Origin of the sequence: Burkholderia sp. Bp9004 (assembly GCF_003858025.1) — a bacterium.
Classification (GTDB): Bacteria; Pseudomonadota; Gammaproteobacteria; order Burkholderiales; family Burkholderiaceae; genus Burkholderia; species Burkholderia diffusa.
In genome coordinates this window covers 1-115343 of sequence record NZ_QTQD01000001.1, presented here as the reverse complement: position 1 = coordinate 115343, position 115343 = coordinate 1, and the positions used below count along the sequence as shown (strand labels likewise).

The 115343-nt window shown below is 67.6% G+C and carries 99 protein-coding genes and 1 pseudogene (1 of these 100 running past the window's edge); 44 read left to right on the top strand and 56 right to left on the bottom strand.

Going from position 1 to position 115343, the window contains the following annotated elements:
* The 3 genes from DIE08_RS00495 to DIE08_RS00485 all read left to right on the top strand — a co-directional run.
* Positions 1-974: the 3' portion of a porin gene (locus DIE08_RS00495; RefSeq protein WP_124900648.1), read on the top strand. 214 nt of this gene lie to the left of the window's left edge; 974 of the gene's 1188 nt are visible here — the last part of the coding sequence; its start codon lies off the left edge, out of view; it ends in the stop codon at positions 972-974.
* A gap of 283 nt (positions 975-1257) precedes the next feature.
* Positions 1258-3279: a BCCT family transporter gene (locus tag DIE08_RS00490; RefSeq protein WP_124628692.1), complete on the top strand. Its 2022-nt coding sequence runs from the start codon at positions 1258-1260 to the stop codon at positions 3277-3279.
* Positions 3280-3337: 58 nt separating this feature from the next.
* A complete protein-coding gene (locus tag DIE08_RS00485) occupies positions 3338-3649 on the top strand; it encodes a hypothetical protein (protein WP_124900646.1) in 312 nt (103 codons plus the stop codon).
* A gap of 90 nt (positions 3650-3739) precedes the next feature.
* Here DIE08_RS00485 and DIE08_RS00480 read toward each other — a convergent pair whose 3' ends face one another.
* Positions 3740-4588 (bottom strand): class I SAM-dependent methyltransferase, encoded by an 849-nt coding sequence (locus DIE08_RS00480; RefSeq protein WP_124900644.1) that lies wholly within the window; start codon positions 4586-4588, stop codon positions 3740-3742.
* A gap of 181 nt (positions 4589-4769) precedes the next feature.
* Between DIE08_RS00480 and DIE08_RS00475 the strand changes: the two genes are divergently transcribed.
* From DIE08_RS00475 to DIE08_RS00465, 3 genes are all read left to right on the top strand, one after another.
* Positions 4770-6233, top strand: coding sequence for a metallophosphoesterase (locus tag DIE08_RS00475; RefSeq protein ID WP_124628698.1), 1464 nt, complete (start codon positions 4770-4772; stop codon positions 6231-6233).
* A gap of 170 nt (positions 6234-6403) precedes the next feature.
* The gene (locus tag DIE08_RS00470) at positions 6404-7729 is read left to right on the top strand and encodes a cytochrome-c peroxidase (protein WP_260436446.1); all 1326 of its coding nucleotides are present in this window, start codon (positions 6404-6406) and stop codon (positions 7727-7729) included.
* 98 nt (positions 7730-7827) lie between these two features.
* On the top strand, positions 7828-8103 hold the full coding sequence (locus tag DIE08_RS00465; RefSeq protein WP_057928306.1) for a hypothetical protein: 276 nt from the start codon (positions 7828-7830) through the stop codon (positions 8101-8103).
* Here DIE08_RS00465 and DIE08_RS35950 read toward each other — a convergent pair.
* Positions 8093-8218 (bottom strand): hypothetical protein, encoded by a 126-nt coding sequence (locus DIE08_RS35950; RefSeq protein ID WP_260436440.1) that lies wholly within the window; start codon positions 8216-8218, stop codon positions 8093-8095. The two genes, DIE08_RS00465 and DIE08_RS35950, sit on opposite strands and share 11 nt — an antisense overlap.
* Before the next feature lie 29 nt (positions 8219-8247).
* Positions 8248-9741: a PLP-dependent aminotransferase family protein gene (locus DIE08_RS00460; RefSeq protein ID WP_124900640.1), complete on the bottom strand. Its 1494-nt coding sequence runs from the start codon at positions 9739-9741 to the stop codon at positions 8248-8250.
* A gap of 194 nt (positions 9742-9935) precedes the next feature.
* Between DIE08_RS00460 and DIE08_RS00455 the strand changes: the two genes are divergently transcribed.
* A complete protein-coding gene (locus DIE08_RS00455) occupies positions 9936-10286 on the top strand; it encodes a hypothetical protein (protein WP_124628710.1) in 351 nt (116 codons plus the stop codon).
* 138 nt (positions 10287-10424) lie between these two features.
* Here the strand turns inward: DIE08_RS00455 and DIE08_RS00450 are convergent, their stop codons facing one another.
* From DIE08_RS00450 to gtdA, 8 genes are all read right to left on the bottom strand, one after another.
* Complete coding sequence (locus tag DIE08_RS00450) at positions 10425-10847, bottom strand: DUF6691 family protein (RefSeq protein ID WP_124628712.1); 423 nt, start codon at positions 10845-10847, stop codon at positions 10425-10427.
* 1 nt (position 10848) lies between these two features.
* Positions 10849-11283: a YeeE/YedE family protein gene (locus tag DIE08_RS00445; protein ID WP_124900638.1), complete on the bottom strand. Its 435-nt coding sequence runs from the start codon at positions 11281-11283 to the stop codon at positions 10849-10851.
* Entirely contained in the window at positions 11273-11623 is a 351-nt protein-coding gene (locus DIE08_RS00440; protein ID WP_124628716.1) for a helix-turn-helix transcriptional regulator, read from the bottom strand. The genes DIE08_RS00445 and DIE08_RS00440 overlap by 11 nt, the downstream gene beginning before the upstream one ends.
* 123 nt (positions 11624-11746) lie before the next feature.
* Positions 11747-13108 carry an aromatic acid/H+ symport family MFS transporter gene (locus DIE08_RS00435; RefSeq protein WP_124900636.1) on the bottom strand — a complete coding sequence of 454 codons (1362 nt, stop codon included), beginning with the start codon at positions 13106-13108 and terminating at the stop codon, positions 11747-11749.
* A gap of 76 nt (positions 13109-13184) precedes the next feature.
* Positions 13185-14393, bottom strand: coding sequence for a 3-hydroxybenzoate 6-monooxygenase (locus tag DIE08_RS00430; RefSeq protein WP_124900634.1), 1209 nt, complete (start codon positions 14391-14393; stop codon positions 13185-13187).
* Positions 14394-14412: 19 nt separating this feature from the next.
* Complete coding sequence (gene maiA / locus DIE08_RS00425; protein WP_124900632.1) at positions 14413-15054, bottom strand: maleylacetoacetate isomerase; 642 nt, start codon at positions 15052-15054, stop codon at positions 14413-14415.
* A gap of 34 nt (positions 15055-15088) precedes the next feature.
* Positions 15089-15787, bottom strand: coding sequence for a fumarylacetoacetate hydrolase family protein (locus tag DIE08_RS00420; RefSeq protein WP_124900630.1), 699 nt, complete (start codon positions 15785-15787; stop codon positions 15089-15091).
* 108 nt (positions 15788-15895) lie between these two features.
* A complete protein-coding gene (gene gtdA, locus DIE08_RS00415) occupies positions 15896-16942 on the bottom strand; it encodes a gentisate 1,2-dioxygenase (RefSeq protein WP_124900628.1) in 1047 nt (348 codons plus the stop codon).
* Positions 16943-17106: 164 nt separating this feature from the next.
* On the opposite strand from gtdA, the gene DIE08_RS00410 reads away from it, so the two are divergent.
* Entirely contained in the window at positions 17107-18051 is a 945-nt protein-coding gene (locus tag DIE08_RS00410; RefSeq protein ID WP_124900626.1) for a LysR substrate-binding domain-containing protein, read from the top strand.
* Between the two features lie 46 nt (positions 18052-18097).
* On the opposite strand, the gene DIE08_RS00405 is transcribed toward DIE08_RS00410, so the two are convergent.
* The 4 genes from DIE08_RS00405 to DIE08_RS00390 are packed head-to-tail and all read right to left on the bottom strand — an operon-like array spanning position 18098 to position 21652.
* Positions 18098-19366: an FAD/NAD(P)-binding oxidoreductase gene (locus DIE08_RS00405; protein ID WP_124900624.1), complete on the bottom strand. Its 1269-nt coding sequence runs from the start codon at positions 19364-19366 to the stop codon at positions 18098-18100.
* The gene (locus DIE08_RS00400; protein WP_011658575.1) at positions 19363-19596 is read right to left on the bottom strand and encodes a 2Fe-2S iron-sulfur cluster-binding protein; all 234 of its coding nucleotides are present in this window, start codon (positions 19594-19596) and stop codon (positions 19363-19365) included. The genes DIE08_RS00405 and DIE08_RS00400 overlap by 4 nt, the downstream gene beginning before the upstream one ends.
* On the bottom strand, positions 19593-20723 hold the full coding sequence (locus DIE08_RS00395; protein ID WP_124900622.1) for an FAD-binding oxidoreductase: 1131 nt from the start codon (positions 20721-20723) through the stop codon (positions 19593-19595). The genes DIE08_RS00400 and DIE08_RS00395 overlap by 4 nt, the downstream gene beginning before the upstream one ends.
* Positions 20720-21652: a 4-hydroxyproline epimerase gene (locus DIE08_RS00390; protein WP_059607857.1), complete on the bottom strand. Its 933-nt coding sequence runs from the start codon at positions 21650-21652 to the stop codon at positions 20720-20722. Before DIE08_RS00390 ends, DIE08_RS00395 begins: the two co-directional genes overlap by 4 nt.
* Before the next feature lie 248 nt (positions 21653-21900).
* On the opposite strand from DIE08_RS00390, the gene DIE08_RS35945 reads away from it, so the two are divergent.
* The 5 genes from DIE08_RS35945 (at position 21901) to ilvD (ending at position 28690) form a co-directional block, all read left to right on the top strand.
* Positions 21901-22023: a hypothetical protein gene (locus tag DIE08_RS35945; RefSeq protein WP_257792068.1), complete on the top strand. Its 123-nt coding sequence runs from the start codon at positions 21901-21903 to the stop codon at positions 22021-22023.
* A 237-nt stretch (positions 22024-22260) separates the two neighbouring features.
* On the top strand, positions 22261-23886 hold the full coding sequence (locus tag DIE08_RS00385; protein WP_059607834.1) for an APC family permease: 1626 nt from the start codon (positions 22261-22263) through the stop codon (positions 23884-23886).
* 71 nt (positions 23887-23957) lie between these two features.
* Positions 23958-25550, top strand: coding sequence for an aldehyde dehydrogenase (NADP(+)) (locus DIE08_RS00380; protein WP_124900620.1), 1593 nt, complete (start codon positions 23958-23960; stop codon positions 25548-25550).
* Positions 25543-26565 (top strand): Ldh family oxidoreductase, encoded by a 1023-nt coding sequence (locus DIE08_RS00375; RefSeq protein ID WP_059607832.1) that lies wholly within the window; start codon positions 25543-25545, stop codon positions 26563-26565. Before DIE08_RS00380 ends, DIE08_RS00375 begins: the two co-directional genes overlap by 8 nt.
* 265 nt (positions 26566-26830) lie before the next feature.
* Positions 26831-28690 carry a dihydroxy-acid dehydratase gene (ilvD, locus tag DIE08_RS00370; RefSeq protein WP_124900618.1) on the top strand — a complete coding sequence of 620 codons (1860 nt, stop codon included), beginning with the start codon at positions 26831-26833 and terminating at the stop codon, positions 28688-28690.
* Between the two features lie 116 nt (positions 28691-28806).
* Here the strand turns inward: ilvD and DIE08_RS00365 are convergent, their stop codons facing one another.
* Positions 28807-29619, bottom strand: coding sequence for an SH3 domain-containing protein (locus DIE08_RS00365; RefSeq protein WP_124900616.1), 813 nt, complete (start codon positions 29617-29619; stop codon positions 28807-28809).
* Between the two features lie 33 nt (positions 29620-29652).
* A complete protein-coding gene (locus DIE08_RS00360; RefSeq protein ID WP_124900614.1) occupies positions 29653-30078 on the bottom strand; it encodes a hypothetical protein in 426 nt (141 codons plus the stop codon).
* A gap of 309 nt (positions 30079-30387) precedes the next feature.
* Between DIE08_RS00360 and DIE08_RS00355 the strand changes: the two genes are divergently transcribed.
* A complete protein-coding gene (locus DIE08_RS00355; protein WP_124900612.1) occupies positions 30388-31950 on the top strand; it encodes a sigma-70 family RNA polymerase sigma factor in 1563 nt (520 codons plus the stop codon).
* Positions 31951-32136: 186 nt separating this feature from the next.
* The gene (locus DIE08_RS00350; protein WP_124900610.1) at positions 32137-33015 is read left to right on the top strand and encodes a helix-hairpin-helix domain-containing protein; all 879 of its coding nucleotides are present in this window, start codon (positions 32137-32139) and stop codon (positions 33013-33015) included.
* Between the two features lie 87 nt (positions 33016-33102).
* On the opposite strand, the gene DIE08_RS00345 is transcribed toward DIE08_RS00350, so the two are convergent.
* Both DIE08_RS00345 and DIE08_RS00340 read right to left on the bottom strand, forming a co-directional pair.
* Positions 33103-33528 carry a helix-turn-helix domain-containing protein gene (locus DIE08_RS00345; RefSeq protein ID WP_124628742.1) on the bottom strand — a complete coding sequence of 142 codons (426 nt, stop codon included), beginning with the start codon at positions 33526-33528 and terminating at the stop codon, positions 33103-33105.
* A 172-nt stretch (positions 33529-33700) separates the two neighbouring features.
* Positions 33701-34141: a MarR family winged helix-turn-helix transcriptional regulator gene (locus DIE08_RS00340; protein WP_124900608.1), complete on the bottom strand. Its 441-nt coding sequence runs from the start codon at positions 34139-34141 to the stop codon at positions 33701-33703.
* A gap of 134 nt (positions 34142-34275) precedes the next feature.
* Here DIE08_RS00340 and DIE08_RS00335 point away from each other — a divergent pair, with 134 nt between their 5' ends.
* Complete coding sequence (locus tag DIE08_RS00335; protein WP_124900606.1) at positions 34276-35808, top strand: MDR family MFS transporter; 1533 nt, start codon at positions 34276-34278, stop codon at positions 35806-35808.
* A gap of 37 nt (positions 35809-35845) precedes the next feature.
* Here the strand turns inward: DIE08_RS00335 and DIE08_RS00330 are convergent, their stop codons facing one another.
* Positions 35846-37360 (bottom strand): acetyl-CoA hydrolase/transferase family protein, encoded by a 1515-nt coding sequence (locus tag DIE08_RS00330; protein ID WP_059607826.1) that lies wholly within the window; start codon positions 37358-37360, stop codon positions 35846-35848.
* Between the two features lie 635 nt (positions 37361-37995).
* Here DIE08_RS00330 and DIE08_RS00325 point away from each other — a divergent pair.
* From DIE08_RS00325 to DIE08_RS00290, 8 genes are all read left to right on the top strand, one after another.
* On the top strand, positions 37996-38754 hold the full coding sequence (locus tag DIE08_RS00325) for a CDP-alcohol phosphatidyltransferase family protein (RefSeq protein ID WP_124900604.1): 759 nt from the start codon (positions 37996-37998) through the stop codon (positions 38752-38754).
* Positions 38751-39560 carry a 2OG-Fe(II) oxygenase gene (locus DIE08_RS00320; protein WP_124900602.1) on the top strand — a complete coding sequence of 270 codons (810 nt, stop codon included), beginning with the start codon at positions 38751-38753 and terminating at the stop codon, positions 39558-39560. The genes DIE08_RS00325 and DIE08_RS00320 overlap by 4 nt, the downstream gene beginning before the upstream one ends.
* Positions 39557-40558 (top strand): HpnL family protein, encoded by a 1002-nt coding sequence (locus DIE08_RS00315; RefSeq protein WP_124900600.1) that lies wholly within the window; start codon positions 39557-39559, stop codon positions 40556-40558. The genes DIE08_RS00320 and DIE08_RS00315 overlap by 4 nt, the downstream gene beginning before the upstream one ends.
* Before the next feature lie 36 nt (positions 40559-40594).
* Positions 40595-41362 carry an NTP transferase domain-containing protein gene (locus DIE08_RS00310; protein ID WP_124900598.1) on the top strand — a complete coding sequence of 256 codons (768 nt, stop codon included), beginning with the start codon at positions 40595-40597 and terminating at the stop codon, positions 41360-41362.
* Positions 41359-43044, top strand: coding sequence for a phosphoenolpyruvate mutase (gene aepX, locus DIE08_RS00305; protein WP_124628752.1), 1686 nt, complete (start codon positions 41359-41361; stop codon positions 43042-43044). Before DIE08_RS00310 ends, aepX begins: the two co-directional genes overlap by 4 nt.
* Positions 43041-44222, top strand: a complete 1182-nt coding sequence (aepY, locus tag DIE08_RS00300; protein WP_124628754.1) for a phosphonopyruvate decarboxylase — start codon at positions 43041-43043, stop codon at positions 44220-44222. Before aepX ends, aepY begins: the two co-directional genes overlap by 4 nt.
* Positions 44222-45286: a 2-aminoethylphosphonate aminotransferase gene (locus DIE08_RS00295; RefSeq protein ID WP_124900596.1), complete on the top strand. Its 1065-nt coding sequence runs from the start codon at positions 44222-44224 to the stop codon at positions 45284-45286. The genes aepY and DIE08_RS00295 overlap by 1 nt, the downstream gene beginning before the upstream one ends.
* A gap of 412 nt (positions 45287-45698) precedes the next feature.
* Positions 45699-48212, top strand: a complete 2514-nt coding sequence (locus DIE08_RS00290; RefSeq protein WP_124900594.1) for an EAL domain-containing protein — start codon at positions 45699-45701, stop codon at positions 48210-48212.
* A 39-nt stretch (positions 48213-48251) separates the two neighbouring features.
* Here the strand turns inward: DIE08_RS00290 and DIE08_RS00285 are convergent, their stop codons facing one another.
* The 3 genes from DIE08_RS00285 to DIE08_RS00275 form a co-directional block, all read right to left on the bottom strand.
* On the bottom strand, positions 48252-48635 hold the full coding sequence (locus tag DIE08_RS00285) for a hypothetical protein (protein ID WP_059607817.1): 384 nt from the start codon (positions 48633-48635) through the stop codon (positions 48252-48254).
* Positions 48636-49719: 1084 nt separating this feature from the next.
* The gene (locus DIE08_RS00280; RefSeq protein WP_124900592.1) at positions 49720-50400 is read right to left on the bottom strand and encodes a hypothetical protein; all 681 of its coding nucleotides are present in this window, start codon (positions 50398-50400) and stop codon (positions 49720-49722) included.
* A 351-nt stretch (positions 50401-50751) separates the two neighbouring features.
* The gene (locus tag DIE08_RS00275) at positions 50752-51390 is read right to left on the bottom strand and encodes a hypothetical protein (RefSeq protein ID WP_124900590.1); all 639 of its coding nucleotides are present in this window, start codon (positions 51388-51390) and stop codon (positions 50752-50754) included.
* 117 nt (positions 51391-51507) lie between these two features.
* Between DIE08_RS00275 and DIE08_RS00270 the strand changes: the two genes are divergently transcribed.
* Positions 51508-52323 (top strand): multidrug ABC transporter ATPase, encoded by an 816-nt coding sequence (locus tag DIE08_RS00270; RefSeq protein WP_124900588.1) that lies wholly within the window; start codon positions 51508-51510, stop codon positions 52321-52323.
* Between the two features lie 28 nt (positions 52324-52351).
* Here the strand turns inward: DIE08_RS00270 and DIE08_RS00265 are convergent, their stop codons facing one another.
* Complete coding sequence (locus tag DIE08_RS00265) at positions 52352-53503, bottom strand: acyltransferase (RefSeq protein WP_124900586.1); 1152 nt, start codon at positions 53501-53503, stop codon at positions 52352-52354.
* Positions 53504-53857: 354 nt separating this feature from the next.
* Between DIE08_RS00265 and pip the strand changes: the two genes are divergently transcribed.
* Positions 53858-54790: a prolyl aminopeptidase gene (pip, locus tag DIE08_RS00260; RefSeq protein WP_124900584.1), complete on the top strand. Its 933-nt coding sequence runs from the start codon at positions 53858-53860 to the stop codon at positions 54788-54790.
* 59 nt (positions 54791-54849) lie between these two features.
* Here pip and DIE08_RS00255 read toward each other — a convergent pair whose 3' ends face one another.
* The 7 genes from DIE08_RS00255 to DIE08_RS00225 form a co-directional block, all read right to left on the bottom strand.
* The gene (locus tag DIE08_RS00255; RefSeq protein ID WP_059607812.1) at positions 54850-55122 is read right to left on the bottom strand and encodes a hypothetical protein; all 273 of its coding nucleotides are present in this window, start codon (positions 55120-55122) and stop codon (positions 54850-54852) included.
* Positions 55123-55319: 197 nt separating this feature from the next.
* A complete protein-coding gene (locus DIE08_RS00250) occupies positions 55320-56360 on the bottom strand; it encodes a transglutaminase family protein (RefSeq protein WP_124900582.1) in 1041 nt (346 codons plus the stop codon).
* On the bottom strand, positions 56354-58960 hold the full coding sequence (locus DIE08_RS00245) for a circularly permuted type 2 ATP-grasp protein (protein WP_124900894.1): 2607 nt from the start codon (positions 58958-58960) through the stop codon (positions 56354-56356). Before DIE08_RS00245 ends, DIE08_RS00250 begins: the two co-directional genes overlap by 7 nt.
* A 203-nt stretch (positions 58961-59163) precedes the next feature.
* Complete coding sequence (locus tag DIE08_RS00240; protein ID WP_124900580.1) at positions 59164-62598, bottom strand: DUF2126 domain-containing protein; 3435 nt, start codon at positions 62596-62598, stop codon at positions 59164-59166.
* Between the two features lie 93 nt (positions 62599-62691).
* On the bottom strand, positions 62692-63666 hold the full coding sequence (locus DIE08_RS00235) for a transglutaminase family protein (protein ID WP_124900578.1): 975 nt from the start codon (positions 63664-63666) through the stop codon (positions 62692-62694).
* Positions 63667-63674: 8 nt separating this feature from the next.
* Entirely contained in the window at positions 63675-64616 is a 942-nt protein-coding gene (locus tag DIE08_RS00230; RefSeq protein ID WP_059607808.1) for an alpha-E domain-containing protein, read from the bottom strand.
* Positions 64617-64680: 64 nt separating this feature from the next.
* Positions 64681-66096: a circularly permuted type 2 ATP-grasp protein gene (locus tag DIE08_RS00225; protein WP_059679130.1), complete on the bottom strand. Its 1416-nt coding sequence runs from the start codon at positions 66094-66096 to the stop codon at positions 64681-64683.
* A gap of 793 nt (positions 66097-66889) precedes the next feature.
* On the opposite strand from DIE08_RS00225, the gene DIE08_RS00220 reads away from it, so the two are divergent.
* The 10 genes from DIE08_RS00220 to DIE08_RS00175 all read left to right on the top strand — a co-directional run bounded on the left by DIE08_RS00220 (position 66890) and on the right by DIE08_RS00175 (position 80812).
* Positions 66890-67885, top strand: a complete 996-nt coding sequence (locus DIE08_RS00220; protein ID WP_059607806.1) for a LysR substrate-binding domain-containing protein — start codon at positions 66890-66892, stop codon at positions 67883-67885.
* 651 nt (positions 67886-68536) lie between these two features.
* A complete protein-coding gene (locus DIE08_RS00215) occupies positions 68537-68959 on the top strand; it encodes a hypothetical protein (RefSeq protein WP_124628277.1) in 423 nt (140 codons plus the stop codon).
* A gap of 75 nt (positions 68960-69034) precedes the next feature.
* The gene (locus tag DIE08_RS00210; RefSeq protein WP_124900576.1) at positions 69035-69772 is read left to right on the top strand and encodes a hypothetical protein; all 738 of its coding nucleotides are present in this window, start codon (positions 69035-69037) and stop codon (positions 69770-69772) included.
* Between the two features lie 54 nt (positions 69773-69826).
* Positions 69827-72634, top strand: coding sequence for a poly-beta-1,6 N-acetyl-D-glucosamine export porin PgaA (gene pgaA / locus DIE08_RS00205; RefSeq protein WP_124900574.1), 2808 nt, complete (start codon positions 69827-69829; stop codon positions 72632-72634).
* A gap of 14 nt (positions 72635-72648) precedes the next feature.
* Positions 72649-74742 carry a poly-beta-1,6-N-acetyl-D-glucosamine N-deacetylase PgaB gene (gene pgaB, locus DIE08_RS00200; RefSeq protein ID WP_124900572.1) on the top strand — a complete coding sequence of 698 codons (2094 nt, stop codon included), beginning with the start codon at positions 72649-72651 and terminating at the stop codon, positions 74740-74742.
* A complete protein-coding gene (gene pgaC / locus DIE08_RS00195) occupies positions 74739-76010 on the top strand; it encodes a poly-beta-1,6-N-acetyl-D-glucosamine synthase (protein WP_124900570.1) in 1272 nt (423 codons plus the stop codon). The genes pgaB and pgaC overlap by 4 nt, the downstream gene beginning before the upstream one ends.
* The gene (locus tag DIE08_RS00190) at positions 75988-76476 is read left to right on the top strand and encodes a Biofilm PGA synthesis auxiliary protein PgaD (RefSeq protein ID WP_124900568.1); all 489 of its coding nucleotides are present in this window, start codon (positions 75988-75990) and stop codon (positions 76474-76476) included. Before pgaC ends, DIE08_RS00190 begins: the two co-directional genes overlap by 23 nt.
* A 118-nt stretch (positions 76477-76594) precedes the next feature.
* Complete coding sequence (gene glmS / locus DIE08_RS00185) at positions 76595-78418, top strand: glutamine--fructose-6-phosphate transaminase (isomerizing) (protein ID WP_124900566.1); 1824 nt, start codon at positions 76595-76597, stop codon at positions 78416-78418.
* Positions 78418-79716, top strand: coding sequence for a hypothetical protein (locus tag DIE08_RS00180; RefSeq protein ID WP_124900893.1), 1299 nt, complete (start codon positions 78418-78420; stop codon positions 79714-79716). The genes glmS and DIE08_RS00180 overlap by 1 nt, the downstream gene beginning before the upstream one ends.
* A 259-nt stretch (positions 79717-79975) precedes the next feature.
* Positions 79976-80812, top strand: coding sequence for a cytochrome c (locus tag DIE08_RS00175; protein WP_059607799.1), 837 nt, complete (start codon positions 79976-79978; stop codon positions 80810-80812).
* A gap of 21 nt (positions 80813-80833) precedes the next feature.
* Here DIE08_RS00175 and DIE08_RS00170 read toward each other — a convergent pair whose 3' ends face one another.
* The 3 genes from DIE08_RS00170 to DIE08_RS00160 are packed head-to-tail and all read right to left on the bottom strand — an operon-like array spanning position 80834 to position 83806.
* Positions 80834-82090, bottom strand: a complete 1257-nt coding sequence (locus DIE08_RS00170; RefSeq protein ID WP_124900564.1) for a Zn-dependent hydrolase — start codon at positions 82088-82090, stop codon at positions 80834-80836.
* Entirely contained in the window at positions 82083-82622 is a 540-nt protein-coding gene (locus DIE08_RS00165) for an L-2-amino-thiazoline-4-carboxylic acid hydrolase (RefSeq protein WP_124900562.1), read from the bottom strand. The genes DIE08_RS00170 and DIE08_RS00165 overlap by 8 nt, the downstream gene beginning before the upstream one ends.
* Positions 82623-82639: 17 nt before the next feature.
* Positions 82640-83806 (bottom strand): branched-chain amino acid ABC transporter substrate-binding protein, encoded by a 1167-nt coding sequence (locus tag DIE08_RS00160; protein ID WP_124900560.1) that lies wholly within the window; start codon positions 83804-83806, stop codon positions 82640-82642.
* A gap of 177 nt (positions 83807-83983) precedes the next feature.
* Between DIE08_RS00160 and DIE08_RS00155 the strand changes: the two genes are divergently transcribed.
* Entirely contained in the window at positions 83984-84877 is an 894-nt protein-coding gene (locus tag DIE08_RS00155) for a LysR substrate-binding domain-containing protein (RefSeq protein ID WP_124628292.1), read from the top strand.
* Positions 84878-85092: 215 nt separating this feature from the next.
* On the opposite strand, the gene DIE08_RS00150 is transcribed toward DIE08_RS00155, so the two are convergent.
* From DIE08_RS00150 to DIE08_RS00140, 3 genes are read right to left on the bottom strand one after another with little or no spacing between them, the layout of a single operon-like run.
* Positions 85093-85794: an aspartate/glutamate racemase family protein gene (locus DIE08_RS00150; RefSeq protein WP_124900558.1), complete on the bottom strand. Its 702-nt coding sequence runs from the start codon at positions 85792-85794 to the stop codon at positions 85093-85095.
* A 10-nt stretch (positions 85795-85804) separates the two neighbouring features.
* The gene (locus DIE08_RS00145) at positions 85805-87109 is read right to left on the bottom strand and encodes a dicarboxylate/amino acid:cation symporter (RefSeq protein WP_124900556.1); all 1305 of its coding nucleotides are present in this window, start codon (positions 87107-87109) and stop codon (positions 85805-85807) included.
* A 1-nt stretch (position 87110) separates the two neighbouring features.
* Positions 87111-88067 (bottom strand): ABC transporter substrate-binding protein, encoded by a 957-nt coding sequence (locus DIE08_RS00140; protein ID WP_124900554.1) that lies wholly within the window; start codon positions 88065-88067, stop codon positions 87111-87113.
* 320 nt (positions 88068-88387) lie between these two features.
* Between DIE08_RS00140 and ahpC the strand changes: the two genes are divergently transcribed.
* Together ahpC and ahpF are read left to right on the top strand one after the other, a co-directional pair.
* Entirely contained in the window at positions 88388-88951 is a 564-nt protein-coding gene (gene ahpC, locus DIE08_RS00135; protein ID WP_059607791.1) for an alkyl hydroperoxide reductase subunit C, read from the top strand.
* Between the two features lie 125 nt (positions 88952-89076).
* On the top strand, positions 89077-90675 hold the full coding sequence (gene ahpF / locus DIE08_RS00130; protein WP_124900552.1) for an alkyl hydroperoxide reductase subunit F: 1599 nt from the start codon (positions 89077-89079) through the stop codon (positions 90673-90675).
* Between the two features lie 114 nt (positions 90676-90789).
* Here ahpF and DIE08_RS00125 read toward each other — a convergent pair whose 3' ends face one another.
* The 9 genes and pseudogenes from DIE08_RS00125 to DIE08_RS00085 all read right to left on the bottom strand — a co-directional run bounded on the left by DIE08_RS00125 (position 90790) and on the right by DIE08_RS00085 (position 98274).
* Positions 90790-91602 (bottom strand): extensin, encoded by an 813-nt coding sequence (locus DIE08_RS00125; protein WP_124900550.1) that lies wholly within the window; start codon positions 91600-91602, stop codon positions 90790-90792.
* A 35-nt stretch (positions 91603-91637) separates the two neighbouring features.
* Positions 91638-91853, bottom strand: a pseudogene (locus tag DIE08_RS36650) (hypothetical protein); the annotation flags it as partial.
* A 172-nt stretch (positions 91854-92025) separates the two neighbouring features.
* Positions 92026-92580, bottom strand: a complete 555-nt coding sequence (locus DIE08_RS00115; RefSeq protein ID WP_059679148.1) for a carboxymuconolactone decarboxylase family protein — start codon at positions 92578-92580, stop codon at positions 92026-92028.
* A gap of 25 nt (positions 92581-92605) precedes the next feature.
* Positions 92606-93940 carry an aspartate aminotransferase family protein gene (locus DIE08_RS00110; protein WP_124900548.1) on the bottom strand — a complete coding sequence of 445 codons (1335 nt, stop codon included), beginning with the start codon at positions 93938-93940 and terminating at the stop codon, positions 92606-92608.
* A gap of 15 nt (positions 93941-93955) precedes the next feature.
* The gene (locus DIE08_RS00105) at positions 93956-95005 is read right to left on the bottom strand and encodes a C45 family peptidase (protein ID WP_124900546.1); all 1050 of its coding nucleotides are present in this window, start codon (positions 95003-95005) and stop codon (positions 93956-93958) included.
* A gap of 20 nt (positions 95006-95025) precedes the next feature.
* The gene (gene glnQ, locus DIE08_RS00100) at positions 95026-95754 is read right to left on the bottom strand and encodes a glutamine ABC transporter ATP-binding protein GlnQ (protein ID WP_059237091.1); all 729 of its coding nucleotides are present in this window, start codon (positions 95752-95754) and stop codon (positions 95026-95028) included.
* Positions 95751-96458, bottom strand: a complete 708-nt coding sequence (gene glnP, locus DIE08_RS00095; RefSeq protein WP_174919890.1) for a glutamine ABC transporter permease GlnP — start codon at positions 96456-96458, stop codon at positions 95751-95753. The genes glnQ and glnP overlap by 4 nt, the downstream gene beginning before the upstream one ends.
* Positions 96459-96473: 15 nt before the next feature.
* On the bottom strand, positions 96474-97226 hold the full coding sequence (glnH, locus tag DIE08_RS00090) for a glutamine ABC transporter substrate-binding protein GlnH (RefSeq protein WP_059507215.1): 753 nt from the start codon (positions 97224-97226) through the stop codon (positions 96474-96476).
* 673 nt (positions 97227-97899) lie between these two features.
* The gene (locus DIE08_RS00085) at positions 97900-98274 is read right to left on the bottom strand and encodes an MAPEG family protein (protein WP_260436439.1); all 375 of its coding nucleotides are present in this window, start codon (positions 98272-98274) and stop codon (positions 97900-97902) included.
* 300 nt (positions 98275-98574) lie between these two features.
* Between DIE08_RS00085 and alr the strand changes: the two genes are divergently transcribed.
* Positions 98575-99684 carry an alanine racemase gene (gene alr, locus DIE08_RS00075; RefSeq protein ID WP_124900544.1) on the top strand — a complete coding sequence of 370 codons (1110 nt, stop codon included), beginning with the start codon at positions 98575-98577 and terminating at the stop codon, positions 99682-99684.
* Between the two features lie 168 nt (positions 99685-99852).
* Here the strand turns inward: alr and DIE08_RS00070 are convergent, their stop codons facing one another.
* The 6 genes from DIE08_RS00070 to DIE08_RS00045 all read right to left on the bottom strand — a co-directional run bounded on the left by DIE08_RS00070 (position 99853) and on the right by DIE08_RS00045 (position 105994).
* The gene (locus tag DIE08_RS00070; RefSeq protein ID WP_124900542.1) at positions 99853-100647 is read right to left on the bottom strand and encodes an enoyl-CoA hydratase; all 795 of its coding nucleotides are present in this window, start codon (positions 100645-100647) and stop codon (positions 99853-99855) included.
* Positions 100648-100879: 232 nt separating this feature from the next.
* Positions 100880-101245 carry a response regulator gene (locus DIE08_RS00065; protein WP_006759394.1) on the bottom strand — a complete coding sequence of 122 codons (366 nt, stop codon included), beginning with the start codon at positions 101243-101245 and terminating at the stop codon, positions 100880-100882.
* A gap of 40 nt (positions 101246-101285) precedes the next feature.
* Positions 101286-102254 (bottom strand): chemotaxis protein CheX, encoded by a 969-nt coding sequence (locus tag DIE08_RS00060; protein WP_124900540.1) that lies wholly within the window; start codon positions 102252-102254, stop codon positions 101286-101288.
* Between the two features lie 22 nt (positions 102255-102276).
* Positions 102277-102861, bottom strand: coding sequence for a hypothetical protein (locus tag DIE08_RS00055; RefSeq protein ID WP_124900538.1), 585 nt, complete (start codon positions 102859-102861; stop codon positions 102277-102279).
* A complete protein-coding gene (locus tag DIE08_RS00050) occupies positions 102858-103598 on the bottom strand; it encodes a methyl-accepting chemotaxis protein (protein ID WP_124900536.1) in 741 nt (246 codons plus the stop codon). The genes DIE08_RS00055 and DIE08_RS00050 overlap by 4 nt, the downstream gene beginning before the upstream one ends.
* A 2-nt stretch (positions 103599-103600) precedes the next feature.
* Positions 103601-105994, bottom strand: coding sequence for an MCP four helix bundle domain-containing protein (locus DIE08_RS00045; protein WP_124900534.1), 2394 nt, complete (start codon positions 105992-105994; stop codon positions 103601-103603).
* A 57-nt stretch (positions 105995-106051) separates the two neighbouring features.
* Between DIE08_RS00045 and DIE08_RS00040 the strand changes: the two genes are divergently transcribed.
* The gene (locus DIE08_RS00040) at positions 106052-106264 is read left to right on the top strand and encodes a hypothetical protein (protein WP_124900532.1); all 213 of its coding nucleotides are present in this window, start codon (positions 106052-106054) and stop codon (positions 106262-106264) included.
* A gap of 219 nt (positions 106265-106483) precedes the next feature.
* Positions 106484-107173 (top strand): alpha/beta hydrolase, encoded by a 690-nt coding sequence (locus DIE08_RS00035; protein WP_124900530.1) that lies wholly within the window; start codon positions 106484-106486, stop codon positions 107171-107173.
* A 33-nt stretch (positions 107174-107206) separates the two neighbouring features.
* Here DIE08_RS00035 and DIE08_RS00030 read toward each other — a convergent pair whose 3' ends face one another.
* Positions 107207-108712 carry an amino acid permease gene (locus DIE08_RS00030; protein WP_124900528.1) on the bottom strand — a complete coding sequence of 502 codons (1506 nt, stop codon included), beginning with the start codon at positions 108710-108712 and terminating at the stop codon, positions 107207-107209.
* Between the two features lie 113 nt (positions 108713-108825).
* Positions 108826-110232, bottom strand: coding sequence for an aspartate ammonia-lyase (gene aspA, locus DIE08_RS00025; protein WP_124900526.1), 1407 nt, complete (start codon positions 110230-110232; stop codon positions 108826-108828).
* Positions 110233-110386: 154 nt separating this feature from the next.
* Here aspA and DIE08_RS00020 point away from each other — a divergent pair, with 154 nt between their 5' ends.
* Positions 110387-111361 carry a LysR family transcriptional regulator gene (locus DIE08_RS00020; RefSeq protein WP_059607773.1) on the top strand — a complete coding sequence of 325 codons (975 nt, stop codon included), beginning with the start codon at positions 110387-110389 and terminating at the stop codon, positions 111359-111361.
* Positions 111362-111442: 81 nt separating this feature from the next.
* Here DIE08_RS00020 and DIE08_RS00015 read toward each other — a convergent pair whose 3' ends face one another.
* Positions 111443-112507 carry an asparaginase gene (locus tag DIE08_RS00015; RefSeq protein WP_124900524.1) on the bottom strand — a complete coding sequence of 355 codons (1065 nt, stop codon included), beginning with the start codon at positions 112505-112507 and terminating at the stop codon, positions 111443-111445.
* A gap of 324 nt (positions 112508-112831) precedes the next feature.
* Here DIE08_RS00015 and DIE08_RS00010 point away from each other — a divergent pair, with 324 nt between their 5' ends.
* Positions 112832-115069, top strand: coding sequence for a TonB-dependent siderophore receptor (locus DIE08_RS00010; RefSeq protein ID WP_124900522.1), 2238 nt, complete (start codon positions 112832-112834; stop codon positions 115067-115069).
* A gap of 46 nt (positions 115070-115115) precedes the next feature.
* On the opposite strand, the gene DIE08_RS00005 is transcribed toward DIE08_RS00010, so the two are convergent.
* The coding region (locus DIE08_RS00005; RefSeq protein ID WP_124900520.1) for an aldehyde dehydrogenase family protein at positions 115116-115343 on the bottom strand (228 nt) is incomplete at its 5' end.

The following is a 115343-nucleotide window of genomic DNA, read 5'->3' as shown; positions in this document are numbered from 1 at the left end:
GCGGCGGCACGCACGCGATCTTCGACCTGCAATCCGGCTTCAACCTGAACACCGGCGCGCAAGCCGCCGCCGGCACGATCTTCAACCGCCAGGCCTTCGTCGGGCTGCGCAACGATTATTACGGCACGGTGACGGCCGGCCGCCAGTACACGCCGTACTTCCTGCTGGTCGGCCCGTACGCGTCGAGCAGCTGGCTGACCGGCGCGACGGGCGCGCATCCGGGCGACATCGACGGGCTCGACACGACGATCCGCGTCAACAATTCCGTCACCTACACGTCGCCGACCTTCTCCGGGCTGACCGCGAGCGCGATGTACGCGTTCGGCGGCATCGCCGGCGCGACCGGCAAGGGCAACACGTTCAGCGCCGCGCTGCGCTATGCGAACGGGCCGGTCGGGATCGCGGCCGGCTACCTGCGCATCAACAGCTCGGGCTCGTCGGCGGGCTTCCTCAATCCGGCGACCTCGGCTTCGGGCAGCTTCGCGGTGTCCGTGCTGAACCAGGGCTACCTGACCGCGAAGGCCGTCGAGCAGGTCGCAGCGGCCGGCAACTACACGCTCGGCAACCTGACGATGGGCCTCAACTACTCGAACGTGAAGTACCTGCCCGGCAACGGCTCCGCGTTCACGGACACGGCCGTGTTCAACACCTACGGCGCGCTCGCCGCGTACCGCTTCACGCCGACCTTCTCGGTGGCCGGCGCGTTCGCGTACACGCTCGCGTCGCAGGCGAACGGCGTGTCGGACGCGGCCCGTTACCAGCAGTATTCGCTGAAGGAGTCGTACAGCCTGTCGAAGCGCACGACGCTCTATGCGCTGCAGGCGTACACGCATTCGAGCGGGCGGACGCTCGGCGCTCTGGGCGCCGGCCATATCGTCGACGCGGCGCCGATCGTCGGCGATTCGCAGCAGCTCACGCCGTCGACGACGCACGGCCAGTTCGTCGGCATGGCCGGGATCGCCATGACGTTCTGAACCCGTACGGCTGCGTTTCCCCTGCTCGAGCCCCGGACGATCCGGCATCGTCCGGGGCGCCGGTTGACGTTCGTCGTCCACCTCTTTCGCACGCCGCGCGCAGCGTGCGGGTTTTCGCGATCGCCCCGATACCTTACAATTCGTCAGGTTTATCCCTGCTGCATATCCCTTCATGCAGTCCTGACACCGCGGTACACTCGGCGCACGCCGTATCAGGGTCCGTCGCGCGCCATGCGCGCCGGGCGGCGTCGCGCCTCGTTGCGCCCACAACTGGATGCCAGCCATGCCAGATTCCCGTTCCTCGCCCCGCACGACATTCAAGCCGCAGGTCGTGCTGCCCGCGCTCGCGGTCATCGGTGCACTGCTCGTCGTGTGTGCGCTGCGCCCGAACGAAGCAGGCGCGCTCTTCTCCTCCGGCCAGCAATGGGTCGTCGCGCGCTTCGACTGGTTCTACGTACTCGCCGTCACCACGTTCCTCGTGTTCCTCGTGCTGATCGCGGCAAGCGACTTCGGCAACATCCGGCTCGGCCCCGACGACGCCGAGCCCGAGTTCAGCTTCCTGTCGTGGACAGCCATGCTGTTCGCGGCGGGCATGGGCATCGGCCTCATGTACTTCGGGGTTGGCGAGCCGATGCAGCACTTCCTGAAGCCGCCGACCGTCGACCCCGGCACGCCGGCAGCCGCGCGCGAGGCGATGCTGATGACCTTCTTCCACTGGGGCTTTCATGCGTGGGCGATCTACGGGCTGATGGGGCTCGTGCTCGCATATTTCGGATTCCGCTACAACTTGCCGCTGACGCTGCGCTCCGGCCTGTATCCGGTGCTGCGCGAGCGCGTGAACGGCTGGATCGGCCACGCGGTCGACGCGTTCGCGCTGGTCGGCACGGTCGCGGGCATCGCGACGACGCTCGGCTACGGCGTGATGCAGTTGAGCGCGGGCCTGCATACGGTCGCCGGTTGGGACACGAGTGGCAACGCGTTCCGCATCGGGCTCGTCGTGATCGTCGTGATCCTGGCCGGCGCATCGGCCGCGAGCGGTCTCGACAAGGGCGTGCGGCGGCTGTCCGAGCTGAACCTGCTGCTGGCGTTCCTGTTGCTCGCGTTCGTGGTCGTCGCGGGCCCGACGTCGTTCCTGCTGCGCGCGCTCGGCGACAACATCGGCCAGTACCTGTCGAATCTCGTCGACCTGTCGTTCCGCACCTATGCGTACGCGCCGCCGCGCGAGGAAGGCTGGTTCGGCGGCTGGACGATCCTCTACTGGGCATGGTGGGTATCGTGGTCACCGTTCGTCGGCATGTTCATCGCGCGCATCTCGCGCGGCCGCACGATCCGCCAGTTCGTGATCGGTGTGTTGCTCGTGCCGACCGCATTCAATCTCGTGTGGATGACCGTGTTCGGCAACAGCGCGATCTGGCTCGACACGCATGGCGCGGCCGGCGCGCTCGCGCAAACGGCCGGCAGTGTCGATGCGTTGCTGTTCCGTTTCTTCGATTTCCTGCCGCTTCCGCAGTTGCTGTCGATCGTCGCGATCGTGCTGATCGCGGTGTTCTTCGTCACGTCCGCCGATTCCGGCGCATTCGTAATCGACCAGATCGCGACGCGCGGCACCGCGCATTCGCCGGTCTGGCAGCGGCTGTTCTGGGCTGCGCTGCTGGGCGTGACGGCGGCCGTGCTACTGGTCGCGGGCGGGCTCGGCGCGCTGCAGGCGATGACGTTGATCGCCGCATTACCGGTCGCCTTGATCATGCTCGCGCTGTGTTACGGGCTGTGGCGCGGGCTCGCGGCCGATCGCGCGCACTATTCCCAGGACGTCGCGCCCGCGACGAGCTTCTGGACCGGCCAGCACTGGCGCCATCGCCTGACCCACATCCTGCGGCAGACGACCGAAGCCGACGCACGCCAGTTCGTCGCGGAAACCGTCGAGCCCGCGCTGCGCAAGGTCGCCGACGAGTTGCGTTCGAGCGGCGTCGACGCACACGTGCAGCGCGACAGCGACGACGCGGTGCGGCTGACCGTGCCGACCGCGGAACACCGCGATTTCGTCTACGGCGCGCGCGTGACGGCGAAATCCGCGGCGGCCTTCCTGGTACGCGAAGCGGCCGAGCCGGATGCCGAGCGTCCGCACGTGTACGGCATCGTCACGTTCTTCGAGGACGGCCGGCTCGGGTACGACATCGAATATCTGCGCGGCGACGAACTGATCGCTGACGTACTGCGTCAATACGAACGCTACGTCTCGCTAGCAGCCGACCAGCGTACGCATCTGCTGAGCCGCGCGCCGGGACACGCAACGGAGGCCGAATGAATCCGACCGCTGCGTTCCTCTCGTCGAGCCGACGCGCGGCAGCCGACGGAGCCATGCCATGAGCAGCCTCCTGAACAATCGCACCGGCGATTTCATCGCGCTCGCGACGCTCGCGGTGCTTTACCTCGGCGGCGTCGGCCTTGCGCTGTGGCGGATCCGCACTGCCGCCCCGCGCGGCAAGGCTTACTGGATCTTCTGCATCGCGCTGCTGGCCGGCGGCGCGATCGCGATCACCGCCAACCTGTCGCCCGTGCCGAACAGCGGCGAGATGCCGCCCGGTTTCGCACTCGGCGTCGAGGCGGTGCTGCTCGGGCTCGCGCTCGTGGCGGCCGGCTGCGCCTGGCTGATGTTGCGTGCGAGGCGCGACTGATACCTGCCTTTTGCACGGCGCCGCAGCCTCGTCACGCATGAACGGCAACACGCATGCCGAACAACGGGCTGCCGCCATTTTCCCGATGCATCATGCAGACGGCGCCCGCGCGGTGACGAGCCAGCACGCCGCGTCGAAGCAAAGGTTCGCGTCCTGCACATAGCGCCCGAACGCAGCGCGAACCGTATCGATCACGCGCCGGCGCGTCGCGTCGTCCACCTGACGAAGCGCGAGCCCGACCGGCCCCAGTCGCGCGATGTAGTCGTCCAGCTCGGACACCGGCAACGCGCACGCGATATCGATCGGCTCGATCGCGATGTCGGCCCAGCCGCTGTCCGACAATACCGACGCGATCCGTTGCCGGTCGCCGAACGCGAATTGTCCCGGCGCCCCCGGCTGCCGCGCCGGCATGGCGGGCAGCAATGGCGCCGCGACACGCTCTGCCGTCGTCATGAACGGATTGTCGGCGGCGCCGCGCCATGCGACGAATCGCAGTTGCGCGTTCGGGCGCGCCGCGTGCCGCAGGTTCGCGAAGGCCTGCACCGGATCGTCGAAGAACATCACACCGAAGCGCGACACGATCAGATCGAACTGCCCCGGCGCAAACGCATGCGTCTGCGCATCGGCATGCACGAAGTCGGCATCAACGCCCTCGCGTTCGACGCGTGCCCGTGCAGCGGCGATCATCTGCGCCGAAATATCCAGGCCCGTACAGTGCGCGTGCGCGCCAATCCGCCGTGCGATCGCGAGCGTCACCGCGCCGGTACCGCAGCCGACGTCGAGCACGCTGCTCGCGGACGCCGCCACCGCCCCATCCGCGAGCAATACCTCGAACGGCTCGAACATTCGGTCGAGCGAGCGCTGCGCGTCGACCCATGCCAGCCCCGACGGGCCATTCCATAGCGCAGACTGCGCTTCGTTTGTCCGGTTTCCTTCCATCGTCGATTCTCCTTTTGTCCGCATCGTTGACCGTGATCCGAACTATGCTGCTTCAAGCCGGCTTGAGGTCAAGCCTGCGAACGCGGCACGACTCGCGCGCCGCGTCGGTCTTCGCACCCCATCCTTCACAATTCTTACATTCGTGTTCCGTATCGTTGACGGCTTTCCTACGGTGCCTCCCATGCGACGACTCCTCTCCCGCGCGCTGTTCGTGCGCTGCGCTCCGCTTGTTGCCCTCGCGGCGCTGTCCGCGTGTTCGAATCACATCGATACGCCCGCCGACCCGGCCAGTGCCGCGATCAACGTTCAGGCCGCGTGGGTCGAGATCGGCGATGCGAACCAGGCGATCGCACGCGTGGTCACCAACTACAGCCCCGTGTCCGCGAGCGATCCGCTTTGTCCGCAGCTGTCCGTCGACGGCAAGCTGTCGCGCATGACGCTGCGTGCCGGCGCCGCGACCATCGCGCAACGTCCGACGGCGAGCGCCCCGGCCGACTCGAAACCGTCGAGCTTCCCGGTGTCGGTCTGCGAAGCGATGCTGCCCACCGATGCACAGGCGGCGAGCGTCGCGGGCCGCGCGCTGCCGCTGCCGAAAGCGCAGCCGCAGCGCATCGCGATCATCGCCGACACCGGCTGCCGGATGAAGAAGGCCGACAACGCATGGCAGGCGTGCAACGACGCGACGGTCTGGCCGTTCGACACGATCGCGGCGAGCGTCGCGAAGCTGTCGCCGGACCTCGTGCTGCACGTCGGCGACTATCACTACCGCGAAAACGCGTGCCCGCCCGACATCGCCGGCTGCAAGGACAGCCCGTGGGGCTACGGCTGGGATACGTGGCAGGCCGACCTGTTCCGCCCGGCCGCGCCGCTGTTCGCGAAGGCGCCGTGGGTCGTCGTGCGCGGCAACCACGAGGAATGCGCACGGGCTGGACAGGGCTGGTACCGCTTCCTCGATCCGCACCCGTATTCGGCAGCCCGTTCGTGCGACGATCCGGCCAACGACGACGACGCGAACTACTCGGATCCGTATGCGGTGTCGCTCGGCGGCGGCACGCAAGTGATCGTGTTCGACACCGCGAAGGTCGGTCGCAATCCGCTGAAGACGACCGACGCTCAGTTCCGCATCTATCAGAAGCAGTTCCAGACGGTCGCGTCGCTCGCGTCGAAGGCCGGCATGTCGACGACGATCTTCACGAACCACCATCCGATCCTCGCATTCGCGCCGATCGCCGGCAGCACGCCGGCGCCGGGCAACCTCGCGCTGCAGTCGGTGATGGCGAGCCTGAACGCGCAGGCGTACTACCCGCCCGGCATCCAGGTCGCGCTACACGGGCACGTGCACGACTTCCAGGCGATCAACTTCTCGTCCGGGCATCCGGCGACGATCGTGTCCGGCAACGGTGGCGACAACCTCGACGTCGCGCTGCCCGATCCATTCCCGGCCGGCCTGACGCCCGCGCCGGGCGCCGTGATCGAACGACTGTCACACCACAACAGCTTCGGTTTCCTGATCATGGAGCGACGCGCGGCGCCGGCGACGGGCTGGGTGTTCCATGCGTATTCGGCGGCCGGCAAGCTGCTCGCGTCGTGCGACCAGTCGGGCAACACGCTCGCATGCGACAAGACGGGGTTCATCGCGCCGTGAGTGACGAAGTTCGATTGAGTGATGATCTGACGAATTCGACCGGCCGCCGGCGACGGATGGCCGGCTCGCGGATGCGGACGGTTTCGTCGGTGACCGCTGCCGCGCATCGGGTTTGCGCCTCGGTTCCGGTCGCCGGCGGTGGCCGGACGCTACGCGTGCTTGCCGCCGCCCTGCTCGCCGGCGCGGCGCTCGCGGCCCATGCCACACTGTCCGAGACGATCCTTCTTCCCGGTGCGCCGTCACGCGTCGTCGGCACGATCGGCAACGGCACGCCGCAGGTGACCGGCAAGGTCGACGCCGCAGCCGCCCGTTTCGCGCCCGATCCGACGCTCGTCGCGCTGGGCCGCCGGATCTTCTTCGATCCGCGGCTGTCCGAGCCGCGCGGCATGTCGTGCGCGGGCTGCCACGATCCGGGGCGCGCGTTCGCGCCGACATTGTCGGCCGCTTCGCTCGCGGGGCCCGGCGTGCCGGAAGGCAGCCGCCACGGGCGCTTCAGCGTGCGCAACGCGCCGTCGTTGCTCTACGTGCGCTACGTGCCGCGCCGCCACTTCTACCAGGATGACGACGCGCCCGCGCCGTCGCCGTTCGGCGGCCTCTTCAGCGACGGCCGCGCGGACACGCTCGCCGAACAGATCCGCGGGCCGCTGTTCGATCCGAACGAGATGAACAATCGATCGCCGGCCGCGCTGCTACGCAAGGTCGACGGCACCGAACTGGCGGACGATCTCGCCGCGCGCTTCGGCGCATCGGTGCGGCGCGACCCCGAACAGCTGGTGCGCGCGCTGGGCTCGGCCGTCGAGGCGTATCTGCAGAGCGACGACATGGCGCCGTTCACGTCGCGCTTCGACGCGTACCTGCGCACGCGCAAGCCGCTCGCGCCGGCCGAGATGCGCGGCCTGGCGCTGTTCCGCAATCCTGACAAGGGCAACTGCATGAGTTGCCATACGCTGACGGAGACGTCGAGCCGGCCGGAGCGCTCGCTCTTCACCGATTTCGGCTACGACGCGATCGCGGTGCCGCGCAACCGCGCGCTGCCCGCGAACCGAGATCCGCGCCATTTCGACAACGGCCTGTGCGACACGGCCGCACGGCTGCGCTGGCCCGAGCCGACGCAATGGTGTGGCTATCTGCGCACGCCGGGGCTGCGCAACGTCGCGGTCAAGCAGACGTTCATGCACAACGGCGTGTTCACGACGCTGCGCGACGCGGTCGCGTTCTACAACACGCGCTCGACCGACCCGGGCTACTGGTATCACGGCGCCAGGACGTTCGACGACGTGCCGGCCGCCTATCGCGGCAACATCAACGTCAATTCGACGCCGATGAACCGCCGGCCGGGCATGCAGCCCGCACTCACCGACTCGGAAATCGACGACATCGTCGCGTTCCTCGGCACGCTGACCGACGCGCGCTACGCGAACATCATCCCGCCCGCCGCGCCTGCCGCCCGGATTACCGGATCGCCTGCTGCCCGCACACCGGCGCCGGTGCGTTAAACGCTGGCCGAACGGCCAGGCGCATGCGCGCCCGCTTGCGGCCGCCTCATATACTGGTTATATTTACAGTACTGTATTTATGAACAGTGAGGTGCGCGATGGAACATCTGGTCCGTATCGTCAACGACACCGATCGCCAAGTGCTGGCATGGCTGCGTGCGCAGGTTGGCGACGCCCGCGTCGAGCGCGCGGCGCGCCAGCTCGGGCATACACGCAAGCCTTTCCCGTCGGCGGTATGCCGGTACCTGGGCATGAGCGCGCCGGCCACGCTACGCCAGGCGGAACGGCCGCGTGCCGCACGCGACTTCTCGGTCGGCGATCGCTACCTGTCGCTGATCCGCCAGCACCTCGCCGCGCATGCGGTCAGCCGATGAAATCGCCGAAATCGTATCGTCGGCGCGTCGCCGCGCGGCGGCCGTCCAGGGTGAACGCGGTGTGCCGGATCGGCCAGCGCGTGCCCCCGTCACGACCGCCCAGCCCGGTAGCCAATGCGCCGGCCCGCTCCTCACTTGTCCCGCTTACGCGGCGGCGGCCGCGTCGCGTATCAGCTGGCCGAGCGTTTCGATCGCCGCTTCGTGTGCCGTGTCGAACACCCGCGTGCAGGCAAGCCGGATATACGCGTCAAAGCGGTCGGAGTTCGAAAAGATCGCGCCAGGCGCGATCCTTACCCCGCGTGCCAGCGCCGCATCGAACAATGCTTCGGAACGCACGCCGTCCGGCAACGCGATCCACAGCAGCATGCCGCCGGGCGGCCGGTTCATCCGCGTGCCGGCCGGAAAATGGCGCGCGATCGCATCGATCGTCACATCGCGCTGCATACGCAGTTGCTCGCGAAACCGGTGCAGGTGGCGATCGAACGCGCCCGAGCCGACGAATTCGGCCGCGACGGCCTGCAGCAATGCGGCGTTGTGCCGGCTGTGCGCGAACTTGAGCATCTTCACCCGCGCGTGCCAGCGGCCCGCGCTCATCCAGCCGAGCCGCATCCCGGGCGCCAGCACCTTGTTGAACGACGGGCAATAGATCACCGTGCCGTCACGGTCCCATGCCTTCACGGGCTTCACCACCTGCGGCGCTTCCACGAGCTCGCGATACGGCTCGTCCTCGATCACGGCCACCCCGCGGCGCGAGCACAGCGCGACCAGCGCGGCCTTGCGTTCGTCGGGCATCACACTGCCGAGCGGGTTCTGCAGATTCGGCACGACGACCACGGCCCGAATGTCCGGGTACGCGGTCAGCGCCACGTCGAGCGCTTCGATCGAGAGTCCGGTCGTCGGGCTGGCCGGGATCTCGAGCGCACGCAGGCCGAGGCTTTCGAGCAGCTGGATCAAGCCGAAAAAGGCCGGCGATTCGATCGCGATCGTGTCGCCGGGGCGTGCCACCGCGCGCAGCGCGAGATTCACGGCATCGACGCCGCCGCTCGTCGACATCACGTCGTCCGGCGACACGGCCACGCCGTACGACAGCGCACGCTTTGCCATCGTCTGCCGGAATTCGGGCGACCCGCCAACCGGCCCCGCGTCGGTCAGCAGCGTCGGCTTGCGCCGCAGCAACCGGATCGCCAGCGTCTGCAGACGCTCGGCCGGATACAGCGTCGCCAGCGCGGACGCGCCGCCGAGATTCAGCGCATCGGGCATCGCATTCGCGCGATCGATCACGCGCGACACGCGTTCATGCAGTCCCGCGAACGGCGGCTCGACGCTCAGCGGCGAGCCGTCGCTTTCCGGCAGCGTATCGAGCACGGCGGCCGCGCGCCGCCGCACGAAATAGCCCGAGCGCGGCCGGGCTTCGCACCAGCCTGTATCCTCGAGCCGCCGAAATGCCTGGATCGCGGTCGACAGGCTCACGCCGTGCTGTGCCATGAATGCGCGTACGGACGGCATCCGGTCGCCGGGCGACAAGGTACCCGCCGCGATGATGCGGCGGTAATGCTCGGCGAGTCGTTCGTAAAGCGGCTCGCCGGCCATCGGCAAAGGTGTTCTGAACGAGTCGGTGATGAGCGTCATGCGGGTCATCGTGCCCGCGCGCCCCAGCGCACGCCAGATACAGATTCAGGGGAAACACACCGATACAGAGGATCAAGATCGTCGCCTGCACCGTAACAGATTCCCGTCCCCTGAATCTGTCCTGCCGGCGCGCGTTTCCTTAACCTGATTGCACGCTGTCGCCCCGCCGTCGCCGGGCCGCGCAACCAGGAAAAGGACTCACCATGCGGACGCAAGAGATCCGGCTCGACGCCGGGCAAAGCCACTTAGCGTGGTTCGACAAGGACAGCCAGGTCATCGTGCTCGACGGCGCGCTCGCGGTCACGTTGCGTCACGGCGGGCTCGACTGGTTACCCGATACGCCGCATTACGTTCGCCGCGTGCTCGACGAAGGCGAATGCCTGACGATCGAGACAGCCGGTCACGTGGCATTGTCCGCAGCCGGTGTCGGGCCGGTCGCCGCAACCGTCGCGGAACCCGAGGCTCGGTCCGGCGTGTTCTCGGTGTGGCGCGCATGGCTGCACCGGGTGTCCGGGCAGCTACTCGGCGAGCGGCAAGTGCGCGAGCAACCCTGACGCGGCGGCTCGCGTCATCGCCGATATCGTCATGTGATCGCCGTGTCGCCCCCCCGGCAACGAGCGTGAACTTGTCCCGGCGCCGCGCCGGGTCGACTCGACCGAGCCGACAACTTCGGCCGCAGCAACCCTACCCAGCTACCGCCCCTTCCGCGTGCGCTCGATCCACTCGAACAACGCCATCCCGATCAACATCGCGACGACGAACGCAATGCCCTTGACCGACCCGAGTCCGATCGACACGATTGCCGGCCCCGGGCAGAACCCGGCAAGCCCCCAGCCGATGCCGAACACGGCGCTCCCTGCGACGAGGCGCACGGTAATCGTCCGCACGGTCGGCCACTGGATCGGCAGGCCGAGCAACGTCCGCGTCCGACGCTTCGCCCAAGCGAACGCGAACACGGCAACGCCGATCGCGCCGGCCATCACGAACGCGAGCGATGGATCCCAGCGGCCTGCCAGGTCGAGAAAGCCGAGCACTTTCTGCGGATTGGCCATCCCCGACACGATGAGCCCGGCGCCGAACAGCAGCCCCGCCAGAAACGCGAATCCTGCCTGCATGTCAGCCTCCGATCACGTGCCGTCGCACGAATACGGTCGCAAACCCCGCGACCATGAACACCGCCGTCGCGACGATCGATCGCGCCGCACCACGCGACAGCCCGCAGACGCCGTGACCGCTCGTGCATCCGCCCGCATAGCGCGTACCGATCCCGACCAGCAGGCCGGCCGCCAGCAACTCGCCCCAGCCCGCATCGACCTGCGGCGCCGCGGCGACACCGGCGATACGCATCATCAGCGGCGCGGCGATCAGCCCGGCGACGAATGCGGCACGCCAGTCGCGCTCAGCTGCACCGGCCGTGAACAAGCCGCCGACGATGCCGCTGATCCCGGCGATCCGCCCGTTGAACGCAACGAGCCATGCCGCCGCAAGCCCGATCAGCACACCACCTGCAAGCGACTGCCACGGCGTGAAATGAAGGACATCAAGCTGCATGGCGCGCCCCCTTCGCGGCCGTGCCGCAGAACTGTTCGTACAACACGCCCATCACCGCGATCACGGCCGGGCTGTCGAGCGAATAGTGGATGTTCTTGCCTTCGCGGCGCGTGCGGACCAATGCGTTGTCCCGCAACACGCCGAGCTGCTGCGACAGCGTCGGCTGGCGGATATCCAGCCGCGCCTCGAGATCGCTCACGCAGCGTTCGCCCTGCGACAGCTCGCACAGCAGCAGCAACCGGTCGGGATTGGACAGCACCTTGAGCAACGCGCATGCCGATTCGGCGGCGGCGCGCATCTGGTCGGGCTGGGGCAGCCCGGTGGAAGGGTCGGCATTCATGATGGGTGACGGAATACGATTAACGAATATACATTATATACATTTATATAATGTATATTCGTGCTTTCGTTCGATGCCGTCAGAGAACGGCGCCATCGGCAATGGCCGCCCCCCCTGCCTCCACTATGCCTGCTCGCCGGCAATTGCCTCGGCTGCCGTCGCGCGCTTCGCGCCAGCCCGGACCGCGCCAAGCACCAGCATTGCGATCCCGGCGATCAGGCACGGCACCGCGACGAATGCGAACGCGGTCGGCAGCGGCAGCCCCATCGCGAGCATCGCGCCGCCCGCCATCGAGCCGACGACGGACCCGCCGCGGCCGATCCCGTTCGCCCAGCTCACGCCCGTGGTCCGGCATTCGGTCGGATAGAACGCGGCCGACAGCGCATTCGCGCCGACCTGCGAGCCCGACACGCAAAAGCCGGCCGCGAACACGGCCAGTGCCGCGCCCGCCGGCGACGCGGCCAGCACCCCGATCGCCGCGACGAACACGCCCGCCGCCGCATAGCTGCACGCGAGCACGCGATGCGGATCGAAGCGGTCCATCAGCCAGCCGAGCACGATCGCGCCGAGCGTGCCGCCGACCTGGAACATCGCGGTCACGCGCGCGGCCGTCTGCAGCGTCGCGCCGGTCGTGCGCAACAACGTGGGCAGCCAGCTCGACAGCAGGTAGATGACGAGCAGGCTCATGAAGAACGTCAGCCACAGCAGCAGCGTGCCGCGCAGCAGGTCGGCGGCGAACAGGCGGCCGAGCGGCGACCCGGCCGGCTTGCCGCGCGGCACGATGAACGACGCGTGCACGAGTTGCGGGGCCGGTGCGATGCGCGCGAGCATCGCCGCGATTCGCTCGCGCGACGCGCCGGTGTTGACGAGGTAGCGCACCGATTCCGGCAGTCGCCACGCGAGCACCGGCAGGAGCAGCAGCGGCGCGGCACCGCCGACGACGAGCACCGCGCGCCAGCCGTCCCGTTCGATCAGCGACGCGGCCGCGAGCCCGCCGAGCGCCGAGCCGATCGTGAAGCCGCAGAACATCGTCGTGACGAGCAGCGAGCGCCGCCGCGCGGGGCAATACTCGGACGTCAGCGTGATCGCGTTCGGCATCGCGCCGCCGAGCCCGAGGCCCGTCACGAAGCGCCACGCGATCAGTTCGGTCAAGCCGCCCGCACTTGCCGACGCCGCACTCGCGATGCCGAAGCACGCGACACAGGCGAGCAGCAGGCGCTTGCGGCCGAACCGGTCGCCGAACGGCCCGAACACGAGCGCGCCGGCCATCAGCCCGGCGAGCCCCGCGCCGAATACGGGCGCGAGCTGCGCGGGCGACAGCCCCCATTCCGCGCGAATGACCGGAGCGATGAATCCGATCGATGCCGTGTCGAAACCGTCGATCGCGACGATCAGGAAGCACAGCACGACGATCGCGACCTGAAACGGCGCAACGCGATGCCGGTCGATCCATTCGCTGACGTCGATGGACAGCGTATCGGCCATGATGATGTCTCCTCCATGAAGGCGGTCGCGCGCGATGTCGTTGGAATGCGCGCCGCCGGATCCGGGCTGAAGCGCGTCAGGCGACGGTCTTCAGGCAATCTTGCGCGCGCCAGCCGTGCAGCCAGTCGAGCGCGTCGTAGAACTGCGCCTGCGTGCGTCCGACCCACAGCGCGTTGCGCACCTGCCGCTCGACACCCTTCGCGTGATAGATCCGTCCCATCTCGCGCGCCGAATACAGCACGCGCGCGGTGCGCGGAATCCGCACGTGTTCGTACAGCGCGAACGCGGCCTCGAAGTCGCCATCGGTCCGCGCGACGGCCGCGCCGAGCGTCACCGCATCCTCGAGCGCCTGGCACGCGCCCTGCGCGATGTATTGCGTCATCGGATGGGCGGCGTCGCCGAGCACCGTCGCGCGGCCCGCGCTCCAGCGTTCGACCGGGTCGCGATCGGCGGTCGCCCAGCGCTTCCACGACGTCGGCCGGTCGAGCATCTGCTTCGGCAGCGGATGGATGCCGTCGAAGTACGACAGCACTTCCTCCTTGCTGCCGTCGCGCACGCCCCAGGTTTCCTGCTCGCGGCTGTGGAACGTGACGACGAGGTTGTATTGCCGTCCGCCCCGCAGCGGATAGTGGACGAGATGGCAATGCGGGCCAGCCCACACGACCGGCGCATTGATCTGCAGATCCTTCGGCATGTTGTCGACGTCGACGACCGCGCGGTACACGACGTGCCCCGTCACGCGATGCGCGTCGCCGATCAGCGCCTGCCGGATCGCGGACTTCACGCCGTCGCAGCCGATCACCGCGTCGGCGCGATAACGCTCGCCATGCTGGTCGATCACGGTCACGCCGTTGCCGTCCTGCTCGAACCCGCACACCTGCGTGCTGGTCCGGAATTCGATCAGCGGATGATCCTTGACCGCCTCGTAGATCGACAGGTGGATGTCCGCGCGATGGATCACCGCATACGGGTTGCCGAAGCGCGCGCGATACGCGGCGCCCGAATCGATGCACGCGACTTCCCGCGCATCGACCGCATCCATCAGTTGCAGCCGGTCGGTGAACACCGCGCGCACGCGCGCGGCCTCGCCGACGCCCAGCGCGTCGAGCGCATTGAACGCGTTCGCGGCGAGCTGGATGCCCGCGCCGATCTCGCCGATTTGCGCGGCCTGTTCGAGCAGCTTCACGCGAATGCCCTGGCGCGCGAGCGCCAGCGCCGTCGCGAGCCCGCCGATGCCGCCGCCGATCACGAGTACGCGTCGGCCTGTCATGTTTGTCTCGCCCATGTCTGTCTCCTCCTTCGTGTTACGCGACGTAGTCCGGTTGCCGCTGTGGCTGCGCCGCTTCGAACGCCGGCTCGCGTCGCGCGTGTTCATGAACCGCGAGGCTGCGCGGATATGCGCTCAGGTCGCAATCCATCCGCAGCGCGTTCGCGACCTGCGGCACGAGGCAGATGTCGGCGAGCGTCGGCGCCGCGCCAAAACACCACGGGCCCGTGCCCGCGCGTGCGAGCAGGCGCTCGGCGCTGGCCATGCCTTCCGCGATCCAGTGCCGGTACCACGCACGCTTCTGCTGCGGCGTGACCTGCAGTTCGCTGTCGAGGTAGCGCAGCACGCGCAGGTTGTTGACCGGATGGATGTCACACGCGATCAGCGTCGCGAATTCCAGCACGCGTGCGCGCCGCCGCGGTTCCAGCGGAATCAGCCGCGGCGCCGGATGAATCTGGTCGAGGTAGTCGATGATCGCGAGCGACTGGCCGAGACGAAAATCGCCATCGACCAGCGCCGGCACCGACGCCGACGGATTCACCTGCGCGACGTAGCCAGCCTCGCGGTGCTCGTCCGTGCGGATGTTCACGGGCAGCGTGTCGTACGGCAGTCCTTTCAGCGCGAGCGCGATGCGTACCCGATAGGATGTCGAACTGTTGAAGAAGCTATGCAGTTGCACGATGTGACCTTTCGAGGAAATCGAAGAACGCGCTTCAGACCACGCGCACGGCCAATTCGCCGAGACGCTCGACGCCGACCTTCATCACGTCGCCCTTGACCACCGGGCCGACGCCTTCCGGCGTGCCGGTGAAGATCACGTCGCCCGGTTCGAGGCGGAAGAACTTCGACAGGTCGGCCACCGTTTCCGCGACCGACCAGATCAGGTGCGACACGTCGCTCTTCTGCTTCGTCGCGCCGTTGACCGTCAGCCACAGGCCGGCCTGCTCGAAATGACCGACCTCGCTCGCCGGATGCACGGGGCCGATCGGCGCGGAACGGTCGAACGCCTTGCCGATTTCCCACGGACGGCCCATCTCGCGCATCTTCATCTGCAGGTCGCGGCGCGTCATGTCGAGGCCGACGGCATAACCCCACACGTGCTCGAGCGCGCGCTCGAGCGGAATGTCGGAACCGCCCTTGCCGATCACCGCGACGAGTTCAGCTTCGTAGTGATAGTTCTGCGTTTGCGACGGATATGCCAAATCGAGCGTTTCGCCGTAGGCGACCGGCACGATCGAATCGGCCGGCTTGCAAAAGAAGAACGGCGGTTCGCGATCGGGATCGAAGCCCATTTCGCGCGCATGGGCCGCGTAGTTGCGGCCGACGCAGTACACGCGGCGTACCGCGAAGCGGGCGTCGCTGCCGGCGACGGGAAGCGCCACTGGCGCTTCGGGCGGGAAAACGTAAGTCATGAACGGCTCCAGCGTAGGCATGAAGGAAGGACCGCGCGCCGCCTTCGCGGCGCATCGGACGAATCGGGGATATCGGGAGAATCGGGCCACTCGGGCCAATCGGCGGCGTCAGTCGCGCGCTTCGCGCAACAGGTTCAGCGCGGACAGCACCGGCCGGTCGGAATAGCTGAACAGCACGCTGTCGGACGAGGCCACCAGCCGCAACCGCGCCCATGACGGCGCGACGAAGATGTCGTGCGGCTCGAATGCGAACGCGTCGCCGCCGATGTACGCGGTGCCGCTACCTTCGACGACGCAGTAGATCGTCGCGTCGGTGCTGCGATACGTGCGGCCGTCGAAGCCGGCCGGCAGGAACTGCATGAAGGTCGCGATCGTCGGCATCGGCCAGCCGCCCGTCGCGGGATTGACGTAGCGCAGCTTCACGCCGTCCCACGCGTCGAGCTCGCCGTTGCGGTACAGCGCGTCAAGGGCCTCGCGGGTGCGTGCATACGGATAGCTGAACACCGGCGACGTCGGCTCGCTCGCGCGATGGCGCACCGGCACCATGTTGTGGCCGAAGCGCGCGAAGCTGTCGCCTTCCGCGCGGCTGACGGGCTGCTCGGCTTCCGGGTAGTTCTCCGCGAAGCCTGCGTCGAGGTTCCCGACCAGCGGGATGTCGAGCCCGTCGAGCCACACGACCGGCTCGCCGCCGTCGTCCGCCGACGGGTTGCCGTGGTCGTGCCACGCCCACGACGGCGTGATGATGAAGTCGCCCGGATGCATCGTCGTGCGCTCGCCGTTCACCGCGGTCCACGCGCCCTTGCCCTCGATGATGAAGCGCAGCGCCGACTGCGTATGCCGGTGGCTCGGCGCGATCTCGCCCGGCAGGATCAGTTGCAGGCCCGCGTACAGGCTCGGCGTCATGCTCGACTTGCCGGGCAGCCCCGGGTTCTCCAGCACCAGCACGCGGCGCACGGCTTCTTCCGCGCTGATCACGCCGCCGGCCTGCATCACCAGGTCGCGCACCTGCGCGTACTTCCAGATCGCGGCCTGCGCGGCCGGCTGCGGCGCTTTCGGCACGAGGTTGTGCAGCGACTCCCACAACGGCGCGAGGCGCTGTTCGGCGATCCGTGCGTAATAGTCGGCGCGCGACGTATCCGGGTGTCGGCTGGTCATGATGTCTCCTTGGTGCGGCCGATCGCGGTCGGCGCTGTGTCGGGTCGGGGACCGCGTGCTTCGGTCCGTCAGCGCATTTATATTCGACGCAGACATACCCGGTAAAATGGTGAAATCATCTAATCCATATTATTTTTGATATACCTTCCGACACGGAGCACGCGATGGACTGGACCTACCGGCTGCGATTGCGGCACCTCCAGGTGCTGCTTAGCCTGGCCAGCACGGGCAACCTGAGCCAGTCGGCGGCGGCGCTCGCGACCACCCAGCCCGCGCTGTCGAAATGGCTGAAGGAACTGGAAGAAGACGTCGGGCTGCCGCTGTTCGAACGGCACGCGCGCGGCCTGCGGCCGACGGCCTACGGCGATGCGCTGATCGAGCACGCGCGCCGCGTGGAGGCGCAGCTCGACGTCGCGCGCGACGACATGGCCGCGTTGCGTGAAGGCGGCAGCGGCCTGGTCACGATCGGCACGTCGGGCGTCGCGGCGGCCGATACCGTGCCGCTCGCGGTATCGCAGTTGCTGAAGCGGATGCCGCGCGCGCAGGTGCGGCTCGCGGAGAGCACGATGAACCAGCTGATGCCGCAACTCGCGCGCGGCGAACTCGACATCGTCGTCGGCCGCTCGGGCTCAGCGTCCGTCGATCCGCACCTGCACGCCGAAGCGCTGTACGTCGATCCGGTGGTGTTCGTCGCGCGGCCCGATCATCCGCTCGTCGGCGCGGCCGCTGTCGGCTGGGACGAGGTGCTGGCCCACTCGTGGATCGTCTGGCCGTCCGGCACACCGGTGCACAACGCGCTGCAGGTCGCGCTGACGGCCGCCGGCCGCGTGCAGCCGCCGCATTGCGTCGAATCGAATTCGTCGATCCTGAACCTCACGCTGCTGAACAACACCGACCTGCTGGGCGTCGCGTCGCATCGTGCCGCGCGGCGCTTCGAGCAACTGAACGCGATCCGCATCCTGCCGATGCGGCTCGAGGGACAGGGCGCGGTGTCGATGTACTGGCATCCGGACAGCGCGAATCGCGCGGCCGTGGCCGCCGCGATCGAGTGCCTGCTTGCCTGTGCGGCGCCGCAGGTGGGCGGATGGGAGAAAGTGAAGGTGGAATGAGCGGCGCGGCGGCCCGGCATGAACCGGGCCACTTCACCGTGGCGCGTCAGGGGCCGTCGCAGGACACCGTGTCGTCCAGCATCAGCGTGCCGACCCGCGCGGGCACGAGCGGCGTGCGCGGGACTGGTGGCGTCCAGCCGAACAGCGCCTGCGCGGCCGCACCGCACACGCGGCCCTGGCATGCGCCCATTCCGCAGCGCGTCTGCAGCTTCGCGGCCGTCCAGCCCGACGCCGGCGCGACCGCGTCGAAGCGCACGCCCTCGCATCGGCACAGCAGCGTATCGGGCCGCGCGAGCCGGCGGATCGGCTCGCGGATCGCGAAGCGTTCGTGCACCGCGTCCGCGAATCCCTGCCAGCGCGCGCGCTGCGCAAACAGCGCGGCCAGCGGTGCCGTCTGCCCGGTGGCCGCGCAGCCGGCGATCTCGCCTTCGACCATCGCCAGTTCGCTGCCGCCGACACCCGTGCACTCGCCTGCGGCGAAACAGCCGTCGCGGCTCGTGCGCTGGTGCGCGTCGACCACGACCGCGCCGTTCTCGATCCGGCAGCCGAGGTGGCTCGGCAGCACGGTGTTCGGCACGAGGCCAAAACCGCACGCGAGCCGGTCGCAGTCGACCTCGAATTCACGCTCGCCCTGCCGAATCCGCACGCGTTCGAGCCGCTTGTCGCCGAACGCTTCCACGACGTGTGCGCCGGGCCGATAGGCGGCCGTGACGAGCTTCGCGGCCTGCGCGAGTTTCGACGGCCAGCGCCACAACCCCGCGCCGAAACCGGCAACATCGCTCCACGCAGCCTGTTCGAGCACGTGCGACACCTGCGCGCCGGCCTGACGGGCCGTCGCCGCGCTCGCGAGCAGCAGCGGGCCGCTGCCGGCGATCACGGTGCGCTGCCCGCGCACGTCGAGACCGTACTTGATCAGCGCCTGCAGGCCGCCGGCGCCGGTCACGCCCGGCAGCGTCCAGCCGGGGAACGGCAGCAGCAGCTCGCGCGCGCCGCAGCACACGATCAGGGTGCGGAATTCGAGCAGGAACCCGCGCTCGTCGTCCTCCAGCAGCAGCGTGCCCGGCTGCGTCTCGGCGACGATGCGCGTGCCCGCCAGATGCGTGACGTTCGGCTGACGCAGCACGGCAAGGCGTTCCGCCGCGGCCGGCACCGGCGTCGCGGCCGCCGCCTGGCGCCAGATCTGCCCGCCCGCGCGCGGGTTGTCGTCGACGATCGCGATCGTCGCGCCGCTTCGGGCGGCGGCCCGCGCGGCCGACAATCCGGCCGGGCCCGCGCCGACGATGGCGACGTCGACGCTGAGTCGTTCCTGTTTCATCGCGTGCGCTCCACCCGCATCCCGTCGCGGCACAGCGTCTGGCAAGCCAGACGACGGCGGCCGTCAATCGTCATCCTGCACTCCTGGCAGATGCCCATACCGCAAAACGGCGCGCGCGCCGCACCCGTGCACGACACGCGCGTCGTGTCGTCGCCGCTCGCCGCGACGGCGGCCGCGACGGTCGCGCCGTCGGCCACCGTCAGCGCGCGGCCGTCCAGATGAATGATCATGAAGAAAGCGCTCCGGCTACGGGGGACGTCGTCAGGAAACGTCCCGGCAAATACGGTTCGATGTCGATGGGCGGCCGTTCGCCGGTCATCAGCGCGGCGACGAGCCGCGCACTGCCCGGCGCGGTCGTCACGCCGAGCCCTTCGTGCCCGACCGCGAGCCATACGCCCGGCCGCGCCGGATGCTCGCCGAGCAGCGGCAGACCGTCGGGGCTCGCCGAACGGAAGCCCGTCCATGCGCGAATTCCGTTCAGGTCTGCCAGATCCGGCAGGTACCCGGCCGCGCGGCGCAGCATGCGCGCGAGGACCGGCGGCTCGACGCGCGTGTCCTCGGTGTCGAACTGGCGCGACGAGCCGATCAGCAGTTGGCCGGTAGGCCGCGGCTGGACGTTGAATGCGACCGACGTGCCGTCGCTCGCGTGCGCGCTCGCCGCATAGCCGAGCTCGACGAGCTGGTGCGACACCTGGCCCGGGTAGCGATCGGTGATGAGCAGATGACCCTTCTTCGGGCGCAGCGGCAATTCGGGCAACAGCATGCGCGCGGCGACGCCGTTCGCGACGACGACGCGCTCCGCTCGCAGCGTGTCGCCGCTCGCGAGCGTCACGCTCGGGCCGTCGACCGCCACCGCGCAATCGCGCCGCAACGTGATGCCCGGCGCGCGCTGCAACAGCCAGCTCGCGGCGACGGGCGCATAGAGAATCGCGTCGCCGGGGATCTTCAGCGCGCCGCCGAGGCCCGCGCGCAGCATCGGCTCCAGCCCCGCGAGCGTCGCCGCGTCGATCAGCTCGCCCGCCACGCCATGCGCGGCGAGCGTCGCCTGCTTGGTGCGCGCGAGGTCCATCTCGTGCGCATCGGCCGCGAGCCACAGCGTGCCGCAGTTGCGGTAAGCGCAGCCTTCGGGCATCTCGCCGGCGAGCGCGCGCCACAATTCGATCGAGTAATGGCTCAGCGCGAGCTCCGCCGCGTTGTCGTCCATCGCGACGAGGTGCCCCATGCCGGCGCCGGTCGCGCCGCCGCTCGCGTCGTCGACGACAAGCACGCGCAGCCCGCGCTGCGCGAGCTCATGCGCACACGCCGCGCCGACGATGCCGGCGCCGATCACGACGACGTCGGTCCGGGTCTCGCTCACGACACGATGCCCCAGCCGAACGGATCGTCTTCCTCGATCAGCAGCGTCGCTTCCGCGCTCAGGTGCGCGCTGCCGCGAATCGTCGGCACGATGCCGCCGTCGGCCTGCGCGTAGCTCGCCTGGAATACGCTGCCGATCACGCTCGCCTGCCGCCACACGACGCCCGGTTCGAGCTTACCGTCGGCCGCGAGGCACGCGAGCTTCGCGCTCGTGCCGGTGCCGCACGGGGAACGGTCGTACGCATGGCCCGGGCACAGCACGAAGCTGCGGCTGTCGTGCTCGGGATCGTCCGCGAACAGTTCGATATGGTCGATCTCGCCGCCGTTCGCGCCGGTGATGCCCGCGCGTTCGAGCCCTGCACGCACCGCGGACGAATAGGCGGTCAGCGCCGCCACGTTGTCGCCGGCCACGCGCTGGCCGTGATCGCTGATCAGGAAGAACCAGTTGCCGCCCCACGCAATGTCGCCCTTCACGGGACCGTAACCGGGCACATCGACGTCGACGGCCTTCGCATGGCGGTACGCGAGCACGTTGCGCACGCTGACCGACAGGTCATCGTGCAGCGTCGCCTCGACGGTGCCGACCGGCGTTTCGATCTGGTGCACGCCCGGCTCGATGCGGCCCATGTGATGCAGCGTGCGCACGACGCCGATCGTGCCGTGCCCGCACATTCCGAGGTAACCGCTGTTGTTGAAGAAGATCACGCCGGCCGCGGCCTCCGGCGACACGGGTTCGCACAGCAGCGCGCCGACCAGCACATCGCTGCCGCGCGGCTCGAGAATGCATGCGGTGCGATAGCGATCGTGCTCGCGGGCGAGCACGTCGCGGCGCTCGGCCATCGTGCCGTTGCCGAGCGAGGGGAAGCCGGACACGACGAGCCGCGTGGGTTCGCCGCCCGTGTGCGAATCGATAATCTGGATGCGCTTCATCATGAGCCGTCCGAAGTGGGGAAAGGAGCATAGCTTCCTCCGTCACGCGTCCATTCGCTTGTGGCTTTTCGATGAGGACGGCGACGAAATCGGCATAGTCCGGAACGCGTTTCGCGACCCTTGCGGCCACTGTGCCGATTTCGTCATTTTGCTCCGCGATACGGCTCAAGCGTGATGGGTGTTTGCACGGCGATACTGGTTGCACGTCGACGCGCCTGTCGTCGGCCGATACGAAGCAGGAGATTGCAGTGAGCCGAAACGCCATCCAGCTGACCGGAGTTTTCCCCGCCCTCAGCAACCGGTTCGTACCGGGCGCTTCCATCGCTTTCGACGCCGCGCACCGCGCCGAACGGAACCGCGCGAACCGCTGACCGATTTCCCCCCGGCGGTGCAACGGCCTCCCCCTGTTGCATCGCCACTTCCCTGTCCGGCATGGCCGGCACGGGCCCGTTCGCCGCGGCGCCAGCCTGCGCCGCACTTGAACAGGCCCCGGCCCGCCCCGGCGGCCGTTCGAACCGGTCGCACGCCGGCCGGCAGGTGTTGCGCCACGGCTCGTCGGAGCGCGGCGCAAGCCACGCCTGCCCCGATATTTCCCAGGAGACAAACCTATGCCAGGTCAAGGCAACACACACCCGTCCGTCCCGCTTTCCCGCTCCGTGCCCGCCGACGGCGGTCACGGCAAGTTCAAGAAGCAGCTGTCGCTGACCGACCTGACGTTCATCGGCCTCGGTGCAATCTTCGGTTCGGGGTGGCTGTTCGCCGCGAGTCACGTGTCGACGATCGCCGGCCCGGCCGGCATCTTCTCGTGGCTGCTCGGCGGCTTCGCGGTGCTGCTGCTCGGCATCGTCTACTGCGAGCTCGGCGCCGCGCTGCCGCGTGCGGGCGGCGTGGTTCGCTACCCGGTGTTCTCGCACGGCCCGCTGCTGGGCTACCTGATGGGCTTCATCACGCTGATCGCGTTCTCGAGCCTGATCGCGATCGAAGTGGTCGCCGCGCGCCAGTATGCTGCAGCGTGGTTCCCGGGCCTCACCAAGGCGGGATCGAGCGACCCGACGACGATCGGCTGGCTCGTGCAGGCCGCGCTCCTGTGCTTCTTCTTTTACCTGAACTATTCGAGCGTGAAGACGTTCGCGAAGGCGAACAACATCATCAGCATTTTCAAGTTCATCGTGCCGCTGTCGGTGATCGCGGTGCTGTTCACGTTCTTCAAGCCCGCCAACCTCACCGCGCACGGTTTCGCGCCGTTCGGCATGCCGGGCATCGAGATGGCCGTGTCGGCCGGCGGCATCATCTTCGCGTATCTCGGCCTCACGCCGATCGTGTCGGTCGCGAGCGAAGTGCGGAATCCGCAGCGCACGATCCCGATCGCGCTGATCCTGTCGATCCTCCTGTCCACGCTGATCTACGTGCTGCTGCAGCTCGCGTTCATCGGCAGCATCCCGACCGACATGCTGGCCGCCGGCTGGCACGACGTGAGCAAGGCCTTCTCGCTGCCGTACCGCGACATCGCGCTCGCGCTCGGCGTGGGCTGGCTCGCGGTGATGGTGGTCGCCGACGCGATGATCTCGCCGAGCGGCTGCGGCAACATCTACATGAACGCGACGCCGCGCGTCGTCTACGGCTGGGCGAAGACGGGCACGTTCTTCAAGGTGTTCACGCGCGTCGACGAAGCATCGGGCATCCCGCGTGCGGGCCTGTGGCTCACGTTCGGCCTCGCGATCTTCTGGACCATGCCGTTCCCGTCGTGGGAAGCGCTGATCAACATCGTGTCCGCCGCGCTGGTGCTGAGCTATGCGGTCGCGCCCGTGTCGGTCGCCGCGCTGCGCCGCACTGCGCCCGGCCTGCCGCGGCCGTTCCGCGCGGTGGCGTTCGGCATCACCGGCCCCGCGTCGTTCGTGATCGCCGCGCTGATCGTCTACTGGTCGGGCTGGGGCACGGTGTCCTGGCTGCTCGGCCTGCAGATCGTCATGTTCGTCATCTATCTCGCGTGCCGCCGCTGGGTGCCGACCGCGCACCTGAGCCTCGCCGAGCAGGTGCGTTCGTCCGCGTGGCTGATCGCGTTCTATGCGGCCATGATCGTGCTGTCGTACTTCGGCGGCTTCGGCGGCACGGGCCAGCTCGCGCATCCGTACGACACGGTCGTCGTCGCGGCCGTCGCGCTTGTCATCTATTACTGGGGCGCCAACACCGGCATCCGTTCCGACAAGCTGCAGCTCGACGACGACGAAGACTGACACACCCGCGTTCCCCATTTCACTCCGGCCGGGTGCACCACGCCCGGCCCCGCATTTTCCGAGGAAAACCCATGCAACTCACAGGTCAGCTCCTGATCGGCCAGTCGGCCATCGCCGGACAGAACGGCACCCTTCACGCGATCGCCGCCGCAACCGGCGAACCGCTCGAACCCGCGTTCGGCGGCGCGAGCCTGCACGACCTGGAGACGGCCTGCGCGCTCGCCGACGAAGCCTTCGACACGTATCGCGAGACGCGCCCCGAGCAGCGCGCCGCGTTCCTCGATGCGATCGGCCGCAACATCATGGCGCTCGGGGACGACCTGATCGAGCGCTGCGTCACCGAAACGGGCCTGCCGCGCGCACGCATCGAAGGCGAACGCGGGCGCACGGTCGGCCAGCTCGCGCTGTTCGCGTCGCTCGTGCGCGACGGCGGTTACGTCGACGCGCGCATCGATCCGGCCCGCCCGGACCGCAAGCCGCTGCCGCGCGTCGACCTGCGCCTGCGCAACGTCGCGATCGGGCCGGTTGCCGTATTCGGCGCGTCGAACTTCCCGCTCGCGTTTTCGGTCGCGGGCGGCGATACCGCGTCGGCACTCGCCGCCGGCTGCCCGGTGATCGTCAAGGCGCACTCCGCGCATCCGGGCACGTCCGAGCTTGTCGGCCGCGCGATCCAGCAGGCCGTGCGCGAATGCGGGCTGCCGGCCGGCGTGTTCTCGCTGCTGTTCGACGCGTCGCGCGAAATCGGCCAGGCGCTCGTCGCCGATCCGCGCATCAAGGCCGTCGGTTTCACCGGCTCGCGCCGCGGCGGCGTCGCGCTGATGAACATCGCGGCCGCGCGCCACGAGCCGATTCCGGTCTATGCGGAAATGAGCTCGATCAACCCGGTGCTGCTGTTCCCGGCCGCGCTCGACGCGCGCCACGACGCGATCGCGCCGCAGTTCGTCGCATCGCTCACCCTCGGCGCCGGCCAGTTCTGCACCAACCCGGGCCTCGTGCTCGCGGTCGACGGCCCCGCGCTGCGCGCGTTCGAAGCCGCGGCGGCCACTGCCGTGCAGGCGAGCGCCGCGCAGACGATGCTGACGCCGCACATCCACGCGAGCTATGCGCAAGGCGTGACCGCGCTGAGCACGCACGACGCGGTCGAACTGCTGGCGCAAGGCATGGAAGGCAGCCGCTACCAGGCGCGCGCGGCGCTGTTCGCGACCTCGGCGGACGCATTCATCGCCCACCCCGAACTGCGCGACGAAGTGTTCGGCCCCGCGTCGCTCATCGTGCGCTGCCCCGATGCCGACACGCTGCACCGCGTGCTGAAATCGCTCGAAGGCCAGTTGACGATCGCCGCGCATCTCGCCGACGGCGACGCCGCGCTGTTCGCCGCGCTGCGCCCGACGCTCGAGCGCAAGGCCGGCCGCATTCTCGTCAACGGCTTCGGCACGGGCGTCGAGGTCGGCCATGCGATGGTGCACGGCGGCCCGTTCCCGGCCACGTCCGACACGCGCACGACGTCGGTCGGCGCACGCGCAATCGAGCGGTTCCTGCGCCCCGTGTCATACCAGGACGTGCCGGACGCGCTGCTGCCCGACGCCATCCGCAACGGCAACCCGCTGAACGTGCCGCAACGCATCGACGGCGTGCCCGCACCGCGGGAAGCGCGCGATGTCTGAGCCGCTCGCCGAAGTCGTCCTGTCGCTCGATGAGGTCCATGCGCTCGCGCTGCGGGTGCTGACGCACCACGGGATGTCCGATGCGCACGCGCGGGCGATCGCGGGTGTGATCACCCAGGGCCAGCGCGACGAGTGCCACTCGCACGGCGTGTACCGGCTGCTCGTGTGCGTGCGCTCGCTGAAGAAGGGCAAGGTCGACCCGCAAGCCGTGCCGACGTTGCGCCGGCTATCGTCGTCGATCGTCGCGGTCGACGCCCATCGCGGCTTCTCGCTGCTGAGCTTCGAAACCGGCCTGCCGGTGCTCGTCGAGATGGCGAAGCAGCACGGGATCGCCGCGATGGCGATCAACCACTGCTACCACTTCTCGGCGCTGTGGCCCGAGGTCGAGGCGATCGCCGCCGAGGGGCTGGTCGGCATCGCGATGAACCCGAGCCACAGCTGGGTCGCGCCCGAAGGCGGCCGCGAGCCGGTGTTCGGCACGAACCCGATCGCGTTCGCATGGCCGCGCCCGGACGGCGTGCCGTTCGTATTCGATTTCGCGACGAGCGCGATCGCGCGCGGCGACATCGAGCTGCATGCAAAACAGGGCAAGGCGATCCCGCCGCACTGGGCGATCGGCCCCGACGGCCAGCCGACCACCGATCCGAAGGCCGCGCTGCAGGGCGCGATGCGCACGTTCGGCGGGCACAAGGGCTCGGCGCTCGCGGCGATGGTCGAGCTGCTCGGCGGCGCGCTGATCGGCGACATGACGAGCCAGGAGTCGATGGACTTCGACGAAGGCGTCGGCGCGACGCCGTGCCACGGCGAGCTCGTGATCGCGTTCGACCCGAAAGTGTTCCTCGGCGACGACCTCGACGCGGGCCTCGCGCGCGGCGAGCGGATGTTCGCGTCGATCACCGGGCAAGGCGCGCGGCTGCCATCGCAACGGCGCTTCGACGCCCGCGCGCGCAGCATCGCGCACGGCGTGCGGATTCCGAAAGCCTTGTACGACGAAATCCTGACGCTGCTCGACTGACGCACGATCGCGAGGCGCGGCTTCATCGCCGGCAGGACGGGCGATGAAGCCGTCGTCCGGTTCGACCGGCGTGTCCCGCGCCCGCATCCTGGCGCCCCACCCGGCGCCCGCTCGCCCGCGCCTGCGGGCGCCGCACGCCCGGCGGCTGTGGGATAATCGTCGGGTTTGCCCAGGGCGCAGCTCAAGAGGTTGTTCGCACGGGCGCGCGAGAGGCCTCTATTCCCGTGCCTCCACCCTTTTCCGCGATATTTCTTCAGCCATCATCATGCCCACATACCGTTCCAAAACCTCCACCGCCGGCCGCAACATGGCAGGTGCGCGCTCGCTGTGGCGCGCCACCGGCATGAAAGACGACGATTTCTCGAAACCGATCATCGCGGTCGTCAACTCGTTCACGCAGTTCGTGCCCGGGCACGTGCACCTGAAGGATCTCGGCCAGCTCGTCGCGCGCGAGATCGAGGCCGCCGGCGGCGTCGCGAAGGAATTCAACACGATCGCGGTCGACGACGGCATCGCGATGGGCCATGACGGCATGCTCTATTCGCTGCCGAGCCGCGACATCATCGCCGACTCGGTCGAATACATGGTGAACGCGCACTGCGCGGACGCGATGGTATGCATCTCGAACTGCGACAAGATCACGCCGGGGATGCTGATGGCCGCGATGCGCCTCAACATCCCGGTGATCTTCGTGTCGGGCGGCCCGATGGAAGCCGGCAAGACGCGCCTCGCGAACCCGATCACCAAGACCGTCGAACTGAAGAAGCTCGACCTCGTCGACGCGATGGTGATCGCGGCCGACCAGTCGTATTCGGATGCCGACGTCGCCGAAGTCGAGCGCTCGGCCTGCCCGACCTGCGGCTCGTGCTCGGGCATGTTCACCGCGAACTCGATGAACTGCCTGACCGAAGCGCTCGGCCTGTCGCTGCCCGGCAACGGCACGGTCGTCGCGACGCACGCGGATCGCGAGCAGCTGTTCAAGCGCGCCGGCCGCCGCATCGTCGAGCTGACCCGCCAGCACTACGAGCAGGACGACATGCGCGTGCTGCCGCGCTCGGTCGGCTTCAAGGCGTTCAAGAACGCGATGACGCTCGACATCGCGATGGGGGGTTCGACCAACACGATCCTGCACCTGCTGGCGATCGCGCAGGAAGCCGGCATCGACTTCACGATGAAGGACATCGATCGCCTGTCGCGCATCGTGCCGCAGCTGTGCAAGGTCGCGCCGAACACGAACAAGTACCACATCGAGGACGTGCACCGTGCGGGCGGCATCATGGCGATCCTCGGCGAACTCGAGCGCGCCGGCAAGCTGCACACCGACGTGCCGACCGTGCACGCGCCGACGCTGAAGGATGCGCTCGACCAGTGGGACATCGTCCGCACGGAAGACGAAGCGGTCCGCACGTTCTACCTGGCCGGCCCGGCCGGGATCCCGACGCAGGTCGCGTTCAGCCAGAACACGCGCTGGCCGAGCCTCGACCTCGACCGCGTCGAAGGCTGCATCCGCTCGTACGAGCATGCGTTCTCGAAGGAAGGCGGCCTGGCCGTGCTGACCGGCAACATCGCGCTCGACGGCTGCGTGGTGAAGACGGCCGGCGTCGACGAAAGCATCCTCGTGTTCGAGGGCTCGGCTCACGTGACCGAATCGCAGGACGAAGCGGTCGAGAACATCCTGAACGACAAGGTCAAGGCCGGCGACGTGGTGATCGTGCGCTACGAAGGCCCGAAGGGCGGCCCCGGCATGCAGGAAATGCTGTACCCGACGAGCTACATCAAGTCGAAGGGCCTCGGCAAGGCATGCGCGCTGCTGACGGACGGCCGCTTCTCGGGCGGCACGTCCGGCCTGTCGATCGGTCACTGCTCGCCGGAAGCGGCAGCGGGCGGCGCGATCGGCCTCGTACGCGACGGCGACAGGATCCGCATCGACATCCCGAACCGCACGATCGACGTGCTGGTGTCGGATGAGGAACTCGCGCGTCGCCGCGAAGAGCAGAACGCGAAGGGCTGGAAGCCGGCGCAACCGCGCCCGCGCAAGGTGTCCGCTGCGCTGAAGGCTTATGCGAAGCTGGTGATGTCGGCCGACAAGGGCGCCGTGCGCGACCTGTCGCTGCTCGACGACTGACACCGGGCGACGGGCCGCGCGAACGGCCCGCCTGCGTGAACCAGAAGCCGCTCTCCGGAGCGGCTTTTTTTCGTCCGGCGCCGGCCCGAAGCAGCGGCACCCGTGCCGCCAATCGATCAATGACGAAACTCGTCGGTGCCGCCCCATCCGGCTCCACCGGCGCCGCCGCGGTTACCGCCGCCGCCGTGATTCCCGCCGCTGTTTCCACCGCCTTGCGGCCGTGCGCCGTAACCGCCGCCGCCGCCCTGCTGGTACGTCGGCGGCGCCATCATCCGCGCCGCGCCCCCGCTGGGGGCGGGAGGCTGCGCCGGCGGCGGCGCGGGCTGACGAGCGCCGGGCATCGGCGCAGGCGCGGCCTGCGGCGCCGGCGCGCGGTTCGGGCCGTTCCAGCCGCCGCGCGTGGCCGACGGCCGCGCATCATGCCGCTCCGGTGGCGCACCGCCCGGCGCGCGCTGGATCGGCCCGCCCGGCTGCGGGTGCCCGTAGGCGGGCGGCATCCCGCCGGGGCCGATGCGCGGCTCGGCACGACGCTCCCAGCGGTCGCGATCGTGAAACCACGGCCGATGGCGGTAATAGCGATCCCAGTACGCGCCGATCGCAAACCCGGTCACCGGCACGCCGATGATCGCGCCGTATTCGAGCAACGGCACGTAATTGCCCTGGTACGGATAGTCGAGCTGCTCCGCGTCGATCCAGCCGCGCACGCCCGGCAGCGCGACGTCGCACCACGAGTAGTCGCTCAGGCAACCGAACACGTCCAGCGCGGTGCCGGGCGGAATCTGTGCGACGACCGGATAATCGGGTGCCGGCCCCGCATAGATTTCGGCCGGCGAGTTCGTGTAGGCGCTGCTTTGCGCGTCGGCGACGCCCGGCACCGCGGCGATGCCGAACAGGACGACGCAGAGACTGCGGATGATCGTGTTGCTCATGATGCTCTCCCGCGCGGTGCCACCGCGCGTCATTCAGTGTCGATGGCCCCCGCCCCAATGGCCGCCTCCCCAGTGGCCGCCGCCCCACGGACGGTGCCAGTACCCGCCCCGGTAGCCGCCGCCCCAATGCCCCCAGAAACCGAGGCCAATCGAGACGGGCGGCCCATACCAGCCCGGGTAGTACCCGGGATAGTAGGCCGGGTAAGGCACGTAGGCCGGCGCGAGATACACCGGGGCCGGTACGTAGGTGTTATCGTCTGCCGGGGGCGGCACCGCGGGCGTCGGAGGCGCGACCGGTCCGGCGGTTGCCGGCGCCACCGGGATCTCGCGCTGCGACACCGTGGCAGGCACGGGTGCGTAATACGGCGCATAGCCGTATGGGCCGGTGTAATAACAGCCGCTCAGCGCGAGCATGGCCAGCGCCATGACGGCAGGCCGCGCGGCGGGAATCGGGTTCATTCGAGGCTCCGCAGGGAATGGCGCGTCGCCGCGTGGCGCGCGCCTGACTCTAGCTTACGTCCCCTGCATATTTCTGCGGGTTTGATCCGTTACTTTTTGTTTCGCGGCAACGAAGAACGGGGCGCGACCGAGCGGGCATGCCGCATGCTCGCGCGTCAGCCGCACCGGCGTTGAAGTTGGCGCAAATGCCCTCAAGTTGGATATCGAGTCAGGCTGGCCGGCGCGGACGGGCGTTCGCGGCCCCCGGGAGCCTGAAACCCGCGGACTTCGGCCCGCCCAGACAGGAACGCGGCTCGCGCCGCCATCGACATGACTACGCCACGCCCCACGCTTCGGGCGGACACGCCCCTCGATCCGATCATCCAGTTGCTGGCGCTTGCCGGCGAACAGGGTTATCTGACGCACGCCGACCTCGTCGACGCGCTGCCGCCGGAAAGCGACAGCCCCGACGCGCTCGACGTCGTGCGCGCCGCGCTTGCGGACATCGGCATCGCCGTGCTCGACGAACCCGCCGCGCCGGCGCCGTTCGCGGGCGCGGCACCGGTCGACGTCGATCGCGACGCCCTCGACGAGGGCCGCGCGCTGCTCGGCGACCTCGCCCGCGGCACCGGTGCATCGACCGATCCGCTCGCGCTCTACATGCGGCGCATCCATGCGGTGCCGCTGCTCAAGCGCGAGGACGAAATCGTGCTTGCTCGCGAGATCGAAACGGGCCGCCATCAGATCCTGCACGCGCTCGCCGGCTATCCGGCGGCCGTCGAGGCGCTGCTGGCGCGCCATGCCGCAACGCGTTCAACCGGCGCGGCCGCCAACGAAGGCGATGACGTCGACGACGGCGGAGGCGACACGCCGGCACCTGCGCGCTACGACACGCTGTATGACGCGATTGCGGCCGTGCGCGACGCATTGCACGCGCAGGGCTGCCGTTCGGCCGAGTATCGCGACGCGCGTAACCGTCTGGCCGCGCTGCTCGGTTCGCTCGCATGGGTTGCACCGGCCGTCGACGAAGCGAGCCGCGTCTTGCGCGCACTCGCCGCCGCACCGGTCGCAGCCGGGACGGACGCCCCCGCGTGCGCCGACGCCGCGTGCTTCGACCCGGTCGCGCGGCGCGCGCTCGGCGCCGCGCTGAGCGACGGCCAGCAAAAAGTGCGCGACGGTACGCGCGCGATGCTCGAGGCGAACCTGCGCCTCGTGTTGTCGATCGCGCGCAAGTACATGAACCGCGGTGTCGACCTGCCCGATCTCGTGCAGGACGGCTGCCTCGGCCTGATGCGCGCGATCGAGAAATTCGAATACCGGCGCGGCTTCAAGTTCTCGACCTACGCGACCTGGTGGATCCGGCAGGCGGTCGCGCGCGCGGTGGCCGACCGCTCGCGCACGATCCGCGTGCCCGTGCACGTCGGCGACCAGTACCAGCGCGTGCAACGCCATGCGCTGCGCGTGCGCCAGCGCACGGGCCGCCGCGCGACGCCGGCCGAACTCGCGGCCGAGACCGGGCTTGCCGAGGACAAGTTGCGCGCGGTGCTCGCGCTGCCGGCCGAGCCGCTGTCGCTCGACACGCCGCTGCCCGACGCGGATACCGGACTGGTCGACCTCCTCGAGGACCAGGCATCGGCGAGTCCGTTCGAGCGTCTGGCGGACACGCGCATGCGCGAATGCGTGACGTCGCTGCTGCGCTCGGTCACGCCGGCCGAGGCTGACGTGCTGCGCCGGCGGTTCGGCCTCGGCGGTGCCGAACCCGACACCTACGATGCGATCGCGCAGGACGCGGGGATGTCGCGCGAACGCGTGCGGCAGATCGAGAAGCGCGCGCTCGCGACGCTGCGCATGGCCGCGGAGGCCGAGGGCGCGCAGTCGTTCCTCGACGCGTAACGGGTCGCACGTTCGTGCCGCACGCCGGCACGAACGTGCGCGGACCGGTCCCGCCCGTGCAACGTTTGCCATTGATGCGCATCAAATTTTGCTCGTCGCTTGCCGTGACAATGTGCTGAAATAACACTTGGACCCGGGGCGTTGCTCGCCGGGTCCATTCCGTTTGCACATCTCCAGGCTCCGCACATGCAAACGACCATCGGCCAAACACACGAGGAAAACCGGCAGATCGCGGCCTGCTTGAGCGAGGCCGCGCAGTTGCTTGCCGACCAGGGCGCGAATCCTTATCGGGTGGCCGCCTACCGCGCATCGGCCGATACGATCGAGTCGCTCGAAGACGGTATCCGCACGCGGTTCGACGCGGGCGGCGTCGATGCGCTCGGCGCACTGCCGGAGGTCGGCACGGGCGTCGCGCAGGCGATCGCCGAACTGCTGGTGACGGGACGCTGGCGGCTGCTCGACCGGCTGCGCGGCGACGCGGAGCGCACGTCCGCATTCGAAGCCGTGCCGGGCATCGGCCACGCGCTCGCGCTGCGGATTCACGACCAATTGCACATCGATACGCTCGAGGAGCTTGAACGCGCGGCCCGCAGCGGCCGACTCGATGCGATTCCGGGTGTCGGCCCGCGACGCGCTGCCGGCATCCGCGCGGCGCTCGACGACGTGCTGAGCCGGCGCCGGCGCTGGCAAGGCCACGCGCGCGACGCCAGCCTCGGCACCGAGCCGCCGGTCGAACTGCTGCTTTACATCGACCGCCTGTACCGCAACAAGGCCGCCGCCGGCATCCTGCCCACGCTCGTGTCACGTCGCCTGAACGCGGACGTGAGCATTCAGCCGCCCGTGATGCACATGACGAAAGGCGGCTGGCATTTCACCGCGCTGTGCCCGTATCCCGTGCGTCCGCAGGCGTCCGGTCGCACCGCGGACTGGGTCGCGCTCTACTTCTACGATGCGTTGCAATGCGAGAACCAGCGGACCGTCGTCACCGAAACGCTCGGCTCGCTCGTCGGCAAACGCATCGTGCGCGGACGCGAGATGGAATGCCGCGTGTATTACGCGGGATGAGTCACTCGGGAGGCCAGCCGCGGCAGTACGGCCGCCCCGTGGCACGCTCGAGCGCCCACGCTTCGACAAACCGGACCGCCTGACCGCTTACGCGCCTTCCGCCTTCGTGCGGCGCGCCGGATGACGATGCGCCACGATGCGCAACAGCTTGCGGAACGACGGACACTCGAGATGACTCGGCGCCGGGCAGACGGCCGCGTGCCGCAACGCGTCGCGCACCGCGCCGAGACGGCGGATCGTGCGATCGAGCTCGTCGGCCTTGTCGTCGAGCTTCGCGCGATCGATCGCGGGCCGGCCGTCCGCGCCGAACATCGCGAGGATGTCGTCCAGCGAAAAGCCGGCCTCGCGGCCGAGCGCGATCAGCGCAAGACGCTCCAGCACCGACTCGTCGTACTGGCGCCGCAGCCCGTGACGGCCGTTCGGCGCGATCAATCCCTTTTCCTCGTAGTAGCGCAGCGTCGACGCGGGCAATCCCGAGCGGCGCGCGACTTCGGCGATGTCCAGACGGCTCATGCTCGATCTCAAGTGAACTTGAAGTTGCAACATGGCCGCTCGACTCGTTCGACACAAGCCTGGACCGCCATGACCCCGCCGAAACCGACTCGCGTCCCGACGTCCCGACACGCCGCGTCGCCGCGACCGTTCGGGCTGGCGGCACTGGGTCGTCGAGCACCGCGCACCGCGTTCATTCGCCGCCGCTGTCGATCAGGTTGTAGCGCACGCGCCCGAGCAGGCGCACGAGCGTGTCGCGCTCGTCGCGCGTGAAGCCGCGCAACCCGTCGTCGGTGACAGTGTCGCCCACCTCCAGCATCTGCGGAAAGATGTCACGCGACTTGTCGGTCAGCCGGATCACGAACGCGCGGCGATCGTCGTCGTTCGCGATGCGTTCGATCCACCCGCAGCCTTCCATCCGGTCGAGCAGCCGCGTCAGCGAGATCGGCGTGATCTCGAGCCATTCCGCGAGCCGTGCCTGATTCATCTCGCCCTTCCACGTCAGGTATGCGAGGACGCGGCTTTGCGCGCGCGTCAGTCCGAGGCGCTTCGCGCGTCGGTCGAACAGGCGTCCTTGCAGACGGGCCACATCGGAAATCAGGTAGCCGATCCGGTTCTCGTAAGTCTTGTCCATGCGGCGATTATAGGGGCAGGCCGGGAATCGCCCGCGGCTCGGGTCAAGCGATGAGCACGAATATAATAAGCGTGCTTATAATTCGAGCCATACCGGATCGCCGCCCACGGCGACCGCCCCACGGAGACACCCGCTTGAATCCCGCCGCCGCCGACGCCGCCTCGCCGCCCGCCCTCAACCGGCCGATGCTGACCCTGTCGATCATGCTCGCGACGCTGATCCAGACCCTCGACGGCACGATCGCGAACGTCGCGCTGCCGCATATGCAGGGCACGCTGTCCGCGTCGCAGGACGAAATCACCTGGGTGCTGACCTCCTACATCGTCGCCGCGGCGATCGCGACGCCGCTGACCGGCTGGCTTTCCGATCGCCTCAGCATGAAGCGGCTGCTGACGCTCTCGATCGCGGGCTTCACGATCGCGTCCGCGCTGTGCGGGCTGTCCGAGTCGCTCGTGCAGATCGTCGGTGCGCGGCTGCTGCAGGGCGTGTTCGGCGCCGCGCTGGTGCCGCTGTCGCAGTCGATCCTGCTCGACATCAATCCACGCGAGAAACAGGGCCAGGCGATGGCGATCTGGGGGATGGGCGTGATGGTCGGCCCGATCCTCGGCCCGACGCTCGGCGGCTGGCTCACCGACAGCTACAACTGGCGCTGGGTATTCTTCATCAACGTGCCGATCGGCGCGTTCGCGCTGGCCGGCGTGCTGACCTTCCTGCCGGCGCGCGCGCCGCGCCCGCACGTGAAATTCGATGCGTTCGGCTTCGCGACGCTCGCGCTCGCGATCGGCGCGTTCCAGGCGATGCTCGACCGCGGCGAACAGCTCGACTGGTTCGGCTCGTACGAAATCCGCATCGAGGCGCTCGTCGCCGCCCTCGCCTTCGCGTTCTTCCTCGTGCATACGGCCACCGTCGGCAAGGCGTCGTTCTTCAAGTCGGAGCTGCTGCGCGACCCGAACTTCGCGACCGGCACGCTGTTCATCTTCGTCGTCGGCGCGGTGCTGTACGCGACGCGCGCGCTGTTGCCGCCGATGCTGCAGAACCTGATGGGCTATCCGGTCGCGACGACGGGCCTCGTCACCGCGCCGAGCGGCGCCGGCACGATGATCGCGATGCTGTTCGTCGGGCGCTTGTTGAAATACGTGGATGCGCGTGCGCTGCTGTTCGCCGGACTGGCGATTTCCGCGCTCGCGCTGTGGCAGATGATGCAGTACACGATCGTGCTGTCCGAGGCGGACATCGTGTGGCCCGGGGTGGTCCAGGGCTTCGGGCTGGGGCTCGTGTTCGTGCCGCTGAGCGCGCTGTCGTTCTCGACGCTGCAGCCGGAGCTGCGCGCGGACGGCACGGCCACCTACAGTCTGATGCGCAACATCGGCAGCAGTATCGGCATCTCGATCGTGCAGACGCTGATGACGCGCAACACGCAGGTCGCGCATGCCGACCTCGCGACCCACATCACGCCGTTCGACCCGGCCGTGCAGGCGATGGCCGGCAGCCACGTCGACATCGCGCTGCTCGACCGCACGATCAACCAGCAGGCCGCGATGATCGCCTACCTGAACGACTTCAAGCTGATGTTCGTCGCGACGCTGCTGATGATCCCGCTGTTGCTGCTGATCCGCCCGCCGCAGAAAACGGCGAGCGCCGACATCGCGCACGCGGCGATGGATTGACGATGCGACGGGCGCATGCCCGCCGCGGGCCGCAACGTCAGGCCTTCATCGTCCCGGTGCGCACGTAGCGTTCGTGCCACGACAGCGCCTCGGCGAGCAGGTGCGGCGTGTGCTTGCCGAAGCTCTCGCGCGACGCGCGCTCGAAGTAGTCCTCGAGCATCGGCCGGTAGTCGGGATGCGCGCAGGTCGCGATGATCTTGCGTGCGCGCTGCTTCGGCGACAGGCCGCGCAGGTCGGCGAGCCCCTGCTCGGTGACGACCACCGCGACGTCATGCTCGGTATGGTCGACGTGGCTCGCCATCGGCACGATCCGCGAGATCGCGCCGCCCTTCGCGGTGCTGGCCGACATGAAGCACGACAGGTAGCCGTTGCGGGCGAAGTCGCCCGAGCCGCCGATGCCGTTCTGGATCTTCGTGCCCATCACGTGCGTCGAGTTCACGTTGCCGTAGATGTCGGCTTCGATCATCCCGTTCATCGCGATGCAGCCGAGGCGGCGCACGAGTTCCGGATGGTTGCTGATCTCCTGCGGGCGCAGCAGGATCTTTTCGCGGAACGTCGCGATCTCATCGGCGAATCGCTGCACGGCGGCCGGGCTCAGCGACAGCGCCGTGGCCGACGCGAAGCTCAGCGTGCCGTCGTCGAGCAGGTCGAGCATGCCGTCCTGGATCACTTCGGTGTACGCGGTCAGGTTCGAGAAGCCAGCCGAGCTCAGTTCCGCGAGCACCGCGTTCGTGATGTTGCCGACGCCCGACTGCAGCGGCAGCAGGTTTTCCGGCAGGCGGCCGCGCTTCACTTCGTGGCGCAGGAAGTCGATCAGCTGATGCGCGATCTGTTTCGACGTGGCGTCCGGCGCGGAGAACGCATTGCTGCGGTCCGGCGCGTCGGTCTCGACGATCGCGACGATTTTCTCCGCCGGGCAGCGCAGGTACGGCTCGCCGATCCGATCGTCGCTTTTCGTCAGCGGAATCGGCTTGCGGTGCGGCGGCAGCGCGGTGCCGTAATAGACGTCGTGCATCCCGTCGAGACCGAGCGGCTGGCGCGAGTTGACTTCGAGGATCACGTGCTTCGCCTGCTCGAGCCACGTCTTGTTGTTGCCGATCGACGCGGACGGAATCAGCAGCCCGTCCTCGCGGATGCCCGCGACTTCGACGATCGCGACGTCGAGGTCGCCGTACAGCCCGAACCATGCGTATTGCGCGACGTGGCTCAGGTGGACGTCCTGGTAGTCGACTTCACCGGCGTTGATCTTGTCGCGCAGCGTCGGGTCGGACTGGTACGGCAGGCGCATCGAGATGCCGTTGGTGCGGGCGAGCGCGCCGTCGAGTTCCGGCGCGGTCGATGCGCCCGTCAGCACGTTGATCCGGAAGTCCTCGCCGCGCGCGTGGGCCGCGTCGATGTGGGCGGCGAGCGCGGCGGGCACGGCCTTCGGATAGCCCGAGCCGGTGAAGCCGCTCATGGCGACGGTCATGCCGGGACGGATCAGCGCGGCGGCTTCGTCGGCGGTGCGGACGAGCGAACGCAGGGCGGGAGCGAGGATGCGTGAAGAAGACATGGCTGTATATCTGACGCTTTTGGTCTGTCGTTGACGTCGCGGGGGGGTGTCTCCTGAGCGACGCGAAGCCCTTGGGGCCGCGAGGGGCGGCCCGGCACCACGGGCACGGTCGGAGTATCGCAGACGTCATCGCCGCGAAATGTCCGCTGGATGCAAAAGATACTTGCTGAATGCACCGGGTATCGAACGACAGTTCTGTGACAGCCGCAAACGCATGCATCCGAAAGGTGCGCGAAAGCGGACCGCCAGTTTGCCGCGCGAAAATTACGAACGGCTGAACGTCAATCGACCGATACCCTTCCAGATTAGTCACATCAACGCGAAGAATCCGCATGCGACGGCCGGTCGTCGATCGACGCGGCTGATTGTCGCCCGACGCGGCTTTTGCAGGCCTGATGCACATCAACGCTCCGACGCGTGCGAATCGCCGCCAAACCCGCGTGCAAGGCCCGTCCGCCCTTGACAGCTGCGTGATGCGAACCACACTGGATCAGGTAAGGTCCGCCTGTGCGAACGCCGTGTCGCGCATCCGGTTTGCAACCTGCCGATGTCCGGAATGCGCGGTAACACTCCCGTATGTCAGGACATTGGTCGAATAAAAAGCAACAAATTACAATTCCGTATATATTTCGCCGATGGACCAAAGAAAAACCTCTACACGTTCCGAACCGCCCCTGCCGCGCACCTGGGATGCACGGCTCGCGCGCGCGCTCGTCCGGCCGCTGATCGACACGCCCGTTACCCCGAATCACCTCACCACCCTTCGTCTGCTGATCGGCCTCGCCGGTGCCTGGTGCCTTGCGCACGGCGGCTTCGGCTGGAGCAACGCGGGCGCATTCCTGATCGTGCTGTCGAACTTCGTCGACCACACCGACGGCGAACTCGCGCGCATCAGCGGCAAGTCCAGCAAGATCGGTCACTTTTACGACCTCGCGGCCGACGCGCTCGTGACGGTCGCGCTGTTCGTCAGCATGGGCGTCGGCATCGTCGCCCAGGGCGGCCAGATGGCCGCGTCGCCGGTACTGCTCGGCGCGCTGGCCGGCGCAGCCGTCGCGCTGATCTTCTTCCTGCGCATGCGGATCGAATCGATCGCCGGCAAGGCCGGCACCAAGCAGGCGTTCGCCGGCGGCTTCGAGACGGAAGACGTGCTCTACCTGCTGCCGATCGTGACGCTCGTCGACGGCGTCCAGCCGTTCCTGCTTGCGGCATCGATCGGCGCCCCGCTGTTCGCCGCGTGGGTCGTGATCGACTGGTGGCGCATCGTTCGGCGCGGCAACCTTCCGCACGAAAACACCGAGCAGCCCCAGGTTTTCGTGTCCCGCTCGGGGGGCCTGGCGCGCAGCGACAGGTCCGGGGGCGCTCAAAGTTCAACTGAAATCCAGGCTTCCAAATGACTCCTAGCACGCGCGACGACTCCGTGCTGAGCCCGGCACGCCCCGCGCCTGCGCGCGCGGCAGCGGCCGATCCCGATCGCACCGTGGCCGACTGCGTCGGCCGTCTCGACCTCGCGCGCCTGCGCGGCGACTACACGCGCCAGGGGTCGTTCCTGTATCTCGACGCATTCCTCGCGGCCGACGCGCACGCGAAGCTCGCGGCGGCCGCCCGCGCGATGCAGGCGGGCCTGAACCGCAATTACCTGCCCGGCCACAAGCAGGGCGGCAGCGTGAGCCGGCACACGATCGACGAACAGGCGCCGTACATCGCCGAGCTGTACCGGTCGAAGGCGCTGATCGGCTTCCTCGAGAAGATCACCGGCGACAAGCTGATGCTGTCGCCGGACGACGATCCGCACGCGTACGCGCTGTACTACTACACGAAGCCGGGCGACCACATCGGCTGGCACTACGACACGTCGTACTACGACGGCCGCCGCTACACGCTGCTGATCGGCGTGATCGACGAATCGTCGTGCCGGCTCGACTACGAGCTGCATACGCGCAATCCGGACGTGCCCGACGAGCCGGGCTCCGTGCAGATCGCCGACGGCGGCATCGTGCTGTTCGACGGCGACAAGCTGCGCCATCGCGTCACGCCGCTCGGCCAGAACGAGACGCGCGTGTCGCTCACCTTCGAATACGTGACCAACCCCGGCATGCGGCCGTGGAAGCGCTTCATCTCGAACATGAAGGACGCGATCGCGTATTTCGGTTTCCGCCAGGTGTTCAAGCAGCTGGCCACGCGACGGTCGACCGGGTCATGACACGCGCCGGCCTGATCCTGCTGTCCCTCGGAACGGCACTGTTCGTCGCCCTGCTCGCGTGGCAGGGCGTCGGCGCCGTCGCGTCGACGTTTCTCGCGGCCGGCTGGGGCCTCGCGCTCGTCGCGGCGTTCCACGTCGTACCGCTCGTGATCGACGCGCTGGCGATCTCGGTGATGTTCCGCCACGGCCAGCCGGGCGCCGAGCTTGGCAACGCGCTGCGCGCGCGCTGGGTCGGCGAATCGGTGAACAGCCTGCTGCCCGCCGGGCAGATCGGCGGCCCGGTGCTGATGGTGCGCCACCTCGCGCAGCGCGGCACGCGGATGGCCGATGCAGCCGCCGCGGTCACCGTCAGCACGACGATGCAGGCGCTCGCGCAGATGGCGTTCGCGCTGATCGGCATCGCCACGTTCAGCCTGTATGCGACGCACGAGTCCGTCGCCCACCTGCGCACGCCGGCGCTGATCGCCACCGGCGTGCTCGGCGCCCTCGCCGTCGCGTTCTACGTGGCGCAGCGGCGCGGGCTGTTCGGCCGCGGGCTGCGTCTCGCGTCGAAGCTGCTCGGCCCGCGCGACTGGTCGTCGCTCGCAACCCGCGCGGACGCGATCGACGACGCCGTCGGCGCGCTGTACCGCGATCGTGCGAAGGTTGCGAAGACCTTCGCACTGAGCCTCGTCGGCTGGATCGTCGGCACGGCGGAAGTGTGGCTCGCGCTGCACTTCCTCGGGCACCCGGTGAGCTGGCTCGACGCGCTGCTGCTCGAAAGCGTCGGCCAGGCGATTCGCGGTGCGGCATTCGCGATCCCGGGCTCGCTCGGCGCACAGGAAGGCGGTTACCTGCTGCTCGCCCCGCTGGTCGGCCTGCCGCCCGACGCGGCGCTCGCGCTGTCGCTCGCGAAGCGCGCGCGCGAACTCGCGCTCGGCCTGCCCGGCCTGCTCTATCTGCATTTCAGTGAAAGAAACTGGCAGCGGCGCCGCGCGCCGCAGCCCATCGCCGACTGATCGTTCAGATCCGTCGGCTTTTTGGTTGGAGAACCCATGCGAGCCATCATTCTTGCGGCAGGCCTAGGCTTGCGCCTGCAACAACCGCCCGAGGCGCAATTCCCGAAGTGCCTGCTGCGCTTCGACGACGTGTCGCTGCTCGAGCGCCATCTGCGCGTGCTCGACGCCGCCGGCGTCGATGAAATCGTGCTCGGGCTCGGCTTCCAGTCCGGGAAGGTCGAACAGGAACTCAAGCGCCTCGGCCGCAGCGCCGAGATCGTGCTGAACGAGCGCTACGACCTCGGCAGCGTGCTGACCGTGCACACCGTCGCCGATGCGATGACGCGCGGCGGCGACGTGCTGCTGATGGATGCCGACGTACTGTACGACGAGAACATCCTCCACGCGCTGGTAGCCGATCCGGACAAGTCGGTGGACCGCCTGCTGATCGATCGCGATTTCGAGGCCGGCGACGAGCCCGTCAAGCTGTGCCTGAAGAACGGCGTGCCGGTCGAGCTGCGCAAGCAGCTCGCGGTCGACCTCGAGTACGACACGATCGGCGAGTCGGTCGGCTTCTTCCGCTTCACCGAAGGCACCGCGCGCCGCCTCGCGACGATCGTCGCGGGCTACGTCGACAGCGGCCGCGCGAACATGCCGCACGAGGAAGCCGTGCGTGACCTGCTGCTCGAAGGCGGTCATTCGTTCGACGTCGCCGACGTCACGGGCTCGCCGTGGATCGAGATCGACTTCCCGAACGACGTCGCACGCGCCACACAAGAAATTCTCCCCCTGATTCAACGCACGACCGCAGGAGCCGCACGATGAACGCACGCGAACCCAACTTCTCCGAATCGCGCAGCGCACGCCTGCGCCGCATGCTCGTCAGCAGCGACCTCGAATTCCTGATGGAAGCGCACAACGGCCTGTCGGCACGGATCGTCCGCGAAGCCGGCTTCAAGGGGATCTGGGCATCGGGCCTCGCGATCTCCGCGCAGTTCGGCGTGCGCGACAACAACGAAGCGAGCTGGACGCAGGTCGTCGACGTGCTCGAGTTCATGGCCGACGCGAGCGACCTGCCGATCCTGCTCGACGGCGACACCGGCTACGGCAACTTCAACAACGTGCGCCGCCTCGTGAAGAAGCTGGAGCAGCGCGGCATCGCCGGGGTGTGCATCGAGGACAAGCAGTTCCCGAAGACGAACAGCTTCATCGACGGCGAGCGCCAGCCGCTCGCGGAGATCGACGAGTTCTGCGGCAAGATCAAGGCCGGCAAGGATTCGCAGAGCGATCCCGACTTCTCGATCGTCGCGCGCGTCGAGGCGCTGATCGCGGGCTGGGGGATGGACGAGGCGCTGCGCCGCGCAAACGCGTATGCGGAAGCCGGTGCCGACGCGATCCTGATCCACAGCAAGCTGTCGCGCCCGGACGAGATCCTGCAGTTCGCGCGCGAATGGAGCGGCAAGGCGCCGCTCGTGATCGTGCCGACCAAGTACTACAGCACGCCGACCGACGTGTTCCGCCAGGCCGGTATCAGCACCGTGATCTGGGCGAACCACCTGATCCGTGCGTCGGCATCGGCGATGCAGTCCGTCGCACGCGAAATCCACGAAAACCAGACGCTGATCAACGTCGAGGACCGCGTCGCGTCGGTCAACGAAATCTTCCGCCTGCAGGACGCCGACGAATACTCGGCAGCCGAGCGCATCTACCTGTCGTCGTCGTCGCGCGCGTCGAACGCGGCGATCGTGCTCGCCGCGAGCCGCGGCAAGGGCCTCGAAGCCGTGACCGAGGACAAGCCCAAGGTCATGCTGCCGGTCGCCGGCAAGCCGCTCTTGCGCTGGCTCGTCGACGGTTTCAAGAAGCACGGCGTGAACGACATCACCGTGGTCGGCGGCTATCGCGCCGACGCGATCGACACGTCGGGCATCAAGCTCGTCGTCAATGAACGCCATGCGCAGACGGGCGAACTCGCGTCGCTCGCATGCGCGGCCGAACGCCTGACGGGCGACACCGTGATCTCGTACGGCGACCTGCTGTTCCGCAGCTACATCCTGCGCGACCTGGCGGAGAGCGAGGCCGAGTTCAGCGTCGTCGTCGATTCGTCGCTCACGGAGACCAACCAGAGCGTGCGCGACTTCGCGCTCTGCTCGGCGGCAGACGATCGCGGCCTGTTCGGCCAGAAGACGTATCTGCAACGTGTATCGAGCGACGTCGCCGCAGGCACGCCGCACGGCCGCTGGATCGGCCTCTTGAACGTGCGCGGCGCAGGCGTCGATCGCCTGAAGGCGATGCTCGCCACGCTGCAGGCGCGCCCGGATTTCGACACGCTCGACATCCCGTCCCTGCTCAACGAACTGATCGCCGCCGGCGAGAAGATCGAGGTGCAGTACGTGCACGGCCACTGGCGCGGCGTCAACGACCTCGAAGACTTCCGCCGCGCGGGCGACTTCGCGCACGGCCAGACGCCGCTGTCGGAGCCGGGTGCCGGCAACGGGGGCGCGCAATGATCGAAGCGGCCCAGTTCGTCGAGGCCGCACGCGAACGCGGCTTCGACTGGTACGCGGGCGTGCCCTGCTCGTACCTGACGCCGTTCATCAATTACGTGCTGCAGGACCCGACGCTGAATTACGTGTCGGCCGCGAACGAAGGCGATGCGGTCGCGCTGATCGCGGGCGCGACGCTCGGCGGCAAGCGCGGCATTGCGATGATGCAGAACTCGGGGCTCGGCAACGCGGTGAGCCCGCTGACGTCGCTGACCTGGACGTTCCGCCTGCCGCAACTGCTGATCGTCACGTGGCGCGGCCAGCCGGGCGTGGCCGACGAGCCGCAGCACGCGCTGATGGGGCCGATCACGCCGGCGATGCTCGACACGATGGAGATCCCGTGGGAGACGTTCCCGACCGACCCCGAACAGGTCGGCCCGGCACTCGACCGCGCGATCGCGCACATGGACGCAACGGGCCGCCCGTACGCGCTCGTGATGCAGAAAGGCAGCGTCGCGCCGTATGAGCTGAAGGCGAACCCGGCCGCGCAGCCGCGTGCGCATGTCGCCGCGCAATCGTCATCGCGCGCCGAAGCGCCCGCCGCGTGGCCGACCCGCCACGACGCGCTGCAGCGCGTGATCGCGCACACGCCGGTCGATTCGACCGTCGTGCTCGCATCGACCGGCTTCTGCGGCCGCGAACTCTATGCGATCGACGATCGCCCGAACCAGTTGTACATGGTCGGCTCGATGGGTTGCGTGACGCCGCTCGCGCTCGGCCTCGCGCTCGCGCGCCCCGACCTGCGTGTCGTTGCGGTCGACGGCGACGGCGCCGCGCTGATGCGCATGGGCGTGTTCGCGACGCTCGGCACCTACGGTCCGTCCAACCTCACGCACGTGCTGCTCGACAACGGCGCGCACGAATCGACCGGCGGCCAGGCAACCGTGTCGCGGCATGTGTCGTTCGCGGGCGTCGCGGCCGCGTGTGGCTACGCGTCGGCCGTCGAAGGCGACACGCTCGACGTTCTCGATGCGACGCTCGCGACGCAAGCCGACGGCGTGCAGTTCGTGCGCGTGGCGATCCGCACGGGCGTGCCCGACGGCCTGCCCCGCCCGACCGTCACGCCGGTCGAGGTCAAGACCCGTCTGATGCGGCACATCGGCGCCGCGCAGACCGAAGCCCACGTTGAAGGAGCCCATTGATGCTGCTGCTGAACCCTGGCCCCGTCACGCTCACCGAACGCGTGCGCCGCAGCCTGCTGCAACCCGACCTGTGCCATCGCGAAAGCGAATTCTTCGATCTGCAGGATGAAGCGCGTGCGCGCCTCGTCGCCGCCTACGCGCTCGATCCGGCCGAATGGGCCGCCGTGCTGATGACGGGCTCGGGCACCGCCGCCGTCGAAAGCATGATCGCCGCGCTCGTGCCGCAGGACGGCAAGCTTCTCGTGATCGAGAACGGCGTGTACGGCGAGCGCATCACGCAGATCGCGACGCAGTACGGAATCGCGCACGACGTGCTGAAGCACGAATGGATGCAGGCACCCGATCTCGCGCAGATCGCCGCGCGCCTCGACGCGGGCGGTTATTCGCACGTCGCGGTGATTCATCACGAAACGACGACCGGCCGGCTGAACGACCTCGGCGCGATCGCCGACGTGTGCCGCGCGCGCGGCGTGAAAATGCTCGTCGACGGCGTCAGCAGCTTCGGCGCCGAAGCGATCGATTTTGCCGGCGGCGTGATCGACGCGGTCGCCGCGACCGCGAACAAGTGCCTGCACGGCGTGCCGGGTGCCGCGTTCGTGATCGTGCGCCGCAGCGCGCTCGCGAAGGCCGCGGGCCGGACCTACTACCTCGACCTCGGCCGTCTGGCGAAGCTGCAGGATCAGCGCAACACGCCGTTCACGCCGTCCGTGCACGCGTATTACGCGCTCGTCGAGGCGCTGCGCGAATTCGACGAAGCCGGCGGCTGGCGTGCGCGCCATGCGCACTACAAGGCGCTCGCCGACCAGGCGCAGGCCGGGCTCGCGGCGCGCGGAATGCCGCTCGTGCTGCCCGAAGGCGCATCGTCGGTCGTGCTGCGCGCATATCGGCTGCCGCAGGGCGTCACGTACGAGACGCTGCACGACGGCCTGAAGGCGCGCGGCTTCGTCATTTATGCGGGGCAAGGCGGGCTGTCGAAAGAACTGTTCCGGATTTCGACGATGGGCGCGATTGGCGCGGCCGATGTCGAGCGGTTGCTGGAAGGGTTTACAGCGTTGACGCAATAAGCGTTGCTCCTTCGTCCATCAGAGGCCCGCAAGGGCCTTTTTTGTTGTTCTAGAAGTAGCGGGAGTATCGACCGGCCCCCCTGCCCGCAGCCATTCGACGCGCCGCCACGCCGCACGGATGTCGTGACGGCACTCAACTCTTGTCCGAACCTGTCGTTAACGCAGGGTGGCTGCCCTTGGGAGGGCGACGCTTCCGCGTCTGGATGCACTGGGCGTGCGATCGCCGAATGTGGTGCCGACGGTCACGGCACCGCGCTCGCCGCCTCGAACGACGGGGCAATACCCCGCTTGCGAGTTCGATGAGTACGCAACCATTCGAGCGAGCGATATCGGATCTTGCCTGCCGCCGCAGACGAGCCCGCAGTTTGCCGGATCGCAATGCGCAGGCAAGGTTTTTCGTGTTGGTTAGAGAATGTATCCGAACAGTTACGATGTCCCGATTGCGCGCCTGGTCGCGCGTCAGATTCTGTCTTGCGCACCTGACACGCCGGTGCGAGAGGTCGCACGACGCATGTTCGCCGAGCACTGCAGCTCGATCGTCGTGATGCAGGACGACCAGGTCGTCGGGATCTGGACCGAGCACGATGCCCTGTCGGCCGGCGACGATCCGCGCGGACTCGATCGGCCGGTCAGCGAGGTGATGAGCCATCCGGTGCTGACGCTCGAGGCCAGTACGCCGCTGGGTGAAGCTGCGATGAAGTTCACGCAGTCGGGCGTGCGGCACTTCGTGGTGGTCCGGGATGGCGCCGCGATCGGTGTGCTGACGCAGACCGACGTCGTCGTGAACCAGGGGCCGGAATTCTTCCTCCACCTGAAGCCGATCGAATCGATCTCCGTCCATCCGCCCGTCGTCGTGCCCGAGCATGCCGCGCTGCATGCAGTCATCGCGCAGATGCGGACGCAACAGCTCGATGCGATCCTCGTCGTCTACGACGACGGCGAGCGCGGCATCCTGACCGAACGGGACGTCGTCCGGCTCCTGGCGAACGGCGGGGCCCAAGGCGCGGTCGGGGCCTTCGCCAGCAGGCCGCTGCAGATGCTGTCCGCCCGGCAGAGTCTGTATGCCGCGCAGCGCTTCATGACCGAGCACAACATGCGGCACGTCGGCATCCAGGACGAGGATGGCAAGCTCACCGGGCTGCTCTGTTTCGCGGACGTGCTGAAGAGCATCGAGCACGAATACGCGAACGAGCTGCGCAGCGCCTTGCGCGAGCGCGACGAAGCGCTGGGTCTCGCCCGCTTCAACCTGCGCATGGCGGATCGGGTGTTCGAATCGGCGCTCGAAGGCATCATGGTGACCGACCGGCATGCGAAGATCGAGCGCGTCAACCGGGCCTTCACGCGCCTGACCGGGTACACCGAGGACGAAGTGATCGGGCGCAACCCGGGCCTGCTGAGTTCAGGGCGCCAGACGCCCGAATTCTACAAGCAGCTGTGGCATTCGCTGACCACCGACGGCCACTGGCAAGGCGAAATCTGGAATCGCCGCAAGACCGGCGAGCTGTTTCTCGAATACCTGACGATCACCAGCATTCGCGACAACGCAGGCGAGATATCCCACTACGCGGCAATCTTTTCCGACATCACGCAGCGGCGCCAGGCGGAGGAACGGCTGGGCTATCTCGCCACCCACGACGTGCTCACCAATCTCGCGAACCGGGCGCTGTTCGAGGAGCGGCTCGCGCACGCGATCGTCCAGGCGAAGCGACTCGGTCGCAAGGTCGCGGTGATGTACCTCGATCTCGACCGCTTCAAGCTGGTCAACGATACGCTTGGCCACAACGCCGGCGATGAGGTGTTGAAGATCGTTGCGGGACGCATCGTCGCGGAAGTACTCGCGAACGACACTGTGGCACGCATGGGCGGCGACGAATTCGCGCTCGTGCTCGAGGAGTTCGACGACGTCCGCGACGTCGGGCGCATTGCGCGCAGGCTGCTGGACGAAGTGGCGCGGCCCATCGATATCGGCGGTCGCGAGGTCTTCGTCACACCGAGCATCGGCATCAGCATTTATCCGGACGACGGGATCGAGGCGGAGCACTTGATCCTGCTCGCGGACCAGGCGATGTACGGCGCGAAGAGTCGCGGCAGGAACGTGTTCCAGTTCTTCGAGAGCAAGATGACGTCGTCGGCGATCGAGCAGCTGGATATGCTCGGCGAGTTGCACCGCGCGCTCGAGCAGAATGAATTCCGCCTGTTCTACCAGCCGCAATTCGATCTGGCCAGCGGCCGGATCGTCGGCGTGGAGGCGTTGCTGCGCTGGTTGCATCCACGCAGGGGGCTGGTACCGCCGGGCGAGTTCATCGGGCTCGCGGAGCGGTCCGCGCTGATCGTCCCGATCGGCCGGTGGGTGCTCCATGAAGCCTGCCGCCAGGCGTGCCGCTGGCTCGACGAGGGCTTCGAGTTCGGACGTGTGGCGGTGAACGTGTCGGCACGGCAATGCCTTACCGACCATTTCCTCAGCGACCTGACGACCATCCTCAGCGAAACCACGTTGCCGACCGAGTGCCTACAGCTCGAGCTGCTCGAAAGCATGGCGATGAACACCCGCGAGGAAATCGGCATCCTGCTGCGCGAACTGGCGATCCGGGGAATCAGCCTGGCGATCGACGATTTCGGGACGGGATATTCGTCGCTGGTGTACCTGAAGGATCTGCCCGTCGATACGCTGAAGATCGATCAGTCGTTCCTCAGGGACTGCGGTTCGGGCAGCACGGACGACGCGATCGTGCGCGCGATCGTTGCGATGGGCCGCGCGCTGGGGCTCGACGTCGTGATGGAAGGCGTAGAGACGGAAAAACAACTGGCCTTCCTGAAGGAGATCGGTTGCCATCAGGGGCAGGGTTTCCTGTTCGCGCGGCCACAGCCCGCCGACCAGTTCGTCGGGATCTTGTCGCATCACAGCGCGAAATTGCTGGTGGAGTGAGCCTTCCCGGCAGCGGGCACATACGACTGCAAGCAGCGCTCAGAGATCTCCACGCACTTCACCGGTTCCGAGCGCGCTCCGCTGCCGGTTGACTTCCGCCCAAAGCTCATCGCTGTCGTCATCGCGCAGCAGGACCATGTTGTCCAGCTGATCGTCGGTCACGCCGAAGTATTCCAGGATTTCCCGGCGAACCGCGTCGATGAACTGCGCGTATTCCGGGGTTGCCTGGGCCTGCGCGTGCAGGGCGTCGTATTCTGCATCGTCCGCGCCGCCGCCGTGCTCGTCGATATAGCGCGAGATCCACTGGTCTCGTTCGCGGTCGTAATCGGCTTCGGCGCGCATCGCTTGCACAGCCGTGTGGAAATCCAATTGGGCAAACGCGGCGATCGCCGCCGTTGTCGCCTCGTCGAATGTAGTCGTCATTCCATCTCTCGTGTCAGTCATGGCACATCATCGCACGGGCCGCATCCGGGCAGGTGCCTCGAATCCGGACCGCGCAAGACGCCGCGGTCGGGGGGCACGCGTTCCAGTGCGCCACTCGTCGTGGCCGCCCGAGAGACAGGACACGCATTTTGCTGCACCGGAGGTACAGCGAGGAATACAACTGGGTGCGGCACATCGCAGAACAAGTTTCGAGCGTATCGCCGCAAGCGTCACTCCGGCGTTTAGGCACCAATGCGGGCGCCGGTCGTGCATGGGTCGTAGTGGCCGAAACGGGCGCTGTCGGATACCTCCCCGATGGACCGTTACCGGCTCAGAACGACCCGAACCGGTCGTTGACCGTTCTCCGGAACGGTCTTTAAAGCCGCGATGACAATGGTAAGAAGTCCACGAACCTTCAGGTCCTGCGCCTTGTCTGGCGCTGTCGAATTAAAAATACGATGAGAACCAAGATCGGTCCGATGCAGGGTTCCCAGATCATGGCACGGCTCTGACTGCGAGTTATGTAAATGATTTTTCCGTGGTTGTTGTAAGGAACAATATTTCCCGTAGTCGTATTTGGCATCGTCGGGGAGGCTAGGATTTCCCCCCAATCATGAATACCCCAACCCAGACACACCGCGAAATACAGCACCCACCAGTATTTCAGAAACGGTCTCCCCGCGCTTAACATTGCCAATCTCCATTTAGTCTTGGTATCGACGGTAGCCTCGCAACGATACTGCGAACAAACGACGAGCGCCGCCAATTGTCAGCGAACTACGGGCGGACGTCGACTGACCGTTCCTGACCGAACGCGGCCGGCCGCCGCCCTGCAACGCGCGACCGACTCAAATCGACCCGAAGCGGACGGTGGATTTTCTCGAAAGCGGACATCGAGAACAATATTCCAATTTCAAAGTCATACACCTCGGGCGACATCCCATGTGGCTTCTCAGCGCATGCAGCGACACTTACCTGACGCGATCACGACGCTACGCTGGCGAATTACCACCCACATCTTCAGGCGACTGCACTGGCGCCTGCACTCTTGCCTCACTCCGGATGATTTTACGGCACATCAACATCAATAGCGATAGCCACGTGTCCTTACGCCGTCGTATTCTTCCTTCATCTTATCTTCCACATCTCGCAACTCGAGTAACTTGAGAATTTTTTTTGTTTTTAAGCCCCTTATTAATTCAATTCTAAATGCCAAAATGAATAGTAGTGCGCTGGCGAAAACGGTGATCATCAGCCCAAATCGGATCGCCGGAACGAAACTTTCAAATGAGTCAAATGCAAAATAAAATATTATCATCTCGGCAGAGCACAGCACTGACGTTACCGCCAGAAACGCGTAAATCATTTGCCTGTTGAATGTCTTTTTTAATATCTCCGGAAGACCGGGCATAAATACAATAATTCGCCTTGCGGGATTACTAGCCGCCACCAATTCGCCTGCTCCATTGAAAACCACCCTAACATTATCCCCGTCATCAAAAGGAATAGACTCAAACCATCCTTTCAACGATCTTCCACCCACCTCCACCTCAATCCAATAACCTTCAGGAAGCTTTGGTCGCACTCTGTCCGGATCATTCGCTAACGCACTATTTAATGCCATCGCGTCATCTCCGATCGCCGCAAGCATTAAAGGCGCGATTTCATTTGCCTTACCCTCAAATTCACTAAACTTTGATTGGTGATATTCTCCACGTATCACGCGCAAATTTGATATCACCCCACTAAGCGAATGCAAGCCCATTATTTCTCCGAGATGATGGCTATGACTGAACCGACCGTTGAGGCAACTTATCCTGCACGATGCAGGTATATAGATCAAGAGGATGTCGCATGCAAGGCATGGGCGGATATCTTCTCTGAAATGTTCGACGTTGCGATCTGCAGTTCGACTTTCGGAGGTTTCTCAAGAGACGTACAGGACCCTGGGATTTCGCGTCGAATGACCGTAAGTGGCCGGAAAGCGCCCGACAGCGGAGCGCCGTGGGTGCGGCCCCTCATGCAAACAACGTAAACGACCCGTTGCAGCTCGAGCAGTCGGGGTCGTAAGGATGAGAATTTCCGTGAGCCGGTTGCAATTTACTGCCATCGCCTGTCACAGGGTATCTTGCTGACTTGCGTCCGCTCTCGCTTTGGCCGCGCGAATGTATGCGTCTGTCTGCCACTCCTCGTAGCCAAGAAGAAATCCCTCCATACGTTCAAGTGATTCGTTCCAGCCGGTCACCTGCCCTGTATCCCAAAGCAGGATATAGGCATCAATCCGCCACGCTTCATCTGGCCGCGCATACAGAACGTACCTTGTACGGTAGCCTCTCCGAATTCTTGTGTTGACATACTCTCTCTTTACAAATCGTCCAGCCACCACATAGAGGTCGTATAGTTGCTCTGGAATCACACTGTCGTCTGCCAACAATGGATATTCTTCTGAGAAGGCAGCAAAGGGTTTCGCACCGCCAAGCATCAGCGCAAGTTCCCGACCTGTGTGAATCTGGTAAGGTAGGTCGTCGAGCCAATGACGGGCTCTGAGAATTGCTGGGACCGATTCCCCGACCGATAGACCGAAATGCGTCGAGAATCTAGCCGTATCATGCGGGTCCAGCTCATACTGGACACTTGCATCAAAGTCATCGTCTTCCAGCAAAGAAGAAATGACGGACGAATCCGGCACTTCGACTGGAAAGCTTTTCGCGCAACACGCCGTCTTCACATCGATGGTTTCGAGAATGAATTTCATGACCATATCGAAGTCCCGAAATCTGGTACCGAAGATTGTCGCCAATCTAAGCACCGACGTCCAACGTCCGCTTCTGGCCGTTCAGCGACATCCACCGCCCAAAAGACCATCCCCCACATGCCCCCGAGAATCCTCCATTTCGCCCCGCTTCTGGCACTCGCCGCCTCCCCCCTGGTTCAGGCTGCCGGCGATCAGCCGTGCGACGCCGCCGCCGTCACGGCCGTCGCCCGCTGGGCCGGAATCGCGGACGCCACGCGTGGCGCGGACCAGCTCGTTATCGCTTCGGCATGCAAGGTCATGCCGAACGCGCCGCAGACGACGATCGCGGCCATCGCGTTCGATTCGCTGCCGAAGAGCAAGAACCCAGACGACAGCAGTAAGCTGCAGGTCGTCGCGCTCGTCGAGGGCGGCAAGGTCGTCGCGGCCGAGCAATCGATCGTCGAGGAAGATGCCGCCACGGAAGTCGGCCCGAACAGCTATCGCATCGATACTGCGCCCTACCGCCTGTCGCGCGACGTGCGTGCATTCGGCATCGTCTTCACGAGCAGCGCACGCGGGCCGAGCTGCCCCGATGCGAACGCAAGCGAAGAGCTGACGCTGTGGGTTCGCGAAGGCAATCGCATCCGCCCGGTATTCGGCACCAACCTGTACGGCTGGGTCAGCGTCGAGGGCGACGCGTGCGGCGCCGGCGCGGGCGACGCTCGCAGCGAAGACGCGAAGATGACAATCGCCGTCGAGCGAGCGTCGAGCCACGGCTTCGCCGACCTGTCGATCGCCGCACACGTCACAGAGACGAAGCGCGCAGACGGCAACTACTCGGATACGGGCAAGCGAAGCGCACGCACGATCGTCAGATACGACGGCAAGTCGTACGGGATCGACATGTTCCGGACCTTCTGGTATTCACCCGAGGCGCTGAAGCGTTTCAAGTGACGCGGCACGCGGTGCACGCCACGCCCGCCTACTCCGCCACCTTCGGCCCGATCGCATCGGTCTGCACCGGCATCCGCAGTGCATCGTCGCGCATGCGTCGCGTCTCGCGCGCGGTGTAGCGATCCTTCAGCCGAAGGAACGGTTTCTCGACGAGGAAATAGCTCGCCGTCGCGGCCAGCAGCGCCCACACGATCCCGAGCGGGAAGGCGTGCGGAACGGCCAGATCCGGATTCGCGAACGGCTGCTGCCACAGATACAGGCTGAACGAGATCGTCCCGACGAACACGACCGGCGCGGCGCGCAGCCACCGCGCGCACCAGAACTCGCTGCGGAAATTCAGCACGACGATCACGATCGCGATCAGCGCGGCCTCGAGCGTCACGCCGTAGGTCGCATTCCAGAAGCCACCGAGCCGATGCTCTGCAACTGGCATCCCGAACAGCACGATGAAGACGAGCGCCGTCACGATGCGCGTCTCGCCGCGCCACGAGCGGATCCATGCTTCGATCCGTTCGCGGTTGAGCGCCGCGTAGCAGCCGATCAGGATCGGATCGACGCCCGTATGCAGCATCATTCCGAGCTGGCCGCGCAGCGCCGGCGCGACGAAATACGTGAGCGCGCGCACCAGCGGCACGGCCAGGATCAGCGCGGCCAGCCAGCGGGTGCCGCGACAGCGGGTGCCGTACACGAACAGCAGCGGCCAGAACCAGTAGAACTGCTCCTCGAGCGCGAGCGACCAGAAATGGCCGAGATACCACGCGCCGGCCGGATGCAGCGCGTTGTCGCCGGTCAGCCCGAACCACGCCGAGTAGTTCCACAGATGCAGCGCCGCATACAGCCACTGATGGCGATCGACGTCGAGCCAGCCGGCGATGGCGAGCACGCCGACGGTCGCGAGATACACGTAGCAGGCCGGCCAGATCCGCAACGCGCGGCGCACGTAGAACGACGTCAGTGCGATCCCGCCGGTGCGCGCGAATTCCGCGCGCAGCACGCTGGTGATCAGGAAGCCGCTGAGGACGAAGAAGATCAGCACGCCGAGCCGGCCGTCGGCGATCAGCCGCAGCGGCGCGAACCAGCCCGTATAGCCGCCCGGCAGCACGTGCTCTGCATGGCCGACGACGACCATCGTGACCGCGACGGCGCGCAACCCGGTCAGCTGCTTGACGCGATGGTTCATCGGCTCGTTTCCCGTTGGCACGGTGGAGGAACGGTATGAAGGCCGGCGCCCGCGACCGGCTCGCCGATATGTCGCCGGGATTTTGTCTGAAAAATATCGGAACGAAATTGCTTCAAAAAATTTCGGTGCGCCTGTCGGCCGAAATACCGCGCCGCACGCCCGATGCCGGCCGGCGCACGGCGGCCGGAATGAATGGGCATAATGACAAGCCTTGTCCGGCGGCGGCCGGTCCGATGCCGACACAACGAATCTTGCGGCGCCGCAATATCCGCGATACCGGCGCTGCGGGATTCCGATCGCACACCGGCCCGTGCCTCGTCCGCCCTCCTGCCGACCCTTACCCGGAGCCTGCCTGTGTACCCACCGATCGAACCCTACGCCCACGGCCACCTCGATACCGGCGACGGCCACCGCATCTACTGGGAGCGCTGCGGCAACCCGTCCGGCAAGCCCGCCGTGTTCCTCCACGGCGGCCCGGGCGCAGGCTGCAGCCCCGACCATCGCCGCCTGTTCGATCCCGAGCGCTACGACATTCTGCTGTTCGACCAGCGCGGCTGCGGGCGTTCGACGCCGCATGCCAGCCTCGAGAGCAACACGACGTGGCATCTGGTGGCCGACATCGAGCGCCTGCGCGAGATGGTGGGCGCGGAACAATGGCTCGTGTTCGGCGGCTCGTGGGGCAGCGCGCTCGCCCTCGCCTACGCGGAAACGCACCCGCAGCGCGTGAGCGCGCTCGTCGTGCGCGGCATCTTCACGATGCGCCGCGCGGAGTTGCTGTGGTACTACCAGGAAGGTGCGTCGTGGCTGTTCCCGGATCTGTGGGAGGACTTCCTCGCGCCAATTCCGGAAGCCGAGCGCGGCGACCTGATGGCCGCGTACCATCGCCGGCTGACGGGCGACGACGAAGCCGCGAAGCTCGAAGCCGCGCGCGCATGGAGCATCTGGGAGGGCCGCACGATCACGCTGCTGCCCGATCCGGCGCTGGCCGCGCACTTCGCGGACGGCCACTACGCGCTCGCGTTCGCGCGAATCGAAAACCACTACTTCGTGAACCGCGGTTTCGTCGAAGAAGGCCAGCTGCTGCGCGACGCGCATCGCCTCGCCGGCATTCCGGGCGTGATCGTGCAAGGCCGCTACGACATCGCGACGCCCGCACGCACCGCGTGGGACCTCGCGAAGGCATGGCCCGACGCGACGTTCGAGATCGTGCCGGACGCCGGGCATGCGTACAACGAACCGGGGATCCTGAAGGCACTGCTCGCCGCGACGGACCGGTTCGCCGCGTAAGCTGCCACGCCCAAGCGGCGCGTTGCAGCCGGCAACACCGGCCTGCACGCGCCGCCCGCTCAAAGCGCGGCTTCGACGATCGTCCGGCCGCTGATCGCGCGCTCGACGAGCTGTTCGTCGCCAACCTTGCGGATCGCATCGTCGAGCAATCCTTCCGGCTGCTCGGTCGCCACCTTCAGCAGGCCCGACAGGCCGCGCGCGTCGAGCACCACGAGCGTCTCCATCGAATCCGCGCGGCTCACCAGCACGCGACGGAATGCGGGGCCCGCGCCGAAGCTCGCGCAGAGCGCGATCGTCTCGTTGCCGAGCGTGTAGTCGAAGTTCTTGATCATGTCTGCCGCCGTTGCAAGGGAATGGCCACGCGCGACGGCGCGGCGCCGTGACGTCGACGCACCCGTGCGTGCCGCCGGCGCCGGACCAGGATCCGGTCCGTTCGCCGGCATCCCCATGCTAGGCGGGCAGAATTAACGAAGACTTAAATGCTTGAAAGGCCGGCGAGCGCGGCGCCGGCCCGCTCATGCCGCGTGGCTTACGGTGTATCGAGCGGCTCGACCGTCACGCCGACCTTCAGCTCCTGATCCGCGCCGCCGCCGCGGATCACGCCGCGCAGCGGCGTCACGTCCGCGTAGTCGCGGCCGATCGACAGCATCACGTAGTCGTCGCCCGGTGCACGGTCGTTGGTCGGATCGAGCTGCAGCCAGCCGTTGTCCTCGGGCCACGCCGGGTCGTACACCTCGACCCATGCGTGCGATGCGTCCGCGCCGATCAATCGCGGCTGCCCGGGCGGCGGCTGCGTCAGCAGATAACCGCTCACGTAACGCGCGGCCAGCCCGAGCGAGCGCAGCGCGCCGATCATCACGTGCGCGAAATCCTGGCAGACGCCCTTGCGCAACCGCAGCGCATCGAGTGCCGACGTCGTGATGTCGGTGCTGTTCGGCGTGTACGCAAAATCGGCGTGCACGCGCCGCATCAGGTCCCATGCGGCCTGCACCAGTGGCCGCTGCGGCGTGAAGCTCGCGGCCGCATACGCGGCGAGTTCGGGATCGCACGCGACGTGCGGCGAAGCAAACACGAATTCGCTCGCCGCGTCGTAAGGCTGCCCCGCGCGGAACCGCAAGCGGTCGCGCACGGCTTCCCATGCAGTCGTGTGTTTTCCGTCGGGATGCGCGATCGCGGGCGGCGGCGCGCCGCGCGCACCGAGCGACCACACGGGCGGCGTCACGCACACCGTACTGCGGCTGCGCACGAGCAGCGCGTCGTGCGGCTGGTTCAGCGCGAACGATGCGCGCGCGTTGCCGAATGCGTCGATTTCCGTGCAGATCGATTCCGGCGCGGGCTCGATGTCGAGCGCGAACGACAGCACCTGCTGGCGCCGCGTCGCGAGCGGTTGCAGACGCGCCTGGTGCTGGGCGGATTCGACGCGTGCGGCGTAGCGGTATTCGGTGTCGTGCGTGACACGCAGTACGCGGCCGGGCGCCCCAGCGGCCGGCGCGGCCGATGCCGGTGCCGCGGCCTGTCGTCCGTTGCCGGAACCGGAGGGCACCTTCGCCGCGTGTTTCGTCGTCACCATAGCGTCCGGCCCGCCTCGCGCACGTGGCTGAAATAGCGCTCGCCGATCCGGTTCGACAGTTCCCACACGGCCTTCACGGTCGCGTCGAGCGCATCGAGCAGCTTGCCGTGCCGGCCGTCGTCGCCGGTTTCGCACAGCTCGTGCAGCGACCACGCGGGCACGTCCGGAATCGTCTCGGCCAGTTCGGACAGCGCATAGCCCTCGCTGCGCTCGACCTTCGTCAGCCGGCCGCACAGCGCCTGCACGACCCAGCCGAGCGAGCGCGGGTTGTCGGTGTCGAGCACCACGAGCGACAGCAGCGGCGCGACGTCGAAACCGCGCTGGAAACGCGAGCGGAACGTGATCGTGCTGTCGAACAGCTCCAGCACGAGTTCGAAGCCGTCCTGCCGGTGCACCGCGCCTTCGTCGAACGCGAACTTCAGCACGCTGCACAGGAAGTCCAGCCGGTCGATCTGCCGGCCGATCGACAGCAGCCGCCAGCCGTCGTCGCGCGTCATGTTGTCGGTCTGCGCGCCGGTGATCGCGCCGAGCAGCAGCCCCAGCCGCTCGAGCAGCTGCAGCGCCTCGTTGCCGATCTGCTCCTCGGCTTCCGGATGATCGGCGCTGTCGGCGAACAGTTGCGTCGCGTCGTCGATCAGCCGCCACTGATCGCTCGACAGCCGCTCGCGGATCGCGGCGGCGGCCGCGCGCATCCCGAACAGGCACGACGCGATGCCCGAGGTACGGTCCGCGCCGCGCGTCAGCGACGTCGCGAGCGCGTGCTGGAACGCGCGCGGCGCATCGACGGCGTTCGGCGCGTCGGGCGCGATCAGCCCCGTGTCGCGGCACAGCGTGTCGATCAACTCCAGATGCGCAGGACTGTCGACGTCGTCCTCGCCGCGCAGCCGCTCAAGCGCGGCGCGCGCAAGACGCATCAGGTTGGTCGCGCGCTCGGTGTAGCGGCCGAGCCAGAACAGGTTCTCGGCCGCGCGGCTCGCGATCGCGCGCGGGCGCTCGACCAGATCGTCGGGGCCGAGACGGGTCTGCAACAGCGTCGTCGAATCGACGATGCCTTCGGTCATCACCCACGTATCGACGGTGCTACCGCCGCGCGGCATCGGCGCGTTGAACAGCGTGTCGCGCGTGCCGACTCGCGACAGCCCGCCCGGCAGCAGCCGCCAGCGTTGCGCGCCATCGGCGAGCGCGAAGACGCGCAGCAGCAGCGGCTTCGGCACGATGCGCGCGCCGCCGGCGCCGTCGGGTGCGTCGTGTCCCGGCCAGGTCGGCGCCTGCGACAGCGGCAGGTCGGCCTGCACCGTGTAATGCTCGGGCCGGGCCAGGATTCGTGCACGCCATTCGGCCAGCTGCGCCGGCGTGAGCCGCGCGCCGATCACCGGATCGAACGCGCCGCCGGCCTGCACGTCGGGCGGATACGACGGCTTCACGATGCTGCGCGCGAGCTGCGGCAGCGCGTCGTCGCAAGCTGCCGCCTCGCCGCACCACCACGAATGCACGGCGGGCAGCGTCAGCGTTTCTCCGAGCAGCCCTTCCGCGAGGCGCGGCATGAAACCGAGCACGCCCGGCGATTCGAGGAAGCCCGAGCCCGGCGCATTCGCGAGCAGCACGTTGCCGGCGCGCACAGCCTGCAGCAGCCCCGGCACGCCGAGCAGCGAATCGGGCCGCAGTTCGAGCGGATCGAGCCATGCGTCGTCGACGCGCCGCAGGATTCCGTGCACGGGTTCGAGCCCGCGCAGCGTCTTCAGGAAGACACGGTTGTCGCGCGCGGTCAGGTCGCCGCCCTCGACGAGCGTGAGGCCGAGGTAGCGCGCGAGATACGCATGCTCGAAGTAGGTCGCGCTGCGCGGCCCCGGCGTCAGCAGCACGATCCGCGAATTCTTCGCGGCCGGGCTGAGCGACTGCATGCTCTGCAGCAGCGCACGGTAGGCGGACGCAAGCCGCTGCACGCGCAGTCCGCGAAACCCGCGCGGAAAGAGCCGCGACACGATCAGCCGGTTTTCGAGCAGGTAGCCGAGCCCGGCCGCGCCCTGCGTGTGCTGCGCGATGATCCGCCACTGGCCGTCCGGGCCGCGCGCGAGATCGAACGCGACGACATGCAGCCACGTATCGCCCGGCACGCGTGCGCCGCGCATCGCGCGCAGGTAGCCGGGATGGCCCGTGACGAGCGCGGGCGGCAGCAGCCCGCGCTGCAGGATCGTCTGCGGCCCGTACAGATCGGCCAGCGTCGCGTTGAGCAGCCGCACGCGCTGCAGCACGCCACGCTCGATCGTGACCCAGTCTTCGGGCGTGACGATCAGCGGCAGCAGGTCGAGCGACCACGGGCCGGCCGCGCCGTCGCCGGCGCGCTGCTCGTGCAACTGGTAGAACAGGCCGTTCTCGCGCATGCGCCGGTGCAGCGCGTCGGCGCGGCGGTCGAGGTCGGCCACGCCGTCGCTGCCGATCGACGTGAAGAAGCTGCGCCATGCAGGTGCGAGCAGCGGCGCGGTGAGGCCGGCGGCGCTGCCGCGCAGTTCGTCGTAGCGGCCGGCCGCGGCCGGCGCCGCGAGCGCGGCGGCCAGTTCCGCGGCATCCGGCTGCGCGCCGGTATCGAAGAGCGTGGGCATCGCGTCGGCGTCGGCGAGATCGTCGGGGTGAATGGGCGGCACGGTCGATATCGTTCCGTCGTCAGGGGGCGGACGCGCCCGCGCGCCGCCGCACCGGCGGCCGGGCACGGCGGACGGCCGCGTTCAGCCCGCATCCTAGCACTCCGGCCGGCGCGCCGGGAGGTCGCGAACCGCGCATCGTCGTCCGTCCTTTCATCCGACGATCAGGGCCGTCGCAGGTCGAGCGTGAACGGAAATTCGCGGCTGGGCGCGGCGGCCGACACGTCCATCCGCCCCGGCGTGTGCCCCATCGCGACGAAGCGCGCGAGCCGGCGGCTCTCGGCCTCGTACGCGTTGACCGGGAACGTCGCGTAGTTGCGCCCGCCCGGATGCGCGACGTGATACCGGCAGCCGCCGAGCGAGCGTTGCAGCCACGTATCGACGATGTCGAACGTGAGCGGCGCATGCACGCCGATGGTCGGGTGCAGCGCCGACGGCGGCGCCCATGCCTTGTAGCGCACGCCCGCGACATATTCGCCGACGGTGCCGGTCGGCTGCAGCGGCAGCGCGCGGCCGTTGACGGTCACCACGTGCCGGTTGTCGTTCAGCCCCGTCACGCGCACTTCGAGCCGTTCGACCGACGAATCGACGTAGCGCACCGTGCCGCCGGGCGCGCCCTCCTCGCCCATCACGTGCCACGGCTCCAGCGCGCCGCGCAGCGACAGTTGCATCCCGTTCACCGCGATCTGCCCGAACAGCGGGAAACGGAATTCGAAGTGCGGCGCGAACCAGGCCGGGTCGAACGCGAAACCGGCGTCGCGCAGCTCGGCCAGCACGTCGTCGAAATCCATCTTCAGGAACGCGGGCAGCATGAAGCGATCGTGCAGCGCGGTGCCCCAGCGCGTGAGCGGCGTCGTGTACGGCGCGGCCCAGAAGCGCGCGACCAGCGCACGCAGCAGCAGTTGCTGCACGATGCTCATCCGCGCATGCGGCGGCATCTCGAACGCGCGCAGTTCGAGCAGGCCGAGCCGGCCGGTGGACGAATCGGGCGAATACAGCTTGTCGATGCAGAATTCGCTGCGGTGCGTGTTGCCGGTCACGTCGATCAGCAGGTTGCGCAGCACGCGGTCGACGAGCCACGGCGGCATGTCCTGCCCGTACAGCAGCTTGTTGCGCTGGATTTCCGCGAATGCGATGTCGAGCTCGTAGACCTGGTCGTTGCGCGCCTCGTCGACGCGCGGCGCCTGGCTCGTCGGCCCGATGAACAACCCCGAGAACAGGTACGACAGCGACGGATGGTTGTGCCAGTAAGCGATCAGGCTCGCGAGCAGGTCCGGGCGGCGCAGGAACGGGCTGTCGGCCGGCGTCGCGCCGCCGAGCACGAAGTGGTTGCCGCCGCCCGTGCCGACGTGCCGGCCGTCGACCATGAACTTCTCGCTGGAAAGACGCGACTGCCAGGCGGCGTCGTACAGGAATTCGGTCTGGCCGACGAGTTCGTCGAAGCTCTTCGCCGGGTGGATATTCACCTCGATCACGCCGGGATCGGGCGTGACCTGCAGCACCTTGAGCCGTGCGTCGCGCGGCGGCGGATAGCCTTCGAGCACGAGCTTCACGCCGAGCGCGTGCGCGGTCAACTCGATCGCGGCGAGCAGGTCGAGATAGTCCTCGAGCGCGGCGAGCGGCGGCATGAACAGGTACAGGATGCCATTGCGCACTTCGGCGCACAGCGCGGTACGCGTGATCCACGCGGCCGATTCGAAGCGCTCGGGGCGGCGCTGCGCGTCCGGCGCGCCATGCGCGTGCCGTCCACCCGCAGCCGTGCCATCGCCGCGCCACTGCATGACCGTTTGCACGGGTGCTTCGCGATGCGCGCCGGCCAGGTAGTGCGGCGCGTCGGCCGTGCCCGCATGACGCGCACGGAACGCGGCCGCGTCCCGCAGCGCGTCGCGCGGCGCGAACGGATCGCGTTCGACCAGGTACGGATAGTCGGCGCCAGCGACCCACGGCAGCGAATCGAGCGGCAGCCGATAGCCCATCGGCGAATCGCCGGGCACGAGGTACATCCGCTCGTCGCGGAAGAACCACGGGCCCGTCTGCCAGCGCGGGCCGTCGAGGCCCGGCCGATCGCGGCCCGGCGCGTCGTCCGTGCGCTTGATCGGCAGCACGTAGCCGACCACGCTGTCGAGCTGCTGCTCGAACACCTTGCGCAGCCGCGCGCGTTCGAGTTCGTCGTCGAGGCGCGAATCGAACGGATCGACGTTGACGGGCAGCCTGCGCTCGCGCCACAGGTAGTACCAGACGTCCTCGTAGCCTGGCCGCACGAATTCGTCGGTCAGCCCGAGGCGCGCGGCCAGCGCGTCGATGAAGCGCTTCGCGTCGTCAGTCGTGTATGCGGACGGCTCGCGCTCGTCGGCGAACAGCGACGGATCGTGCCACACAGGCTGGCCGTCCGCGCGCCAGAAGATCGACAGCGCCCAGCGCGGCAGTTGCTCGCCCGGATACCACTTGCCCTGCCCGAAATGCAGGAAGCCGCCGTCGCCGTATTCGGCGCGCAGCCGCTGCACGAGCTCGGTCGCATAACCACGCTTGGTCGGGCCGAGCGCATCGGTGTTCCACTCGGCGCCGTCGCGATCGTCGATCGACACGAAGGTCGGCTCGCCGCCCTGGGTGAGCCGCACGTCGCCGGCCGTCAGCGCGCCGTCGACCTGCGCGCCGAGCGCGCGCACGGCGTCCCACTGCGACTCGTTATACGGCTTCGTCACGCGCGGCGATTCGTACACGCGCGTCACCACCATCTCGTGTTCGAACGCGACTTCGCACTCGTCGATCAGCCCTTCGACCGGCGCGGCGCTGGTCGGCTGCGGCGTGCACGCGAGCGGGATGTGCCCTTCGCCGGCGAGCAGGCCCGAGGTCGGATCGAAGCCGATCCAGCCCGCGCCCGGCAGATAGACCTCGCACCACGCGTGCAGGTCGGTGAAGTCGACCGACGTGCCGCTCGGGCCGTCGAGCGCCTTCACGTCGGGCGTGAGCTGGATCAAGTAGCCCGACACGAAGCGCGCGGCGATGCCGAGGTGCCGGCACAGCTGCACGAGCAGCCACGCGCTGTCGCGGCACGACCCGGATGCGAGTTTCAGCGTCTGCTCGGGCGTCTGCACGCCCGGCTCCATCCGCACGAGATAGCCGATGTCGTGCTGCAGCTGCTGGTTCAGCGCGACGAGGAAGTTCACGGTGCCGGCCGGCGTGCGGTCGACGCCGTCGAGATACGCGCGGAACAGCGGCGCCGCGCTCGTCTGCGGATCGCACGCGAGGTACGGCGCGAGTTCGGTCTTCAGCGCATCGTCATAGTTGAACGGATATTGCTCCGCGCTCGCTTCCAGAAAGAAGTCGAACGGGTTGTACACCGACATCTCGGCAACCAGGTCGATCGTGATCTCGAAGTGTTCGGTGCGTTCCGGAAACACGAGCCGCGCAAGATAGTTCGAGAACGGGTCCTGCTGCCAGTTGATGAAGTGCTGCGCGGGCTCGACCGTCATCGAATACGCGACGATCGGCGTCCGGCAGTGCGGCGCGGGCCGCAGCCGCACGATCTGCGGGCCGAGGTTGACTGGCCGGTCGTAGCGGTAGCGGGTGGTGTGATGCAGCGCGACGTGGATGGGCATGGGAGAGCCGCTCGGTTCGGGTTGGGCCGGCCGCGCGCGCCGCGTCGCCGTCGCTGCGGCGGCACGGCACGGCGGATTCGACGAAGGAGTGCGTCAGACCAGTTCCGGCGACTGCACGACGCTGATCTCGATGCCGACGGTGCTCGCGCCGAGCCCTGTCACCGGCTGCGCGTCGCGAGCGTCGAGGCCGACGGCGATGCGCACGTAGCGCTCGTCCGGGCAGCGGTTCATGAACGGATCGAAGCCGACCCAGCCGAGCCCTTCGACGTAGGCCTCCGCCCACGCATGACCGGCCGGCTGCTGCATCAGCGCGGCGGCCTGCGGCTGCGCGCCGAGCGCCGCCTGCGGCAAGCCCTGCGACTGCGCGGCGTGCGATGCGCCGAGCGCCTGCTGCATGCCGTCGCCGCTCTGCAGCGCGAGCGCCTCCTCTTCCTCTTCGCCCGCCGCGCTCTGCTTCGCGTCGGCGATGCGCTGCATCGCACTGTCGGCGAGCACGTAGCCCGAGATGTAGCGCGCCGGCACCTTCAGTGCACGCGCGGCCGCGATGAACGCATGCGCGTGGTCGCGGCTCGTGCCCTCGCCGCTTTGCAGCGCGGTTTCGGCATCGACTGGCGCGTCCGCCAGGTTCGGCGCGTACGCGATGCGGCCGTGCACTTCCGTCATCAGCCAGTGCAGCGCATCGAGGCTGTGCGGCTCGATCGGCAGCGCCTGCGTGAGTTCGCGCACGGTGTCGCCGGCCTTCGTGAGCGCGGTCTCGCGCTCGAAGATCCACGGCGGCGCATAGCCCTCGGGGTTGCCGAGAATGCCCGCGCGGTCCTGCGTCTCGACGACGCCGGCCGCGATCACGACGATCTCGTTCTTCGCGCCGCGGTCGTGGCGCACGAGGTCGATCCGGTTGCCGAGCCCGTCCGTGTAGGACAGCGCCGGCTCGACGCCTTCGATCGTGACCTGCCACGCGCGCACCGTCTGCCCGGGGCCCGATTGCGGGCGCAGCCGCAGCCGTTGCAGCGCATGGGTGGCTTGATCGTCGAACTGATAACGCGAGATGTGTCGGATGGCGAGTCGCATGGCAAGTCTCAGTCGAAGTTGTAGGCCTGGGCGATATCGATCCCGAGGCTGTTGTTGCGGCCGATGAAGTCGGTCAGGAACTCGTGCAGGCCGCTCTTGAAGATCCGCTCGACCGAGGTGTCGGACAGCATCTGCAGAATCTTCGTGGCCGTGTCGTGACACGGGTGTGTCACGCCGTAATCCTTCGCGAGCAGATTCAGGCTCGACACCACGCGCCCGTAGCAATAGCGCAGCGAACGCGGCATGCGGCCGTTCAGGATCAGGTAGTCGGCGATGTTCATCGGCTTGTACTGCACGTCGTACACCCAGCGGTACGACCGGTGCGCGGCCACGCAGCGCAGGATCGTCTCCCACTGGTAGTTGTCGAGGATCGTGCCGACGTGCGACACCGACGGCAGCAGCAGGTGGTATTTCACGTCGATGATCCGCGCGGTGTTGTCCGCGCGCTCGACGAACGCGCCGATCTGCGCGAAATCGAAGATCTCGTTACGCAGCATCGTGCTGTAGAAGCTGCCGAGGATCAGCGCGGTTTCACGCTTCACTTCGTCGAGCACGGCCGGCAGTCCGCTCTCCGGCACCGGCTGCGCGAGCGCGTGACGCAGCGCGAGCCATGCGCCGTTCACGCTTTCCCACGCCTCGCGGGTGAGCGCCGTGCGCACCATGCGCGCGTTCGAGCGCGCGGCCTCGATGCACGACAGCACGCTCGACGGGTTGTCGCGGTCGCGCAGCAAGTAGTCGGTCACGGTATCGGCGGCATATGCGTCGTACTTCTGACGATAGCCGTCGTCCGCACCCGAGCTGACCAGCACCGACGACCATTCGGCCGGCGCGTCGGACGTGCGCGTGAGCGCCATCCGCAGCCCGGCATCCACGATGCGCGCGATGTTCTCCGCGCGCTCGATATAGCGGTACATCCAGTAGAGACCGCTCGCAGTTCGTCCCAGAAGCATCTCGTGTCCACTCCGTCTTCGTTCGGTTCGCGCGCCGGCTGCGGCGCGCGCGGTCGTGCCCGGCTCAGTCGGCCAGCACCCAGGTGTCCTTGGTGCCGCCGCCCTGGCTCGAGTTGACGACGAGCGATCCCTCCTGCAGCGCCACGCGCGTGAGCCCGCCCGGCGTGATGCGGATCCGGTCCGACACCAGCACGAACGGCCGCAGGTCGACGTGGCGCGGCGCGAGGCCGGCTTCGGTCAGGATCGGCGTCGTGGACAACGCCAGCGTGGGTTGCGCGATGTAGTTCGCGGGACGCGCGCGCAGCTTCGCGGCGAACGCCTCGAGTTCGGCCTTCGATGCACACGGACCGACCAGCATCCCGTAGCCGCCGGAGCCGTGCACTTCCTTCACGACCAGTTCATCGAGATGCTCGAGCACGTATTTCAGGCTGTCGGCCTCGCCGCAGCGCCAGGTCGGCACGTTCTCCAGCAGCGCCTTGCGGCCCGTGTAGAACTCGACGATCTCCGGCATGTACGAGTAGATCGCCTTGTCGTCGGCGATGCCGGTGCCGGGCGCGTTCGCGATCGTGATGTTGCCGGCGCGGTAGACGTCCATGATCCCGGCCACGCCGAGCACCGAATCGGGGCGGAACGTGAGCGGATCGAGAAACGCGTCGTCGACGCGGCGGTACAGCACGTCGATCGGCCGGAAGCCTTCGGTGGTGCGCATCGCGACGCGGCCGTCGACCACCTGCAGGTCGCTGCCCTCGACAAGGTGCACGCCCATCTGGTCGGCGAGGAACGAATGTTCGTAGTACGCGGAGTTGTGGATCCCGGGCGTGAGCACGGCGATGGTCGGGTTGTCGGCGTTGCCGCCCGGCGGGCACACGGCCGCGAGCGACTGCCGCAGCATCTGCGGATAGGTCTCGACCGGGCGCACCTTGACCTGCTGGAACAGCTCGGGGAAGAGCTGCATCATCGTCTCGCGGTTTTCCAGCATGTACGACACGCCCGACGGGGTGCGCGCGTTGTCCTCCAGCACGTAGAACTCGTTCTCGCCGGTGCGCACGATGTCGACGCCGATGATATGCGTGTAAACGTTCCCGGGCGGCCGGAAATCAATCATCTCCGGGATGAACGCCTCGTTGTGCGCGATCAGGTGCTTCGGCACGATGCCGGCGCGCACGATCTCCTGGCGGTGGTAGATGTCGTCGAGGAACGCGTTGAGCGCCATCACGCGCTGCTCGATGCCGAGCGACAGCCGGCTCCATTCCGCGCCCGAGATGATCCGCGGCACGATATCGAAAGGTATCAGCCGCTCGGCTGCCTGCGCGTCGCCGTACACGGCGAACGTGATGCCCGTCCTGCGGAACACGCCTTCCGCGTCGTGAGCTTTCTGGGCGAGGCTCGCGGGATTCTGCGTGTCGAGCCACTGCTTGAGGCGCGCGTAAGGCGCCCTCACCATGTCGCCGGATTGCAGCATTTCATCGAATGGCTTCATCGATCTTTTCTCCATCGATCGTTTTCCCCGGCATTGCGCATGCCGGACCGGCGTACTGACTGCCTTGCAAGGAACGTGCCTTGCGATATCCCCTCAGGTTCCCCCCTTTGTCGCGCAGCCGGCACGCCCCCGCGGCATGCCGCACCATGATGGTGCGATGCGCGCGACGCAGGACGCGCCAGAGGCGTGCCATGCCCGCGCACGGCCTCTGCTGCACCGCGCCTGTCAAACATAGTTCCCCTGCGTGTCACGACTGTGCAATCTGCACTGCACCATTCCTTCCCCGCCCGGCGCGCCTCCTCGATTACCGCGCTGCCGACCGGCAGCGGTTCCGCGCCCGCGTCGGCAGGGCTTCCCGCCGCCGTGCGGTCGCCCGCGCCCCGCCACCTTCCCGCCCGGTCTTGCCGCACCGCAGCGAAGCGCGACGTGGCGTCGGCGACCCGTTGCGGCGGCCCGCCCTGCACCGCGACGGGGATTGCGCCACATCCTTCGGTTGCCCGGGCGGAATAGCGGAAAGGCGAGCCGGCGCGCGCAGGTGCGCGGCCGGCCCTGGGGGGAAGTACCGTCTGCGGCAAGTCGGGCAGTTCGACGCGGTGAACTAACCAGTTAGCCGGGTCCGGCACCTCAACCGTATGTAGCCGTAATACCGCCGACAACGCCCATGCATATTTCGACTGACACCGATCGAAAAAAAACATCGGCTCCGATGCGCGAGGCGCGGTACGCTACAAAACCGGTTCAGTGAAATGGCGCCGCCGCCTTCCGGCGCCGACTATAAAAAGCGAAGATCAACATGGAAGCAAAGTGGCTGGAAGATTTCCTGAGCCTTGCGGATACCAAGAGCTTTTCCCGGGCCGCGCGTCATCGGCACCTCACGCAGTCGGCATTCAGCAGACGAATCGCCGCACTCGAAACATGGATGGATGCGAAGCTGGTCGACCGCAGCATCAACCCGATCACGCTGACGCCGGCCGGGCAGATGTTCCGCGGGCTGGCCGCGGATATCCTGCGCAGCATGTATGCGGCACGCAACCTCGTGAACGGCTACGACCAGTTCGCGGCAAGCGACCAGGTCGTGCGCTTCGCCGTCGCGCATACGCTCGTGTTCACGCTGTTCCCCGAATGGCTCAAGCAGTTGAACGGCGAAGTCGGCCACGTGACCGCGCGCGTGAACGCGGTGAACGTGCCCGAAGGCGTGCAGCAACTCGTCGAAGGTGAATGCGACCTGCTGCTCGGCTATCACCATCCGCAACTGCCGATCGTGCTCGATCCGAACCACTTCCCGTTCGTCACGCTCGGCGTCGAGCGGATCCTGCCGGTGTCGACGCCCGACGCACGCGGCAAGCCGGTATTCGAACTGCCCGGCACGCCGGACGCGCCGCTGCCGCTCCTCGCGTATTCGTCGGGCGCGTTCCTCGGGAACGTCGTCGAGATGCTGCTGCTGAATGCGTCCGAATCGTATGCGCTGCACCGGTGCTTCGAGACGCACATGTCCGAGGCGTTGAAGGGGATGGTCGTGGCCGGGCACGGCATCGGCTGGCTGCCCGAAAGCTGCGTGGCGAAAGAGCTCGCGGATGGTTCGCTCGTTCGTGCGGGCTCGGCGGACTGGATCACCGAACTCGAGATTCGCCTGTACCGGTCGGCGCGCAAGCGCGGGCTCGCGGCCGAACAGTTGTGGACCTACATCATGAACCGCCCGCGCGTCGCGGCCGACGGCACGCGTGCGGCCGAGCAGTCGATCGAGCCGGCCGTGCGCATCGCGCGCCGCAGCGCCGGCGGCAGCCGGTAACGCCCCTCACCGTTCCCTCATCGCCCGACTCGCCGGAGCGCCGCGCGGATGCAATCCGCACGGCGCTCCCGTATTCCATTTTCGCCATCGCGAACCATTTTATTATCCCGATTCGTCTTCAATATACGTTCCGTACGCTCGATCAATTCCGCAATACTGCCAAACGTTTGCGAATCCGAGTAAATTGCCGACTCATATGACGGAAATACGCCGTTACACATCACATCAAAAGTTTCGATTTTCATGTAACGACATTATCGCCAAAAACGTCATACCAGCCCTTTCGATTTACCTGACCGTACGTTCCATGATTCATCGTGAAGCCTCGAGGGCAGAGGCAAGTCTTCCTTTTATCAGTCGTTATTTTTCGGTACAAACTTCGATACCACTTACGTCTTAAGTTTGCGAAATGGTCATCGCGACCGGTGAGCAAATTTCATGTCCGGCAATATCGACTTTATTCAGTCTCAATTCATTTTGTCGAATTATAACAAATCCTATTTAAATAGGACATTTAAAGCATGTCCCATTCGGGCCACACGCGGTTGTTTGTTCAAAATCCATCGTGTATCAATACCATGTCGCGAAAAGAACGTCGCCAATTTCAAATCTGAATAAATACGCTCCCAGCGATTTCGGATGGAGGTTGCAATGTCTTCCTCGTTTGAACAGCATGCTCGCCCGCTCTTCGGCATCGCCGTATCCGCACTCTGCATCAATGCCGTGGCACAGACCCAGGCCCCGGCACCCGCGTCCGACCCCGGCTCCGGCCGATACGTGATTTCGTATATCTGCGGCGACGCGCGAATCGACGGTACGGCGCCGCTTCCCCCCGACGGCCGCCCTTACAACCTCGGTGTTTCGTTCGTATCGGGCGCCAGCGGGCAACCGCTGTCGAACGTGCAGGTGCGGCTGCGACGGCATGGACGCGTGCTCGTCGAATTCAAGGCAACGGGGCCACGCTGCCTGTTCAGCGTGCCCGATGCCAGTTATCGGGTCGAAGGGACTTATCAGGGCGCCACCCAGTTCGCGGTCGTCGAAACGGGCGCACTCACCACGCAGTTGCGGTGGTGAACGTCAGTCGAATCCGCGTGGCGCTGGCACGTGCTCGCTTCGTGCATTGCAATCCGTCGAATCGAGGAGGATTGAATGACTCGTGCAGAACGACCGGACGGCTCGCCCAACCGTCAGCCGAAACCTGCCTGGGGCCCCGGAAAGAATGCGGCGCTCAGCATCATTGCGTTTGCCGCGATCTTCGGCGGCTTTGCGTACGTCCAGCGCGACGCGGGAGTCGGCCATGCAACCATGACGCACGACATCGCCGGCATGATCGGCACCGCCGTCGGAAAGTATCGCGAGGCCATCGCGACCGCCACGGCCAACGCCTCCGACACGGCGTCGACCACCGCGCAGGCCGAGCTGGTTACGCCTGCCGTGCCGGGTACGCGGTATGCGTCGGCAACGCCTGCCGTGTCGGCCGCGGCAGCACCGGCCGTGCCGCCAGGAACGACCGCCCGCGCCGCCGCGAAACACCCGCACCCCGCGCACGTACCGTCCACGACGCTCGCGGCCAGCGGCCGCGCGGCGCGCCCCGGCGACACGCACCGGACGTCGCGTTCGCAGACGCTGGCGCGCACTGAAAAACACACCGACCGCACGCCGCGACGGCAGCCGCAATCGTATATCGCCGATTCGGCGCACATGGAGGCCACCAGCATCACGCACGACGAACTGGAAGGCGCACGCGCACTGGCCCGGGCGCGCTGGTGCGCACGGGTCGACGAATGGAATTGCGTGGAGCAGAACGCGAGCCGCGCGCTCGCCATCGACCCGACGAACAGCGAATCGCGCGCGCTGCTCGGACAAGCGATCCGCAATCGCCTGTGAACCGGCGTCGCCGGGCGTGCAACCGATGTGATCGTTTCAGAGTGAGGAGACATCGTGGCCAACAATCGTAGACAACAATGCACCATCGCCGCTCCGCCCAACCGGCGGATCCTCCTGCATGCGCCGTTGCTGTTGCTGCTCGTTGCGTCCGGCTCCTGCCTTGCCGCCGAAGGCGACGCGGAACCGGGCGGCGCGAGCGAAATCGCCGGCGCCGGCGGCGCGCCGGATGCGCTGTCGCCCGACATGCAACCGACGGCGGCGTCGCTGCAGGTCGCCCAGGGTCGGAGCGCCCTGCCCCCGCAAGCGCCGACGCCCATCGCGCAGGCATCGGATGCGTCGATGCAGATCGCACAGGCGTCGGATGCGCAACCGCAGACGATGCCGACCACGGTCGTGGTGGACCCGGACGTCGCGCAGCCGAGCGAACCGGCGCCGGGCGCGCAGCCGTCGAGCGTGCCGATCCAGATCGCCCAGGCGACCGATACCGCGCCGCCGAACAGGCCGCCACCGGCCGAACCGACGCCGAGTGCCCCGATGCAGCCGCCCCAGGCATCCGACACCACGCCGTCAAACACGCCGGCACCCGTCGCGCATGCATCGGACGCGCCGATCGGGATCGCGCAGGCCGCGAACCCGCAGCCGCCCGAAACACCCGTGCAATCGACGGCGACAACGTCCGGCACACCTGCGTCCAGTTCATCCGTCCCGGTCGCGCACTCGCCGGAGCCGCCGCAACCTGCACAGGCCGCAACCACCGCGCCGCCGAATGCGCCGACGCAAACCGCGCAGGCCTCCGGCACCCCGATGCCGGGCTCGCCTGCGCCCGTTACCCAGACACCGGGCTCGCCGCCCCCGTCGTCCCAGGCGCCGAATTCACAGACGCCCGGCGTCCAGCTGCCCGGCGAACCGACGCAACGATCGCAAGGCCCCGACGTCGAAACGCCGAATGCGCAGGCGCCGAACCTGCGTACCGCCGACGTCGCGACCGTGCGCAACGACGTGTTCGGCCTCGCGGCGGGCGGCGGCGCGATCAAGGCGCTCGAAGAAGCGAAGGCACGGCCCGATGCGTTCTCCGCCGTCGACGTCGCACAACTGGAAGAACTGGCGATTCGCCAGCAGGTGCGCGGCGGACGTGACAAATCCCGCTCGATGACGAGTTCCGACCGCTTCGACGGCCTCGACAGCGCGCTGCGCGCGGCGGACGACCTCGACAAGCGGATGCCGGCCACGCCCGATTATTCGCCGGTCAGGACGGCGCTCGCGGGCGACCGCACCGTCGCCCATGCGGCGCGCGGCGACATGAAGACGGCCGTCGCGACGTTCGAGACGATTCCGCCCGACGCGGAGATCTCGATCGACGCGCTGGCGGCCGTCGGCGACGCCTACCTCTACCTGAGCGAACCGGCCAAGGCGAACGCCGTGTACCAGCGCGCGCTGAAGCAGGCAACCGCGGCGCCGACCGACCGCGCGACCCGCGGCTTCCAGTACGGCGCGCGCACGCGTCCGATCGAACTGCGCGAAGGGCTGTTCTGGTCGTACGTCGACCAGGGACGCGCGGCGGACGCGCAGCAGGTGCTCGACGACATCGGCAAGTCGCTGCCGCCGGCCAAGGAGGTGCGCAACTACGGTCCGGAAGAAAGCGACTTTCTGCGCTACTACCGGCTGCGCGCGCAATACCTGATCTACACGGGCCGCGTCGACGAAGGGATCGCCGCGCTCGAGCAGCTCGAGCAGCAGGTGCCGTTCAACGCGGAGGTCCGTGCCGCGCATGCCGACGCGGTGTCGGGCCAGGCGCATCCGCGCCAGGCGATCGCGATGTATCGCGCTTCGCTGACCGACCACCCGGACAGCGTCGAAATGCTGGCGGGCCTCGGCCGCGCGGCGCTCACGGCGGACGACTACGCGACCGCGAAGTACGTCGACCAGACGCTGGACGACGTATTTCCGGACAGCGGCGCCGTGCGCGGTTTCAAGCGCGACTACAAGGCATACCGCAGCCCCGTGTTCACGACCGACCTGAGTTACGAGCACGGCAACAGCGCGCTGGCCGACAACAGCTTCACGTCGGACAGCTATGTGTACTCGCAACCGTTCGGCGACAACTGGCGCGTCTTCTCGCACACGTTCTTCGGCTATGCGCAGACCGACTCCGGCAACGTCAGCCGCACGCGCACGGGTGTCGGCGGCGACTACCGGCACGGGCCGCTCACCGTGCAGGGCGAAGTCACGCGCTCGTTCGGCTCGGACGGCCGAACCGGCGGCCGCGGGTCGATCGCGTACGCGCTGAACGACTACTGGACGGTCAGCGCCGGGCTCGACACCAACGACAACTCGCTGCCGTGGAAGGCGTATGCCGCGCACATCTGGGGCCGCTCCGCGAACGTCTCGGTCGTGTACAGGCAGAACGACCGTCGCGAGGTCAAGCTGAGCTACGGCGTGAGCCGCTACAGCGATTCGAACCTGCACCAGGAGATCTCGGCGACCGCCACGCAGCGCGTGTATACCACCGCCAACCAGCTCGTCAACCTATCGCTGGACCTCGGCACCGACAGCAACACGCGCCACGACGCGCCCTACTTCAGCCCGGGCCGCGACTATGCGGCCGCGGCGACCGTCATGCACCAGCTGATGCTGTGGAAGAAGGGCGACATGGCGCTGCAGCAGCGCGTATCGGTGTCGGGCGGCGTGTACAACGAGCGCGGCTTCGGCACCAGCCCGCTGTGGAGCGCGCGCCTCGAGCACGCATGGACGTTCAAGCACGACATCACGCTGAGCTATGGCGTCGAGGTCAGCAGCCACGCATACGACGGCCAGCGCGAGCGCTCCGAAACCGGCTTCATGTCGGTCAACCTGCCGTTCTAGCAAGGAGATCGCGAATGCAAACCAGACGGACCTTCATGTGCGGATGCCTCGGCACGTTCGCCGCCTGTTCGCTGTTCCCGGGCGTGTCGAACGCCCGGATGATCGACCTGCTGCCACCGTCCGACCCGGCCGACGGCAAGACGTTTCGCGTGATCTGCATGCATGACGTGCGCGACAACCTGATGGCGTCGTTCTCCTCGGCGTCGGCGATGGTCGACCCGTTCGCGGTCGACACCGGCACGCTGACCGCGATCTTTTCATGGCTGCAGACCAACAACTACCACACCATCACGGTCAGGCAGATCGAGGAATCGCGGCACGGCGGCAAGCCGCTGCCGCCGCGCGCGGTGCTCCTCACGTTCGACGACGGCTACCGCAGCCACTACACGAAAGTGCTGCCGCTGCTCGAACGCTTCAAGTATCCGGCCGTGATGGGCATCGTCACGGCGTGGATCGATGCGCCGCTGGATGCACCGATCCGCATCAGCGACAAGATCCAGGTGCCGCGCGACTACTTCATGTCGTGGGACGAGGTGCAGAAGGTCGGCCAGTCGCACCTCGTCGAGCTCGGCTGCCACACCCACAACCTCCATCACGGCGCGGTCGCGAATCCGCAAGGCAACGAGTTGCCGGCGACCACGTCGCACCTCTACCTGCAGAACGAGAAGCGCTATGAAACCGACGCCGAATTCGAAGCACGCGTGCACGACGACCTGCAGACATGCGTGCGGCAGATCCGCGAACGCACCGGCATCGTTGCACGCTCGATGGTGTGGCCATACGGCGCGGAAAACCAGCCCGTGCGCAAGATATCGACGTCGCTCGGCATGGACATCCAGTTCAGCCTCGATGCCGGCCCGAATACGCCGGACGTGCCACTGGACCGGCTGAGGCGGATCCTGATGATGTACGACGTCGACATCGGCGGGTTCGAGCGCTCGATGCGCGAGCCGGCGTCCAACCGCGGCGACGTCGACGTGCCCGAGCGCATCGTGCAGGTCGATCTCGACCAGGTCTACGATCCCGATCCCGCGCGGCAGGAGGCGAATCTCGGCAAGCTGGTCGAGCGCATCTACCGGATGCAGCCGAAATCGGTGTACCTGCAGGCCTGTGCCGACCCGAAAGGCACGGGCGTGGCCGAATCGGTGTATTTCCCGAATCGGCACCTGCCGATGCGCGCCGACCTGTTCTCGCGCGCCGCATGGCAGCTGAACACGCGCTCCAACGTGCAGGTGTACGCGTGGATGCCGGTGCTCGCGTTCCGGCCGCCGCCGGGCAAGCATCAGGGGCTCGAGGCCGTCAGCGCATACAGCGGCGCGCCGGCCCGCGAGAACGGCACGCGCGTGTTCCGGCTGAGCCCGTTCGATCCGGAGGCACGGCTGATGATCCAGCAGATCTACGAGGATCTCAGCAAGCACGCGTCGTTCAGCGGCATCCTGTTCAGCGACGACGCCGTGCTCGACGACTACGAGGATGCGGGCCGGCATGCGCTGCAGACCTATTCGCAATGGGGGCTGCCGGCCGACGTCGGCAAGATCCGCGAGAACCCCGACCTGATGAAACGCTGGACGCGCCAGAAGTCGCGTTATCTGATCGACCTGACACACCAGCTCGAACAGATCGTGCTGGCGCACCAGAACGTGGGCGACGTGCTGAGCGCGCGCAACATCTTCGCGATGCCTGTGCTCAAGCCCGAGTCGGAAGCGTGGTACGCGCAGAACTACGACGATTTCCTCGCCAACTACGACTACGTCGCGCTGATGGCGATGCCGTACATGGAGCAGGCGAAGGATCCCGAGGGCTGGCTGGACCAGCTCGTGCGCGCCGTCCGTGCGAAGCAGCGCGGCCTGCAGCGCACCGTGTTCGAGCTGCAGTCGTACGACTGGCACGCGCACAAGGACGTGCCGGCCCGCACGCTGCTCGCACAGATGCGGCGGCTGCGCAGCGAGGGCGCGGTGAATTTCGGCTACTACCCGGACAACTTCCTGAACGGCCTGCCGGAGCTCGACGCGATGCGCGACGTGATGTCGCTGAAGTCGCGCCTCGATCCGACGTCGATCAACGCGCTGATGCAGATGCAGCATGCGCAGGGAACCAAGACGCCATGACCACCCACAACATCATTCAGCGCCTGCAGGATTTCGTCTTCTACTACCCGTTCTTCATGTCGTATCTGTGGATGATCGGCGGCGTCGTTCACTACTTCCTGCTCGAGGAAGGCCGCGAGCTGTCGACGCGCACGATCGCGGCGAGCGGCATCCCGAAGATCTCGATCGTCGTGCCGTGCTTCAACGAGGCGGCGAACGCGCGCAGCGTGATCCGCCACCTGAACGCGATGGACTACCCGAACTACGACATCATCGCAGTCAACGACGGCAGCAAGGACCGCACGGGCGAGATCCTCAACGAGCTGGCCGTCGAGATCCCGCGGCTGCTCGTGATCCATCACGCGTGCAACGAAGGCAAGGCGGTCGGGCTCACCACCGCGGCGGCGGTATCGAATGCGGAATACCTGCTCTGCATCGACGGCGACGCGCTGCTCGCGCATGACGCGATCGGCTGGATGCTCGAGCATTTCCTGACGGATCCGGGCGTCGGCGCGGTCACCGGCAACCCACGCATCCGCACGCGCACGTCGCTGCTGGGGCGCATGCAGGTCGGCGAATTCTCGTCGATCGTCGGGCTGATCAAGCGCACGCAGCAGGTGTACGGCCGCATCTTCACGGTGTCGGGCGTGATCACGATGTTCCGCAAGACCGCGCTCGCCGATGTCGGCTACTGGAGCTCGGACATGCTGACCGAGGACATCGACATCAGCTGGAAACTGCAGTGCCGCGACTGGCGCGTCGTGTACGAGCCGCACGCGCTCAGCTGGATCCTGATGCCCGAGACGCTGAAGGGGCTCTACCGGCAGCGGCTGCGCTGGGCGAAGGGCGGCATCCAGGTGCTGCTCAAGTACGCAGGCACGCTCGCGCGGCCGACGCAGATGATGATGTGGCCGCTGTTCGTCGAGTATCTGATCGGCATCGCGTGGGCCTATTCGATGTCGTTCATCCTGCTGCTCGCGCTGGTCGACGTCGTCTACCCGCTTCCGCAGGACTGGCATGTGTCGGTGGTGCCGCACTGGCACGGGATGCTGCTGGTCGCGACCTGCATCCTGCAGCTGATCATCGGCAGCATGATCGATCGTCGTTACGACGAAAAACTCCTGATGTATTTCCTTGACACCGTCTGGTACCCCGTCGCGTTCTGGCTGATCAGCATGGTCACCACCGTCGTCGCCCTGCCCGCCGTCGTATTGCGGGGCCGCGGCAAGCGCGCCGTTTGGGTCAGTCCCGACCGAGGCATTCAACATGAAGAACGCACCGATTATTGACCTTTCCCTGCGCGCCCCGAGCGAACTGATCGCCGAACACGGCGGCGTCGTCGGGCCCGTGCTCGTCGCGTGGTTCCGCGTCGTGCGGCCCGCGCTGGTCGGAGGTGTGTGGGCGTCGATCTGCATCTACACGTACCGCTACCTGCTGCCGTTCAACCAGGCCGAGATGCCCATCGAGCAGATCGTGTTCTACGTGACGAGCATCGCGCTGATCGCCGGCACGATCGTCACGTGGCTGATCGCGGGACGCGTCGTGCATCCGCTCGCGTACCGGTTGCGCGCATCGAAGATGCTGCGGCGCTCCGCCAGCGTGAAGATGCGCTCGGTGCCGCCGACCGCGCTCGCGGGCGCCCGCCGGCGCGGCGCGCGGCGCACGACACGCATTCTCGTCGCGTCGCACGACGCGAACGGCTCGATCTCCGGCATCGAATGGGTAGCCCACGCGGGGCCGCAGCCCCGCGAATAAGTGAGCGGAGACGCGCCGCGCCGGACGCGATGCATGCCGCGCGATGCGACACCGCTCCCGAATTCGCGCCGTCGCGTGTCGCGCGTCGGCCGGCAACTTCCTTTAGACGAGGTGAATCATGTGCGGAATCGTCGGAGCAAGCGGCCTGCACAATCAGGTGCCGCAACTGGTCAATGCACTGAGCCGACTCGAGTATCGCGGCTACGATTCGTGCGGCATCGCCGTGCAGGACGAAGGCCGCCTGCGCAGCGAACGCACGCTGCGGCGCGTGGCGGACCTGCAGGACCGCGTGCTGACGCTGGGCCTCGAAGCGCAGACGTGCATCGCGCACACGCGCTGGGCGACGCACGGCGCGCCGTCGGAAATGAACGCGCATCCGATCATGTCGGGCGACACGATCGCGGTCGTGCACAACGGGATCATCGAAAACCACGATGCGTTGCGCGCCGAACTGAAGGAGCGCGGCTACACGTTTCGCGGCGAGACCGACACCGAGGTGATCGCGCACCTGATCCACAGCCTCTATCGCGACGACCTGTTCGATTCGGTCAGGCATGCCGTCAAGCGGCTGCACGGCGCGTATGCGATCGCGGTGCTGAGCGCGCGCGAGCCCCAGCGCCTCGTCGCCGCGCGCGCCGGCTCGCCGCTCGTGATCGGCATCGGCGCCGAACAGAACTACCTCGCGTCGGACTGCGCGGCGCTCGGCGACGTGACCGACCGCTTCGTCTACCTGGAAGACGGCGACGTCGCGCTGATCACGCCGGACCGCATCGACGTGGTCGACGCGATCGGGAGCGCGGTACAGCGTCCACTGTGCCTGGTCAAGGCGCGCGATAACGACGCCGCGCTCGGCCCGTATCAGCACTTCATGCAGAAGGAGATCTTCGAACAGCCGAAGGCGATCGCCGCCACGATCGATGGCATCGACACGATCTCGCCCGCGCTGTTCGGCGGCAGCGACAGCACGCGTGCGCTGCTGTCGAAGACCCGGAGCGTGCTGCTGCTCGGCTGCGGCACCAGCTACTACGCGGGCCTGACGGCGAAATACTGGCTCGAGGGCATCGCGGGCATTCCGGCGCAGGTCGAGATCGCGAGCGAATACCGCTACCGTGACACCGTGCCCGATCCGCGCACGCTCGTCGTCGGTATTTCGCAGTCCGGCGAAACCGCCGACACCATCGGCGCGATCGAGCGCGCGCGCGCGATGGGCCAGGATCTGTCGATGGCGATCTGCAACGTGGCGACCAGCTCGATCGCGCGCGGCGCGCCACTCAGCTTCTTGACACGCGCCGGCATCGAGCTTGGCGTCGCATCGACCAAGGCGTTCACGACGCAGCTCGTCGCGCTGTTCGTGCTGACGCTGACGCTCGCGCAGCAACGCGGCCGGCTCGATGCGGCGCATGTCGCGATGCACCTGAAGAAACTGCACGAACTGCCAGCGCGCATCGGTCACGCACTCGCCTTGGAAACGCAGATCATGGGCTGGGCCGCGAAGTTCGCGCGCACCGAGAACGCGCTGTTCCTCGGGCGCGGCATTCACTATCCGATCGCGCTGGAAGGTGCGTTGAAGCTCAAGGAAGTGTCGTACATCCATGCGGAAGGCTATCCGGCCGGCGAACTGAAGCATGGCCCGCTCGCACTCGTCACGAGTGCGATGCCGGTCGTCACGATCGCGCCGGACGACCGCCTTTTCCAGAAGCTGAAGTCCAACATGGCCGAGGTGCGCGCACGCGGCGGCCGGCTGTACGTGCTCGCGGGCCATCATCTCGAGATCGACGCCGACCGCGACACGCACCTGATCCGCGTGCGCGAATCGGGCGACGCGCTGTCGCCGATCGTCAACGTGATCCCGTTGCAGCTGCTCGCGTATCACGTCGGGTGCGCGCGCGGCGCCGACGTCGATAAGCCGCGCAACCTCGCGAAATCGGTCACCGTCGAATGATGCAACGGCCGGTCACGACGCAGGTCGCCACCGTGCGCTCGCATGCGGGCGGGCGCGCCGCCGCGTGGCGTGTCGCGACCGTACTCTGCGGTGCGTGTTGTGTCGTCGCAGCACCGACATGCGCGTATGCCGGCACGCCGGCCGTGCACACCGTCACCGTGCAGGCGCCCGCATCGCCGCAGGACAGCGGCGACCCGAGGCGCTTCATGCACGGAATCGGCGTGGCCGACGCCGGCGACGGCCGGCGCTGGGTGTTCTTCAGCAGCTCCGGCATCGTGCCGCGCGGCGCGCTGCGCAACGGCAACTGGCCGCACGACGTGTACGTCGGCGAATGGCTGCCGGGCAAGCCGCGTCTGCTGCGCGTCCATCCATTCATCAGCCGTCCGGAAGCGCAGGAGCCCGTGTCGATCGCGCAGAATCCGCGCGGCGACATCTTCGTCACGTTCGAGGACGGCTGGAATACGCCGCAAGTGGTCAGCCAGCGCTACGGTGTCTATCGGCGCGACCTCAAGCCGATCAAGCCCTACCCGAACGACGTCGAGGCGGGCGGTCACTCCGGGCATGTCGCCTCGGTGGGCGAACGCTTCGTCGTGTTCTATTCCGCCGACTGGATCGACGGCGGCGGCGTCGACAACCTCGGCACCGGCAACGGCGTCTACGTAAAAACCTACGATGCCGACGGACGCGTGCTGAATCACGTGCCGGTCGCGCCGCACCACCGCGAATGGTGGCCCGTGGTCGCCGGCTCGCCGCACCGCGCGCTGCTCGTCTGGCAAAAATACATCGAGGGCAGCACGGATGCGACGCTCGAATACGCGATGTTCGATCCGGTCACGGCGAAGCTCGACAAGCTCGGGCCGCTGAGCGACGCGATCCAGTACTACGTGTATTCGTCCACCTACGTGCCGGCGATCGACCGCTTCGTCGTCGTCACGACGACGGCGGACAATCGCGGCGTCGCGACGCTGATCGACCCGGACGGCCGCCGCCTCGCGACGCTCGACTGCCTGCCGGCGTCGGTGCGGGAATCCGGGATCGCCGTCGACGGCACGCATGCGTACGTGCCGACCCGCGACGGACGCCTGCTGACGCTGGCGCTTTCGCCAACCGGCATGTCGGTGAGCGGCGCGCAGCGCTCGCCGATTCCGTGGGGCTCGACCGGCATCGCCGGGTTCACGGCACGCGGCGGGACGATGCATTTCGTGTCGCTGACGCCGTCCGGGACGCGCGAGGCCGATTTCGACACGGCACGGGAAACGCCTTTGCCGAAGGCCGACGCGCAGTGTTCGACGCATTGACGGCGACGCGAACGGCTCCGGACCGACACGGACGCCCCGTGGGATTGAGCCGCCGGCCGAGTCGCGCAACGCGATCCCGCACGCGTCGGGCAACTCGATAGCCCCGCACGCTGCCACCGGCCGGCGCGATCCCTGCCACTGCGCCGATCCCGCGTCGAAGTCGCCAGCGCCGCGCGTACCGGATAGACTGTCGCCCGATTCCATCCATCGGCCGCGTGCTCGCCCCCTGCCGCCGCCGGTACGCCCCCACGGAGAACGAATGCTGAAGCGCCGGTGGTTTTCGCTGTTGCTGATGACGGTGTGCCTGATCGCGACGCGCGCGTCCGCGCAGGACGCGCTCGAACTCGAGACCGACGGCACGCCTCGAGTGTTGACGCGCCAGGCGCTGCTCGCGCGCGTCGACGCAACGGACATCCACGTGCCGCACGACATTGCGTACGGCCGGCCGATGACGTTCCGCGCGGTGCCGTTCGCGGCCCTGCTCGGCGACACGCCGCTTCCCGCAAACGGCGTGCTCGAAACGCGCGCGGCCGACGGTTTCGCCGCGCAGCTGCCGCTGGATCTCGCGCGCCGCCGTGCGCCGGCCGGCGCCGTCGCGTGGCTCGCGATCGAGGATCCGGCGCATCCGTGGCCGAAGCTGCCCGGCAAGCAGGTCAGCGCAGGGCCGTTCTACCTGGTTTGGCTCGGGCCGGACGCATCGTCGGTGCGCGGCGAGCAGTGGCCGTATCAGATCGTGCGCATCACGATCGAATCGTCGCCGCTCGCGCGCTGGCCGTCGCTCGCCGTCGATCCGGCGCTGCCGGCGAACGATCCGGCCCGTGCGGGCCAACGCCTGTTCGTCACGCAATGCCTCGCGTGCCATCGCCTCGACGGCGCGGGCAGCAGCCATGCCGGCCCCGACCTCAACGCGCCGATGAACCCGGTCGACTACTTCCAGCCCGCCGCGCTGCGCCGCTACATCCGCAACCCGGCATCGGTGCGCGACTGGCCGGGCCGCGTGATGCCGGCGTTCCCGCCCGATCAGCTGAGCGACCGGGAGCTCGACCAGATCGTCGCGTATCTCGCGTATATGGCGCGGCGCAAGGCGGGCAAGTAAGCCGCGCCCGTCACGCGCGCATCACGCGCCCGGTTCCTGCGCGCTCCGCAACACCGCGCGCAGCAGCACGTCGGCGCCCGCCGCCGACCATTCCGGCGTGATCGCCTCGGCCTCGTTATGGCTCAGGCCATCGACGCACGGCACGAAGATCATGCCGGTCGGCGCGACGCGCGCGATGTAGCACGCGTCGTGACCCGCACCCGACACGATGTCCATGTGCGGCAGCCCGAGCGCCTGGGCCGCATCGCGCACCGCGTCGATGCAGCGCGGCGCGAACGGCACCGGCGGGTACGTGAAGATCTGCTCGATCCGCGCACCGAGGCCCGCGTCGGCCGCGACGCGCGCCAGTTCCGCACGCAGCACCGTATCGAGCTCGTCGAGCACCATATCGTCAGGATGACGAAACTCGACCGTGAAGAAGCAGCCGCCCGGCACCGTGTTGCGCGAATTCGGCCGCGCCTCGATCATCCCGACCGTCGCGCGCGCGTGCGGCGCATGGCGACGGCCGAGCGCATCGACGAATTCGATCATCCGCGCGGCACCCACCAGCGTGTCGCGCCGGAATTCCATCGGCGTCGTGCCCGCGTGCGCGTCGACGCCCGTCAGCGTCACCTCGTACCAGCGCTGCCCCTGCCCGGCCGTCACGACGCCGATCGTCTTGCCGGCCCGTTCGAGAATCGCGCCCTGTTCGATATGCAGCTCGTACGCCGCATGCACCGGATAGCCGCCGACGGGCTCGGCACCCGCGTAGCCGATTCGCGCGAGTTCCTCGCCGATCGTCCTGCCTGCGCCGTCGGTGCGCGACAGCCCGTATTCGAGCGGATAGACGCCCGCGAACACGCCGGCCGATATCATCGCCGGCGCAAAACGCGAACCTTCCTCGTTGGTCCAGATCACGACGTCGATCGGGCGCTCGGTCTCGATGCCCGCATCGTTCAGCGCGCGCACGACCTCGAGGCCGCCGAGCACGCCGTAGATGCCGTCGTAGCGGCCGCCGGTCGGCTGCGAATCGGCGTGCGATCCGGTCATGACCGGCGCGGCGTCGGGATTGCGGCCCGCGCGGCGCGCGAACACGTTGCCCATCCGGTCCACGCGCACCGTGCAGCCGGCGTCTTGCGCCCACTGCACGAACAGGTCGCGCGACTCGCGGTCGAGGTCGGTCAGTGCGAGACGGCAGACGCCGCCCTTCGGCGTCGCGCCGATCTGCGCCATCCGTTCGAGCGACGCCCACAGCCGCGCGCCGTCGACGCGCGGCGCGTCCGCGAGATCGTCACGCATTGCCGGCCTCCGGGGCATCGTCGCGCGGCGCCGCCTGCAGCGCATAACGGAAATCGCAGCGCTTGCCGCCCTGCATGATCGTGCTCGTGCGCGTGAGTGCGACGTCCGGCGCATAGCCGTGGATGAAATAGCTGTCGCGCGCGCAGCTCAGCAGGTGACCGATCTCGCCGAGCCCCATCGCGTGATACATCTCCGCGTAGCTGCAGCGATGCACGTCGTAGTCGTAGTGCGCGTCGTCCGCGCGATGCACCTCGACCTCGAGCGCATCGTCCTTCTCCCACAGCACCTGCAGCGCGACGAACGATCGCACGCTCGTGCCGCCGGGCTCCTGCGCGGCAAACGTGCGGCCCGCGTCGACGGCCGCGCCGCGCACGGCTTCCGCGATCACGGCCTGCGCGCGCTCGGTGCCGAATTCGCGCTTCATGATCTCGTAGATCGGCTTGATGATTTCCGCTTCGATGCGGCGCCGCGCGAGGATGCCGAGCCGCGTGTCCTCGGGTGCCGCCGTGGATGCATGTGTCGTGTTGGTCATGGGATTCGTCTCCGTCGTCATTTCGTTGCCGGGTGCGCGCCGCCGAGCACGTCGACGACGGTCCACTTGCCGCCGCGCACCTGGTAGATCGTGAATGCCGGGTCCTTCAGATTGCCTTCGGCGTCGAACGCGACCCGGCCGGTCACGCCGGGCCGGTCGATCGCGTGCACGGCCGCGACCAGCTTCGCCGGCTGCGTCGTGCCGGCCTTCTGCGCGGCCGCGATCAGCGTGGCAGCCGCGTCGTACGCGAACGGGGCGTGCAGCTCGATCGGCGCGTGAAAGCGTGCGCGGTACTGCGTGTCGAACGCCTTGCCGCCCGGCATCCGGTCGAGCGGCAAGCCCGGTTCGAGTGCCGTCACGCCGTCGCCGTCCTTGCCCGCGAGCGACAGGAAGGTCTGGCTCACGAAGCCGCCCGCGCCGAGCAGCGGCGCGTTCACGCCGAGCTGGCGCATCCGGCGCGCGATCGGCGCGGCCTGCGCGTCGAGCCCGCCGAAGAACACGAGATCCGCGCGCTTGCCCTTGATCGCGGTCAGCACGCCGCTGAAGTCGGTCGTCTTGTCGTTCACGTACTGGCGATCGACGATCGTGCCGCCGTTCGCCTGCACGCCCTTGATGAACTGCTCGGCGAGCCCCGCGCCGAACGACGTGCGATCGTCGATCACCGCGATGCGCTTCGCCTTCAGCGTCTTCACCGCATAGGCGCCGGTGTAGTTGCCGCCCGCATCGTCGTGACCCATGATCCGGAAGGCCGTCGCGTAGCCCTGCTGCGTGTACGGGTGGCCGGTGGACGCCGGCGCGATCTGCGGAATGCCCGCATCGCGGTAGATGCGCGACGCCGGCACGCTGCAGCCGGTGTTCCAGTGACCGACGACGCCGATCACGTGCTGGTCGACGAGCTGCTGCGCGACCGCGACGGCCGTGCGCGGATCGGATTGATCGTCCGCCGCGACGAGCTTGTAGACGACCGGCTTGCCGCCGATGCTCGGATGCTTCGCGTTCGCGTCGTCGATCGCAAGCTGCGCGCCGTTCTGCAAGTCCTTGCCGATCCGCGCGGACGGGCCGGTGAGCGGCGCGGCGAGACCGATCAGGATCGTCTGCGGCGCGGACTGCGCGTAGGCGGGAGCGGCGGCGATCAGCGCGGCCGCGGAGAATGCGAGGCCGGCGGGGAGAAAAGCGATTTTCATGTGCGGGGATCGGTGATTTGGCTCAAGACATGAAAAATATTAAATATTCATCATCAGCACCCCAAATACTCAATTGTTGGATGCTTATGCCATTCCCGACACAATAACGTAACCCCCTGTAAATACGGGATATTTTCGTGTTGCGGTTCACCCTGATTTTTCGATAAAATTCGACACATGAAAAATATCGAACAATTGCCTCACGATCCACCGCTACGCGCCGTCCGCGCGTTCGAGGCATTCGCGCGTCTCGGCTCGGTCACCGCGGCGGCGCACGAGCTCGACATCACGCCGTCCGCGGTGAGCCACCAGCTGCAGCTGCTCGAAGCGTTCATCCAGACGCCGCTGACCGTGCGCGAAGGCAGGCTGCTCGCGCTCACCGATGAGGGGCGCGACTACTACCGCTCGATCAGCGCCGCGTTCTCGGTGCTGCGCAGCGCGACGCGCTTCGTGCGCGACCGGTCGTCGCTGCGGCAGATCACGATCAGCCTGATTCCGCTGCTCGGTATCGGCTGGTTCATTCCGCGGCTGCACGCGTTCCTCGCCGACAACACCGATGTCGACGTGACCGTGCTGTATGCGCATCACCGCAACTATCGAAGCGACGCGTCCGACCTGTCGATCCGCTTCGGCACCGGCGACTGGCCCGGCTACCGCTGCGAGCGGCTGCTGCCGGGCGCGATGGTGCCAATGTGCAGCCCGTCGTTCCTGAAGCGCCACGGGCCGTTCCGCACACCGGCCGATCTCGCGCGGGCGCCGCTCGTGCACGATGAGGATCGCAGCGCCTGGGTCAACTGGCTGCAGGGCGCCGGCGTGCGGCACGTGTCGCACGCGGTGGGGCCGATGTTCGAGGATGGCCAACTGACGCTGAGCGCGGCACGCGCGGATCTCGGCGCGGCGCTGCTGCGCGCGCCGCTGGTCCAGCGCGAACTGGCGAACGGCGAACTCGTGAAGCTGTTCGACCACGCGCTCGACGACGGGCGCGACTACTACCTGTGCACGCGCGAGGATGCGGACATGCCGGACGGCGCGAGACGGCTGGCGGAATGGCTCAGGCGGATGGCTGCATAAGCGCGCGGGCCGCTCGCAGGCGGGCCTTCGCACGATTCACAAGGCGCGCCGCATCCGCTTGTCCGATGCGATCGTCCGGGCATCCACGCAAGCGAACCGCCTGCTGCGCGTATCGCGCGACATGTGGGCCATCCCCGTCATCGAACCCGACGTGCGCGCACCCTGTCGGATCTCGCGGGCGCGGTGCGTCGCGCGTACCGCCGCCCGCCGACGCGTCACACCGCCCGCCCCCATCCGCGCTCGACCGCATGGGCGACCGTCGCGCGCGCCAGCTCCTGCGTGCTGTCGACCAGCGCGAACGGTGCATCGGGCAACGCGCGCGCCGCGATCGGAATTTCCGTGCAGCCCATCACCGCGACGCCCACGTCCCGTCTTGCCAGTGCATCGAGCGCGCGCGACAGGCACCGCACGGACGCAGCGATCTTCCCCGCCTTGACCGCCGCGATGCACGCGGCAATATCGCGCTGCGCGGCCACGCCCGGCATCACCGGCTCGAACCCGCGTGCACGCAGCGCCGTCTGGTAGAAGCCCGACACCAGCGTGCCGCCCGTGGCGAGCACCGCGACGCGCCGCACGCCTGCCGGCAACGCGGCCACCGACGCATCGACGATATGCAGAATCGGCGCCGCGCTGTGTTCGCGCAGCGGCGCATACCAGTGATGCGCCGAATTGCACGGAATCGCGATCACGTCGACGCCGCAGCGGTTCAGCAGCGCGATGCCGTCGAGCAGCGCCGGCAGCGGATCGGTCCCGCCGTCGATGATCGCGCGCGAGCGATCGGGCGTTCGCGTCAGGTTCGCGACGATCATCGGCAGGTGCTCCTGGTCGCAGCGCGCGCGTGTCAGGCAAATCACGCGATGCATGAAGTCGACCGTGGCCAGCGGCCCCATTCCGCCCAGTACGCCGACGAGTGCCATGATGCCTCCTTCACGCGCGCGGCGGCCGCGCGCAGATCGCGGATACGACGGCCGAGTTGCCGATCACCAGCAACAGCGTCCGAAATATTTCGCAGAACGGATCGATCGCCGCGAACAGAACCAACGCGGCCTCGAACGGCAGGTGCAGCGCCGCGCACACCATGCCGGCGAGCGACACCGTCACGACGCCCGACGTGCCCGTCGACGCGAATCCGGCGAGCACCGACGCGACCAGCACGACGCAAAGTTCGCCGGGGCCGAGCGACCGTTCGTACAGTTGTGCGACGAACAGCGTCGCGCTCGCGTAATAAACCATCGGCCCGACGCGCAGCAGCGACACGGCAAGTGGAACGACCAACTCGACGCGCGCGCGGGCAAAGCCGAAGCCGTCGGCCAGGCATTCGATCATGCTCGGCATGCACGCCACGCTGCTGCGCGTGGCGAGCGCCATCGCGAACGGCGTGCGCAACCCGGCGAGCGTCTCGGCCAGCGTCGCGCCCGAGCGCTTCCAGATCACGACGATCGAGGCCGCGATCAGCACGAGCGCGACGACGGCGAATGCGGCGACGAAGCGGACCATCGCCTCGAGCGGCCCGAATCCCGACGTGCCGATCTGTGCGGCGCCGCCGCAGAACAGCACGATCGGCGTCGGATACGCGAGCCAGTGCATGATCTTCTGGCACGTGAAATAGACGGTCTCCAGCGTCTGGCTCAGCGCCGCCGAGATGCTCGCCGGCACGCGTCCCGATGCGAAGCCGAAGAATAGCGAGAACACCAGCGCCTTCAGTGTGTCGCCGCTCGCGAGCGCCGCGAAGAAGTTGCCGGGCACCAGCGCGATCAGCATGTCGGCAAGGCCCGACGACTTCTCCGCGGGATCGGTGCCGTACAGCGTCATCACGGTGTCGCTCGCCGCACCGTCGCTGCCGACCAGCGCGCCGAACGCCTTCAGCGTCGCGTTCGACAGATGCTCGCCCGGCCGCATCGCGACCAGAACGACCGCGCCGACCGCCACGACGAACACCGACGCGCAGCCGAAGATCGCGATCACGCGCATCACGAGATCCGACGCGCTGCCATCGCGCAGCAGTCGCTGCAGGCTGAAGATCACGGCGGCCGTCATGAATGGCAGCGCCGTCATCTTCAGCAGGCCGACGTACACCTGGCCCACGTAGTCGAACTTCGGCGCGGCGGCCGGCCACAGCACGCCCGCCATGATCCCGAGCGCGAGGCTGCCGAAGACCGTCAACGGATGGATCGCGAGCGCATGCAGCCGCGCGACGCGGGGCATGATCCTGATGTTCTCGTCCATGTTCATGTCAGCGGCCCATCGCGTCGAGCAAGGATTTCACGTCGAGCCGCCTGCTGCGCTCGGCCAGGAACTGATTGACGAACGCGAGCAGCGTCGGCGTGGACACCGGCACGCCGACGGCAAGCGCGTCGGTGAGGTCGTCGAAGGTCGCGACGCGCAAGCGGATCGGCGCGGTCGGGTCGTCCTGCATCACGAGCTTGATCGCGAGTTCGTCGCGATACACGGCCGTGACCGCGCCGGCGTTCAGTGCGTCGAGCGTCGCCGGCCAGCTCGGGTAGGTGCGCACCCGCGCAGCCGGGAAGTCGGTGCGCACGTATTCCGCGTAGGCCGACCCGGCGACGACGCCGATCGTGCCGCGGTAATCGCGCACGACTTCCGGCAGCGGGCGCCCTTTCGCGAGTTCCGCGAAGCTGACGCGGTTGATCAGCAGCGCGCGCCGCAGGCTGATGTACGGCGTGCTGAAGCGGACCACCTGCGCACGCGGCAACGTGCGCGACAGCTTGCTGATCGCGACGTCGGCCTGCCCGGTCGCGATCAGCTGAACGACGTCGTCGAAGGTGCGCGCATCGCGGTCGAACTGCACGGACACGCCGAGCTTTTTCGCGAGTTCGTCGGCGAGATCGATGTCGACGCCCGCCAATGCGCCGTTGCGCGACATGAAGAACGGCGGCTGATCGACGCCGAGCACCGCGACGACGAGCGTGCCGCGCGTGACGATGCGGGCGAACTCGGGCGCGAGCAGCCGGCCGTCGGGCATCTGCACGAGCCCGGTCGACGTGGTGGCCGGAGTCGCCGTCGCGGCCGGCGCGGAGGCATCGAGGGCGAGCGCCGGCGCGGCGCACGACACGGTCACGAGTACGCAGGCCACACCGCGCAAGAGCCGATGCAGGCATCGCCCCTCGGGAACGATCTCGCGGAACCATGCAGGCAGTGCACGCATCGCGCGTCCGGAATAGAGATTCATGGCGGCAGTGGGACGGAGAGTGTCTGACGACCGCGCAACCGTTCGTGCCGAACGGGCGCCGGGCCCTTGCGCGGGGTGCGTCGCCGTCGCCCGGCGCCGCGCCCTCCCGCACGCCCAATGTGTCAGAAGCGCCGGCTGGCCGAAATCCGCCGGAAGGCCCGGCCCGGATGGCACGGGCCGACCGGACGGCCCGCCGCGACGGGGCCGGAAGCAGATAGAAATTCCCGATGCCGCGGATTGATACAAGCAATTTCACAAGCCAGGGGTGAACCCGGATACTGGCAACACTTCATCAACACCCAAGCAAAGGAACTCGCAAGATGCCGATCATCAACACCCAAATCAAACCGTTCAAGGCAACCGCATACCACAACGGCGATTTCGTGCCCGTGTCCGAAGAGAACTTCAAGGGCAAGTGGTCCGTCGTCGTGTTCTACCCGGCCGACTTCACGTTCGTCTGCCCGACCGAGCTGGGCGACCTCGCCGACCGCTACGCGGAATTCCAGAAGCTGGGTGTCGAAATCTACGGCGTGTCGACCGATACGCACTTCACGCACAAGGCATGGCATGACACGTCGGAGACGATCGGCAAGATCAAGTACCCGATGATCGGCGACCCGACGCTCACGCTGTCGCGCAACTTCGACGTGCTGATCGAGGAAGAAGGGATGGCGCTGCGCGGCACGTTCGTGATCAACCCGGAAGGCGAGATCAAGCTGTGCGAAATCCACGACAACGGCATCGGCCGCGACGCAGGCGAACTGCTGCGCAAGGTGCAGGCCGCGCAATACATCGCGGCGCACCCGGGTGAAGTGTGCCCGGCCAAGTGGACGCCGGGTGCGGAGACGCTGACCCCGTCGCTCGACCTGATCGGCAAGATCTGACGATCGCGCCGCGCGCCTCGCACGAGGCGCGCGCGTCACGCGAATGCAGGCCGTTTCGTGCGGCCCGCGCCCTCCTCCGGCACGACGTGCCCGACCAGAATCATCAATACGGAATCCGAAACGCCATGCTCGACGCCAGTCTCAAGAACCAACTGAAGGCGTACCTCGAAAAGATCACGCGCCCGATCGAACTCGTCGCGTCGCTGGATGACAGCGCGAAATCGCAGGAACTGCTTGCGCTGCTGAACGAGATTGCGTCGCTGACGTCGCGCGTGACCGTAACCGAACGCCGCGACGATGCCGAGCGCAAGCCGTCGTTCTCGATCGGGGAACCCGGCAAGCCGGCCGGCATCCGCTTCGCCGGCATCCCGATGGGCCATGAATTCACGTCGCTCGTGCTCGCGCTGCTGCAGACGGGCGGCCATCCGCTCAAGCTCGACGACGACGTGATCGAACAGATCCGCGCGCTCGACGGCGACTACGCGTTCGAGACGTATTTCTCGCTGTCGTGCCAGAACTGCCCGGAAGTCGTGCAGGCGCTGAACGTGATGTCGCTGATCAACCCGCGCATTCGCCACGTCGCGATCGACGGCGCATTGTTCCAGAACGAGGTCGAAGCGCGCCAGATCATGGCCGTGCCGACGATGTTCCTGAATGGCGAATCGTTCGGCCAGGGCCGCAGCAGCGTGAAGGAAATCCTCGCGAAGCTCGATACGGGCGCGAGCGCCCGCGCCGCGAAGTCGCTCGAGAACAAGCCGGTGTTCGACACGCTGATCGTCGGTGGCGGCCCGGCCGGTGCGGCCGCCGCGATCTACTCGGCGCGCAAGGGCATCGCGACGGGCGTCGTCGCCGAGCGCTTCGGCGGCCAGGTGCTCGACACGATGGCGATCGAGAACTTCGTGTCGGTGCAGGAAACGGAGGGACCGAAGTTCGCCACGGCGCTCGAACAGCACGTGAAGCAGTACGACGTCGACATCATGGACGTGCAACGTGCCGACGCGCTGATTCCGGGCGACGTGCACCAGATCCGCCTCGCGAACGGCGCGGTGCTGAAGGCGAAGACGATCATTCTCGCGACCGGCGCGCGCTGGCGCGAAATCAACGTGCCGGGCGAGCGCGAATACCGCAACCGTGGCGTCGCATACTGCCCCCACTGCGACGGCCCGTTGTTCAAGGGCAAGCGCGTCGCGGTGGTCGGCGGCGGCAACTCGGGCGTCGAGGCCGCGATCGATCTGGCCGGCATCGTGAAGGAAGTCACGCTGATCGAATACGGCGCGCAACTGCGCGCGGACGAAGTGCTGCAGCGCAAGCTCCGCAGCCTGCCGAACGTGACGATCGTCACGCAGGCACAGACGACCGAGCTGACCGGTGACGGCAGCAAGCTGAACGGGCTCGTCTACAAGGACCTGCGTTCGGGCGAAACGAAGCGCGTCGATCTCGAAGGCGTGTTCGTGCAGATCGGCCTCGTGCCCAACACCGAATGGCTGAAAGGCACGATCGAACTGTCGAAGCATGGCGAGATCGTCGTCGATGCGCGCGGTGCGACGTCGGTGCCGGGCGTGTTTGCCGCCGGCGACGTGACGACGGTGCCGTTCAAGCAGATCGTGATCGCGGTGGGCGAAGGCGCGAAGGCATCGCTCGGCGCGTTCGATCACCTGATCCGGCAAGACGCGACGCCGGCTACCGCCGACGCGCCGCAGGCCGAAGAGGCGATCGCCGCGTAACGCGCGACGCACCGCACAGGTTCGTCTCTCTTGGCCCCGCATGCCCTGGTCGGCGTGCGGGGCCCTTTTTCATCCGGCGTCGAGCGGCGCTGCGCGAGCGCGGCCGCTCCGTTCTCACTGAGCCCCGCCGGGCCCGGCACTCGCCGGTGTAGTCGACTTCAAGCTGCTCGACTGCCTGACCAGTTGATCGGTCATCGCGGCGGCAACCGGATTCGCGCCCGTCGACGCGTGCTGTCGATCGGCGCTCGGCGTCGCCACGTATTGCGGCGGCGGCAACGACGGATCGAGCTTTGCCGATTCCCGCACGAGTGCGGCGGTTTCAGGCGTTTCGGATTTCATCGCGGGTGTCGCGGCCGCGTGCCGCTCGAGCCCGTCGCGCTTGCGCGCCGCGCGCTGGGTCGGCTGCTCCGCCTGCTGACTCGGCCGAGCCGCCTGCGTCGCCTGGACCTGCGGTGTCGATTGCACGGGTTGCGCCGCTTGTACCGGTGCCTTCGCCGGCTGAGCGGGCTGGGCTTTCGGCGGGGTCGCATCCTCCGGCTCGACCGTCACGACGTGGACGGTCGGCGGTGGCGCACTCGTCTTCGCCGGCGGCGCCGGCGCGGCGACGACCGGCGCGACGGAAGCGGATGCCGGCGCCGCGCTCATGCGCGCAGAGGCCGCGGATGCCGGCCGTACGGCCGCTGGTTGCGGGACGGCCTCGTCCATATGCGCGGAAGGGACGGCGACCGCCGCAGGCGGCGCGATCGCGCCTTGCGCGGTGTGGCCGTCGTTCGCCGCCGTGACGGCGGCGGCAGGGGTCGCGGAGTCGCCGATGCCGGCCTCCGCGATCGCGCGGTGGTCCGCACGCAGGAGCATCACGTAGCCGGTGCCAGCCGCGGCAACCAGCAGGCCGCCGGCGATCATCAATGTCTTACGGGTACTAGTCATGCTTGCTCACCGATCTTATCGACGTGAACAAGCCATCATACGCGTGCGATCGCGGCTGATCCCGCACGAATACAATTGGTTTCATTGATGTCGACCCCGGAGCGGTGAGGCCTTGCAACACCGCGCGGCCCTATCGTCAGACGGTTCGACATCGCGAATCGCACACACAGGTACTTGAATGCACGATTGAGCCCGCCCGTGCGGTCGCCCGCGTCGTTGATGCGTTGCGCGCGGCGATATTTCATCGGACGGCACGGAGGAAACTTCCTGCGCTGAAGTGCAGGCGGTGCGACGTGCGTCGACAAGACGTCGCGAGGATGCCACTCAGCCTGTGCCAACACGCCAAAAATCCCGTACAGACCGGCTTTTCGACGCAATCGGAACGCGCGCGCGGCAGGCCGCCGACGCACGCGCAAGCGGCGATTATTCCGGAAACGGTAGATCAGTTTGGCCGTCCGCGCGCATACCGAACGTGTTGAGCGTCATCGCCACGAGCGCGTAATAGCCGAGCAGCGCGACGAGGTTCACGACGGTCTCGTGGCCAAAACGCGCCTGCGCGCGCGCGAACGTCGCGTCGCTCACGCGCCGCGTGTCATACAGCTCGGTCGCGAACGCATGGATCAGCGCATCGTCGTCCGATTCGAACGCCGGCTCGACGCCACGGCGGATCGCGTCGGCCGTGGCGGCCGGCACACCGGCATCGAGCGCGATCGGATGGTGGATGTGCCACTCGGCCTGCGAGCGCCAGCGCGCGGCCGTCACGAGAATCGCGAGCTCCGACAGGCGCAACGGCAAACCCGTGCGATAGCGGCAGAACGCACCGAGCCGCTGCGCGTGCTGCGCGAGTTCGGGACTCGCGATCCAGCCGAGGAACGGCCCGTTCAGGTTGCCGCGCGGGCCGCTGAGAATGTCGGCGAGCACAGCCTTCTGCTCGTCGGTGGCCGATGCGGGATCGAAGGGAGGCAGTCTGTCGGTCATGGTGAGGATTGGGTGAGGTCGTGGTTCACGCGCCGGCCGATGCGAGCGCGGCATCGATCGCGCCGGACAGCCGTTCGACGATCGTGTCGATCTGCTGCGCGGTGCAGACGAACGGCGGTGCGATCAGGATGTGATCGCCGTGCACGCCGTCGATCGTACCGCCCATCGGATACACCATCAGGCCGCGCTGCATCGCCTCGCGCTTGACCGCCGCATGCAGCTTCAGCGCGGGATCGAACGTCGCCTTGCTGTCGCGATCGCGCACGAGCTCGACGCCGACGAACAGCCCGCGGCCGCGCACGTCGCCGACATGCGGATGCGCACCGTAATGCTCGCGCAGCGACGCACGCAGTTGCTCGCCGCGCGCCTTCACGTTGTCGAGCAGCTTCTCTTCGGCGATCACGCGCTGCACCTCGAGCGCGGCCGCGCAGGCCGTTGCATGACCGAGATACGTGTGGCCGTGCTGGAAGAAACCCGATCCGTCGACGATCGTCCGGTAGATGCGATCGCTCACCAGCGTCGCGCCGATCGGCTGATACCCTGCGCCGAGCCCTTTCGCGATCGTCAGCAGGTCGGGCGCGACGCCATCTTCGTCGCACGCGAACAGGTATCCGGTGCGCCCCATCCCCGACATGATTTCGTCGAGGATCAACAGCACGCCGTACTTGTCGCACACCGCGCGAATCTTCTTCAGGTAGGTACGCACCGGCGGCACCGCGCCGGCCGTCGCGCCGACCACCGTTTCCGCGACGAATGCCGCGACGTTTTCCGCACCGAGTTCGACGATCTTCTGCTCCAGCTCGTCAGCCAGGCGCTGCGCATAGGCTTCGTCGGTTTCGCCCGCCTGCTGGTCGCGATACGCGTAGCACGGGCTGACGTGATGGGCTTCGATCAGCAGCGGCAGGAACGGCTCGCGCCGCCATGCGTTGCCGCCGATCGCGAGCGCGCCGAGCGTGTTGCCGTGATAGCTCTGGCGACGTGCGATGAAATGGCGACGCTGCGGCTCGCCCTTCTCGACGAAATACTGGCGCGCCAGCTTCAATGCGGCTTCGATCGCCTCGGATCCGCCCGACACGAAATACACGTGTTCGAGACCGGCCGGCGCGGCCTCGACGAGCCGGTCGGCCAACTCTTCCGCCACGTCGGTCGTGAAGAACGACGTATGCGCGTACGGCAGTTGCTGCACCTGCCGCTTGATCGCATCGATCACGCGCTGGTTGCTGTGGCCGAGACACGATACGGCCGCGCCGCCGCACGCGTCGATGTAGCGTTTGCCGGTCGAATCGATGATCTCGATGCCGTCGCCTGCGACGGCGACGGGCAAGGTGGCGCGTGGAGCGCGATGAAAAACGGTCGTCATGCGTTGCCTCATGGATCAGGACGCGCTGCGCGCGTGCGCGGGCGGCACGATGCGCGTCGCGAAGCGCTGCGTGCCGTGCTGGTGAATGGCGAAGTCGATCGCGGTGTCGCGAATCGCGAACACGGCGGTCGCCAGCGTGTTTTCATCGTCGGGGTCGGCCGGATCGTCGCGATAGATCGGCAGTCCTTGCGGTGCGCGGTCGCCGAGCACGCGCAGCAGCGCGGCTTCGTCGATCGCGTCGATGCCCGGCGTCAGCGCATCGACCCGCCGCTGACGATCACCGGACGATTGCGTGACGATCTGCGCTTCGCCCCCGCATCCCGGATGCACGAGATGATTCGCGTGACCGGCAAGACGCGCGACTTCGACGACCGAACAGCGCGCGACGCTCGCCTCGATGCTCAGGAGCCGCGTATCGCCGGTTGCGCCGAGCGTGTGGTGAAAGCCGCTTGCGCGCGCATGCGTGCGCAGCACGTCGGCGGCCGCATCGAGCGACGTCGCGTCGAGCACGGCGCGCGCGAGGATCATCCGCGGCACGCCGGCCGCCGGCGTGCGGATCCGCAGGTTGTTGATCGCCTGCGCGATGCCGGCACGGTTCGCGGCGAACGTATGCCCGGGCAGCGAGCCCGGGTAATAGAAACTGATGAAGCCCGGCTTGCCCTGCGGCTGCACGTCGACCAGCAGACAGCGCTCGCGCAGGTACGGATCGCCGTCCTCGTTGTGCGCGATCCAGCGCGTGCCGTGCGCGTCGCGTCCGGCGAGCGTCGTGCAGCCGTCCGGCGCGTGATGGATCAGTTCGCCGCGGCAGTTCCACAGAAAGATGTCCTCGGCCGGCCAGCCGACGCCTGCCGCGATCCCGTCCAGCTCCGCGACGAGTTCCGGGTACGCGGCCAGCGCGGCCTGCCGCAGCGCGGCCACGAACGGATGGCTGCGCCAGCGGCGCACGGCCTGCCATGCGCTGCTCTGCTGCATGTACGCATCGAACACGGGGCGGGCAAGCTCGCCGAGGCGCACGCCGATGTCGAACGGCGCGCCGGCGATGACGGGAGACAGGGAAAGCGGCATGTCGGATGGTTCGGTTTCGTTCAGGACACGTGTTTCAGGAATTCCTTCAGGCGCGGGGTCGGCGGCCGGTCGATCAGGTCGACCGGATGGCCGTCCTCGGCGATGCCGCCCTGATCCATGAACAGCAACCGCGTGCCGACCCGCTTCGCGAAGCCGATCTCGTGCGTGACGACGATCATCGTCATCCCTTCGGTCGCGAGATCCTGCATCACTTTCAGCACTTCGTGGCGCAATTCCGGATCGAGCGCCGACGTCGGCTCGTCGAACAGCATCAGCCGCGGCCGGATCGCGAGCGCGCGTGCGATCGCGACGCGCTGCTGCTGGCCGCCCGACAGTTCCGACGGGTAATGATTCGCGCGCGATTCGAGGCCGACCTTGTCGAGCAGCGCCATCGCCTGGTCGCGCGCATCGGCACGCGACGCACCGCGCACCTGGATCGGCCCGAACATCACGTTCTCGAGCGCGGTCATCTGCGGAAACAGGTTGAACTGCTGAAACACCATGCCCGCTTCGAGCCGGATGTTGCGGATCGTCGTCGCGTTGCCGCGCACGCTCTGGCCGTCGACCAGCAGCTCGCCGCCGGTGATTTTCTCGAGCGCGTTGATACAGCGCAGCATCGTCGACTTGCCCGAGCCCGACGGACCGATCACGACGACCACCTCGCCCGCGTCGATCTTCAGGTCGATATGCTTCAGCACCGGCACATGGCCGAAGCTCTTCGACACGTTCTGGAATTCGATCATGCTCATAAGATCCGCATCCTCTTTTCGACGAGCCGAAGCGTCAGCGTCATCGCGCCGGTCAGCAGCAGGTAGATGACAGCCACCGCGGTCCAGATCTCGACCGCCTGGAAATTGCCGGCAATGATTTCCTGCCCCTTGCGCGTCAATTCGCCGACGCCGATGACGATGAACAGCGACGTGTCCTTGAGGCTCACGATGCACTGGTTGCCGAGCGGCGGAATCAGGCGCCGGAACGCAAGCGGCCCGACCACCTTCAGCAGCACGCGCGGCATCGACAGGCCCATCGCGAGCCCCGCTTCCGTCAGCCCCTTCGGGATCGACAGCAGCGCGCCGCGCACCACCTCCGCGAGATACGCGCCCGAATTCACCGTGATCGCGATGATCGCGGCCGTCAGGCCGTCGATCCGGATATGCGCGAGCAGCGGCAACGCGAAGTACAGGAACATCACCTGCACGACGATCGGCGTGCCGCGGATCAGTTCAATATAAACCTGTGCGAGCACGTTCATCGCCTTCGGTCCGTATGCGCGGAACATGCCCGCGATCATCCCGACGACGAATCCGCCCACCAGCCCGAAAAATGCGATGAACACCGTCAACCGGACCCCGTCCATCAGGTCCGGCAACGCCGCCCAGATCGCAGACCAATCGAAATTCACGTGTCGCTCCCCGTCCGATTCAAGACCGGCGCGGCCACCCGGCCGCGCCATGCTGTGCCGTCACGCTCACATCTTCGGCGGCTCGGCGCCGAACCACTTCTTGTAGATCTGCGCGTAGCGGCCGTCGGCCCGGATCTTCACGAGCGACGCGTTGACCTTCGGCACGAGCGCGCTGCCCTTCGGGAAACCGATCCCGTACTTGTCGCCGCTGACCGGCTGGCCCGCGACCTTCACCTTGCCCTTGCCCTCGTTGTTCACGAAGAACAGCACGTTCGGCGTGTCGTGCATCGCCGCGTCGACGCGGCCGGCCTCGAGCGCGAGGTACGCCTGGTCGATGTTCGGGAACTGGCGGATCTCCTTCGGCTTCAGGTGCGCCTTGATCCAGTCGATCGTCGCGGTGCCCGTCTTCGCGGCGATCACCTTGCCGTTCAGGTCGTCGATCGACTTGATCGTCGTGTTGTCCGTCTGCACCATCGCTGCCAGGCCGCTGTCGTAGTACGGCGCGGAGAAGTCGATCGCCTTCTTCCGCTCTTCCTTGATGGTCATCCCCGACAGCGCGACGTCGATGTTCTGGGTCTGCAGCGCCGGGATCAGGCCGGCGAAATCCATCGGCTGGATCGTGTATTTCCAGCCTTGGTCCTTTGCGATCTCCGCCCACAAGTCGAGATCGAAGCCGACGTACTTGTCGCCCTGCTTGAACTCGAACGGCATGAACGACGTATCGGTCCCGACGACGAGCGTCTTGGTATCCGCGTGCGCGATGCTGGCGCCGAGCGCGGCAACCACCGCGACGGCTTTCAGGAAGGAACGGCGACTCATGACTTTTCTCCGCATGGTTGAGCGATGTGACCGGCCGGCTGGCCGGGGAACGACGACATCAAGCCGCACCGCAACATGCGATGTTGAATTAAACCTTAGTGCAACAAGTGTTGTCAACACGGATACTACGACAACAAAAAAATACTCAACAGGAAAATGCATTGAGAGAAACCCGAGCCGGACGGACGGGATCGATCGGAGGAAAGGTGTGCGCGGACGGGCGTGCGGCAGCTGCGGCGGGAATGTGCTGCGGGATTGCGCCGCGCGGCGAGGGGGCAATGGCGTGGAAGCGGGGAACGTGTGGGGCGGCCGTCACCGCGGCGGGTGGACGTGTCGCCGTGCCGGCTCGCGCGCGACGACAACGATGGTGTGCGCCGCCGCATGATCGGACGGGCACACGCCCGGTCATTCGGCGCGACCGGAAGGCCCCATGCGCCCCGGCACCGCGGCGATCGTGATGCCGGCCACCGCCGGCGAGGCTCAACGAACGGCGTGTACCGCGACCGTCACCGGCTCCTTCTCGAGCGCGCGCAGGCGCCGCGACGGCCAACCTGCCGCTCCGGCTCGAGAAGATCGTTGCGCCCGCATCCAACGACAGTCACGCGCGCGGCGCGGGCGGTGCGTAGCGAGCCCGCGCGCCAGGCCCGCGCGGGCGCCCCCGTTCATCCTCTCGTCACGGCGCGGCAAAGAACAGCGCGACGACGCAGGCCATCCCCGCGAACCACACGAGCGAGCGCAGCGACGCCCAGTTCAGCAGGTACATCAGCGCATAGACGACGCGAGTCGCGACGAACCCCATCGCGAGCTGGTCGACGTGATGCGCATTCGCGCCGTTGTGCCATGCGACGACCAATGCGGCCGTAAACAGCGCCAGCGCTTCCCAGGCATTCTGGTGCGCGGCCTGCGCCCGCGCGCGCCAGCCTTCGAGCCTCGCCAGGTACTCGCGCGGCGCGTGGTTGTCGTAGCCTTTGCGGGCCTTGGCCAGGAACGTCATCGGGAACGGCAACAGCGCCACGATGAACAGGCAAATCTGGGACGTCGTCGTCAAAGTCTCCTCCTTTATGATTACATTGATCAATGACAGGGTCGCGCAGAGCTTAGCATTGCGTCGGGCCGTTCGCGCACCGGTTTTCTAGACGGGAGTCTCGGCAAGGCAGCCTGCCGAACGCTGTGGCGGCAAGGATCCGACGCAACAATTTCCACCAAATCGCCGATAAAAACGTTAATTAAAACTGGTCGAACACCAATAAGATAGCGCTCAACACTGGCTCGGCGTGTTGCCGCGCCAGCCTGCTTACCCGCGCCGCGCCGCTGCGCGCGCCGAACGACTTTCGACCCGAGCCCGCCCATGCCCCGTCCCATCGTCGCCCATATCCGTCCCGACGCCGTCCGCCACAACCTCGACTTCATCCGCCGCACCGCCGCGCAATCGCGCGTGTGGGCCGTGGTCAAGGCCAACGCATACGGTCACGGGATCGAGCGGATCTATCCGGGCCTCGCGGCTGCCGACGGCATCGCGCTGCTCGATCTCGACGAAGCCGTGCGCGTGCGGGAGCTCGGCTGGGACAAGCCGGTGCTGCTGCTCGAAGGGATCTTCGAGCCGGCCGACGTCGAACTGGCCGATCGCCACCGGCTGACGGTGGCCGTGCACTGCGACGCGCAGCTCGACCTGCTGATTGCCGCGAAGCCGCGGCAGCCAATCGACATCCAGCTGAAGATGAACTCCGGGATGAACCGGCTCGGCTACCGGCCCGACGCATTCCGCGCCGCGTGGGAACGCGCGGCGGCCGCGCCGTCGATCGGCAAGATCACGCTGATGATGCATTTCGCGAACGCCGACGAAGGCGAGGTCGACTGGCAGCTCGAGCAGTTCGATGCGGCCACGGCAGGGATTCCGGGCGAGCGCTCGACATCGAATTCGGCGGCCGTGCTGTGGCATCCGCGTGCGCATCGCGACTGGGTGCGGCCCGGCACGATCCTGTACGGCGCGTCGCCGACCGGCGCGGCGCGGCACATCGCCGACACGCCGCTGATGGCCGCGATGACGCTGACGAGCAAGATCATCGGTGTGCAGACGATCGCGCCGGAGGAAACGGTCGGTTACGGCCGTCGCTTCAAGGCAGACCAGCCGATGCGGATCGGCGTCGTCGCATGCGGCTACGCGGACGGCTATCCGCGCCACGCGCCGACCGGCACGCCGATCGCGGTGGACGGCGTGATGACGCGCGTCGTCGGCCGCGTGTCGATGGACATGCTGACCGTCGACCTGACGCCGTGCCCGAACGCGGGCATCGGCTCGAGCGTCGAGCTGTGGGGCGATCAGGTGAAGGTCGACGACGTCGCGGAAGCCAGCGGCACGATCGGCTACGAGCTGATGTGCGCACTCGCGCTCCGTGTGCCGGTCGTGACCGTGCCGGCGGTGCAGCCGGCGCTACACACGGGCAGCTACGGGCGCTGATCGACGCCGATGCCGCGGCGCACTAGCACGCCGCCGCGCATGCCGCTTCACTTGCGGGCCGCCTCGGGCGGCCCGTTTGCGTTCCGGCGGGCCGGAAACCCGAGCCGGAAAAAACGCGTTGGCTACGGCTCTTGCGCGCCGCTCGACATGCACATCCGGGGCGTGCGCCTACGAACGCCACACCGGCTCGCGCTTCTCCAGGAACGCATCGATCCCCTCGCCGGCGTCCTCTTCCATCATGTTGCGCGCCATCACGTCGCCCGCAAACGCGTACGCGTCGTCGAGCGGCAGTTCGCGCTGCCGGTAGAACATCTGCTTGCCGTAACGCACGGCCGCCGGGCTCTTCTTGACGATCTCCGCGACCTTGCGCGCGACGGCCGCGTCGAGCGCGTCCTCGGGCACGGCCTCGTTGACGAGCCCCCAGGCAGCAGCCGTCGCCGCATCGACGAAACGCCCGGTGACGAGCATGTCGAACGCGCGCTTCGCCGACACGTTGCGGCTCAATGCGACGGCAGGCGTCGAACAGAACAGCCCCACGTTGATTCCGGATACCGCGAAGCGCGCGGTGTCGGCTGCGACGGCGAGATCGCACGCGGCGACGAGCTGGCAGCCGGCGGCCGTCGCGATGCCCTGTACGCGTGCGATCACCGGCACCGGCAGTGCGCGCATCGCGAGCATCACGCGGCTGCATTGCGCGAACAGCGCGCGGTAGTAATCGAGTTCGGGCCTGGCGCGCATCTGCCGCAGGTCGTGGCCCGCGCAGAACGCCTTGCCCTCTGCGGCGAGCACGACGCAACGCACGTGCGGATCGGCAGCCAGCGAATCGAACGCGTCCTGCAGGCTCGCCAGCATCGCCTCCGACAACGCGTTGAACTGTTGCGGCCGGTTCAGCCGCAGCGTGACGACGCCGTCGCGCACGTCGCGCAACAGGATCGGCTCGGGTGTTTCGTGACGGGATTCCATGATGCTCCGCTCGACGGGGTTCGATCGAGCGCGAACCGGTAGCACGGGCGGCACACACCCGGATTCGCGATCGACATGATCACGAATCGTCCTCCACATTGCGCGCGGCGTCCAGCGGAGCCGCCCGGCCGGGCGGCGAAGCCGGCTCGCACGCCGCCTCACCGCGAAGCATAGGCCGCGCCGGCTGCGCGTTGATTGCCGCTTAGCGGTGACGCATCGCCCGCGTGCGCGCTCAGCCCGCGAGCTTCTTCAGCGCGTCGAGCACCGCGTCGCCCTTGAACGGCTTCACGATCCAGCCCTTCACGCCGGCGGCCTTGCCCCGCTCCTTCATCGCCGGACTGCTTTCGGTCGTCAGCATCACGATGTTGACCGACGCGTTCGCCAGTTCGCCGCGGATCTTCTCGACCATCGTCAGGCCGTCCATGTTCGGCATGTTCACGTCGCTGATCACGAGGCGCACGCCGGGCGTCGCCTTGAGCTTCGCAAGCCCGTCCTTGCCATCCACCGCCGTCGCGACGTCGAGCCCGTGATTGCGCAGGAAACCCGCGACTTCGTCGCGCACCGTGCCCGAATCGTCGACCACCAGAATCTTTGCCATCGTCTTTCCTTTCGTTGTTGCCGACTTCAACAGTCGATATTCAAAACAGTTCGAGTTCGCCCGATTCGACCATCGGCCCGACGTCCTGCACCAATTCGCGGAAGTCCTCCGGCGACCAGCTCAGGCTGAACACGAAGCGCTGGTCGAGCCGCACCGACCGCCCCGAGGCGGGATCGGTCATCCGATACTTGAAGCAGAGTTGCGGACAGTCGCCGCCGAACGAGATGAACTTCTGCTTGTGATTGACGACGAGCGGCACCTGCACCGGATGGCGCGCGAGCGCCTCCGCATCGCCGAGATAGCGGTTCTTGAACGCGCCCCACACGAGATTGGTCAACTCACCGAGCATGCTGTTCACGTCGCGGAAATCGGGTGCCCGGCCGTCGTCGCGAGTGCCGCCGATCATGTCGAGCAGCGGCTGCTCGCTCGTCTGCAGCAGCATGTAGCCGCGGCACCACGCGCTTTCCAGCGCGATCAGGCTGAACACCTCGCCGAAGATGATCTGGTCGCGCACGATGCACGGCCTGTCGCACTCGATCGTCATGCCCGGGAACAGGCTGTCGAGCCGCGCCTCCGTGATCTCCGCGATGCCGCGCACGAGCGCATTCGGGTAGTCGCGTCCGAACAGGTATTCGTCGATCGCGCGCTTGAGCGGTGACAGGTCGTCTGCGGCGTAGGCCGCGCACGCGACGCGCGCGAGCGCATCGGGCAGCCCGTCGCGCGATGCGTCCGCTGCATCCGACACGCGACGCAGGATGATCGGCAGCTCGGGCCGCAGCGCGTCGATCTGTGTCGCGATGATCGCGCTCTCGGCCGGCGAGCCGCCGTAGTCCTCGGCGAGCAGGATCGCGCCGAGATCGATGTTCGAGCGCAGCACCTTGAGCAGCCGGTTGCGCCGCACGGTCAGGCCGACCAGGTTGTGCTCGTCGCAGAAGCGCTTGATCGTCGCCGCATGCGCGCGGCTGTCGTCGAGCACGAGCACCTTGCTGACGGGTTGGTCTACGGTCATCTCGCGAAATCCTCTGAATCGGTCAAAACAGTTCGAGCTCGCCGCCCGTGTCCACGCTCGCCGCGTCCGGCAAGTGGAAATCGACCGGCGCGTTCGCGCACACGCACAGCGTCGCGCCGATCCGCACGTCGCCGTCGAGCGTCACGTCGTAGGCGGCCACGTGATCGGGGTTCAGCGCCGGCAGGTAATCGACGCTCGCGCCGCTCAGCAGGTAAGGCGTCGACATCCCGAGATCGGGGAACGGTGCGGTCAGCGCCTGGTTGATCGCGCCGCAGCACAGGTTCGCGACTTCCATGAACGCTTCGGTCAGCGGCCGCTGCGTGCTCGCGCCCGACGCTGCCGCGGCGAAATGGCGGCGCGTCGGATCGTCGTCGCGAAAGCGCAGCGCGAGCAGCAGCCGGAAGTGCAGCGCCGAGATCGTCAGTACGGCGACGTGTTCGGCGAGCTTCGGCGTCGCCCGCGACCTCGCGCGTGACGGATCGTGCGACGCGTCGTGCGCATCGCCGGCGGCCGGCCGGATCTCGCACGCACCGCCGGACGCGAGCCGCGTGCGCGCCGCGTCGAAGAAGATCCGTTCGAAGCCGGCCTGGGCCTGCGCACTGATCACGCCGCCGCTCCTTCCAGACGCGCGTGCAACTGCCCGGCCAGCGTCTCGAGCGTCGCGAGCGCGGCCGTGATCATCTTGCCGCCGGCCTGGATGTCCTGGAACGTCGCGGCCGTCACGAGATCGTTGCGATTCAGGCTGTCGCGATAGCTGTTCGACAGTTGCTGCGAACGCGCGGCGAGCCCGCGCACCTCGCTCGCCACGATCGAGAAGCCGCGCCCTGCCGCGCCGGCGCGCGCGGCCTCGATCGACGCGTTCAGCGACACGATCGACACGTGCGCGACGATCGACGACAGCTCCTGGTTCTTCGCCCGCATGTCCTGGTTCTGCGTGGTCAGCGAGATCATCTGCTCGTGCCAGCGCTCGAACGTGCCGGCCAGCCCGCGCAGTCGCGCGGCTTCGTCGGCGAGCTTCGTCGCATGCTGCGACAGCGCGGCGCGCTCGGCCGCGAGCGCCTGCAGCGCGTCGCGCTGCTCGCCGGCGCCGGCCGCCTCGCGCGCCAGCGTTTGCTCGAGCTCCGCCTCGCGGCGTGCCCATGCGTCGGCCGCCTCGGCATGCGCCGCAAGTGCTTCAACGGCACGCGCGTCGGCTGCGCCGAGCGCATCGCGCAATGCGTCCGCTTCGCGCGTCATCGCCGCAACGAGCCGCGCGCGCGCAATGCGGCCCACGATCGCGGCGATCGCCGCGGCGGCCACGCCGCCCGCCAGCGCGGCGCCGACCGGAATCATCCACGCTTGCACGATCACTCCGTTGCGTCGACGTTCGCGATGCCGGCGCGGGCCGGCTGCCCCACGTCCTGCACCGCACCACCGTCCGCCGCAAAACGCGCCGGCAGCGACACGATCGTCTCGAACGCGCGATACGGCGAGCCCGTGCGATCGTCGGTGAAGCGCAGCGCAATGTCGCCGCCGTCGCGCTTCAGGAAGTTGCGCACCGCGTCCATCCCGACGCCGCGCCCCGACACTTCGGTCACCGCACGCGCGGTCGAGAACCCCGGACGGAAGATCAGCTCCGCCACCGCCTCATCGGTCAGCGCGGCTTCGGCGCCGGCGTCGATCCAGCCGCGCTCGCGCGCGATCCCGCGAATCCGGTCGAGCGCGAGGCCGCGGCCGTCGTCCCCGAGCACGAAACGCAACGTGTCATTCTCGACATCGACCGCGATGTCGATCTTGCCGGCCGGCGCCTTGCCGGCGGCGCGCCGCTCTTCCGACGTTTCGATCCCGTGGTCGATCGCGTTGCGCAGCAGATGCATGAACACGTTCTTCAGCGTCGCGCCGATCTCACTGCGCACGCGGTGGCCGTTGCTGTCGATATGCACGACGGGCGCCGGCTTGCCGAGTTCGGCCGCGAGCGACGGCAGCGATTCGATCACGCCGCCCAGCGCATCGCCGATGCCCTGCGTGCCGAACTGGCTCAGCAGGCGGCGCACCGAATCGCGCGCCGCGCGCCAGTCGCTTGCGTTCGCCGGATCGGCGCCGTCGAGCATGCGCAGGCTCTCGCTGATGTGCGCGCGCTCGACCATCAGGTAGTCGGCACCGCCGTGCTGCGCCGCTTCGCCCTGGCGGCCGAGCGTGACCGCGTTGATCGTCGCGTAGTGCTCGACCGCCTCGCGCACGCGGGCCAGATCGTCCATCAGCGCATCACGGTTCCACTCGGGGCCGCCGTCCGCGTGGCGCAGCGATTCGTACGCCTGCTCCGCCTCATGCACGATGTTGGTCAGGTGCTGCAGGCTGTACGTGCGCGCATTGCCCTTGATCGTGTGCATGTTGCGGAACAGCGCGGCGACGATCGAGTGATCCGCGCGTTCGTGCTGGCGGATCATCCGCTCGTTCTCGCTGAGGAAACCCTTCGCGCTGTGCACGAAGTCGTGGAACTTGTCCTGGCTGATCGACAGGATCTCGCCGATCATCTCGAGCCGGCGCTGCTGCTCGCCGGCCTGCGCGGTCAGCTCGCGGATCTCGGTCACGTCGCGCACGCACAGCATCAGCCGCACGACCGTGTCGGTCTCGTCGGTGATCGCCGACCAGCTCAGGTCGAGCCATTTCTCGCGGCCGTCCGGCATCCGCTTCGCGACTTCGTTGACGAGCAGGTGCTCGTTGAACGCGAAGTTCATGCTGTCCTCGCCGAGGCACGCATGCACGGCCGCGTCGACCTGCGAACGCGCGTCCGAGCCGATGCTCGAATCGTCGAATACGAGCGCCATCAGGTCGCGGCCGGCGATGTCGCTCGTCTCGAAGATGGTCTCGAGGTAAGCCGAATACTCCGCATGCACGACGCCGCCTTCGACGACGGTCAGGATCCCTTGCTGCATGTTCTGCAGCATCGCCTGGATGTCGGCCGTCTTCTGCTTCAGTTGCGCGGCGTTCTCCTGGATCTTCTCGATCATCCCGTTGAACGCGACGATCGAATGCCCAATCTCGTCCATCCGGCCCACCGGCACGCGGCGCGTGAAGTCCTGGCTCGTCGCGATCTCGCTCATCGCCGTCTGCATCCCGATCAGCGGGCGCGTGATCTGGCGATACAGCACGAAGCCGAGCGCGGTCAGCAGCACGACCACCGTGCCCGCGACGCCCGCGATCGCGGTCGCGGTCGTCGACAGCATGCCGTTCAGCGCGCGGATCGCGTCGTCCTTCTGGCGGTTCTTCTCGACGCGAAGCGTGTCGACGATGCTCTCGAGCTCGTCGCGATACTGCGCGACGTTCGCGAACAGGTACGCCTGCGCCATCTCGGGCTTGCCGTCGGCTTTCATCTTCACGGTATCGCCGATCGCCGCGAAGTAGTTCGCCGCGCTGTCCTTGGCCTGCTCGACGAGCCCTTGCTGCGCCTGCCCGACCGCCGATTTCGCCTGTGCGTCGAGCGCCGCGCGCAGCGCGGCCTGCTTCGCCTTCAGCTCGTCGCCCGCCTGCGTGGCGGTGTTCGCGTCGGGCGCATACACCAGCGTCATCGTCGCGATCTGGATGTTCTTCACGTCGGCGACGAGATCCGCCGACGCGAGCGCGCTCGGCACGATTCCCTGGGTAACCTGACGCACCTCGGACGCGCTCTTGCGTGTCTGGTACACGGCGTACACGCCGATCGCGGACAGCGCAAAAAACGTCAGGACGACTAGCAGCGTAATGCGATGACGAATGGTCATGAGTACAGCTCCCCGCAGCGATCCGGCTTCGATCGCTCTTTTGTCTATTGAAAGAATGTGAGCGCCGAATTATCGGGGATGGTGTATGACCGTCCGATGACTGAAAATCAATCGGTCGTTGAGGAAATCGCAATGATCAATTGCGACGAGAAAATCCTAAAGTTTTTCTCGAATCGGCCGTTAACCTCTGGCCTTGACGGCCAGACGGGCCTGCCTGGCGGCCTCGATAAATCGAATCCGGATATTCATTCTTTTATTTGCGATCCGTAATTCAATCCGGTTGAATACCGGTAAAACGTTTGCGCATTATCTGCGAATCGAATCGGTTATGCACCTTCTGCTGCGCGGCCGGATTCGCGCGCCGCGTCGACACGGGTGAATGGCAGCCGATTCATTCCAGCCAGGAAACAATCAATCGCCATCCGCGCGATTCACCTTCCCTCCCGCGCGCTCTAGACTAGAGGATCACTTCCCCACCGGACCCTTGCAATGACCGACGTCCTGCCGCTGACCACCGACTCCGAATCCGGCCTCCAGTACCTGCTGCGCCCGGCCGCCGGCCGCCCGGCGGGCCGCCTGTTGCTGCTGCATGGCGTCGGCGGGAACGAAACCAACCTGCTGAACCTGTCCGGCACGATCGACCCGCGCATCGAAATCGCGTTCGTACGCGGCCCGCTGACGTTCGGCCCCGGCCAGCACGCGTGGTTTCCGGTGCGCTTCGGCCCGAACGGCCCGGAAATCGATGCGGCCCGCGCGGATGCGAGCCGTGTCCAGCTGATCGCGCTGCTGCGCGCGTTGCGCGCCCGGGGCACCGACAACGAACACGCCGCACTGCCCACCGTGATCGCCGGCTTCAGCCAGGGCGGCATCATGAGCGCGAGCGTCGCGCTCACGTCGCCGGCCGACGTCGCGGCGTTCGCGGTGCTGTGCGGCCGCATCCTGCCGGAGATCGATCCGCTGATCGCATCGCGCGATGCGTTGAGCGCGCTCCACGCGCTGGTGATGCACGGCCGCTTCGACGACAAGCTGCCGGTCACGTGGGCCGAAACCGCCGACGCGAAGCTGACGGCGCTCGGCGTCGCGCACGACACGCGCCTCTACGACGCCGGCCACGAACTCACGGCGGAGATGGCCGGCGACTTCGGCCGCTGGGTCGGCGCACGCACCGGATTGAACTGAGCGCACGGGCGGTCGACCCGCCCGTGCGTATCGTCAGACGTTGCTCGCCGGATCAACGCCGAGCGGCGCGCCGGCGACATTGGCAGCCGCCGCTTCCCGCGCGGCCCCGCGCTTCGCCAGCTTCCAGCCGACCACGAGCGCGAGCACGACGAGCGGGATCATCCCGACGGTCCACGTGCCGCCCGGGTAATCGAACGCCATCAGCACCAGCACGCTGACCAGGAACCCGAGCGTGAGCCACGACGTGAACGGCGCGCCGGGCATCCGGAACGACACGGGGCTCAGCTCGCCGCGATTGACCGCGCGGCGGAACAGGATCTGGCACATCACGATGAAGCCCCAGGTCGTGATGATCCCGAGCGACGCCATGTTCAGCACGATCTCGAACGCCTGCGCCGGCACGATGTAGTTCAGCGGCACGCCGATCGCATTGACCGCGACCGTGACGAGGATCCCGCCGTACGGCACGCCGCGCGCGTTCATCCGCGACACGAAGCGCGGCGCCGAGCCGCCCATTGCCAGCGAACGCAGCACGCGCCCGGTCGAATAGAGGCCGGAGTTCAGGCTCGACAGCGCGGCGGTCAACACCACGACGTTCATCACCGTGCCGACGTACGGCACGCCGAGCTTGCTGAAGAACGTGACGAACGGGCTCTCGTGCGCGCTGTAGGCGGTCCACGGCAGCAGCATCGTCAGCAGCACGACCGAGCCGACGTAGAACAGCGCGATGCGCCACATCACACTGTTGATCGCCTTCGGCAGCACCTTGCGCGCATCGGCGGTCTCGCCCGCCGCGACGCCGACGAGCTCGATGCTCGCATACGCGAACACGACGCCCTGCACGATCAGCACGGCCGGCAAGATGCCATGCGGAAAGATCCCGCCGTGGTCCGCGATCAGGTGCAGCCCCGGCATCTGCCCGGCGACCGGATGACCGCTCGCGAGAAACACGGCGCCGATCGCGAGGAACAGCGCGAGCGTCCCGACCTTGACGATCGAGAACCAGAACTCCATCTCGCCGAACACCTTCACGCCGATCATGTTCATCACCGACACGATCCCCAGCGCGCCGAGCGCGAACACCCATTGCGGCACGTCGGTGAACACGGCCCAGTACTTCATGTAGATCGCGACCGCGGTGATGTCGACGATGCCGGTGGTCGCCCAGTTCAGGTAGTACATCCAGCCCGCGACGAACGACGCGCGCTCGCCCATGAACTCCCGCGCGTACGACACGAACGAGCCGCTGGTCGGCCGGTGCATCACGAGCTCGCCGAGCGCGCGCATGATCAGGAACGCGAACACGCCGCACACGAGATACACGACCGCGAGCGCGGGCCCCGCACTCTGCAGGCGGCCGCCCGCGCCGAGAAAGAGGCCGGTGCCGATCGCACCGCCCATCGCGATCATCTGCACGTGTCGCGGCTTCAACTTCTGCTCGTAGCCGGACTCGTGGGACGCGAACATCGCATCGCGGTCGGCATGACGGGGATCGGCGCCGCCGGCCGGGTCGACCGGGCGCTCGCTGGCTTGCTTCATGGTATGTCTCCGTTTCTTGATGTGTGTTGATGTGTCGCGCCCGTCGGCAGGACGCTGCGGGAACGGCCGCGCGCGGCCCGCCGGCGGCTTGCGCCGGCGCCGCACGGCCGGAATCAGTACGTGCGCGGGCGGATCAGCGCTTCGGGCTGCAACGCTTCGTCCAGTTGTGCGGCGGTCATCAGCTGGTGATCCAGCACGACCTCGCGGATCGACTTGCCGCTCTCGTGTGCTTCGGCGGCCACGGCAGTCGCGCGCTTGTAGCCGATGTACGGGTTCAGCGCGGTCGCGAGCGCGACCGAGCGCTCCATCGTTTCGCGCAGCCGTTCGGGGTTCGCGGTGATGCCGCTCACGCAGCGGTCCGCGAGCGTCGTGCACGCGGCCGTCAGGTGGCTGAAGCTGTTGAACAGCGCGCTCGCGATCACCGGCTCGAACGCGTTGAGCTGGAGCTGTCCGGCCTCAGCCGCGAAAGTCACCGTCAGGTCGTTGCCGAACACCTCGAACGCGACCTGGTTCACGACTTCCGGAATCACCGGGTTCACCTTGCCCGGCATGATCGACGAGCCGGCCTGCACCGGCGGCAGGTTGATTTCGCCGAACCCCGCGCGCGGGCCGCTCGACAGCAGCCGCAGGTCGTTGCAGATCTTCGACAGCTTGACCGCGATCCGCTTCAGCACGCCGGAGATCTGCACGAACGCGCCGCAGTCCTGCGTCGCCTCGATCAGGTTCGGGGCGGTGCTCAGGTCCAGGCCGGTGATGCGCCGCAACGCGGCCAGCGCCTTCTCCGCGTACTGCGGATGCGCGGTGATGCCGGTGCCGATCGCAGTCGCGCCGAGATTGATCTCGCGCATCAGCCAGCCGGCTTCCTGCAGGCGCGCGATGTCTTCCGTCACCATCACCGCGTAGGTCGAGAATTCCTGGCCGAGCGTCATCGGCACGGCGTCCTGCAATTGCGTGCGGCCGAGCTTCAGGAGGCCCGAGAACGCGTCGGCCTTCTCCGCGAACGCGTCGCGCAGGTGCGCCATCGCGTCGAGCAGATGCTCGACCGCGAAGCAGGTCGCGATCCGGATCGCGGTCGGATAGACGTCGTTCGTGCTCTGAGCAAGATTGACGTGCTCGTTGGGATGCAGGTATTCGTACTGCCCGCGTGCATGCCCCATGATTTCGAGCGCGCGGTTGCAGATCACCTCGTTGGCGTTCATGTTGGTCGACGTGCCGGCCCCACCCTGGATGATGTCGACCACGAACTGATCGTGCAGCCGGCCTTCGCGGATCTCGACACAGGCGGCGGCGATCGCGTCACGATACGCGTCCGGCAGCAGCCCGAGCTCGCAGTTCGCATCGGCAGCGGCTTCCTTCACCGCCGCGAGCGCCATGACGAGGTACGGCAGCGACGCGATCGTGCGCCCCGAAATATTGAAGTTCTCCTTCGCGCGCAGCGTATGGACGCCGTAGTACGCCGAATCCGGAATGCTTCGTTTCCCTAAAAGATCTGCCTCGACGCGGAAGCCGTTTTCCGTCATGGTGCCCCTCCTGAATTGTCTCTGCCGTCGCAGGAAACCGGCTGCGTTCACCGCTTCCCCGTGCGACGGGATCGCATTCTATGCCTTTGCATAAAGAACCTCGCTTCTGTATTATCGAAAGCGGTTTTGCGTGTGACGCAACAGCGAGAGACGAATGAAAACAATGACGAGAGACACCGGCATCGATCACCTCGGCGCGATGCGCGCGTTCGTGCGGGTCGTCGAAATGGGAAGCTTTTCCGCGGTCGCGAAGGAGATGCACGTGTCGACGTCGACGGTCGCGCGCAAGATCACGGCGATCGAGGACGCCCTCGGCGTCGCGCTATTGCATCGCTCGACGCACAGCGTGACGCTGACCGAGGCCGGCCACATCTACCTGGAACGCGCGGTCACGCTGATCGCCGATCTCGACGACACGTTGCGCGTCGTCGCGGAGCTCAATTCACAGCCGAGCGGCCCGCTGAAGCTCACCGCACCGGTCGCGTTCGGTCGCCGTCATCTCGCGCCGCTGATCGCACCGTTTCTCGCGCGCTACCCGACGATCCAGCTCGACGTGCGGCTCACCGACAACCACAACGACCTCGTCGCCGGCGGCTTCGACCTCGACATTCACGAAGGCGAGAACTACCTGGACAACCTGGTCGTGCACCGGCTGTCGCGCAACGACAGCATCCTGTGCGCGACGCCCGGCTACCTCGATCGCAGCGGGCGCCCCGCGACGCCGGACGACCTGCAGCATCACAACTGCCTGCGCTACGTGCACCCCGAGGGCGATCCGCGCTGGGAGCTCGTGCGCGGCGATGCACGGCACAGCGTGCTGCCGGCCGGCAACCTCGTCACCGATCATTCGGAACTGCTGCTGGACGCGACCTGCGCGGGCCTCGGCATCGCCGAATTCGAGATCTGGCTGGTGCGCGACCTGCTCGCGAGCGGCCGGCTCGAAGCCGTGCTGCCGCGCTACCGGCTGCAGAACAAGCTCACGGGCGACTACATCTACATCGCGTATCTGGCGAACCGGCGCAGCTCGGCAAAGCTGCGCGTGCTGAGGGACTTCCTCGCGGAGCATCTCGCGCACATCGGCGAGCTGTCGGCGGTCGAGCTGACGAAGATTCGCGACGCGGGCGCGTAGCGGCTGCCGTCGCGCTGGCCGACAAGCCAGCACCGATGCCGCACGCACGTCAGGCACGCGGCATCGGCACGACCGCCCCCGTCAGGCCGGCTGCAGTTCGAACGGGAATGTCGCGTGGCCGATCTCGACGCCCTGCGTGTTCAGCATCCGCGGCCGGTGGAAGGCGGCGAGCCTTGCGCGCTGCGCGTCCGTGCCGATCCGCAACCGTTCGAGCAGTTCGCTGACCATCATGTACAGCACGTCGATGTTGCCGTCCTCGATCTTCACCGAGATGCCGAGCGCGCCGTCGGCGCCGAGTTCCCGCGTGCGCGCCGATGCGCGTACGCCGATCCCGTAGCACGCATCCGCGCCGAGCTTGCCGACGACCTGCCCTTCGAAGGCCTCCATCAGCACCGTGCAGTAGCGCCCTTCTCCGGCGACCAGCTCGGGATGGGCCGTCATCGCATGATGAATGCGCGCCAGCGCGCGCACGCGATCGGTCGTCGCCGCACCGCCGGCTTCAACCTTATCCGCACCGTCCGCCAGCGATGCATAAAGACGCGCGAGGCGGTCGAGCGGGAATGCCGGCGTCGGCAGGTTGCAGCCGTCGATCGCCCAGTCGACCTCGTCGTCGGGCAGGCCGCACGCATCGGCGACCACCTGCTTTACACGCATCTGCATCGGATGCGCCGGCAGATGGTAGTCGGCAATCGCGGCGCCGATCGCCCGCGCGCCGGCCAGCATCCCGACGTGCTTGCCCGAGCAGTTGCTGCACACGCCGGTCGGCGTGTAGTCGCGCTTGATCCATGACCGGTACACCGCGTCCGACAACGGCGCATGGCCGCCGCACCGCAAATCCGACTCCTGCGCGTCGACCTTCGCCAGCATCGCCCGCGTGCGCGCGATGTGCCGCTCCTCGCTGCTGTGCGATGCGCACATCAGCGCGATGTCCGCTTCGTCGAAGCCGAACCGCTCGGGCGCGCCCGTCTCGATCACGGACAGCGCCTGGGCCGGCTTCGCTGCCGAGCGCGCGAGCGTCATCCGGAACGGATCGCCGAGCCGGAACAGCAACCTGCCGCCTGCATCCACCACCGCCACATCGGCGACGTGCGTGTTCTCGATCGCATTGCCGCGGTACGTCACGACCGCTGCGCGTTGAGTGTCCATCTGTCCTGTCTCCTTCGTCGGGGCCTGATTGCCGGGGCCCGTGCAACCGGTACGGCAGTGTATCGATTCTGCCGCCGGGTCGAGCCGGACGCCCCGTGGAAAGCGGTATTGCGCAGCACGCAAAGCCATCGCGCCCCGCCACGCAAGTCTGACCGGTTCAGTACAACGACCATTCGATCGTTTACATATCTCGTAATAATTCGTAGAATTGCGATCGCTAACGCGAATCATTTTCATTTACATTGACGTTTTCCGATGTCCCGGGCCTGCCTGCCGGCATCGCGACGACGCATCCGATCACCGATACTTCCGCTGCCTCTCGCCATGCCTGCCCAGTTCAAGACGAGGCCCCGTGCCCTCGTGTCAGCACTGACCTGCTCCGTTTTCCTGACGCCGCTGCTCGCTTCCGCCGAAACGGCTCCCGCACCCGCCTCCCCTGCCGCCCAGCCGGCCGCCGCCGATACGTCGGCGACGCTGCCGACGATCGCGGTCCAGTCGTCCACGCTGTCGGACTTGCAGGTGAAGCGCTCGCCGTCGTACAAGTTCACCGCGCCGCTGCTCGACACGCCGCGTTCGGTCACGGTGATCCCCGAACAGCTGATCAAGGAAAAGAACGTCACGTCGTTCGCGGATGCGCTGCGTTCGGTGCCGGGCATCACGTTCCTCGGCGGCGACGCCGCCGCGAACCCGTCGGCCGATCGCCCGGTGATCCGCGGCTTCGAATCGCGCAACTCGATCTTCGTCGACGGGATGCGCGACTCGGGGCTGCAGAACCGCGAGACCTTCGCGGTCGAGCAGATCAGCGTGATCAAGGGCCCCGATTCGGTCTATGCGGGCCGCGGCTCGGTGGGCGGCAGCATCGACATCGTCACGAAGACGCCGAAGAACGACGACTTCATCAACAGCAGCATCGGCTTCGGCACCGACGGCTACAAGCGCGCGACGGTCGACGCGAACCGCAAGATCAACGACACGACGGCCGTGCGCCTGAACGTGATGGGCCACGACGCGAACCAGGCCGGCCGCAACGACGTGTACAACAAGCGCTGGGGCGTCGCGCCGTCGATCGTGTTCGGGCTGAACACGCCGACCACGGTCACGGTCAGCTACTACCACATGAACTCGTACGACATGCCGGATTTCAGCGTGCCGTTCCGTTCGACGGGCGGCACGCCGGTGCCGACCGATCGCGGGCAGTTCTTCGGGCTGAACACGCGCGACTACCGCTACGGGCAGACCGACACCGCCGAAGTGCGCGTCGAGCACAAGATCAACGACGACTGGAAGCTGAAGAACACGACGATGTTCGGGCGCTCGACGCTCGACTACGTCGCGACGAATCCGCAGATCCTCGCGTCGAACCCGAACATGCTCGCGCTGCAGGCGAAGAGCGGCAAGTACGCGCTCAACGGCTTCTCGAACCAGACCGAAGTGACCGGCAGCGCCAGCCTGTTCGGCATGAAGCACACGATGACGGCCGGCGTCGAGTTCAGCCACGAACAGGCGCGCTACGAGGGCTACCTCGTGTCGGATTCGGCCGGCCACAACATCCGCTCGGGCGGCCCCTGCTCGGTGGCCGGCAACTGCACGCCGCTCGCAGGCGGCTGGAACCCGAACATGCCGTGGACCGGCAGCATCGTCCTGAACGGCGACAAGAGCTTCCCCGGCCCGACGACGAACACGCGCACCGACACGGTGTCCGCGTACATCTTCGATACCGTGAAGCTGTCCGAGCGCTGGCAGTTCAACACCGGGCTGCGCTTCGACCGCTACGACACGACCGGCAAGCAGGCCGGCGTGGCCGATCTGTCGAACACGTCGAACCTGTTCAGCTACCAGTTCGGCCTCGTGTTCAAGCCGGTGACCAACGTGAGCCTGTATGCGTCGTACGGCACGTCGTCGAACCCGCCGGGGTCGAACGGCGGCCTCGGCGGCGGCACCGACCAGATCACCGCGACGAACCAGGACCTCGCACCCGAGCGCTCGCGCAACATCGAGATCGGCGCGAAGTGGGACGTGCTGCAGGACCAGCTGTCGCTGACGTCGGCCCTATTCCAGACCGAGAAGACCAATGCGCGCGTCAGCGACGGCCTTGGTCACACGGTCAACGCGGGCAAGCAACGCGTGCGCGGTTTCGAATTCGGCTTCGCGGGCAACCTGACACGGAAGTGGCACGTGTTCGGCGGCTACTCGTACCTGAATGCGATCACGACCGACGCGGGCCCCGGCAGCCCGGGCGCATCGGGCCTGCCGATGGTGATGGTGCCGAAGCACAACTTCACGCTGTGGACGAGCTACGACGTGATGCCGAAGCTCACGCTCGGCGCCGGTGCGACGGTGATGAGCCAGACCTACGCGTCGGTATCCGCGACAACGAAGAAATGGACGCCCGGCTACGCGCGTTTTGACGCGGCCGCGACGTGGCGCGTGAACAAGACGATGGACGTGCAGCTCAACGTGCAGAACCTGTTCGACAAGAAGTATTACGCGAGTGCGTATCCGATCTACGCGACGTGGGCGCCGGGCCGTTCGGCGATGGTCACGCTCAACTTCTATCAGTAACGCCATTGACAGCGGGAGGGGCGTGGTACGCCCCTCCCCGCCTCGCTCACCACGGCAGCGAATACGTCTTCACGTTCGTGAAGCTCTTCATCGCCTCCTGCACGCCTTCCTTGTAGCCGAGGCCCGAATCCTTCACGCCGCCGAACGGCGTCAGTTCGAGCCGGTAGCCCGGCACTTCGCGCACGTTCACGCTGCCCACTTCCAGCTCGGTGATGAAGCGCGTGATGTTGTCGAAGCGGTTCGTGCAGACCGACGACGACAGCGCATAGTCGGT

Excerpts from the sequence above, each read along its gene's own strand:
- DIE08_RS00400 (WP_011658575.1), bottom strand. The coding sequence starts at position 19,596 with ATGATCATTCATCTGGACGGCCGCGCGCTGACGGTGGCCGACGGCGCG.
- DIE08_RS00445 (WP_124900638.1), bottom strand. The coding sequence starts at position 11,283 with ATGCAGCTTGATGTCCTTCATTTCACGCCGTGGCAGTCGCTTGCAGGT.
- DIE08_RS00175 (WP_059607799.1), top strand. The coding sequence starts at position 79,976 with ATGCTGAAGCGCCGGTGGTTTTCGCTGTTGCTGATGACGGTGTGCCTG.
- pgaC (WP_124900570.1), top strand. The coding sequence starts at position 74,739 with ATGACCACCCACAACATCATTCAGCGCCTGCAGGATTTCGTCTTCTAC.
- DIE08_RS00355 (WP_124900612.1), top strand. The coding sequence starts at position 30,388 with ATGACTACGCCACGCCCCACGCTTCGGGCGGACACGCCCCTCGATCCG.
- ilvD (WP_124900618.1), top strand. The coding sequence starts at position 26,831 with ATGCCCACATACCGTTCCAAAACCTCCACCGCCGGCCGCAACATGGCA.
- DIE08_RS00465 (WP_057928306.1), top strand. The coding sequence starts at position 7,828 with ATGGAACATCTGGTCCGTATCGTCAACGACACCGATCGCCAAGTGCTG.
- DIE08_RS00270 (WP_124900588.1), top strand. The coding sequence starts at position 51,508 with ATGCCCCCGAGAATCCTCCATTTCGCCCCGCTTCTGGCACTCGCCGCC.
- DIE08_RS00240 (WP_124900580.1), bottom strand. The coding sequence starts at position 62,598 with ATGCCCATCCACGTCGCGCTGCATCACACCACCCGCTACCGCTACGAC.
- DIE08_RS00360 (WP_124900614.1), bottom strand. The coding sequence starts at position 30,078 with ATGAACCCGATTCCCGCCGCGCGGCCTGCCGTCATGGCGCTGGCCATG.
- DIE08_RS00385 (WP_059607834.1), top strand. The coding sequence starts at position 22,261 with ATGCCAGGTCAAGGCAACACACACCCGTCCGTCCCGCTTTCCCGCTCC.
- DIE08_RS00460 (WP_124900640.1), bottom strand. The coding sequence starts at position 9,741 with ATGACCCGCATGACGCTCATCACCGACTCGTTCAGAACACCTTTGCCG.
- DIE08_RS00150 (WP_124900558.1), bottom strand. The coding sequence starts at position 85,794 with ATGGCACTCGTCGGCGTACTGGGCGGAATGGGGCCGCTGGCCACGGTC.
- DIE08_RS00315 (WP_124900600.1), top strand. The coding sequence starts at position 39,557 with ATGACACGCGCCGGCCTGATCCTGCTGTCCCTCGGAACGGCACTGTTC.
- glnP (WP_174919890.1), bottom strand. The coding sequence starts at position 96,458 with ATGGCGCGGCCGGGTGGCCGCGCCGGTCTTGAATCGGACGGGGAGCGA.
- DIE08_RS00390 (WP_059607857.1), bottom strand. The coding sequence starts at position 21,652 with ATGAAGCGCATCCAGATTATCGATTCGCACACGGGCGGCGAACCCACG.
- DIE08_RS00435 (WP_124900636.1), bottom strand. The coding sequence starts at position 13,108 with ATGGCCGATACGCTGTCCATCGACGTCAGCGAATGGATCGACCGGCAT.
- DIE08_RS00010 (WP_124900522.1), top strand. The coding sequence starts at position 112,832 with ATGCCTGCCCAGTTCAAGACGAGGCCCCGTGCCCTCGTGTCAGCACTG.
- gtdA (WP_124900628.1), bottom strand. The coding sequence starts at position 16,942 with ATGACCAGCCGACACCCGGATACGTCGCGCGCCGACTATTACGCACGG.
- DIE08_RS00485 (WP_124900646.1), top strand. The coding sequence starts at position 3,338 with ATGAGCAGCCTCCTGAACAATCGCACCGGCGATTTCATCGCGCTCGCG.
- glnQ (WP_059237091.1), bottom strand. The coding sequence starts at position 95,754 with ATGAGCATGATCGAATTCCAGAACGTGTCGAAGAGCTTCGGCCATGTG.
- DIE08_RS00225 (WP_059679130.1), bottom strand. The coding sequence starts at position 66,096 with ATGAAGCCATTCGATGAAATGCTGCAATCCGGCGACATGGTGAGGGCG.
- DIE08_RS00065 (WP_006759394.1), bottom strand. The coding sequence starts at position 101,245 with ATGGCAAAGATTCTGGTGGTCGACGATTCGGGCACGGTGCGCGACGAA.
- DIE08_RS00045 (WP_124900534.1), bottom strand. The coding sequence starts at position 105,994 with ATGACCATTCGTCATCGCATTACGCTGCTAGTCGTCCTGACGTTTTTT.
- DIE08_RS00020 (WP_059607773.1), top strand. The coding sequence starts at position 110,387 with ATGAAAACAATGACGAGAGACACCGGCATCGATCACCTCGGCGCGATG.
- DIE08_RS00155 (WP_124628292.1), top strand. The coding sequence starts at position 83,984 with ATGAAAAATATCGAACAATTGCCTCACGATCCACCGCTACGCGCCGTC.
- aepX (WP_124628752.1), top strand. The coding sequence starts at position 41,359 with ATGAACGCACGCGAACCCAACTTCTCCGAATCGCGCAGCGCACGCCTG.
- DIE08_RS00455 (WP_124628710.1), top strand. The coding sequence starts at position 9,936 with ATGCGGACGCAAGAGATCCGGCTCGACGCCGGGCAAAGCCACTTAGCG.
- DIE08_RS00350 (WP_124900610.1), top strand. The coding sequence starts at position 32,137 with ATGCAAACGACCATCGGCCAAACACACGAGGAAAACCGGCAGATCGCG.
- DIE08_RS00170 (WP_124900564.1), bottom strand. The coding sequence starts at position 82,090 with ATGCGTGACGATCTCGCGGACGCGCCGCGCGTCGACGGCGCGCGGCTG.
- DIE08_RS00285 (WP_059607817.1), bottom strand. The coding sequence starts at position 48,635 with ATGACGACTACATTCGACGAGGCGACAACGGCGGCGATCGCCGCGTTT.
- DIE08_RS00340 (WP_124900608.1), bottom strand. The coding sequence starts at position 34,141 with ATGGACAAGACTTACGAGAACCGGATCGGCTACCTGATTTCCGATGTG.
- DIE08_RS00490 (WP_124628692.1), top strand. The coding sequence starts at position 1,258 with ATGCCAGATTCCCGTTCCTCGCCCCGCACGACATTCAAGCCGCAGGTC.
- DIE08_RS00430 (WP_124900634.1), bottom strand. The coding sequence starts at position 14,393 with ATGGGCGAGACAAACATGACAGGCCGACGCGTACTCGTGATCGGCGGC.
- DIE08_RS00410 (WP_124900626.1), top strand. The coding sequence starts at position 17,107 with ATGGACTGGACCTACCGGCTGCGATTGCGGCACCTCCAGGTGCTGCTT.
- ahpF (WP_124900552.1), top strand. The coding sequence starts at position 89,077 with ATGCTCGACGCCAGTCTCAAGAACCAACTGAAGGCGTACCTCGAAAAG.
- DIE08_RS00290 (WP_124900594.1), top strand. The coding sequence starts at position 45,699 with ATGTATCCGAACAGTTACGATGTCCCGATTGCGCGCCTGGTCGCGCGT.
- DIE08_RS00295 (WP_124900596.1), top strand. The coding sequence starts at position 44,222 with ATGCTGCTGCTGAACCCTGGCCCCGTCACGCTCACCGAACGCGTGCGC.
- DIE08_RS00160 (WP_124900560.1), bottom strand. The coding sequence starts at position 83,806 with ATGAAAATCGCTTTTCTCCCCGCCGGCCTCGCATTCTCCGCGGCCGCG.
- DIE08_RS00320 (WP_124900602.1), top strand. The coding sequence starts at position 38,751 with ATGACTCCTAGCACGCGCGACGACTCCGTGCTGAGCCCGGCACGCCCC.
- DIE08_RS00250 (WP_124900582.1), bottom strand. The coding sequence starts at position 56,360 with ATGGTGACGACGAAACACGCGGCGAAGGTGCCCTCCGGTTCCGGCAAC.
- DIE08_RS00380 (WP_124900620.1), top strand. The coding sequence starts at position 23,958 with ATGCAACTCACAGGTCAGCTCCTGATCGGCCAGTCGGCCATCGCCGGA.
- DIE08_RS00375 (WP_059607832.1), top strand. The coding sequence starts at position 25,543 with ATGTCTGAGCCGCTCGCCGAAGTCGTCCTGTCGCTCGATGAGGTCCAT.
- DIE08_RS00275 (WP_124900590.1), bottom strand. The coding sequence starts at position 51,390 with ATGAAATTCATTCTCGAAACCATCGATGTGAAGACGGCGTGTTGCGCG.
- DIE08_RS00060 (WP_124900540.1), bottom strand. The coding sequence starts at position 102,254 with ATGACCGTAGACCAACCCGTCAGCAAGGTGCTCGTGCTCGACGACAGC.
- DIE08_RS00220 (WP_059607806.1), top strand. The coding sequence starts at position 66,890 with ATGGAAGCAAAGTGGCTGGAAGATTTCCTGAGCCTTGCGGATACCAAG.
- DIE08_RS00215 (WP_124628277.1), top strand. The coding sequence starts at position 68,537 with ATGTCTTCCTCGTTTGAACAGCATGCTCGCCCGCTCTTCGGCATCGCC.
- DIE08_RS00450 (WP_124628712.1), bottom strand. The coding sequence starts at position 10,847 with ATGCAGGCAGGATTCGCGTTTCTGGCGGGGCTGCTGTTCGGCGCCGGG.
- DIE08_RS00110 (WP_124900548.1), bottom strand. The coding sequence starts at position 93,940 with ATGACGACCGTTTTTCATCGCGCTCCACGCGCCACCTTGCCCGTCGCC.
- glnH (WP_059507215.1), bottom strand. The coding sequence starts at position 97,226 with ATGAGTCGCCGTTCCTTCCTGAAAGCCGTCGCGGTGGTTGCCGCGCTC.
- DIE08_RS00210 (WP_124900576.1), top strand. The coding sequence starts at position 69,035 with ATGACTCGTGCAGAACGACCGGACGGCTCGCCCAACCGTCAGCCGAAA.
- DIE08_RS00115 (WP_059679148.1), bottom strand. The coding sequence starts at position 92,580 with ATGACCGACAGACTGCCTCCCTTCGATCCCGCATCGGCCACCGACGAG.
- DIE08_RS00310 (WP_124900598.1), top strand. The coding sequence starts at position 40,595 with ATGCGAGCCATCATTCTTGCGGCAGGCCTAGGCTTGCGCCTGCAACAA.
- DIE08_RS00255 (WP_059607812.1), bottom strand. The coding sequence starts at position 55,122 with ATGATCAAGAACTTCGACTACACGCTCGGCAACGAGACGATCGCGCTC.
- DIE08_RS00265 (WP_124900586.1), bottom strand. The coding sequence starts at position 53,503 with ATGAACCATCGCGTCAAGCAGCTGACCGGGTTGCGCGCCGTCGCGGTC.
- DIE08_RS00145 (WP_124900556.1), bottom strand. The coding sequence starts at position 87,109 with ATGAACATGGACGAGAACATCAGGATCATGCCCCGCGTCGCGCGGCTG.
- DIE08_RS00180 (WP_124900893.1), top strand. The coding sequence starts at position 78,418 with ATGCAACGGCCGGTCACGACGCAGGTCGCCACCGTGCGCTCGCATGCG.
- DIE08_RS00280 (WP_124900592.1), bottom strand. The coding sequence starts at position 50,400 with ATGGGCTTGCATTCGCTTAGTGGGGTGATATCAAATTTGCGCGTGATA.
- DIE08_RS00330 (WP_059607826.1), bottom strand. The coding sequence starts at position 37,360 with ATGTCTTCTTCACGCATCCTCGCTCCCGCCCTGCGTTCGCTCGTCCGC.
- DIE08_RS00125 (WP_124900550.1), bottom strand. The coding sequence starts at position 91,602 with ATGACTAGTACCCGTAAGACATTGATGATCGCCGGCGGCCTGCTGGTT.
- DIE08_RS00230 (WP_059607808.1), bottom strand. The coding sequence starts at position 64,616 with ATGCTTCTGGGACGAACTGCGAGCGGTCTCTACTGGATGTACCGCTAT.
- DIE08_RS00345 (WP_124628742.1), bottom strand. The coding sequence starts at position 33,528 with ATGAGCCGTCTGGACATCGCCGAAGTCGCGCGCCGCTCGGGATTGCCC.
- DIE08_RS00235 (WP_124900578.1), bottom strand. The coding sequence starts at position 63,666 with ATGCGACTCGCCATCCGACACATCTCGCGTTATCAGTTCGACGATCAA.
- DIE08_RS00480 (WP_124900644.1), bottom strand. The coding sequence starts at position 4,588 with ATGGAAGGAAACCGGACAAACGAAGCGCAGTCTGCGCTATGGAATGGC.
- DIE08_RS00245 (WP_124900894.1), bottom strand. The coding sequence starts at position 58,960 with ATGCCCACGCTCTTCGATACCGGCGCGCAGCCGGATGCCGCGGAACTG.
- DIE08_RS00325 (WP_124900604.1), top strand. The coding sequence starts at position 37,996 with ATGGACCAAAGAAAAACCTCTACACGTTCCGAACCGCCCCTGCCGCGC.
- DIE08_RS00475 (WP_124628698.1), top strand. The coding sequence starts at position 4,770 with ATGCGACGACTCCTCTCCCGCGCGCTGTTCGTGCGCTGCGCTCCGCTT.
- glmS (WP_124900566.1), top strand. The coding sequence starts at position 76,595 with ATGTGCGGAATCGTCGGAGCAAGCGGCCTGCACAATCAGGTGCCGCAA.
- alr (WP_124900544.1), top strand. The coding sequence starts at position 98,575 with ATGCCCCGTCCCATCGTCGCCCATATCCGTCCCGACGCCGTCCGCCAC.
- DIE08_RS00140 (WP_124900554.1), bottom strand. The coding sequence starts at position 88,067 with ATGAATCTCTATTCCGGACGCGCGATGCGTGCACTGCCTGCATGGTTC.
- DIE08_RS00420 (WP_124900630.1), bottom strand. The coding sequence starts at position 15,787 with ATGACTTACGTTTTCCCGCCCGAAGCGCCAGTGGCGCTTCCCGTCGCC.
- DIE08_RS00190 (WP_124900568.1), top strand. The coding sequence starts at position 75,988 with ATGAAGAACGCACCGATTATTGACCTTTCCCTGCGCGCCCCGAGCGAA.
- DIE08_RS00440 (WP_124628716.1), bottom strand. The coding sequence starts at position 11,623 with ATGAATGCCGACCCTTCCACCGGGCTGCCCCAGCCCGACCAGATGCGC.
- DIE08_RS00030 (WP_124900528.1), bottom strand. The coding sequence starts at position 108,712 with ATGAAGCAAGCCAGCGAGCGCCCGGTCGACCCGGCCGGCGGCGCCGAT.
- DIE08_RS00070 (WP_124900542.1), bottom strand. The coding sequence starts at position 100,647 with ATGGAATCCCGTCACGAAACACCCGAGCCGATCCTGTTGCGCGACGTG.
- aspA (WP_124900526.1), bottom strand. The coding sequence starts at position 110,232 with ATGACGGAAAACGGCTTCCGCGTCGAGGCAGATCTTTTAGGGAAACGA.
- pgaB (WP_124900572.1), top strand. The coding sequence starts at position 72,649 with ATGCAAACCAGACGGACCTTCATGTGCGGATGCCTCGGCACGTTCGCC.
- DIE08_RS00035 (WP_124900530.1), top strand. The coding sequence starts at position 106,484 with ATGACCGACGTCCTGCCGCTGACCACCGACTCCGAATCCGGCCTCCAG.
- DIE08_RS00365 (WP_124900616.1), bottom strand. The coding sequence starts at position 29,619 with ATGAGCAACACGATCATCCGCAGTCTCTGCGTCGTCCTGTTCGGCATC.
- DIE08_RS00165 (WP_124900562.1), bottom strand. The coding sequence starts at position 82,622 with ATGACCAACACGACACATGCATCCACGGCGGCACCCGAGGACACGCGG.
- DIE08_RS00015 (WP_124900524.1), bottom strand. The coding sequence starts at position 112,507 with ATGGACACTCAACGCGCAGCGGTCGTGACGTACCGCGGCAATGCGATC.
- DIE08_RS00405 (WP_124900624.1), bottom strand. The coding sequence starts at position 19,366 with ATGAAACAGGAACGACTCAGCGTCGACGTCGCCATCGTCGGCGCGGGC.
- ahpC (WP_059607791.1), top strand. The coding sequence starts at position 88,388 with ATGCCGATCATCAACACCCAAATCAAACCGTTCAAGGCAACCGCATAC.
- aepY (WP_124628754.1), top strand. The coding sequence starts at position 43,041 with ATGATCGAAGCGGCCCAGTTCGTCGAGGCCGCACGCGAACGCGGCTTC.
- DIE08_RS00105 (WP_124900546.1), bottom strand. The coding sequence starts at position 95,005 with ATGCCGCTTTCCCTGTCTCCCGTCATCGCCGGCGCGCCGTTCGACATC.